Consider the following 99,173-nt stretch of genomic DNA (forward strand, 5'->3'; position numbering starts at 1 on the left):
GTCGTCCGGATCGATCTCCGCCAACGGCGTCGCGTCCCACGTGAGTTGCAGGTGTTCGATCGCCGTGCTGGCGGCGTCGCCAGCATCGTTCCACCCCTCGAACGCCGCCACCATGATCGGGTTGGTGAGCGGTTCGCTGGGGTCGAAGGGGGTCTGGGCGGCCTGGTCCGGATCGGTCACGCGGCCAGACTACGACCACCGCCGCACACCCGACGCCGTAGGCTTGGCCCATGTCGGTTCGTGTCACGCCGCCGTTCCCGGGCGCGCCCGCCGACCGCGTACCCCTCGCGCCCCGCGCAAGGGGCGCCACGCCCCGGCCCACCGCTCCGACCTCCGATGATTTCGCAGGTCAAAGGGCCGCGTCGAAAGCCTGACCGTGATCAGGTCCGCCGCCGTGCGCCGAGCACGCCCCGACCGCCCCGAATCCGGCGCGGACGCCGCGAAGACCAACACCTTCGGGGTCGATCTCGCCGGTTCGTCCTCGACCCGGCCCGACCGGGCGCCGAGCCGCCCACCCTCGATCACGCTCCGTGCGCAACGCTGCGGGATACTTGCCTCGAACAGGTGAAGGATACGACCACGCGTGATCAACGAAGGACGTACATGACGGTCGAGGCTGTGCTGTGGGACATGGACGGCACGCTGCTGGACTCCGAGAAGCTGTGGGACATCCCGCTCTACGAGTTCGTCGAGAAGCTGGGCGGCACGCTGTCGCTCGCGACCAGGCAGGCGATGGTCGGGTCGAGCGTGCCCCGGACGATGTCGATGCTGTTCGCGGAAGTGGGCGTCGAGCGGCCGTCCGAGGAGGACGTCGCCGACGGCGCGGCGTGGATCATGCGGCGCACCGAGGAGGTGTTCCGCGCCGGCCTGCCGTGGCGTCCGGGCGCGCGCGAGGCGTTGCGCGCGGTCCGCGACTCGGGCGTGCCGATGGCGTTGGTGACGTCGACCGAGCGGCAGTTGACCGAGGTAGCGCTGGACACCATCGGGCGGGACCTGTTCGACGTCACGGTGTGCGGCGACGAGGTGGACCGCAGCAACAAGCCGCTGCCCGAGCCGTACCTGAAGGCCGCGCGGCTGCTCGGCGTCGACCCGACCCGGTGCGTCGCGATCGAGGACTCGCCGACCGGCGTCGCCTCCGCCGTGGCCGCCGGCTGCACGGTCCTGGTCGTGCCGTGCGACGTGCCGGTCGAGCCGGGCGAGCGCCGCGTGTTCCGCGAGTCCCTGGTGGGAGTGGACCTCGAGGCGCTCGCCCCGCTGCTAGACCGCTGACACCCGTCCCGCCCGGCGCGTCGCCGGGTCGACCAGCAGGCCGAACACGACGCCGAGTCCGAGCCACAGCGTGGCCGTCTCGGCGAGCGAGGCCAGCCGGAACTCCCACAGCACGCTGCCCGGCACGTCGGACGGCACCGCGTCCGGCGTCGCCGGGAACGCGACCAGCAGCACGACCACCGCCGCCACCACGGCCAGCGCCACGGCGGTCGCCCGGACCGGCGTGCCGAGGCGGCCCAACCGGGAGGCCAGGTAGCTCGCACCGACCGCGACCAGCAGCCCGGCCGCGATCAGTCCCAGGTAGAGCACCGTCCGGTACTCCACCGTGTCCGGGTCGCCCACCGCCGGCGGGTTGGCCGGGTACTTCACCGCGGGCAGCAACGCCGCCGCCCCGAACGCCGCCGCCGACAGCGCCACCGCCCGGACGAACGGCGCCTTCGACGTGAACCAGCGCCGCGACCCCGCGTAGGCGGTGGCGAACAGCGCGCCGACGGCGACACCCACCACGACCGCGGCGAGCACACCGCCGACCACCTGCGTGCCGCGGCTGAACAGCTCGCCGTGCCCGTGACCCGCGTCGGGCGACGCGGGCCGTGCCTGCTCGACGGCCAGGGCCGCCCGGATCGGCGCCTCGACCACCAGCAGGCCGACCAGGCCCGCCAGCAGCCCGGCCACCGCGCCCGCGCCGACACCGCGCAGCAGCAGGCCCTTGTAGGTGTTCGTCGACATGGCGACCGCGCCTAGTGGCACGGGACGCCGAGCGCGTGGCGCCCGTCGTGGAAGAACTCGTGCACGGTCTCGGCGGCGTGGCCGAGCGCGACGCCGTTCTCCTGCAGGACCAGCCAGGTCACGGCCAGCGCGACCAGCGCGACGGCGTAGGCCCACTTGGGGACGGTGGTGGAAAGCACGGGGCTCGTCATGACGGCCTCCTCCATACCTCGTGGAAGGTCAACAACAACTCGTGCCGCAGCCGGTCTCCTGACTCCCGGATCGACGCCGTCCCCGCGTCTTCCCAGCCGCACGCGGCCAGTGACGTTCTCGGCGGGTTGGCTCCCCGGTCACAGTGGCGAGGACCGCGCCGGATTCACACCGGCTTCCCGTCCACTGCGGCGCTGCGACCGTAGATGTCGATCGAGGGCCGGCACAACCGACCAGACGAGTTGTCGTTGCTCACACCCGGCGAGCGGGCAACGGGCAGTCACCGCACGTGCCGCCGCCGTCGAGCCGGTAGTACAGGCAGCAGCTGCGCCGGCGGAACACGATCTCGCCGGGGAACGGGATGAACTCGCCGGTGCCCTTGAGCGGTGAGTCGGCGAAGAGGTCGTCGGCCAACGCCTGGCAGTCGACGCCGCTGCGGCTGATCGTGCGCAGCGCGCCCGCCGCGGACGACCCCGCGTTGCCCCACAGCAGGCCGCGGGCCACCGGCACGACCGCGTGCACCGCCTCCACCGCCGGCTCCAGCGACTCGGCGATGCCGACGCCGGTGACCGGGTCCTTGAGCCGGACCTGGAGCCCTTCCCGGGTGTACCGCCACCACAGGTTGGCCGGGCGGATGTCGGGCACCTCCCCGCCGACCGCGCGTGCGGCGACGACCGGGCTCAGCAGCCGCGCGGTGTAGCCGAGGAAGAACAACGACGCGGCGACCCGCCGTTCCCGGGTGCGGTACCGGGCGGAGATCCGGTCGAGGGCGTCGGGGAGGGCGGGGCCGTGCGACAGGGCCGCGCCGTCGTGCCAGCTGTCGTCGGGTCGGCCGACGTCCAGGGCGAAGAACGGGCTGAGGCCGCGGATCTGCCGCAGGGTTACCAGGACTCGGGCGAACTCGGACACGTGACCTAGTCTGCCGCCGTGGACGCACTGGGGTGGGGACTGGCCCTCGGCTTGGCCGCGAGCATCAGCCCCGGTCCGCTGTTGGTGCTGGTGGTGACGTCGGCGCTGCGGTCGGGTTGGAAGGCCGGCGCCCTGACCGCCTGCGCGCCGCTGCTGTCGGACGCCGCGGTGGTCGCCGTGACCCTGCTCGTGCTGGACCGCCTGCCCGGGTGGGCGCTGGGCGTGCTCGGCGTCGTCGGCGCGGTGTTCGTGGTGTGGACCGGCGTGCAGACCGTCCGGGACGCCCGATCGGCCTCACTGACCACCCAGCCCCCGCCGGCCGAAGGCCGTGCTTCGCAGGGGTCACCGCCCAGGGGAACCCTGAATTCGATTCTACCGCCGGGGTCCGACAATTCCGGGTCGGCGGATGCCGCGGCCCTGCGCCGAGCGGTGCTGGTGAACCTGCTCAGCCCGCACCCGTGGATCGCGTGGGCGACCGCGCTCGGCCCCCTCACCATCACCACCTGGCGCACGTCGGCGATCGCGGGCGCGGCGTTGCTGACCGGGTTCTACCTGACCCTGGTCGGCGGCAAGGTGGTGATCGCCCTGCTCGTCGCACGCGGACGCCGCAGGCTCGGCGACACCGGCTACCGCCGCGCCCTCACCGCCGCGGGCGCGCTGCTCGTGCTCGCGGGCGTGGCGATGGGCGTCGAGTTCGCGACCTACGGTACATAAGCCGATGCGAGGAGTCGGCACATGGAGCGATGGATCGCCGATGTGGATGGAATGCCTGCAAAAGGCGCAATCGCCCGCACCTTTTCGGCTTAATCGTTGAGGTCAAAAGCCGAGCACTGCTCGACTGTGCCCACAACTGTGTGACGTCATTCGGCCGGATGCGACAATAAGTCATGGGTAATTATGATCATGGCAGAACCGTGGGGCGCACCGTCTTGGCGCTCACCCTCCTCGTGGTCGCCGGCATGGGGCTGTGGTTCGCGATCGCGCGGTGGGACGATGCGAGCAAGGTGGCAGCCATCGCATCCGCCCTGGGGGCCGTCGCTGCCGTGGGTGTTGCCGTCTGGGCGGCATTGCCGAAACGCCTTCCTCTCACTGCCAAGATCATTTCTGGGACCAGTGACGCGGAAGCTGCGGATGGGGGCGACGCCAACACGGGACTTCAGGGCAAGGCTCGACATCTGACTGGTTCGGTGGAAGTGCGCAATACGGGCAAGGCCACGGCGACGGGAGGCGGTCACGCCAACACCGGAATCCGACTGGACTGATCGGACATGCCGCATGACCGGACGGCCCGAGGAGCACGCGGGCAGATGAAGCCAACCGAGATCAAGATCGAGGGGACCGGTCCCGCGACCGCCTCCGGACCGGGGTCGGTCTCCAGCACGGGTGTGATCATCCAGATGGTCGGGCAACCGTCCTCTGGCGGAACTTCCGCCCAGCCTCCGGCGCAGCTGACCGGCAGACAGTTCTTGGTGGCTGTAGGGGCCGTCACCGCCTTCTTCCTGGCGGTGAGCCTGGTGTCCTGTTTCTACGACCCGGACGAGGAGTACACCACCGACAGCGGTGCCAGGCCGTCCTCCGCCGTGAACGAAGTACTGGTCGACGCACTCGAAAATGCGCTCCGCGACTGCGCGAAGACCATGGTGACCGCTCCTCTCAACTGCCCGCAGGCTGCCGGCACCTCGGTTGCGACCAACCAAATCGTGACGTGGTCGTTGCACGGCGACCCGGTCGACGGTCACCAGATGGCCTGGCGTGACGACCACTTCGCTGTCCGGGGAAACGCCGTCATGACCCTCGCCTACAAGGATTACTTCGGTGACTCGAAGGTGAAGACCTACGTCGTGGGCTACCAATCCAGGATCGATTGGAAGAACGACAAGGCAACTGTGGGCCCGTTGAAGGGGATACCGCCGCTTCCAGGTGAGAGCGTGACGAAGAGGAGTGTGGACGTGTCCTTGGACGACCTCCTCCCTGTCGTCAAGGAAGTGTTCGACGAATGCGCGAATGCCACTCGCATCCCTCCGCCTCCCCGGTGCCCACAGCCGGTCAACCTCAGCCGGAGGGAGCAAGCTGACTGGTCCTTCACCGGCGATCCGCTGCTCAACGTGAGAATGGAGACAAGTCAGGCCGACGGTTTGATAAGAATTCACGGAAGTTATGCATCGGAGGTTCGGTACGTCACGGACCACTTCGGTCCGAAGACCGAGGTCGTCTCGGGCAACTTCACCGTGTTGGCGATCGTCGGCGACGACTCGCCCCAGGTGCTGCAGATCCTGGCGAATTGATCAGCGCGCCAGACCCGGCCCTGCTCGTCGCACGCGGACGCCGCAGGCTCGGCGACACCGGCTACCGCCGCGCCCTCACCGCCGCGGGCGCGCTGCTCGTGCTCGCGGGCGTGGCGATGGGCGTCGAGTTCGCGACCCTCTGACGGGGAATTCGGCTGACGCGGCCCCCGACCCGCGGCTATGCATAGCGCGTGCCCATGACCGACGAAGCGTTCCTCGACCACGTCGCCGACCGGCTGGCGGCCCTGCCCGCCGTGCGCGCCGTCGCCCTCGGCGGATCCCGCGCCCAGGGCACCGCCACCCCGGACAGCGACTGGGACTTCGCCGTCTACTACCGGGGCGACTTCGACCCCGCCGACCTGCGCGCGGTCGGGTGGGAGGGCGAGGTCTCGGAGCTCGGCGGGTGGGGCGGCGGCGTCTTCAACGGCGGCGCCTGGCTCACCGTCGAAGGCAGGCGCGTCGACGTGCACTACCGCGACCTCGACGTGGTCGAGCACGAACTCGCCGAGGCCGAGCGGGGCCGCTTCCACTCGGAGCCGCTGATGTTCCACCTCGCCGGCATCCCCAGCTACCTGGTCGTCGGCGAACTCGCGCTGAACAGGGTGCTGCGCGGCGCCCTGCCCCGCCCGACCTACCCGGAGGCGCTGCGCGCGGCGGCGCCGTCCGTCTGGCGCGACAAGGCGGCCTTGACCCTGGACTACGCCCTCACCGCGCACGCGCCGAGCGGCCGGCTGGCCGAGGTCGCGGCCACGCTGGTCACCGCCGCCTTGCAGACCGCGCACGCGGTGCTCGCGGCACGCGGTCAGTGGACGACGAACGAGAAGCGGCTGCTGCAGGAGGCCGGGCTGCGCGGTGTCGACGCGATCGTGGCAGCGCTGCGCCCGGAGCCCGAGGCGTTGGCCCGGGCGATCATCGAGGCGCGGGACCTGTTCCGGGCCGCCACCTGACCTACGGCAGGTAGAACGTCATCAGGTCACCGCGCACCGGCGGGAACAGGGCGTGCATCAGCTCGGCGTTCGGACCCGGGTACACGTCCGGCTCCCGCGCGGTCAGGCCGCGCAGACCGTGCGGGCCGAACAGCAGCGACGCCAGCATGTCCGGCGCCACGCCGCAGCCACCCGCCGCGCCCGGCGCCTGCATCCGCCCGCCCGCCACCACGGGACCGACCTCGCCCGCCTTGAACGGCAGCCGCACGTGCGACCGGTAGAACGAGACCACCGCCTCGCCCTCCTGATCGCCGAACCCGGCCCCCGTCAACCGCCGCCCGAACACCGGCCGCAAGTGCTCCAGCAGCGCGACCGGGTCGCCGATCCGCACGTAGTACGAGTTCGCCTCCGGCTCCGCGGGCCCGAGGAACGGCTCCAGCGCCTCGCCCGCCACCGACCCCGGCCGCTCGGTCACCTCGTCGGCCCCGGTCAACGCCAGCAGCGCGTGCGCCGCCGCCTCGTCGACGGCCGCCACCTCGCACAGCCGCACGCCTTCCTCCGGCGGGGTGGTGCGACCGGTGGCGACCGGCACGCCGTCCCGCTCCACCAGCCACTGCGTGCTGCCGTCGCGCGCCACCAACCACCGCCACAGGCCGGGGGAGTGCGGCATCCGCAGGTCGGCCCGCGCCTGCTCGGCGTCCTGGAGCCGGGCCATCGCCGGGATGTCCTCGACCCCCGCCTCGCGCACCGCGTGCCCGCCGCCGTCGGGACGGCCCGACACCGGCCGGGTGGCCGAGATGGGGATCGCGTACGTGTAGTCGAACTGGCGGTAGAAGTACGGGATGCCGAGCATCACGTTCACCAGCTGGCCGCGCGCGGCAGACCGCTCGTGCGCCCAACCCATCAGCGCGCGCACCAGCCCGCGGCCCTCGTAGGCGCGGTCGGTGGCGACCAGCTCGACCTGGCCGGCCGGGATCTCCACCCCGTCGAGCACCAGCGTCTCGTCCAGCAGGGTCGCGGTGGACACGACCTTGTCGCCGTCCACGACGACCGCGCACGCCTCCCAGCCCGCGTCCGGGTCCTCGACCACCAGGCGGTGGTCGACGGCGTCCGCCGGTTCGCCGCGGTCGACCAGCAGCGCGCCGATCTGGTCGAGGTCTTCCGGGCGCGCGGTCCGCAGCACCAGCCCATCGGTCATCGGTGCAGTGTGTGGGGTGTGTCCGAAATCGCGCCATCGGTTTTTCGGTGGCGGTCGCGCCCCCGCCGACGCAGAATCCGCGCCATGCCCTGGCTGCCCGCTGACTTCGCCCACCCGACCCGCGTCCCGCTCGACGCCGAACACCACCTGCGACCCATCCGCGAGTCCGATGTGGACGTCGACTACCCCGCCGTGATGGGTTCGCAGGAGCGGTTGTGGTCGCTGTACGGCGAGAAGTGGGGTTGGCCGCCGGCCGACATGACCCACGAGCACGACCGCGTCGACCTCGCCAGGCACGAACGGGAGCAGGACGCGCACGAGTCGTTCAACTACGCGCTCTTCAACGCCGACGAGACCGAGCTGTACGGCTGCGTCTACATCGACCCCGTCGAGGACCCCGGGCGCACCGCCGACGCGCAGATCTCGTGGTGGGTCGTGGACGACCGCGTGGGCACCGACCTGGAGCGCGCGCTGGACGCGTTCGTGCCGAAGTGGATCGCGGAGGTGTGGCCCTTCATTGACCCGCACTACGGGATCTAGCGGCCACACCCTGGGTGCCTGCGGCCGTTCGGGGGATGGGAGGATCAGACCCCGTGAAGACCTTCGACGAGCTGTTCGCCGAGCTGAGCGAACGCGCACGCACCCGCCCTGAGGGCTCCGCCACCGCCGCGGCTCTAGACGCCGGGGTGCATGCGCAGGGCAAGAAGGTGCTGGAGGAGGCCGGCGAGGTCTGGATCGCCGCGGAGCACGAGTCCGACGAGCGCCTGGCCGAAGAGGTCTCCCAGCTGCTGTACCGGGTGCAGGTCCTGATGCTCGGCCGCGGTCTCACCCTCGAAGACGTCTACAAGCACCTGTGATCCTGGAAGTCGCCGCGCTCGACGTCCGCCCCGGCCTGGAGGCGGACTTCGAGCGGGCGTTCGACCAGGCACGGGAGGTCATCGCGCAGTCGCCCGGGTTCGTCTCGCTCGACCTGCGGCGGTCGGTCGAGCACCCGTCCCGGTACCTGCTGCTGGTGGGGTGGGAACGGCTGGAGGACCACACGGTGGGCTTCCGGCAGGGGCCGTTGTACCCGCGGTGGAAGGCGTTGCTGCACCACTTCTACGACCCGTTCCCGACCGTCGAGCACTACCGCGCCCTCTGACGGCGCAGCAGTTCGATCACCTGCTCGTCGGTGGTCTGGTCGAAGTGGCCGTAGAACCGGCCGACCGCCCGGAAGTCCACCCGCGGGTGCGGGCAGACCACCAGGTCGGCGTCCGCGCGCAGGGCGCTCACCGAGTCCGCCGCGCCCACCGGCACCGCGAGCACCAGGCGTCCCGGGTTCTCACCGCGGGCTTCGCGCAGCGCGGCACGAGCCGTGACGCCGGTGGCCAGGCCGTCGTCCACCACGAGCACGTCACGGCCTTCGAACCGCACCGGGCCGTCCCGGTACAGCTCCAGCCGCCGCCGGGCCTCCCGCCGTTCGGCCTCGCACGTCTCGGCCAGGTCCTCGCGGGTGAGGCGGAGCAGGCGCAGCGCGTCCTCGTCGAAGATCGGCTCGCCGTTCGCGGTGACCGCGCCGATGCCGTACTCGGGGTGGCCGGGCGCGCCGATCTTGCGCGCGACGGCCACGTCCAGCTCACCGCCCAGCGCCGAGGCGACCTCGAACGCCACCGGCACGCCGCCGCGGGCCAGGCCGAGCACCAGGGGATCGGTCCACGTCTCGCCGGCCAGCGCCCGGGCGAGCACCCGTCCGGCGTCGAAGCGGTCCGCGAACCTCATGGCCCCATGGTGCGCGCCACGCGTGCCGGCTGCGACCGTGGGCCTAGGCCTGTTTCGCAAGTCTCGTTCGATGAGAGTCGCGCTGGAGGTGGTTCCTGGCGGTGCGGCCGGACGGGCCGCATACCGCTGTTGTATGTGGCCCGTCCGGCCGTGCCCCCGGGGGCCGCCTCAGGCCCGACTATCGCGAACACGGACTTGTGAAACAGGCCTTAGCTTTGCCCTAGCTAGCGCTCCCGCACGAACAGCGACTGCGCGCTGCGCCCCACGGGCCCGTGCTCGTCGTGCAGGACGCTGCTCGCCACGCCCACCCCCGACGGTCCGATCACCGTGCGCGCGTCCAGGGCGAACCACTCGCCGACCGGCTCGCGGTGCAGGTGCACGGTCAGGTCGGTGTTGATCGCGTACCACGTGCGGATGTCCAGGCGGCTGGACACGCCGCTCGCCGAGTCGGCCACGGTGAACAGGCGTTGCGCCGCGCTCGGCTCCTCGCCGGCCACCACGCGCACCTGCGGCCGCGCCCACACCACCGCGTCACCGGGCGCGAAGATGCCGCCGCTGACCGAACGCCACTGCATCGCGGCCAGGTAGCCGCCCCGCCAGTGCTCGGGGACGGCCATCGGCTCGCACGCCGCCGGCGCGACGAGCGGCTCACCCGCGCCGGACGCCACCGCCGCCGTGTCGCCCGCCACGATCCGCCACGCGTTCGCCCGCAGCACCGGGCGGCCCCCGTGCGCCAACTCGGCCGACAGCAGCTCCACCGAACGCCCCGGCCGCACCACCGACGCCGTCACGGTCAGCTCCGCCACCGGCACCGGGCCGAGCACCTCGAACGCCACCCGCGACAGCACCGCCTCCGGCCGCGGCGCGCACCGCTCCAACGCCCGCACCAGCAGCGCCGACGGCGGCCCCAGGTGCTGGCTGTCCTCGCCCCAGGGACCGGTGGTGTGCCCGGTGGCGGCGAACCGGTCGTGGTCCAGCTGTTCGTAGAACGCGTCCATCAGCACAACTCCATCAAGCACGAACTCCATCAGCACGAGCCCGTCAGCGCCGGACCCTCGGTCGAACCCCGGTCAGTCGGCCCGGTCCAGCGCGGTCTCCACCCCGGCGTCCGGCTCCGGCCAGCCCGGGTACGGCGGCGGCGTGCCGTCGAACGCCGGGCACAGCGCCTTGTGGTCGCAGTAGTCGCACAGCCTGCCCGGGTTCGGCCGGAAGTCGCCGGACTTCGCCGCGCGCAGGATGGCGTCCCAGATCGCCTCCAGCGTGCGCTCGAACCGGGTCAGCTCAGCCTCGTCCGGCTGGTAGGCCAACGCCTGCCGGTCGGCCAGGTACATCAGCCGCAGCTGGCGCGGCACCACGCCGCGCAGCCGCCACAGCACCAGCGCGTAGAACTTCATCTGGAACAACGCCTTGGCCTCGCCGACCTCGCGCGGCGCGGCGCCCGTCTTGTAGTCGACCACCCGGATCTCGCCGGTCGGCGCCACGTCCACGCGGTCGATGTACCCGCGCAGCAGCACACCCGAGGGCAGCTCCCACTCCACCAGCAGCTCACGGGCGTCGGCGTCGAACCGGCGCGGGTCCTCCAGCCCGAAGTAGCCGTCCAGCAGCTCCTCCGCCGACGCGAGCCACCGCTCCTGCTCGGGATCGCCCTCGGCGAACAGCTCGGCGAACTCCGGCCGCTCGGCCCGCACCCGCTCCCAGGCCGGACCGACCAGCGCCCGCGCCCTCTCCGGCAGCCGTTCGTCGGCGGGCAGGCCGAACAGGTCCTCCAGCACCGCGTGCACCACCGTGCCGCGCACCTGCGCCCTGGTCGGCTTCTCGGGCAGCCGGTCGACGGCGCGGAAGCGGTAGAGCAGCGGGCACTGCTTGAAGTCGCCCGCTCGCGAGGGCGACAGCGCTGGCCTGCGAACAGGGCGCTCGGTGATCGTCGGCACTGCCATGGCCCAGAACCATAGGCCAACCCCCCGACAAGATCGGGTCCGAACCGCGCGAGGCGCTACGCGGCGGCGTGCGCGTAGTCCGGCAGGTCGATCTTGTTCGTGATGTCCTTGCCGGCCTTCAACATGAGGTCGAGCAGGAACTTGTTGCCCAGGAGCCCGTTGCGCGCGAGCAGGGCGAACCGGCTCGCCGGGGCCAGGAACTTCCCCGTCCGGTCACCGCCCTTCTGGCACCGTCGGGCGTAGTCGCGCACCCGGTCCTCATAACGCCGGAACGCGGCCTCGTGGTCGCCGTTCGCGGTGGCCAGCTCGCCCGCGAGCACGTACGCGCCGACCACGGCGGTGCCCGCGCCCATGCCGCCGATGGTGGCGCCGCAGGCCGCGTCGCCGACCAGCGCGACCCGCCCCCGTGACCAGGGTCGGACGTCCACCCGGCTGATCGAGTCGAAGTACAGCTCCGTCGTGTGCGCCAAGGACGCCAGCACCTCCGGCGTCCGCCACCCCACCCCGCGGAACGCGTCGAGGAGCAGCCGGCGCTGCCCGGCCACGTCGTGCCGGTCGTACTCCAGGCGCGGCGACTTGAACGCCACGAACGCGCCCGGCCGGTCCGGGCCGCCGCCGGTGGACACCAGCCGTCCCGGCACGTTGTAGCTCAACGGCGCGGCCGGCGCGTCGAACCCGGCGGGCAGGTCCCAGCTCGCGACGTAGTAGCCGAGGTGGCTGACGAACCGCTCCTCCGGCCCGAAGGCCAGCGCGCGGACCCGCGAGTGGATGCCGTCGGCGCCGATGACCAGGTCGAACGTGCGCCGCGCGCCGGAGGCGAACGTCACGTCGACACCGTCGGGCGTCTCGGTCAACGCGGTGATCGAGTCGCCGAAGACGTAGTCCGCCCGCGCCCTGCCGTGCTCGTGGAGCACCCGCGAGAGGTCCGAGCGCAGCACCTCGACGTCGCCGCCCGCGAAGTCCGCGGGCAGGTGGAGCACGGTGCGCCCGCGCTCATCCACGAACGTCATCGGGCTGCCGCCGGTCTGGACCTCGCGCAGCCGGTCCAGCACGCCCATCCGCTCCAGCACGGTGAGGTGCGTCTCGCCGCGGAAGTCGACCGCCGCGCCACCGCCGCGCAGCGCGGGCGCGATCTCGACCACGGTCGGCTCGAAGCCGTAGCGCGCGAGCCAGTAGGCCAGCGCCGGTCCGGCGACGCTCGCGCCGGAGATCAGGACCCGCTTGTCCGCCATGTCCGCCCCTTAACTGTGTCCATCGGAAGCAATTTTATTTGTGTATGTTAGACACAGTTTTTCTGCGGCGGCAACACCGGAGGTGGCGATGGACCTGACGGGCAGCCTCGAACTGCTGTGGGGCGACCGTCCCGGCCCTCGCCGCGGCCCCAAGCCCGCGCTCACCCACGACCTCATCGCCCGCACCGGCATCGCGATCGCCGACGCCGAAGGGCTCGCTGCCGTCTCCATGCAGCGGGTCGCCGCGGACCTCGGCTTCACCAAGATGTCCCTGTACCGCTACGTGCCCGGCAAAGCGGAGCTGGTTGCGCTGATGGCGGACCTGGCCATGGGCACGCCACCCGCCGACCTGGGCGGAGGCGACCGGTTCGCCCGGCTGCGCGCGTGGGCGCTGGGGCTGCTGCCCGGCTTCGTGCGCCACCCGTGGGTCCTGGAGGCCACCACGGGCCCGCGCGTGATCGGCCCGAACGAGCTGGCCTGGATGGAGTCCGCGCTGACCGTGCTCGACGGCGCCGGCCTGGGCGGCGCCGAGCGGATGGACGTGCTGGCCGTGCTCGCCGGGCACGTCCGCAACATCGCCCAGCAGGCGGCGACGACGCCGGACGGCGACGCGGGCACGCAGTTCGGCGCGATCGTGGCCGAGGTGGTGCGAAAGCGCGGCGACCGGTACCCGGCGGTGACGGCGGCGTTGGCGGAGGCGGCAGGTGGAGGCGAGGACGAGGCCCTCGGCTTCGGCCTCGACCTCATCCTCGACGGCCTCCGCGCCCGGATCGGCGACGCCGGGCCGATCCGATCCGACACTGATCCAACACAGTCCTGATACACCCGGCCGCCTAGGCTCTTCCCGTGGCGACGACGAGTGGGTGGCGACGGCAGGTCGGCCGGGACGGCGGGCTGCCGCTGTTCCGCGTGGCCGGCATCCCGGTGCTGCTCGCGCCCTCGTGGTGGCTGGGCTCGGCGGCCATCGTGGTGCTCTACGCGCCGCTGGTCGGCCGCATCGCCCCCGGCACGGACGGCCTCGCCGGCGTGCTCCTCGCCGCCACGTTCGCGATCTTCCTCGGCCTCTCCGTGCTCGCGCACGAGCTCGGCCACAGCCTGGTCGCGCTGCGCCTCGGCCTGCCGGTGCGCCGGCTGCGCCTGTTCCTGCTCGGCGGCGTGTCCGAGGTGATGCGCACCCCGACCCGCCCCGGCCACGAGGGCGCCATCGCCGCCGCGGGCCCGATCGTCTCCATCATCCTGGCGGGCGCGTTCGCCGTGGCCGCCTCCACGATCCCGCAGCCCGACGCGGTGTGGCTGCTGATCGCCCAGACCGCGTTCGCCAACGCCGCCGTCGCGGTGTTCAACCTGCTGCCCGGCCTGCCGCTGGACGGCGGCCGGATCCTGCGCGCGGGCGTGTGGGCCGTCACGGGCCGCCGCGCGACGGGCACGAAGGCCGCCGTGATCGGCGGCGGCGTGGTGGCCGCGCTGCTCGTCGTCTGGGCGGTCTGGGGCGTGCTCGACGGCGCCGAGGACCGCTGGCTGCGCTTCGGCGTGTGCCTGCTGACCGCGTGGTTCGTGCTGGCCGGCGCGCGCGGCGAGTTCACCGCCGAGCGCCGCAGCACCTGGCCGGACGGCCTCACGCTGGGCGAACTCGTCCGACCCGTGCTCCAACTGCCCGCCGAGAGCCCGGTGTCGGGCGCGCTCACCGCGTCCGCCGGCCGGGGCGTGGTCCTGGTCCGCGCGGACGGCGTCGCCGCCGGCCTGCTCGACCGCGAGATGGCGCGTCGCCTGGCCAGCACCTCGCCGCACGCGCCCGCCGAGCAGGCCGCCGTGCCGATCCGGCCGGAGACCGTGCTGCTGGAGAACGAGACCGGCGCCGAGGTGGTCGAGCGCGTGCACGGCACCGCCGCCTGGGAGTACCTGGTCGTCGACCTCGAAGGACGGCCCGCGGGCGTGCTGCGCCGCGAAGACCTCAAGGCCGCGCTGGACCGCCGCTGACCTGGCCGTCCTCGCCCGGACCGCCGACCAACCCGGCCTCCTGCGCCAGGATCGCCGCCTGCACCCGCGACCGCAGGTCCAGCTTCGTCAGCACCCGCGACACGTGCGTCTTCACCGTCGTCTCACCGATGTGCAGCTTTCGCCCGATCTGGTGATTCGACAGCCCTTCGCCGAGGCAGTGCAGCACCTCCACCTCACGCTCGGTCAACGCGTCCAGCGCGGCCGGGCGCGCTCGCGGCGCGGCGGAGGCGAACTCCCGCATCACCCGCCGCGTCACGCTCGGCGCCAGCACGCCGTCACCGGCCGCGACCTGCCGCACCGCGTCCACCAGTGCGGACGCCTCCACCGACTTGAGCAGGAACCCCGCCGCGCCCGCCCGCAGCGCGCCGCGCACGTACTCGTCCAGGTCGAAGGTCGTCAGCACGAGCACGTCGCAGACACCGGCGAGCTGCCGGGTCGCCTCGATGCCGTCCACGCCCGGCATCCGGATGTCCATCAGCACCACGTCGGGTGCGAGCCGCTTGGCCAGCCGCACGGCCGTCGCGCCGTCCTCGGCCTCGCCGACCACCTCGATGCCGTCCGCGTCGCCGAGGATCATCACCAGCCCGGCCCGGATCGCCGCGTGGTCGTCGGCCACCACCACCCGGATCACAGCGGGAACTCCGCCCGCACGACCCAGTCGCCTGCCCCGTCCGGACCCGCGGCGAACACCCCGCCGACCAGGTGGGCGCGTTCCGCCATGCTCACCAACCCCGTTCCCGTCCCCGTGCCGCGCGGACCGTCGACCACGTCGTTGCGCACGACCACCACCAACCGCAGGACCTGCCGCTCCAGCACCACCGACGTGCGCGCGCCCGGCGCGTGCTTCACCGCGTTGGTCAACGCCTCCTGCACGATCCGGTACGCCGCCACGTCCACGCCCACCGGCAGCTCGCCCACGTCCGCGCCGCGCAGCTCCACGTCCAGCCCGGCCGCGGCGGCCGACTCGACCAGCCCGCCCACGTCCGCCAGCCGCACCGACACCGGCTCGTCCACCGGCTCGTCGGCCCGCAGCACGTCGATCATCGTCCGCATCTCGGCCAACGCGCGCACGCTGTTCTCCCGGACCGACTTCAGCACCGTGCGCGCGGTCTCCGGGTCGCCCGAGCGCAGCGACAGCACGGCCTCGGACTGGATCGCGATCGCCGACATGTGCCCGGCCACGACGTCGTGCAGGTCGCGGGCCATCCGGTTGCGCTCGGCGTTCACCGCGGCCCGCCGGTCCAGCTCGGCGATGCGGGCGACCTGCTCGGCGCTCTCCCGGTGCCGCCGCACGTTCGTCGCCCACCACATCGGCACCACGAGCAGCGAGAACAGCAGCAGCCCGGTGTAGAACGACTGCCGCCAGTCCTCGACCGCCGCGGCCGCGGCCGTGATGCCGACCGTCGTCGTCGCCACCACGGCGACGAGCACCCGGTGCAGCCCGCGCGACCCGTGCAGCGTGGCCACGAACAGCACGTCGATGCACACCATCATCACCGGCATGCTCAGGCCGAAGTGCAGGTCCACCGCCGTGGCCGCGCCCGCCACGCCCAGCGCCACCACGGGCGCCCGGTGGCGGAACACCTGACCGGCGCACGCCACCGCCAGGATCGCCACGCGCACCCCGAACGGGGTCGACCCGCCCCGCTCGCCCGTCACCTGGTCCAGGCCGAGCCGGTGGATCAGCAGCCCCAGGGCGAAGAAGGCCACCGCGGTCAGCACGTCGCGGTGTTTCCGGCGGAGCTCCACCACGCCATCACAGCACAGGGCCAGGCCCGAAGCGTCCTACGAACTGATGACCCGGGATCGGTCGGCCCGCCGACGCGCGCAAGATCCGCGAGCGGCAGCATTGAGGACGTGGTCGAACCGTTGGTGGTCCTCATCGTGGCGTGCGAGATCGGGTTCTGGGTGGTGCTGGGCGCGGGGTTGCTGGCCCGGTACGTGCTGCGGATGCGCAGACTCGGCGCGGTGCTGCTGGCCTGCACCCCGTTGGTGGACGTGGTGCTGCTCGTCGCGACCGTGTTCGACCTGCGGGCCGGGGGCGAGGCGTCGAGCGTGCACGGGCTCGCCGCGATCTACCTGGGGGTGAGCGTGGCGTTCGGGCACAGCATGATGCGGTGGGCCGACCAGCGCGTCGCCCACCGGTTCGCCGGTGGTCCGCCGCCGGTGAAGCCGCCGAAGCACGGCCTGGCGAAGGTGCGCCACGAGTGGCGCGAGTGGGGCAAGTTCGCCGTCGCGTGGGCGATCGCGTGCTCGGTGATGCTGCTGCTCATGTACGTCGTCGGCACGCCGGAGCGCACGCAGGCGCTGTGGGGGCAGATGGGGAGCATGACGCTCGTCGGTGTGATCTGGCTGGTGGGCTGGCCCGTCTACCACACGGTCACCGAGCTGGCGAAGGGCCGGTTCGGGGAGAAGGCCGCCGACGAGGCGGGTGGACGCGCGTCCGACAGCCGGTAGGCCGCCACCGGCCGGGTGTGGCCTCCGTGCGACCATCGTGCGCCGTTGACACGCGTTTATGCAGGAGGTTCGCCGCGGTGAGCACCGCCAGTGGTCCGTTCCAGCCGGGAGACCGGGTGCAGTTGACCGACCCGAAGGGACGGCACTACACGATCGTGCTCGAACCGGGCAAGGAGTACCACACGCACCGCGGCGCGCTGTCGCACGACAAGCTGATCGGGCAGCCCGAGGGGTCTGTGGTCGTCTCGGTGGGCGGCACGTCGTTCCTGGCGCTGCGCCCCCTGCTGCCGGACTACGTGCTGTCCATGCCGCGCGGCGCCCAGGTGATCTACCCCAAGGACGCCGCCCAGATCGTCATGTACGGCGACGTGTTCCCCGGCGCGCGGGTGCTGGAGGCCGGCGCCGGGTCGGGCGCGCTGACCTGCTCGTTGCTGCGCGCGGTCGGCGAGAAGGGCAGCGTGACCTCGTACGAGGTCCGCCAGGACCACGCCGACCACGCCATCCGCAACGTCGAGCAGTTCTTCGGCGAGCGGCCGGGCAACTGGTCGCTGACCGTCGCCGACGTGAACGAGCACGAGGGCGAGGTCGACCGGGTCGTCCTGGACATGCTCGCGCCGTGGGACGTGCTGCCGGCCGTGTCGCGCAGCCTCATCCCGGGCGGCGTGCTGGTGGTGTACGTGGCGACCACGACGCAGCTGTCGAAGGTGACCGAGGCGATCAGGGAGCAGCAGCACTGGACCGAGCCGCACGCGTGGGAGACCCTCGTGCGGCCGTGGCACGTGGTCGGCCTGGCCGTGCGGCCGGAGCACCGGATGATCGGGCACACCGCGTTCCTGCTGACCACCCGCAGGCTGGCCGACGGCGTCACGCCGCCCCGGCCGCAGCGTCGGCCGTCCAAGGGCTGAGCGAGGGTCTGACCAGCCGAAACGGCCCCGCACGCGGGGTGCGGGGCCGTGGTTGCCGGTCGTGCGCGGTCAGTTCTTCGGGCAGGCGACCCAGCCGTCGTCGGTCTTCTTGAACGGCAGCGTGTCGGTGTCGTCCTTGACGAACTCCTTCATGCTGTCGGGCACGCCGTCGAACTTGACCGAGACGGTGGCCGTGGCCTCCGTGTCGCTCTTCTCCTCGACCTTGTCGACGGTCAGGTTGACCTTGATGTTCTTCGCCGCTTCCTGGGCCTGCTCGATCTGCTTCTTGAACTCCGGTGGCAGGTCCTTGAGCTCCTTCTCGAGCTCGGCGGCGAAGGCGCCCGGGTCGGTGGCCTTCTTGATGTCCTCGATCGACTTCTTGCTCTCGTCGCAGGTGAGCGCCGTGAGCTTGTCGAAGTCGCGTGAGTTGACGGCCGCGACGTAGCTGTCGGCGGCGTCCTTGGCGGTGCCGTTGCCGCCGCCTCCCAGCGTCACGACCAGCGTGACCACGACACCGATCACGACCAGGGCGCCGACACCGCCCAAGATCCACGGCAGGGGGCTCTTCTTCGGCGGGGCGCCGTAGGGATCGCCGAAACCACCCGGTTGGCCGTAACCGGGCTGGTTGAACTGGCCGGGCGGGCCGTACGGCTGCTGGCCGGGGCCGGGCTGGCCCTGCTGCGGGTAACCGCCGGGTGGCGTGCCGTAGCCGGGCTGCTGCCCACCCTGTGGGAAACCCTGGGCAGGCGGCGGGTACCCGCCGGGCTGCTGGCCGTATCCCGGCTGCTGGCCGAATTGGCCTGGTTGCTGGCCAAATTGACCCGGCTGCTGACCGTACGGACCCGGCTGCTGCGGCGGGACGGACATCACGTTCTCCTAGAACTTTCCGCTGGTGGCAGTGGACACTGCCCGGACCACTCACGTGGGACTAGTACTGGACGCACGGTAGCGGGTGGGAGGTCCCGGCTGACACCGGTATGGAGCAGTTGATCCCGCCGAGCGGGCGGTTTGTGTCATCACACGACGCCCTGGAAGCCGCTGGGTGGCCGCTTTTGTCGGTGATCGCCGGTACCGTTGTCGTACGAACACGGGAGGAGGGTGCCGACATGCAGCACGGTCATCCCGGCAGCCAGCCCGATGAGGGTGGCGAGCTGAACAAGGGCAACAACTCTGGTGAGCTGACAGCGCAGATCAGGTTCCTGGAGGACGAGATCGCGTTGCTGCGCCGCAAGTTGACGGAATCCCCACGACACGTCCGCCTGCTGGAGCAGCGGTTGGCGGAGGCGACGGAGCGCGTCAGCCAACTGACCGAGCGCAACACGAAGCTCATCGACACCCTTCGAGAAGCGCGGAGCCAGCTGCTCGCGCTGCGTGAGGAAGTGGACCGCCTCGCGCAGCCGCCCAGTGGCTACGGCGTGTTTCTGGCCAGGTTCGACGACGGCACGGTGGACGTGTTCACCTCCGGCCGCCGCATGCGGGTCTCGGTCTCGCCCGCGGTCGAGACGCCGTCGCTGGTCCTCGGCCAGTCGGTGCGCCTGAACGAGGCGTTGACCGTGGTCGAGGGCGGCGACTTCGAGCGAACCGGCGAGGTCTGCACGCTGCGCGAGGTGTTGGCGTCGGAGACCGCCGACAGCTCGATCGGCCGTGCCCTGGTCGTCGGCCACGCCGACGAGGAGCGGGTCGTCTGGCTCGCTCAGCCGCTGATGGATTCGCCGCTGAAGGCGGGCGACTCCCTGCTGGTCGACTCGAAGGCGGGCTTCGCCTACGAGCGCGTGCCGAAGGCCGAGGTCGAGGACCTGGTGCTGGAGGAGGTGCCCGACGTCCGGTACGAGGACATCGGTGGCCTCTACCGGCAGATCGAGCAGATCCGCGACGCCGTGGAGCTGCCGTTCCTGCACGCCGACCTGTTCCGCGAGTACAAGCTGCGCCCGCCCAAGGGCGTGCTGTTGTACGGCCCTCCCGGCTGCGGTAAGACGCTCATCGCGAAAGCGGTGGCGAACTCCCTGGCCAAGCAGGTTCACGCCGCCAGGGGCGAGGACCACCGCGAAGCCAAGAGCTACTTCCTCAACATCAAGGGCCCCGAGCTGCTCAACAAGTTCGTGGGCGAGACCGAGCGGCACATCCGGCTGATCTTCCAGCGCGCGCGGGAGAAGGCCTCCGAGGGCACGCCGGTGATCGTGTTCTTCGACGAGATGGACTCGATCTTCCGCACCCGCGGCAGCGGCGTGTCGTCCGACGTCGAGACCACGATCGTGCCCCAGCTCCTCAGCGAGATCGACGGCGTCGAGGGCCTGGAGAACGTGATCGTGATCGGCGCCTCCAACCGCGAGGACATGATCGACCCGGCGATCCTGCGGCCGGGCCGGCTCGACGTCAAGATCAAGATCGAGCGTCCGGACGCCGAGGGCGCCAAGGACATCTTCAACAAGTACCTCACGCCCGACCTGCCGATCCACGCCGACGACCTCGCCGAGTTCGGCGGCGACCCGGTGGCCTGCATCGACGGCATGGTGCAGCACACGGTCGAGCGGATGTACGAGGAGTCCGAGGAGAACCGCTTCCTCGAGGTCACCTACGCCAACGGTGACAAGGAGGTCCTGTACTTCCGGGACTTCAACTCGGGCGCGATGATCCAGAACATCGTCGACCGCGCGAAGAAGGCGGCCATCAAGAGCCTGCTGGACACCAAGCAGCCGGGCTTGTCGGTGCGCCACCTGCTGGACGCGATCGTGGACGAGTTCGCCGAGAACGAGGACCTGCCCAACACGACCAACCCGGACGACTGGGCCAGGATCTCGGGCAAGAAGGGCGAGCGGATCGTATACATCCGCACGCTGGTGACCGGCAAGAACCAGGAGTCGGGTCGGGCCATCGACACGGCCACGAACACCGGTCAGTACCTGTAAGACCGCACTGCCATCCACCAACCCGCCTGGAGAACCCGCTCGGCCACCGCGCCGGGCGGGTTCTCCGCGTTCAGGGCGGTGGCCCGCCGCTCACGACTGGGCGGTGACCAGGCCCGATTCGTAGGCGGCGATGACGAGCTGTGCCCGGTCGCGGGCCTGGAGCTTCTGCAGCAGGCGGCCGATGTGGGTCTTCACCGTGCCCGCCGACAGGTACAACTCGCCCATGATCTCGGCGTTGGAGTACCCGCGGGCGATCAACAGCAGCACCTCCTGCTCACGTTCCGTGATCGCGTCGAGGCGAACGGAGCGGCGTTCGGGCGTGCGGGAGAACTCGGCGACCAGGCGACGGGTCACCGAGGGTGACAGCAGGGCGTCGCCGGCGGCCACCACGCGGATCGCGGCCAGCAGATCGGCCGGGGGAGTGTCCTTGAGCAAGAACCCGCTCGCGCCGGCCCGCAACGCCGAGTACACGTACTCGTCCAGGTCGAACGTGGTCAGGATCAGCACCCGGGCCGCGCTGAACGCGCCGATCTCGCGGGTGGCCGCGATCCCGTCCACCCCCGGCATCCGGATGTCCATCAGCACCACGTCCGGGGACGTCGACCGCACCACCGACACGGCCTCGGCGCCGTCGCCCGCCTCGCCGACCACCCGCAGGTCGTCCGCCGAGTCCACGAGCACCCGGAAGCTGCCGCGCAGCAGCGCCTGGTCGTCCACGACCACCACGTCGATCACGACAGCGGCACCTCGGCGCGCACCGCGAACCCGCCGCCGGCCAGCGGACCGGCCGAGAACGTCCCGTCGTAGACCGCCACCCGTTCCCGCATCCCGATCAACCCGTGTCCCCCTCCACCACCGGCCAACACCCGTTCACCCGGTCCGTCGTCGACCACGCGGACCTCGACCGAAGCATCCCCGACGACGATCGACACCTCGCAGGAGGCCGGCGCCGCGTGCTTGACCACGTTGGTGACGGACTCCTGCACGATCCGGTACACGGTCAGCCCCAGCCCGTCGGGCAGCGAGCCGGCCACCGACAGTGACACGTTCACCCCGGCGAGGGACGCCCGCGTCACCAGTTCGGGCAAGTCGTCCAGGCCCGGCATCGGCGCCAGGTCGGCCTCCGAGTCCTCCGATCGCAGCACGCCCAGCAGCCGCCGCATCTCGACCAGGGTGCCGCGCGAGGCCTTCTCGATGATCTGGAGCGCCTCCCGGGCCTCCTCGGGCTGCGACGGCGCGACGTGCGCCGCGACACCGGCCTTGACCGTGATCAGGCTCAGGCTGTGGGCGACGACGTCGTGCAGCTCGCGGGCGATGCGCAGGCGTTCCTCGGCGACGGCCTTGGACGACGCCTCGGCGGCCTGGCGCGCCTCGTAGGACCGGCGGATCCGCGTGGTGCGCCCCAACGCCCACGCGGCGCACACCACCAGGGTGAGGAAGATCGACAGCCCGGCGGACTCCGGCCACGCCTCGCCGATGAACACCGCCACCCACGCCGAGCCGAGCGTGGCGGCCAGCGCGCCCACGGCCACCCGTGACGAGCAGGCCGCGGCCACCATGTAGATCGCGAACGCCGTGGCGCTGTAGGGCTCCAGCGTGATGTGGGCGATGGTGGCGACGTTCTGCGCCGCGAGCACGATGCCGAGCACGAGCAGCGGCCGTTTGCGGCGCAGCGCCAAGGGCGCCCCGACCAGGACCGCCACCGGGTAGCCCAGCCACGCCGGCACGTCGGACATCCGGGCGAAGTCCAGGTACACCATGACCAGCACCGCGGCGGCGGCCACGTCCAGCGCGTACAGGTAGGCGGTGGGCAGCAACCGCAGGACTCGCGACATCACGAACGGCACGGTAACCGGCGTGACCGCCGCCGGCGTCGGACCACGGTCCGACCTCGGATCGAAGACCTCGGTCCGATCCGCCCCCGCCCTCGCCCCGGCACGCTCCTCCCCATGATCGAAGTGAGGCAACTGACCAAGCGCTACCGCGCCACCCGGGCCGTGGACGGCCTCTCGTTCGAGGTGAAACCCGGCTACGTCGCGGGCTTCCTCGGCCCCAACGGCGCGGGCAAGTCCACCACCATGCGGGCGATCCTCGGCCTCGACCGGCCGACCAGCGGCGAGGCGCTCGTCGACGGTCGCCGGTACGCCGGGATGCGCCGGCCCATGCACCACGTCGGCGCGCTGCTCGACGCGGGTGCGGTGCACGGCGGCCGGTCCGCCTACGACCACCTCCGCGTGCTGGCCCGCAGCAACGGCATCAAGGACAGCCGGGTCGTCGCCACCCTGGAGCAGGTCGGCCTGGCGGGCGCGGCGAAGAGGCGCGTGGGCTCGCTGTCGCTCGGCATGAAGCAACGCCTCGGGGTGGCGGCGGCCCTGCTCGGCGACCCAGGCGTGCTGCTGTTCGACGAGCCGGTGAACGGCCTCGACCCGGAGGGCATCCGCTGGATCCGGCACCTGATGCGCGACCTGGCCCGCGAGGGCCGCACCGTGCTCGTGTCCAGCCACCTGATGAGCGAGATGGCCCTGACCGCCGACCGGGTGATCGTGATCGGCCGGGGCAGGCTGATCCTGGAGGCGTCCATGCAGGACCTCCAGGAGCAGTTCAAGAGGGACGTGCTGGTGCGCACCCCCGCGCCGGACGCCCTGGTGACCGCCTTGGCCGCCGCCGGCGCGAGAACCGCGTCCGAGGCCGGCGCCCTGCTCGTCCAGGGGCTGGAGGCCCCGGCCATCGCCGACCTCGCCGCGCGCAACGGCATCCCCATCCACGAACTGACCCCGCGCAGCGCGTCCCTGGAGGACGCCTACCTCGAGCTGACCGAGGACAGCGTGGAGTACCGCACCAAGGAGACCGCCCGATGACCGACGTGCTGAACTCGGAGCTGCTGAAGCTCCGCTCGGTCCGCTCGACCACCTACATCCTGATCGCCATCGCGGTGTGCCTGCTCGGCGGCGCGCTGGTGTCGTACCTGATGACGGCCGACTGGGACACCTCGCCGCCGGACCTGCAGCAGAAGTTCGGCGCCGCCGACCCGGGCGTGATGGTGGTCCCGTTCACCCAGTTCTCCCTGGGCGTGCTGGGCGCCCTGGCGATCACCTCGGAGTACGGCAGCGGGATGATCCGCACCGCCCTCGTCTCCGTGCCGCAGCGCAAGGCCTACCTGCTGGCCAAGACGGTCGTGGTGGCCGGCGCGTCCCTGCTCATCGGCCTGGCCACCGTGCTGCTCGCCTACCAGACCGGTGAGCTGATCACCGGCGACCGGCCCGAACCGATCTCGGCGTACAGCACGTTCGCCGACGCCCTGCCGACCCTCCTGGCGAACACCGCGTCGCTGGTCCTGCTCGCCCTGATCGGCCTGGGCCTGGGCTTCCTGCTCCGCTCCACGGCCGGCGCCCTGGTCTCGCTGTGCGCCCTGCTCTTCATCCTGCCGTCCCTGACCCTGATCCTGCCGCACCCCTGGAACGAACGGGTGTACTCCGTGATGCTGCCGGTCCTGGCGCCCCAGCTGTCAGGCGAATCACCGGGCGCACCCCTGTCACCACTGGCCGCCGGCCTGGTCATGCTGGTGTACCTGGCGCTGGCGCTGGGAGCGGGCACCGTCGCCCTCCTCCGCCGCGACGCCTAGCGCCCCGACCACAATCGTGCAGCACTTCGGCGATGCGGAACCGGCCACCGGATCACCCCGCCACGGCGCCCGGCGGCTCCGAAGGTGGCCGGTTACCGTGTCGGACGTGCCCGACTTCGCCCTCGGCCTGGCCGCGCTCGGCCGCCCCGCCTACATCAACCTCGGCCGCGAGCGCGCGTTGCCCGAACACCGGGACGTGGACGCCATGCGCGCCCAGTGCCACGCCGTCCTGGACGCCGCCTACGAGGCGGGCGTGCGACGGGTCGACGCGGCCCGCTCCTACGGCCGCGCGGAGGAGTTCCTGGCCCAGTGGCTGGCCGCACGGGGCCACCAGGACGTGCAGGTGTCGAGCAAGTGGGGCTACGCCTACGTCGCCGACTGGCGGCGGGACGCGGACACGCACGAGGTGAAGGAGCACTCGGTCGAGCGCTTCACCCGGCAGTGGCGGGAGACCGAGGACCTGCTCGGCGCGCACGTCGGCCTCTACGACGTGCACTCGCTGACCTCCGACAGCCCGCTGTTCGGCGACCTCGACCTGCTCCTCGCCCTGGGCGGCCTGCGCGACTCGGGCGTCCGCGTCGGCTTCTCCACCTCCGGCCCGCACCAGGGCGAGACGATCCGCCGCGCGTTGGAGCTCACCGTCGAGGGACGGCGGCTGTTCGACAGCGTCCAGTCCACCTGGAACGTCCTGGAAACCTCGGTGGGACCGGCGCTGGCGTTCGCCAAGGAGTCGGGCGCGGAGGTGTTCGTCAAGGAGGGCGTGGCCAACGGCAGGCTGGCCGTCGACCCGCCGCCCCGCGTGCGCGAGCTGGCCGACGAGCACGGCGTCGGCCCGGACGCCATCGCGTTGGCCGCCGTGCGCGCGCAACCGTGGGCCGACGTGGTGCTCTCGGGTGCGGCGAGCCCGGACCAGCTGCGCGCCAACCTCGAGGCGCGGCACGTCGACCTGGCGCCGGACGAGCTCGCCGACTGCGCCGAGCCGGCCGAGCGGTACTGGGCTACTCGGGCGTCGCTGGCTTGGGAGTGAGCCTGACGGTGCCCGAGTCGAGGTCCACCGGCCCGCGCGGCGGCGCGCCCGCCTCCTCGTCCTCGCCCAGCATCAACGTCACCTGGCGCTGCTCCAGCTCGACGTGCTTGCCGCCGTGGAACAGGGTGGTGAACTCGTCCATCGCGGTCGCGGACACGACCGGGTGACCCTTGCGCCGGCGAACCCACTTCCACAGCCGCTCGCCGGAAGCGAGGCCGAGCAGCAGCAGGGCGAGGCCGGGAATCGACATCGCGAACATCATGCCCATCGGAACCACTCCAGGATCAGGGCCCGACCGTCCGGCACGACCGGCCACCCGGGGTCCTCCGCCAACGCCCGCACCTCGTCCGCCCCCATCCAGCCGCCCCACGCCACCTCCTCCGGCTGGTGGACGAACGGCCCGTCGCTGCGCACGTCGTAAACGTGCGCGAAGTAGCGAATGGTTCCGTCCACGAACGGCGTCCTGAACCGGAACCGCGGCGTCGCCGAGATCCCCAGCTCCTCGGCCAACTCCCGCACCGCGCACTCGTCCGGCGTCTCACCCGCCGCGACGACACCGCCGCACGTCGGGTCGTACAGCCCGGGGTAGACGTCCTTGGTGTCGGTGCGCCGGTGCACGTACAGCCGGGTCCCGTCGAGAGAGCGCACGACGATCGCCGCGCACGCGTGCCACAGGCCTTCCGCGCGCATCCGGGCGCGCGTCGCCGTGCCGATAGGCGTGCCTTCCGCGTCCACCACTACCACGTGCTCCACGCCAAGATCCTCCCCAGGTAGCACCGGGCCGTGCTACCTCGGGCCGACGCCTGCCGACGCCTCCGGTTCCTAACGTCGTGGCGTTCGCGTCACGAGGAGGAGTTGTGCCCACATCCCTGCGGCTCGCGGTCGCCGAGTTCCGCAACCGACCCGGTCGCGCCGCGCTGCCCGGCGTCGCCCTGGTGGTCGGCGTCGCCTGCCTGCTGGCCGCCCTGATGCTCAGCGACGCGATGGTGCGAGCCACGAACGACGGCGCGCCCACCGTGCCCGCCGGCGTGGACCTCGTGGTCCGCCCGCCGCTCCACTCGGACGTGGTTCTCGACCAGGCGACCGCCGATCGGGTGGCGCAGGTCCCCGGTGTGACGGTGGCACAACCGATCCGCGAGGTCCGCGCCGACCTGCTGCTGGAGGACGGCCGGGCGGGCGACCGGCGCGCCACCGCCGACATCGAGCCGGACCGGGACGACCTGCACCGCGTGCCGATCCTGGAGGGCCGCTCACCCGGCTCGGACGGCGAGATCGCGGTCGACCGGGTCACCGCCTACGAGCACGGCCTCAAGCCGGGCGCCTCCGTGCGGGTGGCCGACGCGGCGGGCAAGCCGCTGGACGTCGTCGTCCGGGGCATCACCAAGCGCGGCTCGCTCGGCGAGGAGCCGATGATCGTGGTCGGCGAGGGCCTGGCCGCCAAGCTCGGCGGCGAGCCCCGGGTCGAGGCGATCTACGTGGTCGGCGGCGACCGCGACGCCGTCGCGCGGGCCGCCGGTGAGGGCTTCCCGGTGGACACCAGGGCGGCGATCGCCGCGGAGCCGCCCAACAACGACCTGGCGGCCGTGCTGCTGCCGTTCAGCATCCTGGCGCTGGCCACGTCCGTCTTCGTCGCCTCCGCCACCTACCGCGCCGTCTACGCGCAACGCCAGCGGCACACCGCGCTGCTGCGCTGCCTCGGCGCGCACCGCGGACCGCTGGTCTGGGCGAACCTCTTCGAAGCGCTGCTCACCGGCGCGGTCGCGGGTGTGGTGGGCGCGGTGCTCGGCGGGTCGGTGGCGTGGCTGCTGGCCAGGCTGTTCGACGCCACCGGCCTGTCCTCGCTGCTCGGCGCGGTCGAGCTGAGCCCGCCGCTGCTGCCGACGGTCGGCAAGCTGGTGATCGGCGTCGTCACGGCGGCCACGCTCAGCGCGTTCGCCGCGGTCCGGCCCGCGCTGGCCGCCGCGCGCATCTCGCCGCTCGCGGCACTGCGGACGTCCGAAGGCCAGACGCCCGACCAGGCCGTGGTGCGCCGCCGGCGGATCTTCGGCATCGTCCTCGTCGTCACCGCCGCGGCCATGGCGGCGCTGGCGGTCCTCGCGAGCGGCTCGCTGGCGGCGATCTTCCTGGTCCTGTTCTCCGGCATCACCGCCGTGTTCGGCCTGTTCGGCGTGCTCGGACCGGTGGTCGTGCCCGCGCTCGGCCGGATCTTCGGCACGGTCGCGAGCCGCTTCGGCGGCGCGCAGTGGAAGCTGGCCGCCGCGGAGGTGCGCCGGGTGCCGCAGCGCTCCGCGTCGGTGGCGATGCCGCTGCTCCTGGCCGCCGCCATGGTCACGTTCTTCGCCGTCACGGTGGGGTCGGCGCAGCGCGTGGAGGACGAGTTCAGCAACGAGCCGCGGCCCGACGCCGTGGTCGCCGACTCCGGTGGCCGCGCGCTCGCCGGCGGTGTCGGCGCGGCGGCCAACCGCCCGGAAGCGGCGACCACGGTCGTGCTGCACGGTGTCGTCACCGAGCAGCGCGACGCCGAGGGCCACACGTTCCCGACCCAGGTCGTCGGCGCCGACCACGAGCGCGTGCGCGAGTGGCTGACCAGGCAGGACGTCGACGCCAGGGACTTCGCGCCGGGCGCCGTCCTGCTCGACGAGTGGTACGCCGAGCGGTTCGGCGCGCAGGTCGGCAAGCCGTTCACGGTCGAGGGACTGCCTGGCGGACCGCGCACCGGCACCGTCGCCGGCACGTTCGCCGGCTCGCTGCTCGACGGGGCCGACGTGGTGCTGGCCGAACCGGACCTCGCGCCCGCCACCAAGGTGCTGGTGGCGTTCGGACCGGGCGCGGACCCGGCCGCCTACGAGGCAGGCGTGCGGTCGGCGCTGGCCGATTCGCCCACCGTTCTGGTGAAGACCAAGGCCGAGACGGACGCGCGGAACCAGCGCTACCTCGACCTGGGGATCGTGATGCTGATGGTGCTGCTGGGGCTGTCCGTCGCGGTCGCGGTGACCGGCATCGGGACCGCGTTGACGATCTCCGTGCAGGAGCGGCGCAAGGAGCTGGCGCTGCGACGCGCGCTCGGCGTGACCAAGGGTGGCCTGCAAGGTGGCGTGGTGGCCGAAGCGGTGCTGTTGGCGCTGGTGGGCGTGCTGGGCGGGGGCGTGTTCGGCCTCGTCTACGCGGAGCTGACGCTGGCCGCCGTCGGCCTGTTCGTGTGGCCCACGGCGGCGGTGCTCCCGCTGCTGGTCGGCGGCGCGGGCGTGGTGGTCCTGGCGGTGCTCGCGGCGTTCGGGCCCGCCCGCGGCGCGTCCCGGATCAGGCCCGCCGCGGGGCTCGCGGCCGGCTGAAACGTGACCTGGGTCCGGGCGGTGTGTCGGTGGGAGGTCGTAGTCTGCGTACATGCGGCGGATCATGGGAACCGAAGTCGAGTACGGCATCTCGGTGCCGGGTGACGCGACGGCGAACCCGGTGCTCACCTCGACACAGGTCGTGCTGGCCTACGCGGCGGCCGCCGACATACCGCGGGCGCGCCGGGCGCGCTGGGACTACGAGGTCGAATCGCCGCTGCGCGACGCGCGCGGCTTCGACCTCGGCACGCCCGGCGGCCACCCGGGCGACAGCGATGTCGAGGACCTGGGCGCGGCCAACGTCATCCTCACCAACGGCGCGCGCCTCTACGTCGACCACGCGCACCCCGAGTACTCCGCGCCCGAGGTCACCAACGCGCGCGACGCGGTGATCTGGGACAAGGCGGGGGAGCGGGTCATGGAGGAGGCCGCGATGCGCGCGGCCACCGTCCCCGGCCAGCCCCGCCTGCAGCTCTACAAGAACAACGTGGACGGCAAGGGCGCCAGCTACGGCACGCACGAGAACTACCTGATGCAGCGCAGCACGCCGTTCACCGCGGTGATCGCCGGGCTCACGCCGTTCTTCGCGTCGCGCCAGGTCGTGGTCGGCTCCGGCCGCGTCGGCCTCGGCGCGGCCGGCGAGGAGGCGGGCTACCAGCTGTCCCAGCGGTCCGACTACATCGAGGTCGAGGTCGGCCTGGAGACCACGCTCAAGCGCGGCATCATCAACACCCGCGACGAGCCGCACGCCGACGCGGACAAGTACCGCCGGCTGCACGTCATCATCGGCGACGCGAACCTCGCCGAGTACTCCACCTACATCAAGTGCGGCTCCACCTCGCTCGTGCTCGACATGATCGAGGCCGGCCGCCGGTTCGACGACCTGCGGTTGCAGGAACCGGTCCGGGCCGTGCACCAGATCAGCCACGACCCGACCCTCAAGGTCAAGGTCGAGCTGGCGAGCGGGCGCAAGTTCACCGGATTGGACCTGCAGTTCGCCTACTACGAGCGCGCCGCCGCGTTCATCGAGCAGGAGGGCTACGGCGACCGGGACGTGCTGCGCGTGTGGGGCGAGGTGCTCGACGCGCTGGCCCGCGACCCGCAGGAGTGCGCCGACCGCCTCGACTGGGTGGCGAAGCTGCGGTTGCTCGAAGGCTATCGCGCCCGGGACGGCCTGGCCTGGGGCTCGCCCCGGCTGTCGCTGGTCGACCTGCAGTACTCCGACGTGCGGCTGGACAAGGGCCTGTACAACCGGCTGGTGGCCCGCGGTTCGATGAAACGCCTGGTCAGCGAGGAGGAGGTGCGGGCGGCCATCCTCTCGCCGCCCGAGGACACCCGCGCCTACTTCCGCGGTCGGTGCCTGGAGCGCTACCCCACTTCGGTGGCCGCCGCGTCGTGGGATTCGGTGATCTTCGACCTCGGTCGTGAATCACTGGTCCGCATCCCCACCCTGGAGCCGCTGCGCGGCACGAAAGCGCACGTCGGAGCCCTGCTGGAGGCCTCCGACACGGCCGAGCAACTGGTGGAGGCGCTCACCCGGGGCTGATCAACAGACCCGAGTGGCAGGCGCAGGATGTCGTACCTGGTGGGTAGTGTTTAACTCGCAGGACCCGAAGACCGGGAGGTCGACATGGCCCAGGAACAGGTTCAGCGCCAAGGCGGCGGTGACGGCGACGAGAACGGCGACGGCGCGGCCGGCGCCGGCCAGGAACGCCGGGAGAAGCTCGGCGAGGACGTCGACGCCATCCTCGACGAGATCGACGACGTCCTCGAGGAGAACGCCGAGGACTTCGTCCGCGCGTACGTGCAAAAGGGCGGCGAGTAGGAAGCCGCCGGCGGGACAGGAGAGAAACCCACACATGGACCACAGCTCGACCGGGCACTACCCGGCCGCGTCGCTGCCCCCGGCCTACCTCAGGCCGGGGTCGTCGTCGTTCACCGATTTCCTCCGCGCCCAGGCCCCCGAACTGCTGCCGTCGAGCCGCACCCTGCCCGAGGGCAGCGCGGTGCAGGCCCCGCACGGCACGACCATCGTCGCCCTCACGTTCAAGGGCGGCGTGGTGATCGCGGGCGACCGGCGCGCCACGATGGGCAACGTGATCGCCCAGCGCGACATGAAGAAGGTGTTCATCACCGACGACCACTCGGCGGTGGGTATCGCCGGCACGGCGGGCATCGCGGTCGAGATCGTCCGGCTCTACGCGGTCGAGCTCCGGCACTACGAGAAGATCGAGGGCGTCTCGCTGTCGCTGGACGGCAAGGCGAACCGGCTCTCCGCGATGATCAAGGGCAACCTCGACGCCGCGCTCGCCGGCTTGGCGGTCGTGCCGCTGTTCGCGGGCTTCGACGTCGACGCGCCGGACCCGGACCGCGCCGGCCGCATCATCTCCTACGACGTGACCGGCGGGCGGTACGAGGAGTCGCAGGGCTACCAGGCCGTCGGCTCCGGTTCGCTGTTCGCGAAGTCGGCGATGAAGAAGCTGTACGACCCGGACGCGGACGCGGAAGCCGCCACCAGGACCGCGATCGAGGCGTTGTACGACGCGGCCGACGACGACTCGGGCACCGGCGGCCCGGACGTGATCCGCAAGATCTACCCGGTCGTCGTGACGATCACCGCCGAGGGCGCGGCCCACCTGTCCGACGCGGACACCGCGACGTTGGCCGAGTCGGTCGTCGAGGGCCGCAAGGCCAGGCCGGCGGGCTGAGCGCCGTGTCGACCCCCATCCCCACCCGCATCCGCCGAGCCCGGGAGCCGCAGCAGTGACGATGCCGTTGTACGCCTCACCCGAGCAGATCCTCCGCGACCGCGCGGAGTACGCCCGGAAGGGCATCGCCCGAGGCCGGAGCGTCGTCGTGCTCCGGTACGCCGACGGCGTGCTGTTCGTGGCGGAGAACCCGTCCGCGACCCTGCACAAGGTGTCCGAGATCTACGACCGCATCGCGTTCGCCGCGGTCGGCCGCTACAGCGAGTTCGAGAACCTGCGGCAGGCGGGCATCCGGTTCGCCGACATCCGCGGGTACCAGAACGACCCGCGCGACGTGACGGGCCGCTCGCTGGCGAACGTCTACGCCCAGACGCTGGGCTCGATCTTCGCCGAGCAGATCAAGCCGCTCGAGGTCGAGCTCTGCGTGGCCGAGGTGGGCACGGACCCCGAGCAGGACACGCTGTACCGCCTGACCTACGACGGCTCGATCTTCGAAGAGCCGCAGTACGCCGTGATGGGCGGCCAGGCCGAGGCGACGGGCACCGCCCTCAAGGACGCCTACACCGAGGCGCAGCCGCTGGCCGAGGCCGTGCGCACCGCGGTGAAGGCCCTCAGCGCCGGCAGCACCACCACCGGCAACGGCAAGCCCGACCTCCTCGACCGCGGCAAGCTGGAGGTCGCGGTCCTGGAGCGCGCCCGGCCACGTCGGGCGTTCCGCCGCATCACGGGCGCCGCGCTGGCGGCCCTGCTGCCCGGTGACGACCCGGCGCCGAGCGAGGCCGAAGTCGAGGCCGAGGCGCCGCCCGCCAAGGGCGGCAAGAAGAAGCCGGTGACGGACGTGAACCTGCCGCCGAACGACGACAAGCCGTAGGTCCCGCAACCGACCGCGAAGGCCCCCGACCAGGTGTCGGGGGCCTTCGCCGTCCTACAGGAAGATCTTGACCAGCTGGTCGCGCCCCTCGGGGTCGCGCAGCACCACCTGGTTGCCCGCGCGCAGCTCCGAGTCGACGAACTCGTAGATCAGCAGCGCCCGGTTGACCAGGTCGACCTTCTTGAGCCCGGTCCGCTCCTGCAGCTTGCCCAACGCCTCGACCGCTTCCGCGATGAGCGCGACGTTGACGCGGTCCACCACGGCAGGCTTCTCCGACGTGTCCCGCTCGACCGATGACATGGCGCACCTCGCTCCTCGTTGCTCTGCCCAGCATGGCACCCCTGGTGCCGATTCGCCACAGAATCGGTGTCGAAAGTGTGGACATCTCGATGTGGGGGTGGCACGATCGGCTTGCGTGCTCACGTGGGTGCCAGACACGGGAAAAGGACGGGCCGGTAAGGCGGGGGAGTGTCGGCCCGTCGTTCCATCCCGGACCCTTGAGCCCTTCACCCACCTGGGTGGAAAGGCCCAAGGGGTGAAGAAAGGCACCTCGCATGAGTATCGCAACGCCGGCTCCGGGCGCGCCCGGAGCCGACAACCCGGCGGGCTGGGGCGACCCGACCCGCGAAGCGCGAGTGCGCGTGGAGAAGTCGGGTCTCAAGGTTGAAGTGGCCGTGCCCTCCAGCCAAGCGCCCCGCCTCCTGCACGCGGCTGTGCTCGCACTGGTCATGAGCGGGGTGGTCCTCGGCCCCGTGCTCACGCTCAGGGCGGTCCCCGTGGACTTCCCGGTGTGGGCGACGGTCGGCTTGATCGCCGGTCAGATCAGTCTGTTCGGGCTGGTCGCCATGATCGCGCGACGTGCGTCCTGGTCGGGAGAGAGGACCCGGAGGCGGGGCTGACCCGCGAAAGGGGCACTCGTCGTGAGTGCCCCTTTCGCGTGAATCAGGCGCGTGCCAGGGGTGACGGCAGGTCGGCGAAGTCCTTGGTCCGCTCCAAGCCCGTGAGCACGGCGAGCAGGTCGTCCGGCGGCGCGACCAGCCTGCGCGCGTCCAGGTCCAGCCAGCCGCCCGTGGTCACGACGGTGGCGGCGGTCCGGCCGTCGGCCTTGAGGATCCTGTTGTGCAGGCGGAACCGCGCGCCGTCCGACGCGAGGCCGTCCAGGCGCAGTTCCACCACCACGGGGTCGAGCAGGCGCAGCTCGGCGCGGTACCGGATGTCGTCGCCGTGGGAGATCGGGCCGATCCGGCGCGCGGCGAACTCGGTGACCGGGAAGCCCGCCGACGCGAAGTACTGCATCCGGTTGTCCTCGGCCGCGTCCAGGTACGCGGTGGTGCGCATGTGGCCGTTCTGGTCGACGTCCGGCCAGCGCACGTGGGTGGTGCTGGTGAAGGGCATGCGTCGAGTATCCGCAACCCCACCGGCACCACCCGGTCCGCCTACGCGATGGCCTCGGCCAGCAACCGCCCCGTGCGCTCGCGCACCGACGGCGTGTCCAACCCGCGCACCACCACGGTGGTCCGCCGCCGCAGGACGTCGTCCACCTCGGTCGCCCACTCGTACCGCTGCGCGTGCGCCACCTGCGCCCAGATGTCCGGCCCGTCCGGGTGCACCCGGTCCAGCAGCGACGGGTCGTCCAGCGCCAGCGCCAGCACCTCGTGGCTCACCGTGCCGTAGTGCGTGGCCAGGTGCCGGAGCACGTCGTCGGGCACCGACGGCAGCTCACGGCCCAGCTGCGCGCTCACCCGGTCGGGCAGCGCCGCGCCCGGCAACGCCGACGGCACACCGTCGAACGCGTGCGACAGGTCCCGCCCCAACGCCTCGCCTACGCGTGCCAGCACCGACGCGCCGATGCGCCGGAACGTGGTCCACTTGCCGCCCGCCACGCTGATCATCCCGCCACGACCGCGGGTGATCACGGTCTCGCGCTTGGCGTGGCTGGTGTCGCCGGACCCGCCGGGCAGCACGCGCAGCCCGGCGAACGCGTACGCGATCCGCGACCGGTCCAACGCCGAGGGGACGATGCCGACCGACGCCTCACCGAGGATCTGGTCGACGTCGGCCGGCGAGCACCGCACGTCGGCCGGATCGCCCTCGTAGGGCTCGTCGGTCGTGCCCAGCAGGAGCTGCCCCTCCCACGGGATGGCGAACGACACCCGCACGTCGTCCACCGGGATGGTCATCGCCGCACGCCACGGCTCGTCCGTCTTCAGCACCAGGTGCGCGCCCTTGGACAGCCGGATGCTCGGCGAGGCCGCCGCGTCCTCCATCCGCCGCACGGAGTCCAGCCACGGCCCGGTCGCGTTGACCACCACCGACGCGTCCACCCCGAACGCGCCGCCGTCCACCTTGTCGCGCAGCTCCACGCCGGTCACCAGCCCGCCGCGCTTGCGCAGGCCCGTCACCTCGACGTGGTTCAGCAGCACGGCGCCCGCTTCGGCCGCCGCACGCGCCGCCGTGATGGCCACGCGCGCGTCGTTCATCTGGTGGTCGTAGTACAGCGCCGCGCCGCGCAGCCCCTCGGTCCGCAGGTGCGGCACGTGCTCGACGGCCCGCCGCGCCGACAGCACCTTGCCGACGCCGTCGCCGAACCCGGACAGCGCCGAGTACAGCACCACGCCCGCGCCGAGCACCGACCGGGAGTGCGGCCCGCCCCGGTACACCGGCACCAGGAACGGCAGCGGCCGGACCAGGTGCGGCGCCAGGTGGTCGCCCAACGCGCGCCGCTCGGCGTGGTTCTCCCGCACCATCGGCACCGCGCCCGGACCCATCGCCAGGTACCGCAGGCCGCCGTGCACGAGCTTGGACGACGCGCTGGACGTGGCGCCCGCGAAGTCGCCCGCCTCCACCAGCGCCACCCGCAGGCCCGACCGGGCCGCCGCCCACGTGGTGGCGATGCCCAGCGCGCCGCCGCCGATCACGACCAGGTCGAAGGCGCCGTGTCCCAGCGCCTCGCGCGCCTTGGCCCGTTGCTCACTCATCGTTGTCGTCCTCGTCAATCCAGCCGACGGTCCGCTCGACCGCCTTCTTCCACTTGCGGTAGCCCTTGTCGCGGGTCTTCGCGTCCATGGTCGGCAGCCACTCGGCGGCCTTGTGCCAGTTCTCGCGCAGGCTCTCGGTGTCCGACCAGTAGCCGACCGCGAGGCCCGCCGCGTAGGCCGCGCCCAGGCACGTGGTCTCGGCGACGATCGGCCGCACCACGGGCACGTCCAGCACGTCGGACAGGAAGCCCATGAGCAGGTTGTTGGCGGTCATGCCGCCGTCGACCTTCAGCGCGACCAGTTCCACGCCCGAGTCGGCGTTCATCGCGTCCACGACCTCGCGGGTCTGCCACGCGGTGGCCTCCAGCACCGCGCGGGCGATGTGGCCCTTGTCGATGTAGCCGGTGAGGCCCGCGATGATGCCGCGCGCGTCGGACCGCCAGTGCGGCGCGAACAGGCCGGAGAACGCGGGCACGAAGTACGCGCCGCCGTTGTCCCGCACCGACCGCGCCAGCGTCTCGATCTCCGGTGCGCTGGAGATCAGCCCCATCTTGTCCCGGAACCACTGCACCAACGCGCCGGTGACCGCGATCGCGCCTTCCAGCGCGTACGCGGCCGGCTGGTCGCCGATCTTGTAGCCGACCGTGGTCAGCAGGCCGTTCTCCGACACCACCGGCTTGTCACCGGTGTTGACCAGCAGGAAGCTGCCGGTGCCGTAGGTGCACTTGCCCTCGCCGGGCGAGTAGCAGGTCTGGCCGAACAGCGCCGCCTGCTGGTCGCCGAGCGCGGACGCCACGGGCACGCCCTCCAGCGTGCCGGTCGCGGTGCCGTAGACCTCGGCGGACGAGCGGATCTCCGGCAGCATCGCCTTGGGCACGCCGATCGCGTCGACCAGCTCGTCGTCCCAGTCCAGCGTCGCCAGGTTCATCAGCATGGTGCGGCTGGCGTTGGTGACATCGGTGACGTGGCGGCCGGTGAGCTTCCAGATCAGCCAGGTGTCCATGGTGCCGAACAGCACCTCGCCCGCCTCGGCGCGGGCGCGCAGGCCGTCGACGTGGTCGAGCAGCCAGCGGACCTTGGGCCCGGAGAAGTAGGTGGCCAGCGGCAGGCCGCACTTGTCGCGGAACCGGTTCTGGTCGCCGAGCTCCTTGACCAGCTGGTCGGTGCGGGTGTCCTGCCAGACGATCGCGTTGTGCACGGGCTTGCCGGTGGCCTTGTCCCACACCAGCGTGGTCTCGCGCTGGTTGGTGATGCCGACGGCGGCCAGGTCGTGCACGGTCAGCGACGCCTTCTGCAGCGCGCCGTGCACGACGTCGAGCACGTTGGCCCAGATCTCCTCGGCGTCGTGCTCGACCCAGCCGGGCTTGGGGAAGATCTGCCGGTGCTCCTTCTGCGCCACGGACACGATCGCGCCGCCGTGGTCGAAGACGATGCAGCGTGAGGAGGTCGTGCCCTGGTCGATGGCTGCGATGTAGGTGCTCACGGTGGGACGCTCCTCAGTAGACGGCGATGTCGACGAGCCCGGCCAATGCTCCGCCGATCAGGGGACCGACGACGGGGACCCAGGCGTATCCCCAGTCCGATCCACCCTTTCCGGGGATCGGCAGGACGGCGTGCGCGAGGCGGGGGCCGAGGTCGCGCGCGGGGTTGATGGCGTAGCCGGTGGGCCCGCCCAGCGACATGCCGATGCCGACGACCAGCAGGGCGACGATCAGGACGCCGGTGCCGGAGGTCTCCAGGCCCTTGGTCTGGCCGGTCGCCAGGATGACGAACACCAGCACGAACGTGGCGATGACCTCGGTGGTCAGGTTCTGCGCGCGGTGGCGGACCTCGGGGCCGGTGGCGAAGACGCCGAGCACGTCGCCGGTGTTGGCGCGGAACTGGCCGAGGTAGGCGAGGTAGCACAGGACGGCGCCGGTGAACGCGCCGAGGAACTGGGCGAGCAGGTAGAGCGGGACGGTGCTCCAGTCGCCGTTGTGGATGGCCAGGCCGACGGTGACGGCCGGGTTGAGGTGCGCGCCGGACAGCGGCGCGACCGCGTAGGCGCCGGCGAGGACCGCGAACCCCCAGCCGAACGTGATCACCGCCCATCCCGCGCCGTTCGACTTCGACTTCGCCAACACCACGCCCGCGACGACGCCGTTGCCGAGCAGCAACAGCAGTGCGGTGCCGAGGAACTCACCGATGAAGATCGACTGGTTGGTCATCCACGCGCCCTCTCTGGCCTGAATGCCGTTCGACAATGTCGTACGGTGCGCGTGAATCCTGTGCCGACGCTCACAAGATGTCAACCCTTCCGGAACGCCCGCGTCACCAGGGGATGGCGCCGAGCTCGCGCGAGATGGACCGCGCGGCCTCGCGCACGTAGGACACGAGGTCCGTGCGCGGCTGCTTCTTCTCGTCGCACAGCCGCTCGACGGGACCGGAGATCCCGACCGCGCCCACGGTCACCAGCCGCCGGTCCCGGATGGGCGCGGCCAGCGACACCTCGCCCTCGACCAGCTCCTCGACCTCGGACGCCCAGCCACGGCTCCTGACCTGCTCCAACGCCTCGCCCAGCCGGTCGAGGTCGGTGATCGTGGCGGCGGTGTAGGCCTTCAGGGGCTCGTCGTCGGCGAGGCCGAGCCCGACCGGGTCGTCGGCGAGCAGGACCTTGCCCAACGCGCTGGCGTGCGCGGGGAGCAGCGCGCCGACCTCGAGGACCTGGCGGGAGTTGTCCGGGCGGAAGACGTGGTGCACGACCAGGACCTGGTTCTCGTGCAGGGTGCCGATGCGGACGCTCTCCATGCTGCGCGAGGCCAGCGAGTCCGACCAGTTCAGCGCGCGGGTGCGCAGCTCGTTGCCGTCGAGGTAGCTGCTGCCGATGTGGAACAGCGCCGCGCCGAGCTGGTACTTGCCCGTGTCCGGCGACTGCTCGACGAACCCGACCAGCTGCAACGTGCGGAGGATGCCGTGCACGGTCGGTTTGGGCAGGTCGAGGGCCCGGGCGAGCTCCGCCACCCCCATCCGCCGCGCGCCGCTGGCCAGCAGCCGCAACACCGCGGCTGCCCGTTCGATGGACTGGATGGGACCGGGCACGCGATCACTCTAGCGCGATGTCGTTCGACCATGTCGAACTGTGTCGTGCGTCGGTCGGACTCCTCCCGGCCGCGCTGCCGGCCGGTTCCCGCCGCGGGTCACCCGACCGGGCAGGACCGATGGCCGCACTGGGCCGTTCGGCGCAAACTCGCCGGGGGACGTGCCCTTGGAGAGGAGCCGACATGAAGATCCGAGTGCTCGCCGCGGTCGGTGCGGTGGTCGCCGCCGTGCTGACGCCCGCGACCGCGAGCGCCGAGCCGATGACGGTGGTGGCGCAGGGCCTGGACAACCCGCGCGGCCTGGCGTTCGCACCGGACGGGGCGCTGTACGTCGCCGAGGCCGGCCGGGGCGGGGCCGGGCCGTGCTTCCCCGGTCCGGAGGGCCAGGACGTCTGCTTCGGCGACTCCGGGGCCGTCACCAGGGTCGCCGAGGGCGCGCAGCACCGGGTGATCACCGGTCTGCCGTCGATCGCCGCGGCGGACGGTTCCGGCGCGATCGGTCCGAGCGACGTGGACCCGCGTGGTATCGGCGGGCTGTACTTCACCGTCGGGCTGGGCGCCGACCCCGCCGTGCGCGACGCGCTCCCGCCACTGGCGCGCGACGCGTCCGCCTGGCTGCTGCGCGGGCACGACGGCCGCTGGGAGCAGGTGGCCGACATCGGCGCGCACGAGGCGCGGGCGAACCCGGACGGCGGTCCGGTGGACACCAACCCGACCTCGCTGACGGCCGCGCCCGGCGGCCGGGCCGTGGTCGACGCGGGCGGCAACTCGCTGCTGCTGGCCCACCAGCACGGGATCTCGACGCTCGCGGTCTTCGACACCAGGACGATCGGCGGTCAGCCGGTGCAGTCCGTGCCGACCTCGGTGGCGCGCGGTCGGGACAACGCCCTCTACGTCGGCGAGCTCACCGGTTTCCCGTTCCCGCCCGGCGAGGCGCGCGTGCACCGCGTGGCGCCAGGACGCGGGCCCGCGGTCTTCGCCGAGGGGTTCACCAACATCATCGACATCGCCTTCGACAGCCGGGGCAGGCTCTACGTGCTGGAGATCGCGCACCACGGGCTGACCTCGGGCGACCCGACCGGCGCGCTGATCCGGGTCGACCACGACGGCGCGCGCACCACCGTCGCGTCGGCCGGGCTGGTCATGCCCGGCGGCCTCGCCATCCGCGGCGGCGCGGCCTACGTCTCCAACTGCGGCGTGTGCGCCGGGGGAGGCACCGTCGTCCGCATCCCGCTGAGCTGACCTGCCGGACCCGCGGCCTAGAGGTCCAACGACCAGGTCTGCGCCTCCACGTCACGTCCGAACAGGCGCTCCGGCGTGCTCTTGTCGATCGTGAACCCGACCTTCTCGTAGATGTGCCGCGACGCCGCCAGCCCCGCCACGGTCCACAGCTCCATCCGCTCGTACCCGGCACGGCGGGCGAAGCGGAGGCATTCGTCGACCAGCCGCGCGCCGATGCCCAGACCCCGCGCGGCGGGTTCGACGAGCAGCAGGCGGAGCTTGGCGGTGCGGTGGTCCACCCGCGTGCAGAAGATCGAGCCGACCGGTTCGCCGTCGACCTCGGCGATCCACGCCGCCTCGCGGTCGGGGGAGTGGTGCTCCCCGTACTCGCCCGCGACCCGCGCGACCAAGGCCTCGAAGGTCTGGTCGAAGCCGCACTCCTCGGCGTACCGGACCCCGTGCCGGTTGACCACCCACCCGAGGTCGCCCGGGCGCAACGGCCGCAGCAGGTAGGCCCGGGGCGTGCCGGTGAGCAGGCGCTCGATCCTCCGCATCGACGCCACCAGGTCGACCCGGTCCGCCGGCGGCACCCGGTCCAGCAGCGCGGCGACCTCGGCGTCGGACCGGGCGTCCAGGTCGGCGAACACGGACTCGCCCCGCGGCGTGAGGGCGACGACGTGGCGGCGCGAGTCGCGCTCGGACGCCGTGCGGGTGACCAGGCCGGCACGGTCGAAGCCGGTCAGGATGCGGCTGAGGTAGCCCGCGTCCAGCGACAGCGCCGTGCGGAGGTCGGCCGCCTCGCGCGGGCCCGCGGCCAGCTCGAACAGCACCCGCACCTCGGTCAGCGAGTACGGCGAGGCCAGGTAGCCGCGGTCGAGCACCCCGATCACGCCGGTGTAGAAGCGGTTGAACGCGCGGACGTCCGCGACCGTCATCGTTGACTCCCTCAACAGAAATGTTGACGGAGTCAACCTTATCCCTGCGGTCGGTAGACGGCCAGGGCCGCGGGCCGGGACCGGAACTCGAACGTCGAGCCCGTGGGCCCGACCTCTCCGTCCGTCGCGATCGCCACCGCGCCGTCGAGCAGCCGCACGTCCAGCCGGCGCGTCTCCAGGTGCCCGTAGGTCCGGCTGCGGTGCAGGGAGCCGAGCAGCGCGCCGAGGAAGAACCGCGCCCGCGAGAACCGGGTGTCGGCGCGGATGTACCGGACGTCCATCAGCCCCGCGTCCAGGGCGGGCCGCATGGTCGGCGCGAAGCCCTTCGGCCGGTAGGGGCCGTTGCCGACGAACAGCATCCACACCAGCCGCCGTTCGCCGTTGAGCTCCACCCGCATCGGCCGCGACGTGCGCAGCACCCGGGCCAGCGCGATCGCCGCCGCCGGCCACTTGCCCCACCTGTCCTGCAACTGCTCCCGCAGCCGCACCATGTCGGGGTAGCCGCCGAGGCTCGCGGTGTTGACGAACCAGCGCGGCCCGGCGCCGTCGACGGTCACCGCCGCGAGGTCCACCAGCGCGCCGTCGCCGTCCGCGACCGCCCGCGCGGCGTCGTCCAGTCCCTGCACGCCGACGTCACGCGCGAAGTGGTTCAACGTCCCGGACGGCACCAGGACCAGTGGCAGCCGTCGCGCCGCTGCCAGCGCGGCGACCGCGGCCACCGACCCGTCACCGCCCGCCACCCCGAGTGCCTGCGGAGCGTGATCGGCGATCACCGTGTCGAGATCCTCGATTCCCACGATCGTGGCCTTCGGCCATTCCCGCAGGATCTCGTCGGTCGGATCGCCCGCGCCCAGGCCGGCGCTCGGGTTCACCACGACCGCGAGACCCTCGCCGTCGACCAGGGCCGCCAACGCCCGGTGCTCGCGCGCCGACGCGGGCTCGGTCCGCCCCAAGGGCCACCAACGCCTGGTCAGCAGGGCCGCGCCGACCCCGATCGCGGCGCCGGCGGCCACGTCGGACGGCCAGTGCACGCCGGTGTGCACCCGCGAGTAGGCCACCGCCGCCGCGACCGGCGCGATCGCCGTGGCCAGCGCGGGCGACTCCATCGCCACCGCCGTGGTGAACGCCGACGCCGACGCCGCGTGCCCGGACGGGAACGACGACGACGTGGGGCGCCTCGTCAGCCGCCGGGGCACGTGGAGCAGGTCGGCGGCGGGCCGGCGGCGCGGGAACAGGCGTTTCGCGATCAGGCTCGCGCTGAAGCTCGCGCCGCCGATCGCGGCCACGCCGCGCAACCCCGCACGCCGCGTCACCCCTTTGCGCACCGCCAGCACCCCGGCCACCACGAGCCACAACAGGCTGTGGTTGGCGGCGCGCGACAATCGCTTCATCCCCTCGTCGACCGGCGAGGCGCGCAGCTCCCCGGTTCGGCTCATCAGGGCCAGGTCCAGGCGGTTCACTCGTCGGAGCACACAAGAACGTTATCCGCGAAATCGGTGCGACGCCCGATTGGATCACTGAGGAAAGCTCCGAATGCGCCTACTGTTGAGGGATGCAGCGGCGGATCTTCGGCATTGAGACTGAGTTCGGGGTGACCTGCACCTTCCACGGGCAGCGCAGGCTGTCCCCGGATGAGGTCGCGCGTTATCTGTTCCGCCGGGTCGTCTCGTGGGGACGCTCGTCGAACGTCTTCCTGCGCAACGGCTCTCGGCTCTACCTGGACGTGGGCTCGCACCCCGAGTACGCGACGGCGGAATGCGACGACCTCGCCCAGCTCGTCACGCATGACAAGGCTGGTGAGCGGATCCTCGAAGACCTGCTCGTCGACGCCGAGCGCAGGCTCGCCGACGAGGGCATCGGGGGAGACATCTTCCTGTTCAAGAACAACACCGACTCCGCGGGCAACTCCTACGGTTGCCACGAGAACTACCTGGTCGCGCGGGCGGGGGAGTTCTCCCGCATCGCCGACGTCCTGCTGCCGTTCCTGGTGACCAGGCAGCTCATCTGCGGCGCGGGCAAGGTGCTCCAGACGCCGCGCGGAGCGGTCTACTGCCTCTCGCAGCGGGCCGAGCACATCTGGGAGGGCGTGTCCAGCGCCACCACCCGGTCCCGCCCGATCATCAACACCCGCGACGAGCCGCACGCCGACGCCGAGCGCTACCGCAGGCTCCACGTCATCGTCGGCGACTCGAACATGTCCGAGGTGACCACGCTGCTCAAGGTGGGCAGCGCCAACCTGGTGCTCGAGATGATCGAGCAGGGCGTCCAGTTCCGCGACTTCAGCCTGGACAACCCGATCCGCGCGATCCGCGAGATCAGCCACGACCTGACCGGCAGGCGCACCGTGCGGCTGGCGGGCGGCAAGGAGGCCTCGGCGCTGGACATCCAGCGCGAGTACTACGAGCGCGCGGTGGAGCACGTGGCCAAGCGCGCGCCGGACCCCATGGCCGAGCGGGTGCTGGAGCTGTGGGGCCGCACGTTGGACGCGGTCGCGTCGGAGGACCTGTCCAAGATCGACCGCGAGATCGACTGGGCCATCAAGTACCGGCTGATGGAGCGCTACCAGGCCAAGCACGACATGGACCTGTCCAACCCGCGCATCGCCCAGCTCGACCTCGCCTACCACGACATCCGGCGCGGCCGGGGCATCTTCGACCTGCTCCAGCGCAAGGACCAGGTGGAGCGGGTGACCGACGACGGCGAGATCGAGGCCGCCAAGGACACCCCGCCGCAGACCACGCGGGCCAAGCTGCGCGGTGACTTCATCGCCGCCGCGCAGGCCGCGGGCCGCGACTTCACCGTCGACTGGGTGCACCTGAAGCTCAACGACCAGGCGCAGCGCACCGTGCTGTGCAAGGACCCGTTCCGCGCCGTGGACGAGCGCGTGGAGCGGCTGATCTCCTCGCTCTAGCCGGGCGGGGCACGACGGGACGACCCCGGGCCCACGTGGTCCGGGGTCTCTCTCGGCCCCATTGACAAAACAGATTTTTACGTACAACATGATTTTTGCGATGAGAGACGTCCTGTACCTGGAGCAGATCGAGCAGGCCGAGGCACTGCTCAAGCCGCAGCGCATCGAGGTGCTGCGGCAACTGGCCGAGCCGCGGTCGTGCACCGAGGTGGCCGCGGCGCTCGACCAGACCCCGCAGCGGGTCTACTACCACGTGAAACGCCTGGTCGAAGCCGGTCTCGTGACGCAGGTGGCCGAGCGGCGCGTGCGCGGCATCAACGAAGGCGTGTACCAGGCGAGCGCGCGCTCGTACTGGCTGTCGCCGGGCCTGGTCGGCCGGCTCGGGCTGCGCCGCGCGCAGGACGAGCTCAGCCTGGGCTACCTGCTGGACCTCGTGGAACAGGTCCAGGCGGACATCGCGGGCCTGGACCGGACCCGGCCCGAGTTGCCGTCGCTCGGCGTGTCGGGCGAGATCCGGGTGCGGCCCGACCAGCGGCAGCAGTTCTTCGACGACCTGAAGACGACCTTGCAGGACCTGTTCGCCCGCTACGGCGGCGCGGAGGGCGACGCCTTCCGGCTGGCCGTGGCGTGCTACCCGAAGGAGGAGGAGACCGATGAGTGAGACCGTGGTCCTTCGTGCCCGCACCACCGCGCCCGCGGACCGGGTGCGCCGGGCCGTGACCGACGCCGGCGAGCTGGGCACGTGGCTGGCCGAGCACGCGGCCGTCGACCTGCCCGACCGGTTCGAGTTCTGGGGCCGCACGACCCCCGAGGGCGACGCGCCGCACCAGACGTTGCGGCACGTGGACGAGAACTCGCTGCGGTTCGACTGGAGGGTCGGCGGCGAGGACACCACCGTCGAGATCGGCTGGGCCGAGCAGGACGGCGACACCGTGGTCACGCTGTCGCAGAGCCACTTCCCGGGCTGGGACGTGGCGGTCGTGGAGACCAGCGTGCTCGGCTACCTCTACACCTACTGGTGCCTGTCGCTGGCGAACCTGGTCGACCACGTCGAAGGCCGCCCCCTGACGCCGAAGGTGGACTTCGCCACCACGGAGATGCGCGGCGAGGTGCTCATCGGGGCGCCGGTCGACGCGGTGGCCCACTCGCTGGTCGACGCCGAGGAGTACTCCCGGTGGTTCGGCGCGAAGATCGACATCGAGGCGTGGGAGGGCGGCCGGGTCGCCATGGGCGGCTTCGAGGTGAACCCGCAGCCCGCGAAGGTGGTCGACTTCGAGCCCGGCAGGCGGATGGGCATCGACTGGGGCGGCATGGTGTCCAGCTGGGAGCTGGCCGAATCCGACGGCGGCACGCGGCTGACGTTCGTGCAGAGCGGGTTCGACACCGGCCAACCGCCGTACGGCGCGTGGGCGGGCTGGCTGTCGGGCGTGGCGGAGCTGCGCCGGTTCCACGAGCTGGCCGACTGGCGCCCGATCTGGCTGCAGCCGGACGTGCCCGGCCTGCCCGAGGGCATGCTCACGGAGAGCTGAGGCGGATCAGCTTCAGCTCGACGGCGGTCCGCACGGCCGCCGTCCTGGTGTCCACGCCGAGCTTGTCGAAGATCCGCACCAGGTGCGTCTTCACCGTCGCCTCGCTGATGAACAGCGCCTTGGCGATCTCGCGGTTCGACAGGCCGCGGGCGAGGTGGTCGAGGATCTGCACCTCGCGCTTGGTGACGGCCGGGGTGGTCGCGGGCCGCAGCAGGCGGCGGGCGATGTCGGGGGACAGCACGGTGCGGCCCGTGGAGGCCTGGCGGACCGCGGCGGCCAGCTCGTCGGGCGGGCAGTCCTTGAGCAGGTAGCCGGTCGCGCCCGCCTCGACCGCGCGCACCACGTCCGCGTCCGAGTCGTACGTGGTCAGCACCACGACCTGCGGCGGGTCGGGCAGGGCGCGCAGGCGCCGGGTGGCCTCCACGCCGTCGATGCCCGCGCCGAGCCGCAGGTCCATCAGCACCACGTCCACGGCCCTGGTCGCGGCGAGGCGGACCGCGTCCTCGCCCGTGGCGGCCTCGGCGACCACCTCGAAGTCGCGGGCCAGCAGCCCGGCCAGGCCGAACCGGACCACCGGGTGGTCGTCCACCACCAGCACCCGCAACGGCCCCGTCACGGCGTCGGCACGCTCACGGCCAGCGCCGTGCCCTCGCCCGGCGCGCTCTCCACCGTCATCGTGCCGCCGAGCTCGGCGACCCGGTCGCGGATCGCGTCGAGCCCGTAGCCGCGGCCCGGTTCGGGCCCGATCGCGGCCGGGTCGAACCCGCGGCCGTCGTCGCGCACGTCGAGCGTCACCGCGTCACCCAGGTACGTCAGCGTGAGGACGGCGGTGGTGGCGTCGGCGTGCTCGCGGACGTTGGCCAGCGCGCCCTGCGCGACCCGCAGCAGCGCCACCTCCACCGGCACCGGCAGCGGGTACGGCTCGCCCTCCACCTCGACCCGGTCGCACAGGGCGCGCAGCGCGTCGGTCAGCGTGCGGCCGCTCAACGGCGAGAGGTCGCGGACGAACCGGCGCGCCTCGGCGAGGTTCTCCTTGGCCACCTCGCGGGCGCGGTCGGTGTCGCCGAGCTCGAGGAGCAGCGTGATGCTGGACAGGCCCTGCGCCAGCGTGTCGTGGATCTCCCGGGCCAGCCGCTGCCGTTCCTGCAGGACACCGGCCTGGTGCAGCAGGCGGCGGCGGTCGAAGAACACGGCGGCGGTGATCACCGCGACGCCGACCGGGCCCAGCACCAGGCTCGGCTCGACCGTCTCGGCCAACCGCACCTGCGCGAGCACCACCGCGGCCGTCAGCACGGCGGCCAGCGGCACCGCGACCCGCGGGCGCAGCTGCCGCAGGCACTGGAAGAACAGCGGGATCGCGCACCAGCCGAAGCTCGGCGCCAACCACACCACCACCAGCCACAACGCCAGCACGGCCGGCAGCGCGCCCGTCCACCGCACCCCGAACGGGTAGGCCGCGCCCAGCACGGCGGCGGTGAGCAGCACGGCGGGCGCGACGCCGTGGTACGCGACGTACCGCGCCGCCGACGCCGTCAACAGCACGTAGAAGCCCGCGTGCATCGCCCGGTGCAGCCACACGGGGCTGACCCTAAGCCAGGTTCCGGCCCGCCGGGTCAACCGATGGGTTGAACGGGTGTCGACCGGAACCACCAGGTCGTGGCGGTCGGGAGTGGCGAGGCTCGACCACGACACGAACCGGATGAGGAGGGTGTGGCGATGCGCAAGACCACGATCGCGGTGCTGGTGGCGTTGTCCGTGGCGGGCGCCGGCGGGTACGCGGTGGCCGACCAGCAGCACGGGCGCAGCGGCGTCGCGGTGCGGACCACGACGACCATCACGGTCGACGCGGCCGTCCAGGCGGCACAGGCGGCCTTGGACGCCGCCGAGAAGGAGGGGCAGCGCGTCACGGTCGCCGTCGTCGACCGGGGCGGTGACGTGGTCGTGCTCCTGCACGGTGACGGCGCCGGGCCGCAGAGCGAGGAGTCGGCCCGCCGGAAGGCGTTCACGGCGGTGTCGTTCAACGCGCCGACCTCGGTGCTGGCGGGCCGCGTGACCGGCGCCGGCGCGACGTTGCGCGACATCCCCGGCACGCTGTTCCTGGCCGGCGGCGTGCCCGTGGTGTCGGACGGCGCGCCCGTCGCGGGCATCGGGGTCGGCGGCGCGCCCAGCGGCGACCTGGACGAGCGCTTCGCCCGCGCGGGCCTCGACGCGATCGGCGGCTGACCGGACCCGGACCTGCGCGGACGGGGTGCTCCCTGGGCGGAACGGGGCCCGGGGAGCACCCCGCCGGGCCCCGGCGACCGGCCCGGCAATCGGCTGAATGGTCCATTCACCCGCGTTCAAGGCGGGGATGGCGTCACCGGGCGTTCGTCCGGGGTTAGGGTTCCGGTGTGGCCATCGCACGTGCCGAACGGCTCGTCAACCTGGTGCTGTGCCTGCTGTCGACCCGGCAGTACCTGACCGCCGAGCGCATCCGCGCCATCGTCCCCGGCTATGCCGACGCCGCGACGGACGAGGCGTTCTTCCGCATGTTCGAACGCGACAAGACCGAGCTGCGCGACCTCGGCGTGCCGCTGGAGACCGGCCGCAGCACGGGCTTCGACGCGATCGACGGGTACCGCATCGCCCGCCGGGACTACGAGCTCGGCGACATCGACCTGGAACCGGACGAGGCCGCCGCCGTGGCGCTGGCCGCCCGGCTCTGGGACTCGCCGCAGTTCACCGGCGCCGCGCACGGCGCCCTCATCAAGCTCCGCGCCGCGGGCGTCGACGTCGACCAGGACGTGCACGTGCCGGTCGAGCCGAAGGTCCGCACCAGCGAACCCGCGTTCCCGCCGCTGCTCGCGGCGGTGCAGGAAGGGCGAGTGGTCGAGTTCGACTACCGCCGCCCGGTGCCGGTCGAGGTGCGCACCCGCACCGTCGAGCCGTGGGGCGTGGTCGCCTGGCGCGGCCGGTGGTACCTCGTCGGGCACGACCGCGACCGCGACGCGCCGCGCTGCTTCCGGCTCTCCCGCATCGTCGGCGACGTCCGCGCGGTCGGCAAGGCGGGCGCCGTGCGGCGGCCCGACCAGTTCGACCTGCTGTCGTTCGTGGTCCGCAACCAGCCCGCCGCCGACCAGCAGCCCGCCACCGCCAAGCTGTGGGTGGCGCGCGGCCGGGCGCAGGGCGTGCGCCGGCGGGCGAAGGTCGTCGGCGCGCGGGACTTCGACGGCGAGCCCGGCGACGTGCTGGAGATCGAGCTGAGGTTCCCCGACTCGGCCGCCGGGTGGATCGCGGGCTTCGGCCCCGACGTGGTGGTGCTGGAACCGGAAGTGCTGGCCAAGACCGTGCGGGAGAAGCTGCTCGGCGCGCTGCGCGGCGCGGGGGTGCGCGCGTGAACGCCGCCACCGACCGGCTGCCCCGGCTGCTCGCCCTCGTGCCCTACCTGCTGGCCCGGCCCGGCATCCCGATCGACGAGGTCGCCGCCGACTTCGAGGTCACGCCCAAGCAGATCCGCAAGGACCTCGAACTGCTGTGGATGTGCGGCCTGCCCGGCTACGGCCCGGGCGACCTGATCGACCTGTCGTTCGAGGGCGAGACGGTCACCGTCACCTTCGACGCGGGCATGAGTCGCCCGTTGCGGCTGACCGCCGCCGAGGCGACGTCGCTGCTGGTGGCGCTGCGCGCGCTGGTCGAGACGCCGGGCGTGGCCGACCAGGACGCCGTGCAGCGCGCGGTGGCCAAGATCGAGGCCGCCGTCGGCCAGGCGCAGCCCGCCGGCGTGGCCGTGGGACTGGCCCTGCGGGAAGCGCCGGAGACGGCTCGCGTGCGCGACGCGGTGTCGGACGGCGTGCGCCGCGGTCGCGCCCTGCACCTGCGCTACTACACGCCGTCACGCGACGAGATCACCGCGCGGGTCGTGGACCCGATGCGGATGCTGCTCGTGGAAGGCCGCAGCTACCTGGAGGCCTGGTGCCGCGCGGCGGACGGCGTGCGGCTGTTCCGCCTCGACCGGATCGACGCCGTCGACGTGCTGGACGAGCCCGCCGCCCCGCCGCCGCACGCCACGCCCACCGACACGTCGGAGGGGTTGTTCCAACCGGACCCGTCGCAGCGCACGGCCGTGCTGGTGCTCGAACCGGACGCCCGCTGGGTCGCCGAGTACTACCCGACCGACGGCCTGGTCGAGTTGCCCGAGGGCCGCGCCAGGGTGCTCATGCGGTACGCCGACACGGCCTGGATGGTGCGGCTGCTGCTCGGGTTGGGCGGCGAAGCGCACGTGGAGCAGCCACCCGACCTGGTGGCCGAGGTCGCCCGACAGGCCGAGGCGGCGTTGCGCCGGGCGGATCACCTCCCGGCAACCTAGGGCAAGTACGGTGGTGCCGTGCCGTACTTGCCGAGCCTGGTGCTGATCGTCCTCGGGGTGGTCGTGCTCGTCCCGTTCGCGGTTCGAGCCCTCCGATCCTTGCGTCGCTTCCGCGCCGCAAGCACTCTGGTGGGTGACAGGGTCGGCGATGGCGTCGGTCTGCTGCGGGCGCGCTCAGCCGCGCTCCAGGTGGCCCTCGCCGAACGGCGTCCGGATCACGCCCGCGAGGGCAAGCCCCGCGTACCATCGGTGGACCGGGGGAGACAGGAGGACAACCGTGCCTAGCCTCGGACCAACCGAACTGATCATCATCGCCGTGGTGATCATCCTGCTGTTCGGCGCCAAGAAGCTGCCCGACATGGCCCGCTCGATCGGCCGTTCGGCGAAGATCCTCAAGGCCGAGACCAAGGGTCTGCGCAGCGAGGACGAGCCGCAGCAGCAGCCGGGCACGACGACGGCGCAGCAGGTGCCCGCGCCGCAGCAGCTGCCGCCCGCGCAGCCGCAGGTGGCCCAGCAGCCGGTCGCGCAGCCCCAGCAGGTCGCCCAGCCCGTGGCGCAGCCGCAGGTGGCGCAGCCGATCGAGCAGTCCGCGCAGAACCTGCAGAACAAGCAGAACACCAACTAGAGCCGCGTCAACGAGAGCCGAAGGACGGTCCGCACGGTGGGGGCAAGTCCGGTCCGGTGGTGGGCCCAGCGCCGGGAGCGCCGCAAGATCACGAGTCGTCGGTCGAACCCCGACGGCACCATGTCGCTGAAGCACCACCTCTACGACCTCCGGCACCGGCTGGGGTTGGCGCTGCTGTTCATCGCGTGCGGCGCGATCTTCGGCTTCATCTGGTGGAGCTGGCGGCCCTTCGGGCTGCCCAGCCTCGGCGACATCGTCATCGAGCCCTACTGCGGCATCCCGGAGACCCAGCGGCTGACCCAGACGGGTCAGGGCTGCCAGCTGCTGCAGACCAAGCCGTTCGAAGTGTTCATGATCCGGTTGAAGGTCGGCGCGGGCGCCGGCATGGCGCTGACCGCGCCGCTGTGGCTCTACCAGGTGTGGCGGTTCATCTCACCGGGCCTGTACGCCAAGGAGCGGCGCTTCGCCGTCGTCTTCGTGGCGTGCGCTTCGGTGCTGTTCGTCGCGGGCGCCACCCTGGCGTTCTACGTCGTGCCGCAGGGCCTGGCGGTGCTGGTCGGCTTCGGTGACGAGCAGTTCATCACCGCCCTCACCGCCGGCGAGTACGTCAGCTTCGTCATGACGCTGCTGCTGATCTTCGGCGTGAGCTTCGAGCTGCCGCTGATCGTGGTGATGCTCAACCAGGTCGGCGTGGTCAGCTACGCGAAGCTGCACAAGTGGCGGCGCGGCATCGTGTTCGGCCTGTTCGTCTTCGCCGCCATCGCCACACCGGGCACCGACCCGATCTCCATGGTCGCGCTGGCCGTGGCGCTCGTGCTGCTGTTCGAGCTGGCGATCCAGATCGCCAGGGTGCACGACCGGCGGGTCGAGCGCAGGCGCAAGGCCGAGGGGCTGGACGACATCGCGGACGACGAGGCCGCCCCGTTCGACTACACGCCGTCGGCGGTCGAGGAAGCGTCACCCGAACCGGTGCCCACACCCGATCCGGTGGCGGAATCGCCCGGCAAGGTTCGCTACGACGACGTGACCTGATCACTCGATCCGGTGAACGCTTTGTAGGCTGCCGGACCATGTCGACGTCAACGCGGGCGGCCCTGCTGGTGTGCCCCACCTCGGGCAAGGGCAGGGCCGCGCGCATGGCCGGCACCGTCGCGGAACGGCTGCGCGGCGTGGTCGACCGACTGGACCTGCACGTGGCGGCCAGCGCCGAGGGCACGGCGGAGGCCGCGCGCCGGGCGGTGGCCGACGGCGTGGACGTGCTCGTGGTCCTCGGCGGCGACGGCGGCGCGCACCTGGCCGTCCAGGCGTGCGCGCAATCCTCGACGGCATTGGCCGTGGTGCCCGCCGGCACCGGGAACGACCTGGCCACCGCCCTCGGCACCACCTCGGTGGACGACGTGGTGACCGCGTTGCGCGAGGGCCACCGCGCCCGGTTCGACCTCGGGCGCGTGGAGCACGGCCCCTGGTTCGCCACCGTGCTGTGCGCGGGCTTCGACTCGGCGGTCAACGAGCGCGCGAACGCGATGCGCTGGCCCGCCGGACCGCGCCGCTACGACCTGGCGATCCTCGCCGAGCTCGCGGCCCTGCGGCCCCGGCGGCTGGTGGTCGAGACCGAGGACGAGGTGCTGGAACTGGACGCGCTGCTGGTCGCGGTCGGGAACACGACCAGCTACGGCGGCGGCATCCCGGTGTGCCCGGACGCCTCCACGACCGACGGCCTGTTCGACCTGACCGTGGTGCGGGCCACGCCGCGGCGGACCCTGCTGCGGATGCTGCCCACGCTGCGCACCGGCCGGCACGTGGACCACCCGGCCGTGCGCACGCTGCGGGCCCGTTCCGCACGGCTGTCCGGGCCGCCCTGGGTGGCCTACGCCGACGGCGAGCGGCTCAGCGGCGTGCCGCTGACGACGACGTGCGTCCCGGGCGCGCTCATCGCCGTCACCGGTGCCGGCTGATCACGTCGCGCTTGCGCCACGAGGCGTGCGCCTCCGCCGTGCCCCGGTCGAACAGCCAGCCGGCGACGGTCAGCACCCCGCCCGCCGCGTCCAACGGCGTGTCGTGCGCCGACTCGACCGTCTCGATCTCGTGCCTGCCGCAGTCCCGGATCGCGTCGCAGCGGACCGAGATCTCGCCCTCCACCTGCCACGGCGGAGGCGGTCTCAGCACGTTGCGGTGCGGGTCGCGGGGCAGCGAGACGTGCACGAGGAAGGCCACCTCCTCGAACTCCGCGAGCGCCGACAGCCCCGCGTAGGGCGCACCCGGCAGGTGGTCGAACACCAGCCCGGCGCCCGGTCTGCCGAGGTGGTCGGCCAGCCGCTCGATCCGCGCCTGGGCCAGCCTCAGCACGGCGAGCACCGGGTCGACCTCGACCAGGTCGGGGAACACCCACCTGAGGTCGCCCTCCGCCAACGGGATCGCTTGCACGGCTACCGAGTGTGCACCATGGTCCACCTCCATAGTCTTTATAGCTTCAGTGTTGACTGAAAGATGAATCATGGGGCTCGTCGCGACGGTGTTCCGGGTTCCGCTGCGGATCTGAAGCGATTTTGTCGGTCCCGTATGACAGCCTGGACACGTGTCAAGCACTCCGCGGTCTCCAGCCGACTCGTACGCGGACTTCCGCCGCCGCTCCTCCCGGCCCAAGCTGGCCGACTTCCTGGGGGTCATCTCCTTCGAACTCGACCCGTTCCAGGAACGCGCCTGCGAGGCGCTGGAAGACGGGCACGGCGTGCTGGTCTGCGCCCCGACCGGCGCCGGCAAGACGGTCGTCGGCGAGTTCGCCGTGCACCTGGCCCTGTCCGAGGGCCGCAAGTGCTTCTACACGACGCCGATCAAGGCCCTGTCGAACCAGAAGTACGCCGACCTGGTCGCCCGCTACGGCGCCGCCAAGGTCGGCCTGCTCACCGGCGACACGTCGGTCAACGGCGACGCGCCGATCGTCGTGATGACCACCGAGGTCCTGCGCAACATGCTGTACGCGGGCTCCTCCACCCTGAAGACGCTCGCCTACGTGGTCATGGACGAGATCCACTACCTGGCCGACCGGTTCCGCGGCCCCGTGTGGGAGGAAGTGATCCTGCACCTGCCCGAATCGGTGCGGCTCGTCGGCCTGTCCGCCACGGTCAGCAACGCCGAGGAGTTCGGCGAGTGGCTGGTCGAGGTGCGCGGCGACACCACCGTCGTCGTCGACGAGCACCGGCCGGTGCCGCTGTGGCAGCACATGATGGCGGGCGGCCGGATGATGGACCTGTTCGCCGGCGAGGGCCCCGACGGGCACACCCGCATCAACCCGCAGCTGCTGCGGCACACCGACGACCTGTCCCGCTTCCACGTGCCGTGGAGCCGCAACCGCAACAACAAGGACCAGCGGGGCCGCCCGCCGCGCGGCTCCGGGTTCAAGCCGCCGTCCCGGGTCGACATCGTGCAGCGGCTCGACGGCGCGGGCCTGCTGCCCGCCATCGACTTCGTGTTCAGCCGGGCGGGCTGCGACGCCGCCGTGCTCCAGTGCGTGCGGGCCGGGCTGCGGCTCAACTCCACCGACGAGGTCGAGCAGATCCGCGAGGTCATCGAGGAGAAGACCAAGGACCTGCCCCAGGGCGACCTGATGGTGCTGGGCTACTGGGAGTGGCGCGAGGCGCTCGAACGCGGCATCGCCAGCCACCACGCCGGCCTGCTGCCCGCGTTCAAGGAGACCGTGGAGGAGCTGTTCGTCCGCGGCCTGGTGAAGGTCGTGTTCGCCACCGAGACGCTGGCGCTCGGCATCAACATGCCCGCGCGCACCGTCGTGCTGGAGAAGCTCGTCAAGTACAACGGCGAAGCGCACGTCGACCTCACGCCCGGTGAGTACACGCAGCTCACCGGCCGTGCGGGGCGGCGCGGCATCGACGTCGAGGGCCACGCGGTGGTCGTGTGGCAGCCCGGCGTCGACCCGAAGGCCGTCGGCGGCCTGGCGTCCACCCGCACGTACCCGCTGCGGTCGTCGTTCCGCCCCGGCTACAACATGGCCGTCAACCTGGTGAACCAGCTCGGCGCGGCGGCGGCCCGGGAGATCCTGGAGCAGTCGTTCGCCCAGTTCCAGGCCGACCGGTCGGTGGTCGGGCTGGCCCGGCGGATCGAGCGCAACCGCGAGGCGCTCGGCGGGTACGCCGAGGCGATGACGTGCCACCTCGGCGACTTCACCGAGTACGCGTCGCTGCGCCGCCGGGTCGCCGAGCGGGAGAAGGCGTTGGCGCGCCAGAACACCTCCGCGAAGCGGGCCGAGGCGGCGCAGTCGCTGGAGCGGCTGCGCAAGGGCGACGTGATCGCGGTGCCGTCCGGGCGGCGGTCCGGGCTGGCCGTCGTGATCGACCCGGGGCTGGAGCCGCTCGGCGAGGCGCGGCCGTTCGTGGTGACCGAGGACCGGTGGGCCGGTCGGCTGTCGTCGGCCGACTTCCCCCTGCCGGTGGAGGTGCTGGGCAAGATGCGGCTGCCCAAGCAGGTCGACACGCGGTCTCCGAAGTCGCGGCGCGACCTGGCGGCGTCGTTGCGCGCCACCGGGATCGTCGCGCCGGCCATGCGGAAGCGCCGTTCGACGGCGGACGACGACGCGGAACTGGCCACGCTGCGGCGGGCGTTGCGCGCGCACCCGTGCCACGGCTGCGAGAAGCGCGAGGAGCACGCCCGCTGGGGCGAGCGGTACCACCGGCTGCTGGCCGAGACCGAGCAGGTGGAGCGCAAGGTCGCGGCCACCACGCACTCGTTGGCGCGCGAGTTCGACCGCATCCGCGGCCTGCTGCGCGAACGCGGCTACCTGCACGCGGAGGAGAACGGGCCCGGCGAGGAGGTCACCGAGCACGGCAAGCGGCTGACCAGGCTCTACAGCGAGTCCGACCTGCTGGCCGCGGAATGCCTGCGGCACGGCGTGTGGCGTGACCTCGACCCGGCGGAACTCGCCGCGGTCGTGTCGGCGCTGGTGTACGAGGCGCGCCGGGACGGTCCGCTGGAAGCCCGGCTGCCGCCGGGCAAGGTGGCGGACGCGTTGACCGCGACCGCGCGGCTGTGGGCTGAGCTGGAGGACGACGAGCGCAGGCACCGGCTCGACCGGACCCGGCAGCCCGACCCGGGGTTCGCGTGGGCGGTGTACCGGTGGGCGCGCGGCGAGTCGTTGGAGAAGGTGCTGTCCGCGGCGGAGGAGAACGGCGCCGAGCTCGGCGCGGGGGACTTCGTGCGGTGGTGCCGGCAGGTGATCGACTTCCTGGACCAGATCCGGGACGTCGTCGGCGGCGGTGATCCGGTGGGCGCCGCCGCGCGCAAGGCGGTGGACGCGTTGCGCCGCGGGGTGGTGGCGATGGCCACCGTTTGACAAAGCTTTGCGGGGCGGGTGGGTACCGTGCGGGTGGCTGTGGTTTGATCGCGCCCGCAAGCCTTGAACAGCTTGTCCAGATCGTTTGCAGACCGACCTTGTCCAGACCGACCGTCGGAGGCCGAGCATGACCAGTCCGTACGGACCGTCCGGAGGGAACGACCCGCAGCCGCAGTGGGGCCAGCAGCAACAGCCCTACGGTGGTGGGTACCCGGGCACGCCGTCGGGTGGTTTCCCCGCTCAGCAGCCCAATCCCTACGGGCAGCCGGATCCCTCGCAGCAGCAGCAGCAGCAGTGGGGGCAGCAGCCGGGCCAGCAGCCGTACACGCAGCAGTACCCCGCCGGGTACGACCCGAACAACCCGCAGTCGAACCCGTACGGGCAGCCGCAGCAGGGTCAGTACGGGCAGCCCGGCCAGTTCGGGCAGCCGGGTCAGCCCGGCCAGTTCGGGCAGCAGCCTGGTCAGTTCGGTCAGCCGGGGCAGTACGGCCAGCAGCCGCCGAAGAAGTCCGGCGCCGTGCTGTGGGTCGTGGTGGCGCTGGTCGTGCTGGTGGTCGCGGCCGTCGGCATCACCGGTTTCGTCGCGCCGGGGTTCTTCAACACCAAGGTGTTCGACCAGACGGCCGTGCAGAACGGTGTCGTCGGCGTGCTGAAGGACGACTACAAGATCTCCGACGTGGAGAACGCGACCTGCCCGGCCGAGCAGGAGGTCAAGCCGAACACGACCTTCGAGTGCAAGGTGAAGGTCGGCGGCAAGGACAAGACGGTCAAGATCACCGTGAAGACCGAGGACGGCGAGTACGAGGTCGGCCAGCCCGCCGGCTGATCTCCTGGTCCGTGCCCCGAGGCCACTCCCGCATCTCGACGCGGGGGTGGCCTCGTGGTTTTCGCGCTGCTCGTTCTCGCGGGGTGGTGGTCGCGGGGTGAAACTCGTTAGCGATGCGAGCGACCTCTACGGCACCATTCGGAGGTGACCGATTACGACATCCGCCTGCTGGACGACTCCGAGTACCGGACCGCGCACACCCTGTTCCGCGGCACGCTGCACCACGGGCCGGCGCCCGACGAGCAGTGGAAGTTCGCGCGGGAGACGTACGACGAGGGGCGTGTGTTCGGGGCGTTCGGCGGCGGGGAGATGATCGGCACGCTCCAGTCGTTCCCGTCGCGGCTGGCCGTGCCGGGCGGGGCCGTGGTGCCGCACGCCGCCGTGAGCCGGGTCGGGGTGCGGGCGGACTGGACGCGCCGCGGTGTGCTGAGCGCGTTGCAGCGGGCGCAGTTGCGGGCGCTGCGGTCGGGTGGCGACGTGTTCGCCTCGCTGCGCGCGTCGGAGACCGCCATCTACGGCCGGTACGGCTACGGCGTCGCCACCAGGTACCGGTCCCTGCGCATCGACCGGCGCAAGGCCGCCCCTCGCACGCGTCCCGTCGGTCGGGTGCGGTTGGTCGAGGGCGAGGCGGGGGAGCGGATCGCGCACCGGCTGTTCGCCGAGCTGTCGCCGGGGCGTGCGGGCACGATCTCCCGGTGGCCCGCGTGGTGGAGCCTGAACGTCCGGCGCGTGGCGGCCGAGGAGAACATCAAGATCGCGGTGCGCTCGGGCGCGTCCGGTGACGACGACGGCTACGTGGCGTTCAAGGTCGCGCCCGGCAGGCACGATTCGAGCGAGGAGAAGCCGACCACGCTGATGGTGCTGGACCTGTGGGCGCGCGACGCCGAGGCGTGGGCCGATCTGTGGCTGTTCGTGCTCGGCGTCGATCTGGTCGCGGAGGTGTCGGCTTTCGGCCGGCCGGTGGACGAGCCGGTGGAGTGGCTGCTGGGCGACCGGCGCGCGTGCCGGGTCACCGAGGAGACCGACGAGACGTGGCTGCGCCTGCTCGACGTCCCGACCGCCCTGTCGGCACGGGCGTACCGCCAGGCCGAGCCGGTGGTGATCGGGGTGCGCGACGCTTACTTGCCGGAGAACTCGGGCTCGTACCGCGTGGCGGCGGACGGTGTGACGCGGGTCGACGATGCGCCCGAGCTGGTGCTGGACGTGGACGTGCTCGGTTCGACCTACCTGGGTGACGTGTCGTTCACGACGCTCGCCGCCACGCGTCGGTTGGACGTCGTCGACCCCAGCGCCCTCGCACGCGCCGACGCGCTGTTCGAGGTCTCCACGCCACCGTGGAGCGGCACCTTCTTCTGATCTCGCCGAACCTGGCAGCCACAGGCGGACCGTCCGCGACCGGCAGCCACCGCCACTGGCCGCCACCTCCGCCAACCCGCGCCTCATGATCTGCCGGTGGCCGCACGCGGCTTCCACCAACGGCCGGTGGTCGGCCGGCGCGGCTCCCGGCTAGCGGCGGTGGCCGGCGCGGCTCCGGTTGGAACGGCTGGCGGCTGGTCGCAGGTGGCTGGCGCGGCTGGTTGCAGGTGGCTGGTGCGGCCGGCGGACGTGGCCGGTGTGGTTAACGGCCAGCGGCCGCGGCTGGTGCGGCTAGCGGCGCTCCAACGCGGTCAGCAGCCTCGGCAGCGAGCTGCCGAGGCCCCAACGCCGGGTCAGCTCGGCGACCCGGTCCGGGTCGGCGGGTGCCGCGGGCACGACGTCCGGGCGGTCCATGACGATCTTCGCGTCGGTCGCCACGTTGACCACGGTCGGCGCGACGGCGAGGTAGTCCTGGGCGTTGAGCAGGGCGGTGCGGGCGCGGGTGGTGAGTTTGCGGTCGCGGCCGTCGTGGACGGCGTCGAGGACGGCTTGCAGCGAACCGAACTCGCTGATCAGCTTCGCCGCCGTCTTCTCGCCGATGCCGGCCACGCCGGGCAGGCCGTCGGACGGGTCGCCGCGCAGCACGGCCATCCCGGCGTACGCGCGCCCGGCGTCCTGCACCGGCAGCGAGTACTTGGCGGCCAACTCCGCGGGACCGAGCAACTCGGCCTTCGCCCACCCGCGGCCGAGGTAGAGGACGCGCACCGGGGTCGGCTCGTCGCGCACGACCTGGAAGAGGTCGCGGTCGCCGGTGATCACTTCGACCGGGTCGACGGTCTCGCGGGCGGCGAGGGTGCCGATGACGTCGTCGGCCTCGTAGCCGTCCGCCTCGGCGGTCGCGATGCCCACCGCGTCCAGCACGTCGAGGATGATCGGGACCTGCGGGGTGAGGGTGTCGGGCACCTCTTCCTCGCCGTCGGCGGCGCCCTCGGCCACGCGGTGCGCCTTGTACGACGGGAGCGCGGCGACGCGGAACTCCGGGCGCCAGTCGGCGTCCAGGCAGGCGACCAGGCGGCTCGCCTTCCGGTCGGTGATGACCTTCGCGATCGTGTCGACGAACCCGCGCACCGCGTTCACCGGTGTGCCGTCCGGTGCGGTCATCGACTCGGGCAGCGCGTAGAACGCCCGGAAGTACAGGCTGGCGGCGTCCATCAGGACCAGCGGGTTGCTCACCCGGGACAGCTTGCCAGAGACCACCGACATCGGGGGCGGCTCGGGCGTCCCCTGTGGATAACTCGGCGACAGGTGGGTGGGGGGTTGGGCGTGTGGGGGTTGGGCATGGGGGTGGTTGCGGCGGGCCTCGTTGTTTCAACCGACGTTTTAGAGGGTCGGAAACGGCGTTATTGTTCGTCGGATTGTCAATGATCACCCGGTCGTGGAGGGGGTCGATGCGAAATCGCAGGTGGGCGGGGGTGCTGCCCCGATCGAGGGATAGGGCCCGTGGTCCCGTGGCTTGTGGCGTAGGACGGGCTCCGCACCACTAGGCTTCCCTGCATGTCGACCCATGTTGGGCCCGTCGACGTGGACGCCCTGCGCGCGCGCCTCGACCGGGCCGCCGCGGCCGCTGCCATCGCGGGCGTTGACGCGTTGCTCATCGCGCCCGGTTCGGACCTGCGGTACCTCATCGGGGCCGGCGGCACGTCGTTCGAGCGGTTGACCTGTCTCGTGGTGCCGGTCGGTGGTGTGCCGGTGCTGGTGGTGCCCAAGTTGGAGCACCCGGGCTACGCCGACATCCCCACCGACGAGCTCGGCGTGGACGTGGCCACGTGGGTCGACGGCGAGGACCCGTACGCCTTGGTCAAGAGGGCGTTGAAGGGAAATCGGACGGCCGTCTCCGACATGATGCCCGCGCTGCACGCGTTGCGGTTGCGGGACGCCGTCAGCGCCGACCAGGTGTTGGCCGGGCCGGTGTTGCGCGAGTTGCGGATGCGCAAGGACGACACCGAGGTGGCCGCGTTGCGCAAGGCGGGCGCGGCGATCGACCGGGTCCACGCGCGCATGGCCGAGTGGTTGCGCCCCGGCCGCACGGAGGCCGAGGTGGGCGCCGACATCGCCGCCGCGATCGTCGCCGAGGGGCACGTGGCGGCCGAGTTCGTCATCGTCGCCTCCGGCCCGAACGGCGCGTCCCCGCACCACGACCTGTCCGACCGCGTGATCGAGGCGGGCGACGTGGTGGTGGTCGACATCGGCGGGCCGGTGGCGGAGGGCTACAACTCCGACTCCACCCGCAACTACGTGCTCGGCGAGCCCCGAGACGCCGACGTGTGGCAGACCTACGCGGTCCTGCGGGCGGCGCAGCAGGCCGCCGTCGACGCGGTGCGGCCCGGTGTCACGTGCGAAGCGGTGGACGCCGCCGCGCGCGACATCATCTCCGACGCGGGCTTCGGCGAGTACTTCGTCCACCGCACGGGCCACGGCATCGGGCTGGACGTGCACGAGGACCCCTACATCGTCGGCGGCAACGACCTGCCGCTCGAGCCGGGCATGGCGTTCAGCGTCGAACCCGGCATCTACCTGCCCGGACGGTGGGGCGCGCGGATCGAGGACATCGTGATCGCCACCGCCGACGGCGTGGAGAGCGTCAACAACCGACCGCACGAGCTGGTGGTGCTGCCCACGTGACGAACCTGGAGCCGATCGACCGGGCGATCCTGCGCGAACTGGCCGCCGACGGCCGGTGCAGCTTCACCGACCTCGCCGAACGGGTCGGGCTGAGCGTGTCCGCCGTGCACCAGCGGGTGCGGCGGCTGGAGCAGCGCGGCGTGGTGCGCGGCTACGCGGCGCGGCTGGACGGCGACGAGGTCGGCCTGCCGCTGACCGCGTTCATCTCCCTGACCCCGATCGACCCGGCGGCTCCGGACGACTACCCGAAGCGGCTGGAGCACCTGCCGCAGATCGAGGCGTGCTACTCCGTCGCCGGCGACGCCTCCTACGTGCTGCGCGTGCGGGTGGCGTCGCCGCACGCGTTGGAGGAGCTGCTCAGGCAGATCCGCGAGGTGGCGAACGTGTCCACCCGCACCACGGTCGTGCTGTCCACGCCGTACGAGGACCGGCCGCCCGCGGTCTGATCAGAACAACCGCGCCCACGTGGTCGTGAAGCGGCGGAGCACGTCGCGGTCACGCCGGTCGGGCGCCACCGGCAGGAGGCGCTCGACCTCGTCGTCGGTGGCGGGCCGCACCGACAGCACGAACTCGCGCACGGCCTCGACGTCGGCCCTCTTCGTCACCACGGCGACCGCCTCCACCTCGCCGATCCGCCGCACGAACACGTGGTCCACCGGGTCCTGCCGGTACTCCGGCTCGGCCGTCCCGACAGTGGCGGGTCGCACCACGAGCCGCGGGAACGCGTGCAGCTCGCCGCCGTCGCCGGACGGGCTGTAGTCCAGGGTGGCCAGGCCGTCGGAGACGGTCAGCCGCGGGAACTGGTAGCCCTCGGGCGTGGCGATCAGCAGCACGCCGCCGGGCAGGTCGGCGTGCGCGATCCGGGACGCCGCGTCGTCGCCGGGCATCGTGGTGGGCAGCCAGGTGCCGAAGGCCACGGCGGCGACCGTCACCGCGCCGGCGACCAGCCGGACCACGACGCCGTGCGCCAGCATCGCCGCAACCAGCGCGAACGGCACGCCCAGCGCGGGCAGCGCGAGCCACGACGGCGGCTCGGCGGGTTCGCTCGACTCCAGCACCGCGTTGTAGAACACGGCGCCGACCAGCCCGAACACGGTCACCAGCGCCGCCCAGCCGAGCCGGGGCAGCGGCGTGGCCGTCAGCGGGCTGCCGCGGGAGGTGAACGTGCCGATCAGGTACGCCATCGCGAACGGGCCCGCCATGCCGATCACGACCAGCACGGCGCTCTGGACGAAGAACCCGACCAGCACCAGCCAGCCGACGAACGCCGCGGAGAACCCCATGACGAGCCACACCACGGCGATCTGCACGGGAACCCGGTAGTCGATCACGCGCACACGCTCTCGTGACCAGAGCGCGGCGGGCATCGGTGGATCTACTCAAACGCCTCGGCGGTGATCGCGTCGTACGCGGCCTGGACGCGGGCGAGCGCCTCGACGTCCACGGCGAGCTCGACGTCGTCGATGCGCGACACCGCGACCACGCCGATCGAGTTGGTCAGGAACGCGCCCCGGTAGCGGCCCACGTCGGCCAGCCGCACCACCTCGCGCCGCGACGGCAGCTCCCGTTCCAGCAGCTGCATGGTGATGCCGTGCAGCCACTCCGCCTGAGGCCACACCAAGTCGTCACCGTCGTCGTAGAACGCGATGTTGGCGATCGCGCCCTCCACCACCACGCCGTCGGCAGTGAGCAGCGCGTCGTCGTAGCCGGCCCGGACGGCGCGCCGGCCGTGGTGGAGCTGCCCGAAGCCACCGAGGTGCTTCACGTGCGGCAGCGGGCGCGTGTAGGCGACCGACATCAGGCGTTGTGGCGTCGGCGGGGGAGCGGCCGGTGGGCGCACCACGACCATCACCGACGGGGTGTCCATGCCGAACACGACGACCCGGACCGCCGCGTCACGGATGTCGTCGGCCAGCGCGTGCGAGATCAGGGCGCGGACGCGGTCTCGGTCCAACGGCGTGCCGTACAGCTCCCGGTTGGCCTGGTCGAGGCGGCGCAGGTGCAGGTCGAGGCCCTTGGCCCGCCGGTCGCGGACCTGCATGGCGGTGAAGTGCCCGTAGTTGGCCAGCACGCCCGGCACGAAGTGGTCGACGGTCGGCGGCTCGCCCTCGATCTCGATCCTCAGCACGGGGGTGACCGTAGCGTGGCGGGAATCGAGGGTCGGCGGTCGTTGCCGCCGTCCCGGGAGGTGGGGAGGGTGGGCGTTGTGGAACGCGAGGTCCTGGTGGTCGGGTACGACGGTGCGGCGCTGACCGACATCGCCGGCCCGGCGGACGTGTTCGCCGGCGCGAACCAGGCGCTGGCCGCCGACTGGGCGCTGATCGGCGACCGAGCGCTGGTCGCCGATCGGGCACGCGGCAGCGACCGGGCCCGCGAGAACGACCGGGCACGTGCCGGCGGCCTGCGACAGGGGGTCGGTCGAGCGCGCGGCGGCTACCGGGTGCGGCTGGCGGGGATCGGTGGCGGGTTCGAGGTGACCGGCGGGCTGCGGATGGAGGCCGAGGACCTGCGGGAGGTGTCCGGCGGGGTGGACACGGTCCTCGTGGTCGGCGGCTTCACGTTCGCCGACGCCGCCCGTGACGACGAACTGCTGCACCACCTGCGGCGGGTCGCGGGCGGCGCGCGGCGGGTGGGCAGCGTGTGCACGGGCGCGTTCCCGTTGGCGGCGGCCGGGCTGCTCGACGGCGCACGGGCCACGACGCACTGGGCGTTCTGCGACCGGCTCGCGGCCGACCACCCGTCGGTGGACGTGGTGCCGGACGCGATCTACGTGCGGGACGGGCGGCTGGTCACGTCCGCCGGCGTCACCGCGGGCATCGACCTCGCGCTGGCGCTGGTGGAACGCGACCACGACGCCGCGCTGGCCCGGCTGGTCGCCCGCTGGATGGTGGTGTTCCTGCAACGCCCCGGCGGCCAGTCGCAGTTCAGCGTCCGCTCACAGGTGCCACCGGTGCGGGAACCGGGGCTGCGGTCCGTGCTCGACGCGATCGCCGACGACCCGGCGGCCGGCTGGACGGTCGACGGCATGGCCCGCCGCGCCGCGATGAGCCCGCGGCACTTCGCCCGCGTGTTCCCGCGCCGGGTCGGCGTGTCACCCGCCCGCTACGTCGAACGGGTCCGGGTCGAGGCGGCGGCCGGGCTGCTGGAATCCGGCGACGAAGGGCTGGACGTCGTCGCCAAGCGCACGGGTTTCGGCTCGGCGGAGACGCTGCGCCGGGCTTTCCTGCGGGTGCTCGGCGTGACGCCGGGCGGTTACCGCGACAGGTTCCGCACCACCGGTGCGGCATGAGGACAGGGGGAACGACGTGGACGTGGCTTTCGTGCTCTACCCGAAGATGACCGCGCTGGACCTGGTGGGGCCGTACGAGGTGCTCGGCCACCAGCCGGAGGTGACCGCGCACTTCGTCGCCGCCTCGCCCGACCCGGTGATCACCGACGCCGGGCTGACGATCGTGCCGACGACGACGTTCGCCGAGCTGGACCACGCCGACGTGATCGTGGTGCCCGGCGGCGGTGGCTGGGCGGAGGTGCTGGCGGAGGGCGTGGTCGCGGAGTGGCTGCGCGTGGCGCACCCGACCGCGACCTGGACCACGTCGGTGTGCAGCGGGTCGACGTTGCTGGCGCAGGCGGGCATCCTCGACGGCCGTCCGGCGACCACGCACTGGGCGTTGCGCGACGAGCTGGCCGCCCGGGGCGCGGTGGTCAGCACCGAACGGGTCGTCGTCGACGGGTCCGTCGTCACCGGGGCCGGCGTGTCCGCCGGCATCGACATGGCGCTCACCCTCGTCGGCCGGATCTGGGGCGACGAGCGGGCCCGGTTCACCCAGCTGTTCATCGAGTACGACCCCCAGCCGCCCTACCAGGCCGGTTCCCCCGAGACGGCGCCCGCCGAGCTCGTCGCCTTCGCCCGCGGCGTGTTCGCCGGGAGTTGACCCGAACCCCGCGGCGGGCACGGCGGGTGCCCGTCGCGGGGGCCCGGAGCAGCGACCCGGCCGGACGCCGGGGCTCACAGCGTCGCGGGGAGGCCGAAGAGCGGGAACCGGTCCGACGGGAACGTGGTGATCTCCACGATCGCGTCGCCCTCGATCCGCAGCACGTCCAGCGCCACCGGCTTGAAGAGCTCCTCGCCGGGCTTGCGGGCGTAGTTGGCCAGCGCGGGCAGCCGGTTCGCCCACGTCCGCACCACCTTCCACTCGCCGAACGCCCCCGGGCCCACCATCACCGACGCGCAGAGCTCCATCACGGCGTCGCGGCCGGAGTGCCGCTCGGGCTGCGGCGGCATCGTCCACGTGACGTCCTCGCGCAACGCCGAGGCCATCAGCTCCATGTCGCAGCGCTCGGTGGCCTCGACGAGCTTGCGGACCACCGCCTTCTCCCTCGGGTTCGGCTCGCCCGACCAGTCGGCGCGCCGTTGCGGCAGGTGCTTGCGCATCGTGACGCGGGCGCGTTGCAGCGCGCTGTTCACCGCGGGCACCGTGTCCTCCAGCAACGCCGCCGTCTCGCTCGCCGGCCAGCCCAGCACGTCCCGCAGCACCAGCGCCGCCCGCTGCCTGGCAGGCAGGTGCTGCACGGCGGCCAGGAACGCCAGCTCGATCGTCTCCCGCGCCACCACCTCCGCGTCCGGCTCGGCGTCCAGCAGGGCGTCCGGGAACGGCTGCAGCCACGGCACGTCGGCCGTCGGCACCCCCTCGGCGACGGCGAGCGCGGGACGGCGGTCGATCACGTCGAAGCACGCGTTCGTGGCGATCCGGTACAGCCAGGCGCGGAACGACGACCGGCCCTCGAACGTGTCCCTGGCGCGCCACGCCTTGAGGAACGTCTCCTGCACGAGGTCCTCCGCCTCGTCGAACGAGCCGAGCAGCCGGTAGCAGTGCACCCGCAGCTCGTGCCGGCACCGCTCGGCCTCCCGCGTGAAGTCGACGGTCATCTGCGCAACCTCGCTCATGGTCACCCTCCGGGCTTGTACGGTGACGTGCCGGTCGCACGCCGCACAAGGTGTGACGGGACCGGCCCGGGAAACTCATCGGTCGCGGGCGGATCGGGGGAGCGGGTGGTCGGGGGCACGGGGTTCCGCGCGGTGTTCGCGGTGCCGGAGTTCCGGGTGTTGTGGTCGGCCGCGGTGCTCTCGACCGTCGGCGACCAGCTGGCCAGGGTGGCGTTGTCGGTGCTGGTGTTCCAGCGCACCGGGTCCGCGGCGTGGACGGCTCTGACCTACGCGTTGACGATGCTGCCCGCGCTGGTGTCCGGGGTGCTGTTGACGGGGCTGGCGGACCGGTACCCGCGGCGGACCGTGATGGTGGTCGCCGACGCGGTGCGGGCCGTGCTGCTGGCCGTGATGGCGGTGCCGGGCGTGCCGCTGCCGGTGGTGGCGGCGTTGCTGGTGCTGGCGCAGCTGGCCGAGCCGCCGTTCGCCGCCGCCCAGGGCGCCCTGCTGCCGTCCGTGCTGGGTGGGAAGTACGAGGCGGGGCAGTCCGTGCACCTGATCACCCACCAGGCGGGGCTGCTGCTGGGGTTCGTCGGCGGCGGGCTGGTGGTGGCGTGGCTGGGCACGTCCGGCGCGCTGCTCGCCGACGGGGTGACGTTCGCGGTGTCGGCGGTGCTGCTGCGGTTCGGCCTGCGCCACCGCCCGGCCCCGGCCTCCGTGCCGGCGGCGCGGGTGCGGATCCGGGCCGGCGCCGCGCTGGTGTGGCGGGACCGGCGGCTGCGGCTGCTGGTCGGCCTCGGGTGGCTGGCGCTGTTCACCGTGGTGCCGGAAGGGCTGGCCGCGCCGTTCTCGGCGGAGGTCGGGGCCGGTGCGGCGGGGGTCGGCCTGCTGCTGGCCGCCGACCCGGCCGGGATGGTGCTCGGCACCGTGCTGCTGCGCTTCCTGCCCGCGTCGGTGCGGGTGCGGCTGCTCGGGCTGCTCGCGGTCGCCACCGCGTTGCCGCTGGTCGGGTACCTGCTCGCGCCGAACCTCGTCGGCGCGGTGGCGTTGCTCGCGGTGAGCGGCGTGTTCAGCGCGTACCAGGTGACGGCGGGCGCGACGTTCGTGCGGCTGGTGCCGGACGAGCAGCGCGGCCAGGCGTTGGGCTTCGCCCGCAGCGGCCTGGTCGCCGCGCAGGGCATCGGCGTGGCGGCGGGCGGCCTGCTGGCGTCCGCGACGGGCTCGGCGACCACCGCGATCGCCGTGGCGGGCATCGCCGGCACCGTCCTGGCCCTCACCGCGACCACCGCGTGGTCCCGCGTGGCGCCCGCGGCGGTCGCCTGACCGTGCTGCGGCGCAACCGGTCGTTCCTGCTGTTGTGGGCCGGGCAGTCCGTGTCCCTCGTCGGGTCGCAGGTGACGGTGGTCGCGGTGCCGTTGGTGGCGGCGTGGGCGTTGGGCGCGGGGGCCGGGGAGATCGGGGTGGTGACCGCGTGCGGGCGGTTGCCGTACCTCCTGTTCGGGTTGCCCGCCGGGGTGTGGGTCGACCGGTTGCCGAGGCGGGTGGTGGCCGGGGTGTGCGCGGTCGGCCAGGCGGTGAGCCTGGCGGTCGTGCCGGTGGCGGCGGGGCTCGGGGTGTTGTCGGTGGCGTTGTTGGCCGTGGTGGCGGCGGTGGCGGGGACGTTCGCCGTGTTCGGTGACATCGCCGGGTTGGCGTTGGTGCCGATGGTGGTGCCCGCCGGGCAGTTGACGCGCGCCCAGGGCGCGGTGGAGGTGGGGCAGGCGACGGCGCAGGTGGCCGGGCCCGCGGTGGGCGGGTGGCTGGTCGGGGCGGTCACGGCGGCGGGCGCGCTGGTGGCCGACGCGGTCAGCTTCCTGGTCGCGGCGGTGACGTTGGTGTGGGTCCGGGTGGTCGAACGGCCGCAGGCCGGTGCGGGCATGTGGGCCGGGGTGCGGGCGGTGTTCGGCCACCAGGGGTTGCGGCGGGTCACGCTGTGCACCGCGACGCAGGTCTTCTGGTTCAACGCCTTCACCGTCGTGGTGCTGCTGCACCTGGTGTCGGCGTTGGGCCTGTCGGCGGCGCAGGCGGGGCTGACGCTGTCCGCGGGCGCCGTCGGCGGGCTGGTCGGCGCGCTCGTCGCGGCCCGGGTGGGCGCGTGGTGGGGTCGGCGGCGGACGATGGTCGCCGCGATCCTGGTCACCGGCGCGGGGCAGGCGGCGGTCGCGGCGGACCAGCTGGTGATCGGCGCGGTGGCGGTGATGTGGTTCGCGTTGCAGGTCTACAACGTGCACCAGGTGCCGGTGCGGTACGAGGCGACGCCCGCGGCCCTGCACGGGCGCGTCAACGCGACCATCCGCACGGCGGTCTGGGGCACCGCGCCCGCCGGAGCGCTGGTGGGCGGCCTGCTCGGCGAGGCCGTCGGCTCGCGGGCGACGCTCGTGCTCAGCGGCCTCGGCGTCGCGACGGCGTGCCTGTGGCTGGTCCGGGCACGCGTCGGGTGAGCGCGCCGGCCGCGGGAGCCGGAGCGCTCGCCGCGGCCCGCGCGTGGCCTCGGTGGGTGTCGTTCACCGTCGTGGGAACCCGTCTTCACCAGATCTTGTCGCGCATGGCGGCGCACCTCCCCTCGACGTGGCGGGCAGCGGGAACAGCGGCACCAGGGGGATCACCAGATCTTGTCGCGCACAACCACACCTCGCCTCCGTCTCGACACGGCTACGACCGGCGGGCTTCACCAGATCTTGTCGCGCACCGCGATCACCTCCAGTGGTCCTGGTCACCCCGGTAGCGGCTGACACCGACACGGGTCACCATTACTGTGACCCTCCGTCCGGACGCCATGACGGTCCGGGGCAGACAGTCGTGAGGAACCATGGGCAGAGCGGGTTCGACGTCGTCGGGCGATCGACGCTGGTCACTATGGTCCCTGCCCGGGCGGGCCCTGGTGTACGTGCTGTCGGTGGATCTGCTCGCCGTCCTCGCGCTCGCCGCCGCGGCCGCGTGGCCCGTGCCCGCCGACTCGTGGACCACGTTCGCCGTCCTGGCCGGCTGCGCCGCGCTGCACCTGCACTGCTCGCGCTGGATCGAGCGCATCCGCCGCGACCACAGCCACCTGCCGCACGTCGACCTGTGCAGCATCTGGATCCTGGCCGGCGCCCTCGTGCTGCCGCCCTCGCTCGCCGTCGCGCTCGTCGTGCTGATGTACGCGCACCGCTGGTGGGTCGTCGGCCGCTGGGACGCCTCACGCCCACCGCACCGCAACGTGTTCACCACGTCGATGATGGTGCTGGCCACGCTCGCCGCGAGCACCGTGGCGGGCGTCACCGGCCTGCGTGAGAACCTGCGCGCCGGGCAGCCCGACGGCGCGCTCGACCTCGTCGGCCTCCTCGGCGCGGGCGCGGCGCAGTGGCTGGTCAACACCGCCCTGGTGGCCGCGGTGATCCTGCTGACCGTCCGGCCCCGCTCGGTGAAGGACGCCCTCGGCAGCGGCGCGGACAACCTGCTCGAAGCGGGCCAGCTCGCGCTGGGCGGCTTCGTCGCCCTCGCCGTGGCGTGGTGGCCCGGGTTCGCGCTGCCGATGGTCGTCGCGGCCGTCGCCCTGCACCGCACCGTGCTCATCCACCAGCTGGAGCTGGCCGCCCGCACCGACGCCAAGACCGGCCTGCTCAACGCCGAGGCCTGGCACCTGCAGGCGACGCTGGAGCTCCAGCGGACCCGGCAGCAGCCGCCCGGCGCGCGCGTCGGCCTGTTCATGATCGACGTCGACCACTTCAAGGACATCAACGACACGCACGGCCACCAGACCGGCGACCTCGTGCTGCGGCGCATCGCGGCGGCGTTGGAGAGCGCGGTGCGGCGGGGTGACGCGGTGGGCCGCTTCGGCGGCGAGGAGTTCGCCGTGCTGCTGCCCGGCGTGGACCACGAGGAAGCGACGGCGATCGCCGAGCGCGTGCGCGCGGAGGTCCACCGGGTCCTGGTGGACGTCGGAGACGGCGGCGTGGTGGCGGGCCTCACGGTCAGCATCGGCATCGCGGTGTGGCCGGAGGTCGCCGAGGACACCGTGTCCGGGCTGCTCGCGGCGGCGGATTCGGCGCTGTACGAGGCGAAGCGGCTCGGCCGCGACCAGGTGCAGGCGGCGGGCAGGCGACGCCGCGCCCGGTGGACGCCGGCGGCCCGGTCCGAACGTCCCGGGGTGTAACGACCGCGACTACCCGGCGGATCTGCTACAGGTCGGGCCTGAAGGTGGCGTAGTTTCCTGCCCGCCACCTCCGACACGGTGGACCTCCTCGCTTGCAAGGGTCGTGAGCCAGTGGACCTCGGTGCCCCGCACGGCATCCGCTTCCGCTTCGAAGCGGGGCTGCTGCGTGCCGTCCTGCTCGACGCGCACCGCAAACCGCCCGTCGACGCCGTCGAGGAGCTGACCGCCGAGGCGGGCGCGCGCGACCTGCTGGTCGAGCAGACCCGGGACGGGCACGTGCGCGCGGTGCTGCGGCAGCGGTTCGACCTGCCCGCGCCCGCGCGGTGGCGGCTCGCCGTGGACGCGCCCGCCACCGAGACCTCCGACGGGGTGTCGTTCGCCCTGCCGGACTCGGTGACGCTGCTGGTGTCCGGCTCGCAGCCGTGCGAGGTCGTGGACGGCGGCGTGTGCGTGCGGTTGCCCGCGGGCGAGTCCGACCTGGACGTCACGGTGATCAGCGAGCCCGTGTTCGAGGTCGGCGACACGGTCGTGGTGTGCCGCCCGGACCAGCTGCGCCAGGCCGCGGTCGTGGTGTCGTGCCTGCCCGCGGACCGCGTCACGCCCGTCGTCGCGCTGAGACCCGGGGACCCCTCGTCGCACCGGCACGACCGGCTGGTGGCCCACCTGCTCGACGCCACGGGCGTGCGCCGCGCGGTGTTCCTCGCCGAACCGGACGAGGAGCTGTTCGGCGAGCTGCCCGAACGCCTGCACCTGCCGTGCGAGGACCCCGTCGGGCTGACCGCCAAGGCCTGGGAGCTGCTGCGCGGCGGCGGCGAGCCCGAACGCACGCTCGACGTGGCCCCGGACGCCGATTTCGTCGCCGCCCTGTTCACCGCCCTGCGCACGGGCGCGGCGCTGCGCGTGGACGAGGACGCGCCGCCCGTGCCGTTCGCCGAGCACAACCCGGACGACACCGACGAGGCGGTGCTGGTCGACCGCCCCGGCGAGGCCGACGTCCTGATGGCCGCCGTCTACGCGCACCACCGCGGCGCGCGACTGGTGATCGTCCCCGAACCGGACCTCGCCGTGGTGGGCGCGGTGGTGGCGGAGGAGCAGGAGCGGGTCACCGCGGCGGCGGGCGCGATCGGCGACGCGGTCAAGGGCATCGGGTTCGTCGAGGCGCTGTGGCGCTACCTGTCCAGCGGCGGGCACGACCCGTACGCGGCGGTCGAGGCCGCGGTCACCGCGCAGGTGCCCGCCGAGGCGGTCGCGGAGGTGGGCGACCGGGCGCTGACCGCGTTCACCGCCGGCCTGCCCTACTCGTTCGTGCACACCGAGGACGTGAACTGGGCGCGCAAGCCGATCGGGCACGTGGTGGCCGACCCGGCGCTGGTCGTGCTCACCGAGCTGCACCGCGCGGGCGTGGCGCGCGAGCCCGGCGCGTTCAGCGTGGTCGTCGACTCCGGTGCGTTCCAAGAGCAGCCGGTCACGATCGCGTCGTCGGGCCACCACACGCACCCGATCGTGCTGTCCGAGCAGGACGCCTCGCCGGAGGTGCTGCGCGACCTGGTCGTGGACCTGCCGGTCGAGCTGGTGTTCTTCAACTGCCACGACGCCGACGACGCGATCGCGCTGGGCGGGCACGCCCTGCCCGACGACGACATCCCCGTGACGCTGCGGCACCGGCCGATCGTGTTCAACAACTCGTGCCGGTCGTGGACGCGGCTGGGCCGCGAGTTCGTCCGCGCCGGCGCCCGCGGCTACATCGGGACCCTCTGGACCATCCCGCCGAACCTCGCCGCCGGGTTCGCCCGCACCGTCGTGCGGCGGCTCACCGCCGAGGAGACGCCCGCCGCGCGGGCCATCGTCAACACCGGCACGCCGGGCGGCATCGAGCGGTCCTACCTGTACGTCGGCACGGTCAACGGCCGGCTGGACGAGTGGCGCGACCGGTCCACCACCGCCACCGAGGCCGCGTTGACGGGGTGCGAGCTGCTGGCCGCCGCCGCGCGCGACCGCGTCGGCCCGCTGTCACCCGTGCTGCGCCGGGAGCTCTCGGCGTTGCGCGAGGTCGCCGACGCGGGTGACGCGACCGACACCCCGGCCTACGCCGACGTGCTGCTGGCCGAGCTGGGGCTGGAGGACGACGACGGGCGGGCCGCCGTCCTCGTCGACCGGGTCGACGCGCTGCTGACCGGGCTCGACCTGCCCGAGGACGAGCTCGAAGCCCTCTGGGCGTCCAGGTTCGAGCTCACCGGCGCCCGGTTCGAGCGGCGCGGGGAATACGGGGCCGCGCTCGCGGACTTCGAACGGTGTGTGGGCTTGGGCGACGCGTGCCGCGACCGAGCGGACGTCCTGCTGCGAATGGCGAGGCTGCTGATGCGCGAAGGCAGAACCGAGGAAGCCGGACAGGCGGCGCGGCTGGCGTACGAGGAGCACCGAGTGCGGGAGGACGGACCCGGGCAGCTGGAGTCGATCACCGTGCTCGACGGCCTCGGCGACGCCGATCCCGAGACGGCGCTGCGGTACGCGGTGGAGGGCCACGACCTGGCCGAGGAGCTGGGCGACCGGGTCCGGCAGGCCGGGTTCGCGCTCGCCGAGTGCGACCGGCGCCGTGACCGGGGTGAGCTCGCCGAGGCGATCGAGGCCGGGTCGCGCGCCGTGGAACTGTTCCGCGACCTCGGTGACGACCGGCGGGAGCTGGCCGCGTTGCGCCGGCTCGGCGCGTGCCACCGCGACCGGGGCGACCTGGAGACCGCGCAGCACTACGCGGCCGTCGGACTGGCCCGGGCCGAGCAGGTGGGCGCGGCGGCCGAGGTGGCGTCGTTCCACGACGACCTGGGCGGCGTGCTCAGCGCGCGCGGCGAGCACGGCAAGGCGTTGGAGCACTACCGGCACGCGGTGGAGAAGCTCGTCGCGACCGGCGCGTGGGAGCGCGGCGCGGAACTGCTGCCGCACCTGGCCGTCGGCGCGGTCCGGGCGGGCGACCCGGAGGCGCTGTGGACCGCGGCGCTGTGCGGCGGCCTGATCTGCGAGGTCGCGCCGCGCGAGGTGTGGGCCTCGGTCGTGCCGCTGGTGGTCGACTCGATGAAGCGGGCGATCGAGACCGGTCCCCTGGAGCTGACCGAACGCGGCATGACCGACTTCGCCAGCGCGGTGACCGCGGGCCGGCGGGAGGACATGCCGTTCCAGGTCGGGCTGCTCGCGGACGTCGTGGTCGTGCTGCTGGCGTGGCTGATGGACCGCGCCGACCCCGACATCCTCGCCTTCGCCCGCGAGCTGGACCGCACCAGCGGCGGCGTGCTCGACCTCGTCGGCTACGTGGCCGTGCCCTACGGCGCCCGCGCCCGCAACCCCGGTGCCGGCCGGTCGCGGCCTACCAGTGGCGGCCCGCGCTGAGGTCGTCCAGCTCGGGCCGCGACAGGTGCAGCACCCGGAAGCGCACCTCGCCGTCGGTCTCGGGTGCCGTGCGCCAGAGGCTGAAGTGCACCAGCTCCCAGGTCCGGGTGTCGATCGCCACCGCGGTGCTGTGCAGGTCGGGGTGGTCCTTGAGCTCGTCGAGCCGGTCGAGCGCCCGGTCGACGGCCTCGGCCGCGTCGGCGTCGGCGGGCAGCCGCCACGTGCGCTTGGTGGCCGCGGTCGGAGTCTCGGCGGCGCCGCGCTCGAAGGCGAGGCCCGACCAGTGCTGCACGACCGGGCGGCCGAAGTCGGCGCTCAGGCCCCGGAAACCCGGTCCCCACAGGAAGCTGTTCATGCCCTCGGCCGTGCGCCACAGGTAGAACGGCGCGTACTGGTTGACCGGCGAGCCGTCGACACCGCGTTCCCGCACGCAGTAGGCCTTGAGCCCCAGGCCGGGGAACGCGTCCAGCGCGGAGCCCCTGGTGGCGACGCGGGTGCGGATGACGCCCATGTCGTAGTCGGCGGGCAGGGTGATCTCGTAGTGCATCGCGTGCATGGTCAGTTCCCCCGGTATTCGGCTGCGGTGCGCGGGTACAGCTCGCGGTAGGCCGCGAGCCGGCCCCAGGACGTGGTGGTGGACTCGGCTCGGAGCAGGCCGTGGACCAGCGCGCGGGCGAACACCCGCCGTGCGGCGGCGAGCACCTCGTCGGGGTCGGCCGCGTCGTGGGTCCCGGTCGTGGCGGCGAAGACCGCGTCGCCGTCGGTGAGGCCGTGCGCCGGGCGGACGGCGGTGGCGAGCCCGTCCTGCGCGGCGTTGGCCAGGGCGAACAGGCGCGGCAGGCGGGCGTTCGTGGCGATCACGCCGATGACGGTGTTGAACGGCGGGGCGTGCCCGGCGATCCGGGCCGCGTCGAGGTCGTCGCCCTGGTAGGCGGGGAACTCGCCGGGCAGGCCGAGGTGCGCGGCGAACGGCAGGCCGGTGTCGGGGTCGACCGACGGGCCGACCGCGTTGAGGACGGCCACCGCGCCCACCACCACGCCGCCGGGCAACGTGGCGCTCGCCGTGCCCAGGCCGCCCCTCATCGTGGCGTTGAGCGCGCCCGTGCCCGCGCCGACGTTGCCCTGGGCGAACTCCACGCCCGCGGCGCGCACCGCCTCCGCGCCTTCCTCCGGCCCCGGACGGGCGTGGAAGTCACCGCCGCGGCCGAGGTCGAACAGCGCGGCGGCGGGCACGAACGATCCCAGTTCGCGCGCCGCGCCGTCGGCCGCCGCGAGCCCGTACGCGCTCCCGCCGGTCAACACGACGCCGCGCACCTCCCGGCCGCCGTGGCGGGGGTCGAGCGCGGCGGTGTCCCTGGTCGCCGGCGCACCACCTCGGACGTCCACAGTGGACAGGGTGCCGGGTGGGAACAGCACGGCCGTGGTGCCGGTCAACGCGCCGTCACCGATCCGCGTGGCGTGCCCGACCAGCACGCCGGCCACCTCGGTGATCGAGTTCCGCACGCCCCCGATGCTACGTGCCGCGCGGGCGGCGCCGGGCGGGAGCCGGGCCTCGCCGTCAGGCTTCGGCGGTGAGCAGCCGGGCGCCGATCTCGCGGACCACGGAGGCCAGCAGGTCGACGTCCTCGTCCGTGGTCCGCCAGTTCACGATCGCCGGGCGCAGGGCGACCTTGCCCCGGTAGACCGTGGTTCCCACGTAGACCCGGCCGTCTTCGAGGAGTTCGTCGCCCAACCGGCGGTTCAGGTCGTCGAGGGACTCTTCCGGCACGCCCGGTGGGCGGTAGCGGAAGCAGACGATGAAGACGGTGATCGGGGCGAGCAGTTCGAGGTCCGGGGCTTCCTCGATGCGGCGGCCGAGGCGCAGCGCCAGGTCCTGGTGCCGTTCGACCATGGCCCGGTGGCCGTCGCGGCCGTAGGCGCGCAGCGTCGCCCAGATCGGGAACGCGCGGGCGCGGCGGGAGGATTCCGGGCCCAGGTTGTTGTAGTTGACGAACTCGTCGTCCGGTTCCGGCAGGTACGGCGCGTTCCAGCCGCCGAACGCGCGCCCCAGCAACGACCGGTCCCGCACGAACGCGACACCGCTCTCGTAGGGCACGTTGAGCCACTTGTGGCCGTCCGCCGCCACCGAGTCGGCCCGCTCCACCCCGCGCACCAGCCCCGCCGTGCGCGGCGACACGGCCGCGAACAGCCCGAACGCGCCGTCCACGTGCAGCCACGCCCCGTGCCGCTCGGCCAGGTCGGCCATCTCGTCCAACGGGTCGAAGTCGCCGCCGTTGACCTCGCCCGCGTTGCCGATGAGCACGGCCGGGCCCGACGACGCCAGCTCGCGGTCCAACGCCTCCACGTCGAGCCGGCCGGCGTCGTCACGGGTCAGCTCCCGCACCACGTCCCGGCCCAACCCCAGCAGCTGCAGCGCCTTCCGGCTGCTCGGGTGGACGTACCCGCTGGAGAACACCGGCATCCGCGGCAGCCCCACCAGGCCGTCCGCGGTGACGTCCACCCCGTGCCGCTGCGCCCACCAGTGCCGCGCGCACGCCAGCCCGGTCAGGTTCGCGAACGTCGCGCTGGGCGTGAGCACGCCGCCGTGCGACGCGGGCAGCCCGAACAGCTCCTTCAACCACCGCAGCACGACCGTCTCGGCGTGCGCGGCCAGCGGCGAGGCCACCCACAGCCCGCCGGCCTGGTCCAGCAGCGACGTCACCCAGTCCGCCGCCTGCGCCGCGGGCGTCGCGCCACCGACCACGAGGTGGAAGAACCGGGGCCCGGACGAGTGCGTGGCGGCCCGCGTGCCGATCCGCAGCAGGTCCGCGATCGCGGCGATGGTGCCGTCGCCGGCCGCCGGCAACGGCCCGTCGAGGTCCTTGATCAGGTGGGCGTGCGTGGCGTCGCGCACCGGCAGGTGCGGCAGCGCGTCGAGGTAGGTCCCGGCGGCCCGCGCCACCATCCCCAACGCCTCGGCGGCGTCCTCTCGAGCGTTCAGCGGATCACCCATCCGTGAACGGTAGACGAAAGGCCGCGCAGGGACCACCGACGTGATCCGGGTGCGGTTCCGGGTGACACCGGGGTGGTCGACGGCGCGAACGCGGTCGCTCTCAGTGCAGGTGGCAGGCCCTCGGATTGATCCACGGGAGCCGCCGCGGCAGGGTAGGCGCCGATGACACGACGTGGGCGGTTTCGAGGCCGGGCGGTCGACGCCGGGGTGGACGCGTTCCTCGGCATCCGGTACGCCGAGCCGCCGTTCGGGGCACGTCGGTTCGCCGCGCCCGTGCCCGCCGACTTCGCGGGCGACTGCCTGGAGTTCGGGCCGATCGCGCCGCAGTCCGCGCGGTTGCCCGGCGCGCCGGTGTGGCGGCCGGGTGACGAGGACGTGCTGTCCCTCAACGTCTGGGCGCCGTCCACATCGGACGGGCCGTGGCCGGTGCTGTTCTACGTGCACGGCGGGGCCTACACGTTCGGCTCGTCGGCCCAGCCCGACTACGACGGCGCCGCGCCGGCCCGGGCCGGGCTGGTCGTGGTGACGTGCAACTACCGGCTCGGGTTCGAGGGGTTCGGGCACGTGGCCGGGCAGCCGGACAACCGGGGGCTGCTCGACCAGCGGGCCGCGTTGCGGTGGGTGCGCGACCACATCGCGGTGTTCGGCGGCGACCCGGGCAACGTCACCGTCGCCGGGCAGTCCGCCGGAGCCGGGTCGGCGTTGTTCCTGGCGGCGTGGGAGCCGGTGCGGCGGGTCATCGCGCACAGCGTGCCGAACCGGGTCTACACACCGGGGTTCGCCCGTCGGGTCGCGCAGTGGATCGACACCCGCACGCCGGAGTCGACGGTCGCGTCGGCCGACGCCCTGGCCGCCGCGCAGCGCACCGGGCCGTTGAGCTACGACCCCGTCCTGTTCGGACCCGTCGCGGACGCGTTGCCCGCGCTGCCCTCGTCGACCGACGCCCTGCTGTGCCACACGGACGTCGAGTACGCGTTGTTCGACGCGGTGGGCACGTTCCGGCCGCCGGCGGACCTGCGGGCGTTCGGCCGGGACTGGGGCATCCCCGACCACGTGGTGGCCGCGTACGAGCACTTCGAGGACGCGCACGTGCGACTGGCCGGCGACTTCGTGTTCACCGAACCCACCACCAGGCTGGCCGAGGCGCACGGCCGGGCGTTCCTCGCGCGGTTCACCCGGCCACCCGCCTGGCACACCGCCGACGTGCCGTTCTCGTTCGGCAACCTTGAGGGCGCTGATTTCCTCATCGGTGGCCCGGCGGGTGACGACGAGCGCGCGCTGTCCCGGCGGATGCTCCGGGCGTGGGTCGACTTCTGCGCCACCGGCGACCCCGGCTGGACCGGCGTGCGGCACTGGGGCGGCGAGGCGGAGTCCCGGCGCGAACCGTGGCGGGGCGTGGACCTCTCCGCGCCCGTCGACTACCCCGTGCAGCCGGTCACCTGACGGCCTCGCGCACCGCGGGCACGATCTCGTTCGCCCACGCCCCGAGCGCGACGTCGGTCAGCGGCTCGCGGACCGGGAAGTACACGAACCCGGCCGCGTCGTGCTCCAGCACCGCGCCGGTCAGCTCCTCGACCCACTGCCCGACCGAGCCGCCGACCCACTTGCCGTCCGCGTCCCGGGTCGCGGCGAGCGGCGTCGACGTGATCGCACCCGGCAGGTTGTAGACGGTGGCGACGTCGCGCGGGTCGCGGCCCGCCGCCACCGCCGCCTCGTCGATGACGGGCCGCGACGTCCGGTACCGCTCGCTGAGCCAGTCCGCCGCGTGCCCCGGCAACCAGCCGTCGGCGAGCTTGCCGGTGACCGCCAACGACTTCGGCCCGACCGAGCCCGTCCACACCGGCGCGGCGGGCACCGGCGCCGGTCGCAGCGCGGTGACCTGGTAGAACTCGCCGTCGAACGTCACCGGCTCGCCACCGCCGGACAACGCCCGGACCAGCGTGATCGCCTCCTCGAAGGCGCGGATGGCCGCACCGGGCGTCAGCCGCCCGACACCCAACCTGGCGATGTCGTCCCACAGCCCTCCCGCGCCCATGCCGAGCACGATCCGGCCGCCCGACAACGCGGACAGCGACGTCACGGTGCGCGCGAGCATCGGCGCCGGCCGGCTCGGCAGGTTGGTCACGCTCACCAACCCCGTGACGCCCGTGGTCCGGCCGAGCACCACGCCCATGAGGGCGTAGGCGTCCAGCCGGTCGCCGAAGTACGGGTGGTCGGACGCGGTGACCAGGTCCAGGCCCGCGCGGTCGGCCTCGACCGCGTGCCCGAGGCTGTCCGCGGCCCGGCCGACGGCGGTGCTGATCCCGATTCCGAACAACGGCTTGCGCGTCGACATCGAGGTGATGTCCTTCCCGGTAGTTGGTTCGCGGTACGAACGAGTATCGTGGCCCCATGACCAAGGCCGATGGTGAGCAGATGGGCATCGTCACCGCGCTGGTGCGCGCCACGTTCCTGGTGGACGCCGTGTACGCCGACTCGGCCCGGGAGTACGGCCTGACCCAGCAGCAGGGACAGCTGCTCTGCGTGCTGATGCCCCGGTCCTACGGCATGGGTGAGCTGGGTGAGGTGCTGGGCCTCGCGAAGTCGAGCCTGAGCGGTCTGGTCGACCGGACCGCGCGGCGCGGCCTGGTCCGCCGCGAGACCGACGCGCGGGACAACCGCGCGGTCCGGGTCGAGCTGACGCCCGAGGGCAGCCGGCTCGCCGACGAGTTCTACGCCGAGACGTGCCGCCGGATCGAGCGGCTGCCCTCGGGCCTGGCCGACGCCGAGCGCGAGATCCTCGCGGACCTGCTCTCCCGCCTGGTGCGGGACAACGAGGTGCCGCCGGTCTTCATGGTGTTGAACTCCGATCAGGGCTGACGGTCCACACCGAACAGCTCCACGAACCTCCCGGTGAACAGGTCGGCCCCCTTGTACCGGGCGACCGCCTCCGGCGACAGGAGCGTCGTGCCGTCCGGGGTCGGGAACTGGCCGACACCGCCCTTCGGGCCCAGCGGCAGCAGGATCGACGGCACGGGGGACGGGCGGTAGGTGGCCGCGGGCCGCTCGCCCCGCACCTGCGCGATGACGTTCGCGGCCACCACCTCGGCGTGCTGCATCGCGTACCCGGCCATCTTCGCCTCGGCCAGGTCGGTGATGTCGCCCACCGCGTAGACCCGCTCGTGGCCCTCGACGTTCAGGCTCTCGGTCACCCTGACCCGGCCCTGCGGCGTGAGCGCGGCGGCCAGCGCGTCGTCCAGGAAACCGCCGTTGACCCGCACGCCGTGGCAGCGGAACCAGATGTCGGCGGTGATCTCGCCGTCGGTCGTGCCGACGGTGAACGTCCCGGCCCGCGCCGGTTCCGTCGGCGGCGCCGCGGTCAGCGCCGTGCCCAGCCGCAGCTCCACGCCGATCGCGTCGAGCTGCCGGTGCAGCTCCTCGCGCAGCTCGGGCTCGAACCCGGGCACCAGCCGCTCGGCCGGGTCGACGACGGTCACTTGCTTGTCCGGCCACACGGCCTTGATCTCGCCGGACAGCTCCAGGCCGACCGGGCCCGCGCCGACGATCAGCACGCGCGGCGCGTCGGCGAGCTCCTTGTGGGTGGCCCGCAGCCGGTCCAACGCCTCGGTGGACGACTCGGTGTCCGTCTTCGCCGGGTACGGGTAGCCGGACCCGGTGGCCAGCACGACGTAGTCGGCGGCGATCCGCTCGCCGGACGCCGGCGTGACGCCGCGCGGGTCGACCGACGCGGCCCGGTCGCGGACGACCCGGCCCCGCGTGAGCAGGCGGTCGTACGGGAAGAAGATGTTGTGCGCCCAGTCGGGCTCCACCAGCGCCCGCAGCGAACCGGCGGCGTGGACGAACGCGTCCTTCGGCTCCACCAGGACCACGTCGGCGTCCTCGTCCAACGCCTTGGCGACCGCGGCGCCCCCGTACCCGCCGCCGACGACCACGACAACACGACTCATCTCAGCACACCCCCAGCGATCAGTAGTTCGTCCTACGAACCATACTAGTTCGTAGGACGAACTGACAAATCACTGCCGGTTCGTGCCGGGCGGTGGGTCAGCGCGGGTCGTCGCGCTCCCGCCGCACGGTGACCTTGCGGCCCTTGATGGTCGCGCCCCGCAACGAGGCGATGACCTGCTGCGCGGCCGAGTCCGGCACCTCCACCAGCGAGAACCGGTCGGCGATCTCGATCGCGCCGATGTCGCGGCCGTTGAGGCGCGCCTCACCCGCGATCGCGCCCACCAGGTCCTGCGGCCGGATGCCGGAACTGCGGCCCGCGCCGACGAACAGCCTGGTCATGCCCGCGGACGGGCGGCGCGGCCGGCGCGGCTCACGGCGTTCGCCGCCGCCCTCGCGCCCGCGGCGGTCACCGGACGGCCCGGACCTCGGCACGTACTCCGGGATCTCCTCCTCGTCCGCCGCCGCGCCGGTGGCCTCGTGCGCGAGCTTGACCGCCGCCAGCGCCACCTCCATGACGTCGAACTGGTCGGTCAGCGTCTCCACCACGACCCGGAAGCTCTCCAGGTCGTCCTCCAGCAGGCTCTCGTGCAGCGCGGCTCGGGTCAGCTCCAGCCTGCGCGCCCGCAGGTCCGCGATCGTCGGGACCTTCTCCATGTGGATGCGCTGCTTGGTCACGCGCTCGATGGTCTTGAGCATGCCGTGCTCGCGCGGCTCGGCCAGGGTGATCGCCACGCCCTCGCGGCCCGCCCGCCCGATCCGGCCGATGCGGTGCACGTAGGACTCCGGCGCGGACGGCACGTTGTAGTTCACGACGTGCGTCAGCTGCTCGATGTCCAGCCCGCGCGCCGCCACGTCGGTGGCCACCAGCAGGTCGGCCGTGCCGTTGCGCAGCCGCGCCATCACGCGGTCGCGCTGCTCCTGGCTGATGCCGCCGTGCAGCGACTCCGCCCGGTAGCCGCGCCCGTTGAGCGTCTCGGTGAGCTGGTCGACCTCGTCGCGCGTGCGGCAGAACACGATCGCCGCGGTCGGCGCCTCGACGTCCAGCACCCGGCCCAGCGCCGCCGGCTTGTGCGCGCGCGGCACGACGTAGGCGCTCTGCCGCACCTTCGGCGCCTCGCCGGGCTCCGCCTGCTCGCGGCCGATGGTGATGCGCACCGGGTCGGACAGGTGCGTGCGGGCCAGGCGGTCGATGCGGCCGGGCATGGTCGCGGAGAACAGCACGGTCTGCCGTTCCGACGGCGTCTCGGCCAGGATCGTGTCCAGGTCCTCGGCGAAGCCCATGTCGAGCATCTCGTCGGCCTCGTCGAGCACGACGACTTCCAGGTGCTCCAGCTTCAGCGTGCCCCGGTTGAGGTGGTCGACCGCGCGGCCCGGCGTGGCCACGACGACGTCGACGCCCTGCTCCAGCACCCGCAGCTGCCGCCCGATGGGCTGGCCGCCGTAGATGGGCAGCACCCGCGCGCCCAGCTCCCGGCCGTACCGGTGCACCGCTTCGGAGACCTGCACCGCCAGTTCCCGCGTCGGCACCAGCACGAGCGCGAACGGCGCCCGTCGGTCGCGCTCGCCGCCCGCCATGCGCTCCAGCACGGGCAGCGCGAACGCGGCCGTCTTGCCGGTGCCGGTGGCGGCCTGCCCGAGCAGGTCGCGCCCGGCGGTCAGCGGCGGGATGGCCTCGCGTTGGATGGGGGTGGGCTCCTCGTAGCCGAGGCCGGACAGCGCCCGGAGCAGTTCGGGGCGCAACCCGAGGTCGGCGAAGCTGGTCCGGTCGTCGGGCTCGTCGTTCATGCCCTCAAGTCTCGCTGATCGCCCCTGAACCGCTCGGTGAGGGGGGTCGCGCGCCGCCGTCGGTCCGGGATTCCGCAGTCACCGCGAATCGCGTCACGCCCGTCCGGGTCGGTTCCCGGGCGCGTGCCCGGCCCGTGGCCCGATGGCGGTGGAGTCGGCGCCGAAGTCACGCCGTCAAGGGTCGAACGCACCACACGCCCGTATCGGCGGTCGACTCCGAAGATTTCCCGCAATTGACGGTTGACGACCGGTTGTCGAGGGTCGGCCGAAGCGTCGGGAATGCCGGGATCGCGTCGCTCGTGGACGTGAAAGGTTTTTCGGGAAGCGGGTTCGGGTCACGTGCGGCCACCGCTCGGGGTAACGCCAGTGCGGCCGATCGTCGCGGTCGGAACCGGGGATTCACCCGGAGGCAACACTGAGGCCGCCCGCTATACCTCTCCTATACTCGGCGACCGGCTTCCCCTTCATGGTCAACTCACCGGTAGCGTGCCGCGAGATCGATACCGAGCGTGAGTTCCGACCTATGGGAAGTGGTGCGCGTGGCGGTGGACGACTTGGACGGGCACACCGGGCACGACGTCCGGCCGGTCTCGTTCGGCCTCGACGGCGTGTGGTTCGAGATCCGCCTGGGCGCCGCGAACGCGGCCAGGCTGCGTGCCGTCCTCGACCGGTTCGTGCGAGCCGCGCGGCGGGTGCCCGGCACCGCGCCGGCACCGGTACGCAGCGTCGATGCCCACCTGGCGCAGGTCGTGCGGCAGTGGGCGCGCGAGCACGGCTACCGGATCTCCGACCGGGGCAGGCTCTCGGAGATCGTGCTGGAGGCCTACGAACGGGCGCACCCCGGCCGACGGCGCGCGGACGGGACGCGCCGGGTCGCCGATCACCCGAAGCGGCTAGACGGTCGTGACGGGCGGTGACCGTGACCGCCGTCGGGCCCAAGTTCGACAGGTCCGGCGGCAGCAGCCGGAGTCCGGCGCTGGACCGATCGGCGGCATACCGCCACGGCACGGTCGGAGCGGTTCAAATGATATTTCCCCCATCGTGACGGGCTCGGCAACATGTCAAACGCTTTAGTCGGCCGATTTTCGAGGTTGAGTGGCCGGCTACCGCGCGCTCTGCGCCGTCTAGAGACTGGGGGTCGTGACCATGCGGGTGCAGATTCTCGGTGCTGTCGCCCTCGCACGTGAGGATCGTCGGATGGGTGTGGCCGCTCGTCAGGTGCGCACCCTGCTCGCGTTGCTGGCGCTTTCACCGGGCGCCCCCGTTCCGTTCGACCAGCTGGTCGAGGAATTGTGGGCCGGTAAACAGATGGGAAACGCCCGCAACGCGCTCCAAGCGAATGTGGTGCGGCTGCGCAAACTGCTGGAGCAGTTCGCCGACGTGCCGGGCGACTGCCTGGTCCGCACGGTGAGCAGCGGCTACGTGCTCGACCTGCCGGGCGCGTCGGTCGACGCGCACCTGTTCCGCGACCTGGCCGACCGCGGTTCGGCCCTCGTGCCCCAACGGCCCGACGAGGCGATAGACCTGCTGGAACGCGCGTTGCGGCTGTGGCACGGACCGGCGCTGTTCGACGTGAGCGACGGCCTGCGGTTCCGCATCGAGGCCGCCCGGCTCGACGAGCGCAGGCTCAGCGCCCGCGAGGACCTCATCGCCGCCAAGCTCGCCAACGGCGAGGACCGCGGCGTCGTGTCCGAGCTCAAGCAGCTCGCCGCCGAGTACCCGGAGCGGGAGCGGTTCAGCGAGCAGCTGATGGTCGCGCTGTACCGCAACGGCAGGCAGACGGAGGCGCTGGACGTCTTCCACCACACGCGCAGGCGCTTGGCGAGCGAGCTCGGGTTGGAGCCCGGCCGCGCGATGCGACGGCTCTACCAGGCGATCCTCGTCCACGACCAGGTACTGCTGTAGGAGGCGAAGTGCTGGAGTTCCGGGTCTTGGGGCCGGTCGAGGTGCACCACGACGGGCAGGAGGTGCCGCTGGACGGGTCGAAACCGCGCACCGTCCTCACGGCGTTGCTGCTCGCCGACAACGGCGCTGTCTCCGACACCCAGATGAGCGACTTCTTGTGGGGCGACCACCCGCCCGCCACGTTCAACGCGCAGATCTACACCTACGTCTCGCGCTTGCGCAAGACGCTGCGGCGGGAGGTCGGCATCACCCGCCGTTCCCGCGGTTACGAAGTGCGGCTCACCGAGTGCGCTTTCGACCTGCGTGACTTCGAGGAGCAGGCGGCGCGGGGCCAGTCCGCGCTCGCCGCGGGCCACTACGAGGAAGCGGCCCGGCTGCTGCGCGCGGCGTTGCGGCTGTGGCGCGGTCCCGCGTTGACGGGGGTCTCGGAGCACCTGGCGGACGCCGAGGCGCCGAGGCTGGAGGAGGCGCGGATCGCCGCGCTGGCCAGCCGCATCGAGGCCGACCTCGCGCTGGGCCGGCACGCCCAGCTGCTGCCCGAGCTGACCAAGCTCGTGCACCAGCACCCGTTGCAGGAGCGGTTCCGCGCCCAGCTCATGACCACGTTCTACCGCTGCGACCGGCAGGCCGACGCGCTCGTGCTGTACGAGGAGGGCCGCCGCATGCTCGCCGACGAGCTGGGCATCGACCCCGGCTCGCTGCTGCGCGAGGTGCACCTGGCGATCCTCACCGCGGACCCCGTGCTGGCCTCGCCGCGCCGGGTGGCGGTGTAGGGAGCCGTATAGCCCGCCGCATAGGCCGGATATAGCCCCGAAAAGCATGGTGGGAACCGGTAGGCAGAAACCCGTGTTCCCGGAGGTGCCCAGTGACCAGTTCGGTGCGGATCGACGCGGACGACAAGGCGAAGATCAAGGAGATCGTGTCGGAGATCCTCGAGATCGACGCCGAGGACATGACCGACACGAGCCTCTTCAAGGAGGACCACGACGCCGACTCGCTCGGCGCCATCGAGATCCTGTCCGCGTTGGAGCGCACGTTCGGCGTGGAGATCGACCAGGCCGAGCTGACCCGGATGGTCAACCTCGACGGCGTCATCGCGGTCGTCGCCGACGCGCGAGCCGCCGAGTAGCCACCTCACCCGTCGAGCGGTCCGGCACCGGACTTGGAGGGCACGATGCACGACGGAGGGCGGCAGCCGCGCCGGGTGGTGATCACGGGTCTCGGCGTGGTCACCAGCATCGGCATCGGCGTCACCGAGTTCCTGGCCGGCCTGCGCGAGGGCCGCAGCGGGATCACGCCGATCACCTCGTTCGACACCACCGGTTTCAGCCACGCCAACGGCGCCGAGGTCACCGACTTCGACCCGGCCGAGTGGCTGGAGCGGGTGGACCCCGACGAGCTCGGCCGCGCCGGGCAGTTCTCCGCCGCCGCGGCGCGGATGGCCGTGGGCGACGCGGGCCTCACGGTCGAGGAGCTGCGCGGCAAGCGGGCCCTGGTGTCCGTCGGCACGACCGACGCCGAGTCGCGCGACCTGGACAACCTCGTGGCGCAGCAGTTGGCGCACGGCCCCGAGTCGTGGAACCCGGTGATCGCGCGGCGCTCCACGGCCGGTCGCCTGTCGTCCAGCATCGTGCGCGAGCTGGCGCTGACCGACGTCGAGGCGGTGACCATCCCCACCGCGTGCGCCGCGGGCAACTACGCCATCGGCAACGGCTTCGACGCCATCCGCGAGGGCGAGGTGGACGTCGCGCTGGTCGGCGGCGCGGACGCGGTGTGCCGCAAGACGTTCACCGGCTTCTACCGGCTGGGCACGATCGCGCCGGAGGTGTGCGCGCCGTTCGACAAGGACCGCAAGGGCATCCTCACCGGCGAGGGCGGCGGCATCCTCGTGCTGGAGTCGCTGGAGTCCGCGCTGGCCCGCGGCGCCCGGATCTACGCCGAGGTGCTCGGCTACGGCCTCAACTGCGACGCCAACCACCCCGTGGCGCCGGACCGGGACAGCCTGGCCCGGTGCATCGAGCTCGCGCACCGCAACGCGGGCGTCAAGCCCGAGGACGTCGACTTCATCTCCGCGCACGGCACCGGCACCAAGGCCAACGACGTCACCGAGTCCGGCGCGATCCGGCAGGTGTTCGACGCGCCACCGCCGACCGTGTCGATCAAGTCGATGCTCGGCCACTCGATGGGTGCGGCGTCGGCGCTGGCGTCGGCGGCGTGCGCGCTGGCGATCACCGAGGGCTTCATCCCGCCCACCATCAACCACTGCGAGACCGACCCCGAGGTGGGGTTGGACTGCGTGCCCAACCAGGCGCGGCCGGCCACGCTGGACGTGGTGCAGAACAACGCGCTGGCGTTCGCGGGCAACAACTCGGTGCTGATCCTGGGCCGGTACCGGGACGCGGTGTGATGGCGGAAGTCCTGTTCCTGCACGGTCTGGCGGGCAAGGCGGCGGTGTGGGACGCGCTCGACCTGCCGTTCACCGCCGTCAAGCCGGAACTGCCGTGGCACGGGATGGCCGACCCGGCGTGGAGCCACGAGCCCGACCCCGGCCGGATCGTCCTCGACGCGGTGTCGGCCGCGCACGACGTCGTGGTGGCGCACTCGTTCGGCGCGAACCTGCTGCTGGAGTGCTTCGCCGACGGCCGCGTGCCGCCGCGACCCGCGGTGCTGGTGTGCCCGTTCTACCGGCCCGAGCCGACCGACTTCGACTGGCCCACGATCTCCTACTACCTCAACGACTTCCACCGCACGTTCACCGAGGCGCTGCGCGTCGGCGAGACCGCCCGCTTCCCCGAGGCCAAGCGCGAGTGGCTGGCCAGGGCGTTGCGCGACCAGGTCGGCCCGTACGGCTGGACGCGGTGGTTCCAGACCTACCTGCGCACCCCGTTCCTGGACCTGTCGCGGGTCGACGCGCCGGTGCTCGTGGTGAGCGGCGTCGACGACATCGCCGCGCGCCCCGACGACGGCCGCGCCCTGGCCAAGTCCCTGCCCCGCGGCCGGTTCGAGCTGCTGGAGGGGTGCGGCCACTTCCCGATGATCGAACAGCCCGACCGCCTCGCGGCCCTGGTCCGCGACTTCGTCGACGAACACCTGGAGCTGACGTGACCACCACGACCGTCTCGCTGCGACCCCGCTACGAGGGCTCGAACATCTGCACCTGGATCGGGTTCAAGCACGTCAACTACATGGTCGAGGAAGCGGTGCTGGACCACCTGCGGCAGAGCGGGTTCCCGGCCGGCGCGCTGTACGAGCGGTTCGGGCTGTGCACCGACATCACCGACCTCGACACCAAGATCCTCACCGCTTTCCACATCGACGACCTCGCGCAGGCCGCGGTGAAGCGGGTCGACGGCGACGGGCCGTTGCGGCTCGTGGTCGAGCTGACCGTGGAGCGGGACGGCAAGACGGTGAAGGCGGTCAAGTCGAAGGTTTCGGTGTCGTTCCGGCTCGACCCGCACGGCTTCGACGCCGAGCCCGTGCCCGCGCAGCTGCGGCCGCACGTGGTCGAGCGGATCGGCGCGCCCGGGGCGGCCGTGCTGGACAAGGTCGGCGCGGTGCGGCCGGTCGAGGTCGGTGACGCGGACCCGCTGGACCTGCTCACGGCGGGCCGGAACGCGTTCGCCTGGGCGTGGCGGATCCCCTACTTCTACTGCCACTTCACCGAGCGCGTGCAGATGTCGGGCTACCTCCGCCAGATGGAGGAGGTGCTGGACCTGTTCGTGGAGGACCGCGGCGCGTCGATCAAGACGCTGCTGGACGAGCAGAACTGGATCCCGGTCGTGCCGCACTCGCGGATCACGTTCCTCGGCGAGGCGAACATGGAGGAGACCCTGTACACGGTGTTCACCGTGGAGGAGGTCTTCAAGAAGTTCACCTTCACCGCCCGGATGGACTGCTACGTGCTGCGCGACGGCGTGCTGGTGCCGACCGCGACCGGCCGCATCACGCACGGCTGGGCCGTGATCGAGAACCGCAAGGACTGGAGCCTGGTCGACTTCGACGACCGCCTCGTCGGCGCCATCACCGGCAAGGCCGGGTCGCTCAGCGGGCGCGGTGCGTCATGACGGCCTCCCTGGTGGACGGCCTGGTCATCTCGGCGTGGTCGGCCGTGTCGCCGTTCGGGATGGGCTCGGAGGCGTTCGCGGGCGGTGTGCGGGCGGGCGTCCCGGCGCTCGCCCCCGCGCCCGGCGGCCCATTCGAGCAGGCGGCGCTGGTGCCGGACTTCAGCGCGGCCGGCGCGTTGGGCAAGAAGGGCACCCGCACCATGGACCGGGTCACGGCGCTGGCCGTCAGCACGGTCGGCCGGCTGCTGCAGGAGTGCGGCCCGGCGTTGCTGGACCAGCCCGAACGCGTGGGTGTCGTGCTGGGCACCGGGTCCGGCAGCGTCCAGTCCATCATGGACTTCACGCGGGACGGCCTCACCGGCGACAAGCCCTACCACGTCGACCCGGCGTTGTTCCCCAACACGGTGATGAACCGCGCGGCCGGGCAGAGCGCCATCTGGCACAAGATCAAGGGCCCCAACACGACCATCGCGGGCGGCGCGCTGACCGGGCTGCTGGCGTTGAGCTACGCGGCACGGCTGCTGCGCGGCGGGCACGCGGACCGGGTGCTCGTCGGCGCGGCCGAGGAGTACTCCGAGCAGCGGGCGTGGCTGGAGTGGCGTGGCAGCGAGGGCACGGCCGGTCCGCTCGGCGAGGGCGGCGCGGTGTTCCTGCTGGAACGCGAGTCGACCACGGCCGGACGGCCGGTGCTCGCCCGCGTCGTGACGACCCGGTTCCGCGGGTTCTTCGAGCCCGGCGGCGCGACGGAGGCGTTGCGCGAGTGCGTGCGCACGGCGTTGGCGGAGGCCGCGGTGGACCCGGCGGACGTGCTGTTCGTCTCCACCGACGGCGCCGAGGAGTCCGCCGTGGTGCAGGCGTTGGGCCGCACGCCCGAGTGGCTGCGGTGCGTGCCGCTGGTGGGCGACACCTCGGCGGCGGTGGCGAGCTTCCAACTCGCGGCGGCGGTCGCGGCCGGCCGGTCGGGCCCCGCGCTGGTGACCGGCGTCGAACGGGACGGCACGGTCGGCTGCGTCGTGCTGGACCTGCCGTGAGCTCCGTGCACGTGGACCCGGCGGACCCCTTGTTCGCCGGGCACTACCCGGGCTTCCCGATCCTGCCGGGGCTGTTCGTGCTCGACCACGTGCGGGCCGCGCTGCCCGGCCACCGGGTGGTCGCGCTGGACCGGGCGAAGTTCGTGCGGCCGGTGCTCCCCGGCGACACGCTGACCGTCGAGACCGAGCTGACCGCGGAGGAGGACCACGTGCGGTGCGCGGCGAAGGTGTCCACCGGCGCGGGCACGGTGGCGGAGTTCAAGCTGAAGCTGGTGGCGTCGTGACGGGCCTGGCGGGCATCCGGGCGATCATCCCGCACCGGTTCCCCGTGCTGCTGGTGGACCGGGTGTCCGAAGTGGACCCCGGCCGCGGCATCGTGACGCTGAAGGCGGTCAGCGGGCGTGAGCCCTGTTATGCCGACCCCGACGTCGAGGACGCGTACCCGTTGGGGCTGCTGATGGAGTCGTGGGCGCAGTCCGCGGTGCTGCTGACGCGGTGGGACGACCCGAACCCGGACGTGCGGGCGGGGAAGGTCGAGCTGATCAGCGGCATCCGCGACGTCGTCGTGCACGGAGACGTCGAGCCCGGCGACGTGGTGGAGCACCACGTCCGGCTGGTCCGGGAGGTGGCCGACGCGGCGATCCTCGCGGGCCACAGCCTGGTCGCGGGGCGCAAGGTGCTCGAGATCGGCTCGTTCACGATGGCACGGCGCAGGGCGGAGGAACTGGCATGAGGCGCGTGGCGCTGGTGACCGGCGGGTCGCGGGGCATCGGGCACCAGGTGGTGGCCCGGCTCGCGCGGGACGGGTTCGACGTGGCGTTCTGCTACCAGTCGAACCGCGACGCAGCCGAGGTGGTGGAGAAGGAGGCCGTCGCCGCGGGCGCGGCCGTGTTCACCGCGCCGGTGGACGTGGCCGAGAAGCGCGAGGTCGACCGGTTCGTCAAGGACGCCGAGCGTGCGCTGGGACCGTTGCACGCGGTGGTGTCGTGCGCGGGGATCGTGCGCGACAACCCGTTGGCGCTGCTGAAGGAGGAGGACTGGCAGCGGGTGCTGCGGGTCAACCTCGACGGCACGTTCCACCTGGCCAAGGCCGCGGTGTTCGCGATGATGAAGCGCAAGGCGGGCTCGGTGGTCACGCTGTCGTCCGTGGCCGGCGTGCACGGCAACGCGACGCAGACGAACTACTCGGCGTCCAAGGCGGGGATCATCGGGTTCAGCAAGGCGTTGGCCAAGGAGGTCGGCAGGTACGGCATCCGGGTCAACGCGGTGGCGCCGGGGTTCATCGAGACCGACATGGTGGCCGGGCTGGGCGAGGACTTCGCGGCGACGATGGCGGCGCGGATCCCGCTGGGGCGGTTCGGCCGGCCGGAGGAGGTGGCCGACCTGGTGTCGTTCCTGGTGTCGGACCAGGCGTCCTACGTCACGGGCCAGGTGTTCGGCGTCGACGGCGGGCTGGTGATCTGACGTGGCGCGCGAACCCCGGTTCTACTTCTCGTTGCGCAGCCCGTACTCCTGGCTGGCCTACCACGACCTGCTGCGCGAGTACCGGGACGTGGCGGACGCGATCGAGTGGCGGCCGTTCTGGGAACCCGACGAGCGCAACGAGCGCGCGTTGGCCGACCGCGGCGAGCACTTCCCGTACGCGGCGATGTCCCGCGCCAAGCACTTCTACATCCTTCAGGACGTGGCCAGGCTGGCGGCGGCGCGCGGGCTCGCGCTGAAGTGGCCGGTGGACCGCGAGCCGGTGTGGGAGATCCCGCACCTGGGGTACCTGGTGGCGTTGCGCGAAGGGTTGGGGCCGCAGTACATCGCGGCGGCGTACCGGGCGCGGTGGGAGCAGGGGCGTGACATCTGCTCGCCGGAGACGGTCGCCTCGATCGCGGTGGAGCTGGGGTTGGACCCCGCCGAGGTGTCGGGCGCGAGCGAGGACCCGGAGCTGCGGGCGCACGGCGTCGAGCTGCTGATGGAGATCTGCAAGGACGGCGCGTTCGGCGTGCCGTTCTTCGTGCACCGGTTCACCCGGTTCTGGGGCGTCGACCGGTTGCCGGACTTCGTGGCGCACGTGCGGTCGAAGCTCGCGCCCGCGGCGGCCCTGCCCGCGACCTCCAGCGCGGTCGGCCTGGGCCGCTCGTCCGACGAGGGGCACGCGGGCGGCTGCGGCTGATCGCAGCGCGTTCAGCGCAGGCAGGTGAGCGCGTCCGGCGGCTGGGTGCCCACGTAGCGCCGCCACTCGTCGGCGCTCAGGTCGCGCCCGGCCGAGGCGCACGCGGCGCGCACCCACTCCTGTTCGGTGAGGTGCCAGCGGGTCAGCTCGCCGCCGGGCTCGGCGGTGAGAAGGTGACCGGGGTTGGTGCCCGGCGCCACGGCCGTCAACCGCGACACCCCTTGGGACGGGTGGGCGAGCTGGATGGTGCCCAAGGGCTCGCCCGAACGCAGGTCGGTGAGCACCAGCACGTGGTCTGCGCGGACGCGAGCGGCCACGCGGCCGTCCTGGGTGGCGGCCAGGCCGGGGGCCCACCGCCCGGTGGACGGGACCGAGCGCATCAGCGTCGCGCCGTCGCGGTCCCACACCTCGACCGCGGTCGCCCGTTCCACCAGCAGGTGCGCCTCGGTGTGGTGGACCGAGTCGGCGGGACCGCCCGGCAGCTCCCGCGTCGTGCCCGCGGCGACGTCGACCAGCACCACACCGGCCGCCCCGGACACCGCCACCTGACCGCCGTCGGCGCTGACCGAGGCGCGGTCGGCCTGCACGGGTCGGTTGAGCAGGGAGGTGTCGACGCCGGTGTCGATCACGTCCAGCACCTCTCCGGTGGAGCTGTCGAGCACGTGCACCCGACCGTCCTGGTCGACCAGCACCAGCCGGGCGCCGTCGGCCGAGGCTCGGGCGGCCATGAGGTCCTCCAGACCGGGGACGGCGGGCCACTGGTCGAGCAGCTCGGCGCCGTCGCGGTCGTAGACGTCCACCGTCCCGCTCGGTGTCGACAGCACCAGCAGGCGGGCGCCGTCGGCGCTCCACACCGGCACCGCGTGGTAGTCGTCCGCCCTCACGTCCTCGAACCCGTCGAAGGCGCCGTCGTCGGGCCCCACCAGGACGTGCCGCTGCGCGACCAGGGCGATCCGGTCCGGCGTCGTCACCAGCCACGGCGCGCGGCAGGCGCGGCACGTGGTGGGGACGTCGCCGTGCAGCGGCTCGCCGACGCGGGTGTTGCGGGTCAGGTCCCACAGGACGAGGGCGTCGTCGGTGCCGGACACCAGGTGCTCGGAGTCGCCCACGAACGCGAGCGCGTCGGCCCGGCTGTTGTTGCCCGGCAGCCGCCACCGCCTGCCCTGGTCCGGGCCGGAGGTGACCAGCACCTGCAGCACACCGGTGTGGCCGACCGCGAGCCGGTCGCCGTCCGGGCTGACGGCGAGCGACTCGGGGTCGGGCTCGCCGATCGGCAACCGGACGTCCGCCGTGCCGTAGTCCGCCGCCGCGACCCCCTCGGTGCGCCACAGCCAGGTCTCGCCGTCCCGCGACCAGGCGAAGTGGCCGCCGTCGGGGGAGTACCCCACGGCGTGCCCGCCGTCGGCGGGCAGCACGGACACCGGGACGGACCGGCGCACGGCCAGGTCGTCCACCGAGCGGAGCTGCCACTCGGTCGAGGCGAGCACCGCGAGCTCGTCCTCGGACCGCAGCGCCACCTTCTCCGGCCAGTTCGACGCCGAGGACTCGGCGGACCGCCCGGTGCGCAGGTCGCGCACGACCAGCCGGGCCTCGTCGTCGCGGGTGCCACCCGGGTCGAGGCGGTGGGAGAGGAAGGCGACGACCTCGCCGGACGGGGAGATCGCCGCGCTGCCGCGGTTGTGGTCCGCCGGCACCCCGACCTCGGCGACGGCGTCGCGGCCGTCCCAGCGCACCGCGCGACCCTCGGCGAGCACGGCCACCGCGTCGCCGTCGGCGTCGACCGAGAGGTCGACCACCGGGCGGTCGAGCCCGATCTCGGTCTTGGCGCCGTCGACGAGGTCCCACCGCACGACGCGACCGGCTTCGGTGCCCGCCACGGCGACGCGGCCGTCACGCGACGCCGCGACCGAGGTGACCCGTGAGCCCACGTGCAGGTAGCGCTCCAGGTGCGGGCTCGCGGTCAGCACCTGGAACAGCACCGACCTGGTGACCGGCTGCGGATCGGTCCGGTAGGCCTGCACCGCGAGCAGGTGCGCCAGGTCGAGCCGGGTGTCGACGTTCGCCAGGGCAGCGGACGCCAGGCCTCGCGCGGTCGCGATCCGCGCCTCGGCGCGCGCGTTGTCCCGCTGCACGACCGCCAGCACCGCGCCGACCACGGCCAGCACGGTGAGCAGCGCCAGCGCCACCACGGCCCCGCGCGCCAGACGCAGGGTCGTGCGGTGACGCCGGATGTCCTCGCCGACCAGGTCGTCCTTCGGCACCCCGCGCACGGTCGCGGCGATGTCGGCGACGCAGTCGCGGAAGCGGGCATCGGCCTGGTCGACGTGCCCGGTGTCGCGCAGCCACCGCAGGTCCACCCAGCGCGGCTCGGTGGCCGGCGCGGTCCGCAGCGGGGGCGGCAGCGCCGTGGACTCGTGGTCGGGGTCCGGTTCGCCGTCGGTCAGCACCAGCAGGATGCGGTCGGCGGACCGGTTGGCCAGCCACCACTCGACCTCTCGGGCCACCCACACCGACCGCGCGGCCTGCACCGAGGCCATCAGCACCAGCCACCGCGAGGACGCCAGCGCTCGCTCGATGGACCCCCACAGGTCAGGGTCGGCCGACAGGCTCGCGTTGTCCAGGAACACCCGCATCGCGCGCGGCCGGTACCACGGCTTCGCCAGGCGTTGGAGCCCGGTGCGCAGCGCGGGGGCCGACCGTCCGTCACGCGCGTGGCTGTAGCTGATGAACGCGTCGTACTCCGCCCGGTCCGTCACTTCCACCCCCGCCGGTCGTCCCCGTCCGATGGTCGGCCCACTGAACAGGAGGAGCTACGCAACCGTGCGGATACAGCCGGGATCGGACGGGCTCGCCCGGCGTGGCGGACCGACCGCCTCTCGGCCGCCGGCCGGCCTGGTGAAGCGATTAAGCTGGCGGTGTGAAGCCGCTGCGCTGGGGTGTCCTCGGGGCCACCGCCCACATCGCCGGGCGGGTGCTGCCCGCGATCCACCGGGCGGCGGGCAACGCCGTGGTGGCGGTGGCCGGCCGGGCCGGGCGGCAGGCGGCGGCGCAGGAGGTCGCGCGGCCGTTCGGGGCGCGCGTGCACGACGGGTACGACGCGCTGCTGGCCGACCCGGACGTCGACGCCGTGTACATCGCGCTGCCCAACACCCTGCACGTGCCGTGGACGTTGCGCTCGCTCGACGCGGGCAAGCACGTGCTGGTGGAGAAGCCGATGGCGCTGTCCGAAGAGGACTGCGTGCGCGTCGAGCGCGCCGCCGCCGACCTCGTGGTCATGGAGGCGTACATGTACCGCTTCCACCCGCAGCAGCGGCGTGCGGCCGAACTGCTGGCCTCGGGCGAGATCGGCGAGCTGCGGGTGGTGCGGTCGGCGTTCGCGTACCCGACCGCGGTCGAGGGCAACATCCGGTTCGACCCGGCGCTGGGCGGCGGCGCGACGTGGGACGTCGGCTGCTACGCGTTCGACGTGCCGCTGTGGGCGTTCGACGCCGAGCCGCGCGCGGTGCGGGCCCGGTTCGACTCGCGGGAGGTCGACCTGAGCGCGGTGGCCACGCTCGACTTCGGCGACGGCCGCTGGGCCGTGCTGGACTACAGCCTCGAGTACGGCCCGCGCGCGACCTACGAGTTCCAGGGCACCCGCGGCTCGGTCTCCGTGCGCAACGCCTGGACCCGTCCGGACGAGGAAGGGCTGATCACGGTCGTCACGCTGGACGGCGTGCGCGACGAGGTCGTGCCCGCGTCCGACGCCTACGAGCACCAGGCCGCCGCGTTCGCCGAGGCGGTCCGGGAGCAGGTCACGCCGCTGGTGTCGCCCGCGCACTCCGCGCGCACCGCCCGCGTGGGCCAGGCGCTCGTGCGGTCGGCCGCGACCGGCGCCGAAGTGGACCTCCGACGCCGGCCGTGACCCGTCAGTCCAGCGCCGCCGCGGCCGCCACCGGCGGGGTCCGCAGCACGTACGCCGTGGACAGCAGGGTCGACAGGAGCGTCAGGCCCGTCGCCCCGCCCACCACGACCAGGTAGATCGCGATCGGACCCGCCGGCCAGAACGTGCCGTTCAACGCGATGGCGAACGGGACGAGCGTCACCAGGGACACGATCCCGCCCAGGATGATGCCGGCCAGCGCGATCACCACCGACTCGATGCCGACCATCCGCAGGATCTGCCCGTGCGTGGCGCCGATGAGCCGTTGCAGCGCGAACTCGCGCCGCCGCTCACCGGTCGCGATCACCAGCGTGTTCACCAGCGAGATCACCGTGTACGCCAGGATCATGCCGACCAGCAGGTAGTTCACCCACGCGCCGGTCTGCTCACCGCCGCCGCCCGCGGCCAGCGCCTCCTCGCGGCCGGCGACCCGCAGGTCCGGGTCGCGCTCGGTCAACGGCGCCAGCGCCGACTCGGGCCCCTTGACCAGGATCTGCGACGCCCGGCCGCCGGTCGTGTGCGCGACGACCAGTTCCGCGGGCAGCAACGCCGCGTCGAACGAGCCCGTGTGCACGGCCGCGACCTCCAAGTCGACCACCGCGCCGTCGCCGAGCTTCATCCGGACCTGGTCGCCGACGGCGGCCTCCAGGTCCTCCGCCCAGCCGGTCGGCAGCGCGACCGCGTCGCCGCGCAGGTCGTCCAACGACCCGGCGGTGACGTCCACGTCCATGGTCCGCGTGACACCGCTCGGCGTCACGCCCAGCACGGTGATCTCGTCGTCGCCGTCCTCGTGGTCGGGGAAGTACGCCTCGGTGTCGACCACGGCCGACGCCGCCTCGACGCCCGGCAGCGCGCGCACCTCGTCCACCACGTCCAGCCGCACGCCGCCGGTCGCGCTGGTCACCACGGCGTCCGCGCGCAGGCTCGTCGCGAACGCCTCCGTCGCCGCGCCGGCCTGGGTCGTCTGGAGGTAGAGCAACGCGGTGGCCAGGCCCGTGGCGAGCATGACCGGCGTGATGGCGCCGGCCACGCGCACCCGCCGTGCGCCGGTGTTGAGCACCGCGAGGTACCCGGACATGCCGGACAAGGCCCGCACGGGCCAGTGCAGGACCGCGATCAGCACCTTCGCGGCGGCGGGGGAGAGCAGCGCGATGCCCGACGCCCACAGCATCGCCGTGGGACCGGCCGTGCTCGCCGCCACCGGTCCGGACATGACCACCGCGGTGATGATGCTCAACGCCGTGCCGCCACCCAGGCACAGCAGCGCGAACACCAGCCGCGGCACGCTGAACCAGCGCGTCTGCAGGCCGGCCGCCGTCAACGCCTCGGTCGGCCGGGCCACCGCGGCGGCGCGTCCCGCGACGAACGCCGCGATCGTGGCGCTGAGCAACGAGATGCCGACGCCGGCCGCCACCGGCACCCAGCCCTGGCGGAACGCCATCGCCCGCGGCGCGACGCCCGCGCCGGACAGCTGCGTCAGCAGCCACTCGCCGAGGTAGCCGCTCACCGGCCAGCCCAGCGCGGTCGCGAGCACCGCCACGAACGCCGTCTCGCCGAGCACCAGCCTGCGCAGCTGGCCCGGCGTGGTCCCGATCGCCCGCAGCAGCGCCATCTCGCGGTGCCGCTGCTGCACGGACAGGCCGAGCGTGCCCGCCACGACGAACATCGCGACCATGATCGCCAGACCGCCGAACACCGCGGACACCGTGATGATCGTCTCGCCGCCGCCCCTGGCGTCGGAGAACTCCGCGAGCCCGCGTTCGTCGCCCGCGAGCACGGCCACGTCCCGGCCGGCGACCGCGGCCGTCAGGCCCTCGCGCACGCCCTCTGCCGTCGCGCCCGGCTTCAGCAGCACGCCGAGCAGCTCGACCTTGCCCGGTTTCGCGTAGCGGCGCCGTGCCTCGTCGTCGGTGAAGAACACGGCCTTGGCCTCGACCGCCGCCCTGGCGACGCCGACCACCCGGTAGTCCACGTCCGCCGAGTCGATCCGCAACGCGACCGTGCCGCCGAGGCCGACGCCGGAGTTCGCGTCCACCACGACCTCGTCGGGTCCTTGCGGGGCGCGGCCCTGGTCGAGCGCGTACGGCGCGAGGCGTGCGCCGGACCACGTGTGGCCGGTCGCCTCCGCGCCGCCGGGCAGGACCACCGGGAACGCCACGTCGGGCACGACCTCGGCGACACCGTCCACGGCCGCGGCCTTCGCGGCCAGCGCGGCGTCGACCGGGGAGCGCTCCAGGTACGACGGATCGCCGGTGACGACCAGCGGGGCCGCCGCGAGCCGTTGCGCCGGGACGTCGTTGCGGATGCCGGTCTCCATCAGCCCGCCGCACGCCATCACGATCGCGGCGCCCAGGAACAGCGAGATGAACGAGGCGGTGAACCCGCCGATCCGGTGGCGCAGGGTGCGCAGTGCCAGGCGCAGCATCAGCGCACCCCGTCGGCCAGGGCGGGCTCGTCGGCCCACGCGCCGAGCCGGGTCATGCGCGCGCTGACGGCGTGCGCGGTCGGCGACGTGAGCTCGTCCGCGATCCGGCCGTCGGCGAGGAAGACGACGCGGTCGGCGTGCGCGGCGGCCACGGGGTCGTGCGTCACGATCACCACGGTCTGGCCGCTGTCGCGCACCGCTTGGCGCAGCAGGGCGAGGACTTCGAGCGCGGTGCGGGTGTCGAGCGCGCCGGTCGGCTCGTCGCCGAAGATCACCGCGGGATCGGTGATGAGCGCGCGGGCGAGGGCCACCCGCTGCTGCTGGCCGCCGGACAACTCGCCGGGGCGGTGCGCGCGGCGGTCGGCGAGCCCGACGCGGGCGATGACGTCGTCCACTCGGGAGCGCTTCGGGCGGCGGCCCGCCAGGCGCAGCGGCAGGGCGACGTTCTCCACCACGGTCAGCGCGGGCAGCAGGTTGAACGACTGGAAGACGAAGCCGACGCGCTCGCGGCGTAACCGGGTCAGCTCGCGTTCGCCCAGGCCGGTGATCTCCCGACCGTCGAGCAGCACCGAGCCCGAGGTCGGTCGGTCGAGGCCGGCGGCGCAGTGCAGCGCGGTGCTCTTGCCGGAGCCGGAAGGGCCCATCACCGCGGTGAAGGTGCCCCGCGCGATGCCGAGCGTGACTCCGTCAAGGGCCACTACGCCGTTCCGCTCATTGCCGTATACCTTGCGGACGGAATGCAGTCGGACGACGTCATCCACGCCTTGAATCGGAGTTTGATTCACGTTCTTGCTCCCCATGTGGGACCTATCGGTGTGTGCACGCGCCGCAGACCATACGGACGTGATCACGCGGGTGGCACTGGTGCTGTCCCCCGCACCGCCCGTGGGGCCAGTCGGCGTTGCCCGTCCCCGCAACGGTGCGGAGAGCAGGCGTGACCGACTATTGACCAGGCACGTGCCGGGATCGTAGCCACCCTTTCCATAATTTCTGTTGAGGAGTCAACGAATAGTTGGCTGTCCGGTGAACTCCTCCTCTCGTGATGACCAGTGGGGTAGGTTGGAACGGCCGCCCGGCACGAACGAGGTGGGTTCGGGAAATCCCCGAACCCGCCGGAGTTGGTGGACCCCGAGTAACGACACGAAGGGGTTGGATGCATGCACCTGGAGATACGTCATGCCAGGGTGGTCACCACCCTTGCCGAGGCCGGCAGCATCTCGAAGGCCGCGGCGAAGCTGTCCCTGCCCCAACCGAGCCTCACCGCCCAATTGAGACGGATCGAGAAGGCGGTTGGCGGCGACCTGTTCGTGCGTTCGGCCTTCGGGATTACTCCCACGCCGCTGGGGGAACGATTAATCCCGATGCTGGCGGATCTCGCCACCCGGGCCGACGCGGTGGTCGCGGAGGCGTCGTCGCTGTCCTCCGGAATTCTCCGCATCGGCAACGCCGAATGGACGCCGGTGACGCTGCGGCGGGCGCTGCAGTCGTCACTGCCCTCGGTGGAGGTGCAGACGGTGACGCTGGACCCGGCCCTCGGCGTGGACGCGGTCAGCCGGGGCGAGCTCACCGCGGCGCTCGTGCCCAGCCCGGAGGCGGTGGACGGGGTGCGGGAGCTGGATCCCGCGCTGGCCAAGGAGATCATCGTGCGCGAGCCGATCTGGCTGGCGCTGCCGCGCGACCACGCGCTCGCGCGCAGGACTACGGTGAGCCGAAGGCACATGCTGTCGTTGAGCTGGGTGCACCACGTGCCGGGGCACTGGTTCCACGTCGTCGAGGAGCACCTGTTCCGCAGGCTCGACCACCCGACGCCGGAGGTCATGCACTACGCGGGCGGGCACGCCGAGGCGATGAGCTGGGTGCGTGACGCGGGGGCGGCGGCGTTGGCCACGCCGACCGGGTCCACCTCGGACGTGAGCCTGGTGGCGATGACCGAGCCGTTGCGCAGCAGGATGCTGCTCGTGTGGCGGCCGGGCTCGATCCACCCGAACACGCTGCGGCAGCTGATCGACGCGTTGCGCCGGTACTACTGCGACTACGCCCGCACGATCCCGCGCTACTGGAACTGGATGACCGAGCGGCCGACCGACTTCCCGGAACTGGCCGCGTTCCTGCCCCGCCCGACCCGCTGGTGGCCGCGCGACTCGGCCGGCGATCACCAACCGTCCGAACCCTCCCGCACCGCCGCCACCTGACCCCCACCCCGTGCGTCGAACCTCCAGACCTCGTGAGTCCTACGTTCAGGTCCCGTGAGTCCTAGAGCGTTATTCAGAAGTTGGTCACCAGCCGAGGCGGTAGTACTCGAGGCTGGTCACGATGCGGATGATCGCTGGGAGTTCGGTCAGGCGTGCGCGGTAGCCGGTGGCGAGGATCTTCCAGT

Annotated in this window: 101 protein-coding genes and 1 riboswitch (1 of these 102 cut by a window edge); of the genes, 61 read left to right on the top strand and 40 right to left on the bottom strand. The window is 72.8% G+C overall.

The features are described 5' to 3' along the window. Positions 1–180: the 5' end (the start) of a PAC2 family protein gene (locus LNK82_RS04985; protein ID WP_308257160.1), read on the bottom strand. It extends 717 nt beyond the left edge of the window; 180 of the gene's 897 nt are visible here — the first part of the coding sequence; the start codon lies at positions 178–180; its stop codon lies off the left edge, out of view. A 423-nt stretch (positions 181–603) separates the two neighbouring features. Here LNK82_RS04985 and LNK82_RS04990 point away from each other — a divergent pair, with 423 nt between their 5' ends. Continuing rightward, complete coding sequence (locus LNK82_RS04990; RefSeq protein ID WP_230565728.1) at positions 604–1,269, top strand: HAD family hydrolase; 666 nt, start codon at positions 604–606, stop codon at positions 1,267–1,269. On the opposite strand, the gene LNK82_RS04995 is transcribed toward LNK82_RS04990, so the two are convergent. From LNK82_RS04995 to LNK82_RS05005, 3 genes are all read right to left on the bottom strand, one after another. After that, positions 1,258–1,998 (bottom strand): CbtA family protein, encoded by a 741-nt coding sequence (locus LNK82_RS04995; RefSeq protein WP_230565729.1) that lies wholly within the window; start codon positions 1,996–1,998, stop codon positions 1,258–1,260. The genes LNK82_RS04990 and LNK82_RS04995 overlap by 12 nt on opposite strands. Before the next feature lie 11 nt (positions 1,999–2,009). After that, positions 2,010–2,189, bottom strand: coding sequence for a CbtB domain-containing protein (locus tag LNK82_RS05000; protein ID WP_230565730.1), 180 nt, complete (start codon positions 2,187–2,189; stop codon positions 2,010–2,012). Between the two features lie 31 nt (positions 2,190–2,220). Continuing rightward, positions 2,221–2,401, bottom strand: a riboswitch (cobalamin riboswitch). Between the two features lie 38 nt (positions 2,402–2,439). After that, positions 2,440–3,096, bottom strand: coding sequence for a (2Fe-2S)-binding protein (locus LNK82_RS05005; protein ID WP_230565731.1), 657 nt, complete (start codon positions 3,094–3,096; stop codon positions 2,440–2,442). Positions 3,097–3,114: 18 nt separating this feature from the next. Between LNK82_RS05005 and LNK82_RS05010 the strand changes: the two genes are divergently transcribed. The 5 genes from LNK82_RS05010 to LNK82_RS05030 all read left to right on the top strand — a co-directional run bounded on the left by LNK82_RS05010 (position 3,115) and on the right by LNK82_RS05030 (position 6,328). Then, a complete protein-coding gene (locus LNK82_RS05010) occupies positions 3,115–3,810 on the top strand; it encodes a LysE family translocator (protein ID WP_230565732.1) in 696 nt (231 codons plus the stop codon). A gap of 200 nt (positions 3,811–4,010) precedes the next feature. Then, entirely contained in the window at positions 4,011–4,358 is a 348-nt protein-coding gene (locus tag LNK82_RS05015; protein WP_230565733.1) for a hypothetical protein, read from the top strand. A gap of 45 nt (positions 4,359–4,403) precedes the next feature. Further along, a complete protein-coding gene (locus LNK82_RS05020) occupies positions 4,404–5,381 on the top strand; it encodes a hypothetical protein (protein WP_230565734.1) in 978 nt (325 codons plus the stop codon). Then, on the top strand, positions 5,378–5,524 hold the full coding sequence (locus LNK82_RS05025; protein WP_230565735.1) for a hypothetical protein: 147 nt from the start codon (positions 5,378–5,380) through the stop codon (positions 5,522–5,524). The genes LNK82_RS05020 and LNK82_RS05025 overlap by 4 nt, the downstream gene beginning before the upstream one ends. Positions 5,525–5,578: 54 nt before the next feature. Continuing rightward, positions 5,579–6,328, top strand: coding sequence for a nucleotidyltransferase family protein (locus tag LNK82_RS05030; RefSeq protein ID WP_230565736.1), 750 nt, complete (start codon positions 5,579–5,581; stop codon positions 6,326–6,328). Position 6,329: 1 nt separating this feature from the next. Here the strand turns inward: LNK82_RS05030 and LNK82_RS05035 are convergent, their stop codons facing one another. Then, a complete protein-coding gene (locus LNK82_RS05035) occupies positions 6,330–7,505 on the bottom strand; it encodes a GNAT family N-acetyltransferase (protein WP_230565737.1) in 1,176 nt (391 codons plus the stop codon). Positions 7,506–7,589: 84 nt separating this feature from the next. Between LNK82_RS05035 and LNK82_RS05040 the strand changes: the two genes are divergently transcribed. The 3 genes from LNK82_RS05040 to LNK82_RS05050 are packed head-to-tail and all read left to right on the top strand — an operon-like array spanning position 7,590 to position 8,646. After that, on the top strand, positions 7,590–8,045 hold the full coding sequence (locus LNK82_RS05040) for an N-acetyltransferase (RefSeq protein ID WP_230565738.1): 456 nt from the start codon (positions 7,590–7,592) through the stop codon (positions 8,043–8,045). A 53-nt stretch (positions 8,046–8,098) separates the two neighbouring features. Then, the gene (locus tag LNK82_RS05045; RefSeq protein WP_230565739.1) at positions 8,099–8,362 is read left to right on the top strand and encodes a phosphoribosyl-ATP diphosphatase; all 264 of its coding nucleotides are present in this window, start codon (positions 8,099–8,101) and stop codon (positions 8,360–8,362) included. Further along, the gene (locus tag LNK82_RS05050; RefSeq protein ID WP_230565740.1) at positions 8,359–8,646 is read left to right on the top strand and encodes an antibiotic biosynthesis monooxygenase family protein; all 288 of its coding nucleotides are present in this window, start codon (positions 8,359–8,361) and stop codon (positions 8,644–8,646) included. Before LNK82_RS05045 ends, LNK82_RS05050 begins: the two co-directional genes overlap by 4 nt. On the opposite strand, the gene LNK82_RS05055 is transcribed toward LNK82_RS05050, so the two are convergent. The 4 genes from LNK82_RS05055 to LNK82_RS05070 all read right to left on the bottom strand — a co-directional run bounded on the left by LNK82_RS05055 (position 8,631) and on the right by LNK82_RS05070 (position 12,432). After that, positions 8,631–9,263 carry a phosphoribosyltransferase gene (locus LNK82_RS05055; protein ID WP_230565741.1) on the bottom strand — a complete coding sequence of 211 codons (633 nt, stop codon included), beginning with the start codon at positions 9,261–9,263 and terminating at the stop codon, positions 8,631–8,633. The two genes, LNK82_RS05050 and LNK82_RS05055, sit on opposite strands and share 16 nt — an antisense overlap. Positions 9,264–9,487: 224 nt before the next feature. Then, entirely contained in the window at positions 9,488–10,264 is a 777-nt protein-coding gene (locus tag LNK82_RS05060; protein ID WP_230565834.1) for a thioesterase family protein, read from the bottom strand. A 69-nt stretch (positions 10,265–10,333) separates the two neighbouring features. Then, positions 10,334–11,200, bottom strand: coding sequence for a RecB family exonuclease (locus LNK82_RS05065; RefSeq protein ID WP_230565742.1), 867 nt, complete (start codon positions 11,198–11,200; stop codon positions 10,334–10,336). A 56-nt stretch (positions 11,201–11,256) separates the two neighbouring features. Next, on the bottom strand, positions 11,257–12,432 hold the full coding sequence (locus LNK82_RS05070; protein ID WP_230565743.1) for an FAD-dependent monooxygenase: 1,176 nt from the start codon (positions 12,430–12,432) through the stop codon (positions 11,257–11,259). 88 nt (positions 12,433–12,520) lie between these two features. Between LNK82_RS05070 and LNK82_RS05075 the strand changes: the two genes are divergently transcribed. Then, on the top strand, positions 12,521–13,252 hold the full coding sequence (locus LNK82_RS05075) for a TetR/AcrR family transcriptional regulator (RefSeq protein WP_230565744.1): 732 nt from the start codon (positions 12,521–12,523) through the stop codon (positions 13,250–13,252). A gap of 26 nt (positions 13,253–13,278) precedes the next feature. After that, positions 13,279–14,409, top strand: coding sequence for a site-2 protease family protein (locus LNK82_RS05080; protein ID WP_230565745.1), 1,131 nt, complete (start codon positions 13,279–13,281; stop codon positions 14,407–14,409). Here LNK82_RS05080 and LNK82_RS05085 read toward each other — a convergent pair. Together LNK82_RS05085 and LNK82_RS05090 are read right to left on the bottom strand one after the other, a co-directional pair. Further along, on the bottom strand, positions 14,384–15,061 hold the full coding sequence (locus LNK82_RS05085) for a response regulator (protein WP_230565746.1): 678 nt from the start codon (positions 15,059–15,061) through the stop codon (positions 14,384–14,386). The two genes, LNK82_RS05080 and LNK82_RS05085, sit on opposite strands and share 26 nt — an antisense overlap. After that, a complete protein-coding gene (locus LNK82_RS05090) occupies positions 15,058–16,179 on the bottom strand; it encodes a sensor histidine kinase (RefSeq protein WP_230565747.1) in 1,122 nt (373 codons plus the stop codon). The genes LNK82_RS05085 and LNK82_RS05090 overlap by 4 nt, the downstream gene beginning before the upstream one ends. 108 nt (positions 16,180–16,287) lie before the next feature. Between LNK82_RS05090 and LNK82_RS05095 the strand changes: the two genes are divergently transcribed. Beyond that, the gene (locus LNK82_RS05095) at positions 16,288–16,887 is read left to right on the top strand and encodes a hypothetical protein (RefSeq protein WP_230565748.1); all 600 of its coding nucleotides are present in this window, start codon (positions 16,288–16,290) and stop codon (positions 16,885–16,887) included. Between the two features lie 77 nt (positions 16,888–16,964). Continuing rightward, positions 16,965–17,792: a tRNA (adenine-N1)-methyltransferase gene (locus LNK82_RS05100; protein WP_230565749.1), complete on the top strand. Its 828-nt coding sequence runs from the start codon at positions 16,965–16,967 to the stop codon at positions 17,790–17,792. Positions 17,793–17,861: 69 nt separating this feature from the next. Here LNK82_RS05100 and LNK82_RS05105 read toward each other — a convergent pair whose 3' ends face one another. Beyond that, entirely contained in the window at positions 17,862–18,659 is a 798-nt protein-coding gene (locus LNK82_RS05105; RefSeq protein ID WP_230565750.1) for an Rv0361 family membrane protein, read from the bottom strand. Positions 18,660–18,898: 239 nt separating this feature from the next. Between LNK82_RS05105 and arc the strand changes: the two genes are divergently transcribed. Further along, entirely contained in the window at positions 18,899–20,698 is a 1,800-nt protein-coding gene (arc, locus tag LNK82_RS05110) for a proteasome ATPase (protein WP_123742245.1), read from the top strand. A gap of 90 nt (positions 20,699–20,788) precedes the next feature. Here the strand turns inward: arc and LNK82_RS05115 are convergent, their stop codons facing one another. Then, on the bottom strand, positions 20,789–21,433 hold the full coding sequence (locus LNK82_RS05115; protein WP_230565751.1) for a response regulator: 645 nt from the start codon (positions 21,431–21,433) through the stop codon (positions 20,789–20,791). Beyond that, a complete protein-coding gene (locus LNK82_RS05120) occupies positions 21,430–22,533 on the bottom strand; it encodes a sensor histidine kinase (protein WP_230565835.1) in 1,104 nt (367 codons plus the stop codon). Before LNK82_RS05120 ends, LNK82_RS05115 begins: the two co-directional genes overlap by 4 nt. 114 nt (positions 22,534–22,647) lie before the next feature. Here LNK82_RS05120 and LNK82_RS05125 point away from each other — a divergent pair, with 114 nt between their 5' ends. From LNK82_RS05125 to LNK82_RS05135, 3 genes are all read left to right on the top strand, one after another. Beyond that, on the top strand, positions 22,648–23,556 hold the full coding sequence (locus tag LNK82_RS05125; RefSeq protein ID WP_230565752.1) for an ABC transporter ATP-binding protein: 909 nt from the start codon (positions 22,648–22,650) through the stop codon (positions 23,554–23,556). After that, on the top strand, positions 23,553–24,320 hold the full coding sequence (locus LNK82_RS05130) for an ABC transporter permease (protein ID WP_230565753.1): 768 nt from the start codon (positions 23,553–23,555) through the stop codon (positions 24,318–24,320). Before LNK82_RS05125 ends, LNK82_RS05130 begins: the two co-directional genes overlap by 4 nt. 106 nt (positions 24,321–24,426) lie before the next feature. After that, on the top strand, positions 24,427–25,347 hold the full coding sequence (locus LNK82_RS05135) for an aldo/keto reductase (protein WP_230565754.1): 921 nt from the start codon (positions 24,427–24,429) through the stop codon (positions 25,345–25,347). On the opposite strand, the gene LNK82_RS05140 is transcribed toward LNK82_RS05135, so the two are convergent. Then, positions 25,319–25,597 carry a DUF6191 domain-containing protein gene (locus LNK82_RS05140; protein WP_230565755.1) on the bottom strand — a complete coding sequence of 93 codons (279 nt, stop codon included), beginning with the start codon at positions 25,595–25,597 and terminating at the stop codon, positions 25,319–25,321. The two genes, LNK82_RS05135 and LNK82_RS05140, sit on opposite strands and share 29 nt — an antisense overlap. 8 nt (positions 25,598–25,605) lie before the next feature. Next, positions 25,606–26,100: an NUDIX hydrolase gene (locus tag LNK82_RS05145; RefSeq protein WP_230565756.1), complete on the bottom strand. Its 495-nt coding sequence runs from the start codon at positions 26,098–26,100 to the stop codon at positions 25,606–25,608. A 104-nt stretch (positions 26,101–26,204) separates the two neighbouring features. Between LNK82_RS05145 and LNK82_RS05150 the strand changes: the two genes are divergently transcribed. From LNK82_RS05150 to prcA, 5 genes are all read left to right on the top strand, one after another. Then, positions 26,205–28,679, top strand: a complete 2,475-nt coding sequence (locus LNK82_RS05150; protein WP_230565757.1) for an FtsX-like permease family protein — start codon at positions 26,205–26,207, stop codon at positions 28,677–28,679. A 52-nt stretch (positions 28,680–28,731) separates the two neighbouring features. Beyond that, positions 28,732–30,225: a depupylase/deamidase Dop gene (gene dop / locus LNK82_RS05155; RefSeq protein ID WP_230565758.1), complete on the top strand. Its 1,494-nt coding sequence runs from the start codon at positions 28,732–28,734 to the stop codon at positions 30,223–30,225. Between the two features lie 84 nt (positions 30,226–30,309). Continuing rightward, the gene (locus tag LNK82_RS05160; protein WP_053716644.1) at positions 30,310–30,504 is read left to right on the top strand and encodes a ubiquitin-like protein Pup; all 195 of its coding nucleotides are present in this window, start codon (positions 30,310–30,312) and stop codon (positions 30,502–30,504) included. Positions 30,505–30,538: 34 nt separating this feature from the next. Then, positions 30,539–31,387, top strand: coding sequence for a proteasome subunit beta (gene prcB, locus LNK82_RS05165; RefSeq protein ID WP_230565759.1), 849 nt, complete (start codon positions 30,539–30,541; stop codon positions 31,385–31,387). Between the two features lie 55 nt (positions 31,388–31,442). Beyond that, the gene (gene prcA / locus LNK82_RS05170; RefSeq protein ID WP_230565760.1) at positions 31,443–32,258 is read left to right on the top strand and encodes a proteasome subunit alpha; all 816 of its coding nucleotides are present in this window, start codon (positions 31,443–31,445) and stop codon (positions 32,256–32,258) included. Positions 32,259–32,312: 54 nt separating this feature from the next. On the opposite strand, the gene LNK82_RS05175 is transcribed toward prcA, so the two are convergent. Then, the gene (locus LNK82_RS05175) at positions 32,313–32,558 is read right to left on the bottom strand and encodes a hypothetical protein (protein ID WP_230565761.1); all 246 of its coding nucleotides are present in this window, start codon (positions 32,556–32,558) and stop codon (positions 32,313–32,315) included. A 254-nt stretch (positions 32,559–32,812) separates the two neighbouring features. On the opposite strand from LNK82_RS05175, the gene LNK82_RS05180 reads away from it, so the two are divergent. Further along, positions 32,813–33,157, top strand: a complete 345-nt coding sequence (locus LNK82_RS05180; protein WP_230565762.1) for a hypothetical protein — start codon at positions 32,813–32,815, stop codon at positions 33,155–33,157. Between the two features lie 43 nt (positions 33,158–33,200). On the opposite strand, the gene LNK82_RS05185 is transcribed toward LNK82_RS05180, so the two are convergent. The 5 genes from LNK82_RS05185 to LNK82_RS05205 form a co-directional block, all read right to left on the bottom strand. After that, entirely contained in the window at positions 33,201–33,653 is a 453-nt protein-coding gene (locus tag LNK82_RS05185) for an acyl-CoA thioesterase (protein ID WP_230565763.1), read from the bottom strand. 41 nt (positions 33,654–33,694) lie between these two features. Further along, the gene (locus tag LNK82_RS05190) at positions 33,695–35,236 is read right to left on the bottom strand and encodes a glycerol-3-phosphate dehydrogenase/oxidase (RefSeq protein WP_230565764.1); all 1,542 of its coding nucleotides are present in this window, start codon (positions 35,234–35,236) and stop codon (positions 33,695–33,697) included. Continuing rightward, positions 35,229–36,719, bottom strand: a complete 1,491-nt coding sequence (gene glpK, locus LNK82_RS05195; protein ID WP_230565765.1) for a glycerol kinase GlpK — start codon at positions 36,717–36,719, stop codon at positions 35,229–35,231. The genes LNK82_RS05190 and glpK overlap by 8 nt, the downstream gene beginning before the upstream one ends. Positions 36,720–36,732: 13 nt before the next feature. Then, positions 36,733–37,443 (bottom strand): MIP/aquaporin family protein, encoded by a 711-nt coding sequence (locus tag LNK82_RS05200; RefSeq protein WP_230565766.1) that lies wholly within the window; start codon positions 37,441–37,443, stop codon positions 36,733–36,735. 103 nt (positions 37,444–37,546) lie between these two features. Continuing rightward, positions 37,547–38,314: an IclR family transcriptional regulator gene (locus LNK82_RS05205; protein WP_230565767.1), complete on the bottom strand. Its 768-nt coding sequence runs from the start codon at positions 38,312–38,314 to the stop codon at positions 37,547–37,549. Between the two features lie 182 nt (positions 38,315–38,496). Between LNK82_RS05205 and LNK82_RS05210 the strand changes: the two genes are divergently transcribed. Next, the gene (locus LNK82_RS05210; protein WP_230565768.1) at positions 38,497–39,555 is read left to right on the top strand and encodes a ScyD/ScyE family protein; all 1,059 of its coding nucleotides are present in this window, start codon (positions 38,497–38,499) and stop codon (positions 39,553–39,555) included. A 17-nt stretch (positions 39,556–39,572) separates the two neighbouring features. On the opposite strand, the gene LNK82_RS05215 is transcribed toward LNK82_RS05210, so the two are convergent. Both LNK82_RS05215 and LNK82_RS05220 read right to left on the bottom strand, forming a co-directional pair. Beyond that, entirely contained in the window at positions 39,573–40,469 is an 897-nt protein-coding gene (locus LNK82_RS05215; protein WP_230565769.1) for a GNAT family N-acetyltransferase, read from the bottom strand. A 38-nt stretch (positions 40,470–40,507) separates the two neighbouring features. Then, complete coding sequence (locus LNK82_RS05220; protein ID WP_230565770.1) at positions 40,508–41,941, bottom strand: bifunctional phosphatase PAP2/diacylglycerol kinase family protein; 1,434 nt, start codon at positions 41,939–41,941, stop codon at positions 40,508–40,510. 80 nt (positions 41,942–42,021) lie between these two features. Between LNK82_RS05220 and pafA the strand changes: the two genes are divergently transcribed. The 3 genes from pafA to LNK82_RS05235 all read left to right on the top strand — a co-directional run bounded on the left by pafA (position 42,022) and on the right by LNK82_RS05235 (position 44,909). Continuing rightward, entirely contained in the window at positions 42,022–43,380 is a 1,359-nt protein-coding gene (pafA, locus tag LNK82_RS05225) for a Pup--protein ligase (protein ID WP_053716655.1), read from the top strand. 100 nt (positions 43,381–43,480) lie between these two features. Further along, positions 43,481–44,041, top strand: coding sequence for an ArsR/SmtB family transcription factor (locus LNK82_RS05230; protein ID WP_230565771.1), 561 nt, complete (start codon positions 43,481–43,483; stop codon positions 44,039–44,041). Beyond that, positions 44,034–44,909 carry an SRPBCC domain-containing protein gene (locus tag LNK82_RS05235; RefSeq protein ID WP_230565772.1) on the top strand — a complete coding sequence of 292 codons (876 nt, stop codon included), beginning with the start codon at positions 44,034–44,036 and terminating at the stop codon, positions 44,907–44,909. Before LNK82_RS05230 ends, LNK82_RS05235 begins: the two co-directional genes overlap by 8 nt. Here the strand turns inward: LNK82_RS05235 and LNK82_RS05240 are convergent. Both LNK82_RS05240 and LNK82_RS05245 read right to left on the bottom strand, forming a co-directional pair. Further along, positions 44,896–45,525, bottom strand: coding sequence for a response regulator (locus tag LNK82_RS05240; protein ID WP_230565773.1), 630 nt, complete (start codon positions 45,523–45,525; stop codon positions 44,896–44,898). The genes LNK82_RS05235 and LNK82_RS05240 overlap by 14 nt on opposite strands. Beyond that, positions 45,522–46,487 carry a sensor histidine kinase gene (locus tag LNK82_RS05245; RefSeq protein ID WP_230565774.1) on the bottom strand — a complete coding sequence of 322 codons (966 nt, stop codon included), beginning with the start codon at positions 46,485–46,487 and terminating at the stop codon, positions 45,522–45,524. Before LNK82_RS05245 ends, LNK82_RS05240 begins: the two co-directional genes overlap by 4 nt. 138 nt (positions 46,488–46,625) lie before the next feature. Between LNK82_RS05245 and LNK82_RS05250 the strand changes: the two genes are divergently transcribed. The 7 genes from LNK82_RS05250 to LNK82_RS05280 all read left to right on the top strand — a co-directional run bounded on the left by LNK82_RS05250 (position 46,626) and on the right by LNK82_RS05280 (position 51,834). Continuing rightward, positions 46,626–47,132 (top strand): GlcG/HbpS family heme-binding protein, encoded by a 507-nt coding sequence (locus LNK82_RS05250; RefSeq protein ID WP_230565775.1) that lies wholly within the window; start codon positions 46,626–46,628, stop codon positions 47,130–47,132. 167 nt (positions 47,133–47,299) lie between these two features. Then, a complete protein-coding gene (locus LNK82_RS05255) occupies positions 47,300–48,286 on the top strand; it encodes a helix-turn-helix transcriptional regulator (RefSeq protein ID WP_230565776.1) in 987 nt (328 codons plus the stop codon). Then, entirely contained in the window at positions 48,283–49,254 is a 972-nt protein-coding gene (locus tag LNK82_RS05260; RefSeq protein ID WP_230565777.1) for a helix-turn-helix transcriptional regulator, read from the top strand. The genes LNK82_RS05255 and LNK82_RS05260 overlap by 4 nt, the downstream gene beginning before the upstream one ends. 18 nt (positions 49,255–49,272) lie before the next feature. Beyond that, on the top strand, positions 49,273–49,539 hold the full coding sequence (locus LNK82_RS05265; protein ID WP_230565778.1) for a bacteriophage holin: 267 nt from the start codon (positions 49,273–49,275) through the stop codon (positions 49,537–49,539). After that, entirely contained in the window at positions 49,532–49,879 is a 348-nt protein-coding gene (gene tatA, locus LNK82_RS05270) for a Sec-independent protein translocase subunit TatA (protein ID WP_230565779.1), read from the top strand. Before LNK82_RS05265 ends, tatA begins: the two co-directional genes overlap by 8 nt. A gap of 120 nt (positions 49,880–49,999) precedes the next feature. Beyond that, the gene (gene tatC, locus LNK82_RS05275) at positions 50,000–50,911 is read left to right on the top strand and encodes a twin-arginine translocase subunit TatC (protein WP_230565836.1); all 912 of its coding nucleotides are present in this window, start codon (positions 50,000–50,002) and stop codon (positions 50,909–50,911) included. 38 nt (positions 50,912–50,949) lie between these two features. Beyond that, a complete protein-coding gene (locus tag LNK82_RS05280) occupies positions 50,950–51,834 on the top strand; it encodes a diacylglycerol/lipid kinase family protein (protein ID WP_230565780.1) in 885 nt (294 codons plus the stop codon). Here the strand turns inward: LNK82_RS05280 and LNK82_RS05285 are convergent. Continuing rightward, positions 51,818–52,303: a hypothetical protein gene (locus LNK82_RS05285; protein WP_230565781.1), complete on the bottom strand. Its 486-nt coding sequence runs from the start codon at positions 52,301–52,303 to the stop codon at positions 51,818–51,820. The two genes, LNK82_RS05280 and LNK82_RS05285, sit on opposite strands and share 17 nt — an antisense overlap. Positions 52,304–52,454: 151 nt before the next feature. On the opposite strand from LNK82_RS05285, the gene LNK82_RS05290 reads away from it, so the two are divergent. The 3 genes from LNK82_RS05290 (at position 52,455) to LNK82_RS05300 (ending at position 57,402) form a co-directional block, all read left to right on the top strand. Then, positions 52,455–55,220, top strand: coding sequence for a DEAD/DEAH box helicase (locus tag LNK82_RS05290; RefSeq protein WP_230565782.1), 2,766 nt, complete (start codon positions 52,455–52,457; stop codon positions 55,218–55,220). 127 nt (positions 55,221–55,347) lie between these two features. Beyond that, positions 55,348–56,046: a DUF4333 domain-containing protein gene (locus tag LNK82_RS05295; protein WP_230565783.1), complete on the top strand. Its 699-nt coding sequence runs from the start codon at positions 55,348–55,350 to the stop codon at positions 56,044–56,046. Positions 56,047–56,190: 144 nt separating this feature from the next. Beyond that, positions 56,191–57,402: a GNAT family N-acetyltransferase gene (locus tag LNK82_RS05300; RefSeq protein ID WP_230565784.1), complete on the top strand. Its 1,212-nt coding sequence runs from the start codon at positions 56,191–56,193 to the stop codon at positions 57,400–57,402. A gap of 291 nt (positions 57,403–57,693) precedes the next feature. Here the strand turns inward: LNK82_RS05300 and LNK82_RS05305 are convergent, their stop codons facing one another. Continuing rightward, on the bottom strand, positions 57,694–58,635 hold the full coding sequence (locus tag LNK82_RS05305) for a 5'-3' exonuclease (protein ID WP_230565785.1): 942 nt from the start codon (positions 58,633–58,635) through the stop codon (positions 57,694–57,696). A gap of 321 nt (positions 58,636–58,956) precedes the next feature. Here LNK82_RS05305 and LNK82_RS05310 point away from each other — a divergent pair, with 321 nt between their 5' ends. Both LNK82_RS05310 and LNK82_RS05315 read left to right on the top strand, forming a co-directional pair. Beyond that, positions 58,957–60,084, top strand: a complete 1,128-nt coding sequence (locus tag LNK82_RS05310; protein WP_230565786.1) for a M24 family metallopeptidase — start codon at positions 58,957–58,959, stop codon at positions 60,082–60,084. After that, complete coding sequence (locus tag LNK82_RS05315; protein ID WP_197289421.1) at positions 60,081–60,530, top strand: Lrp/AsnC family transcriptional regulator; 450 nt, start codon at positions 60,081–60,083, stop codon at positions 60,528–60,530. The genes LNK82_RS05310 and LNK82_RS05315 overlap by 4 nt, the downstream gene beginning before the upstream one ends. Here the strand turns inward: LNK82_RS05315 and LNK82_RS05320 are convergent, their stop codons facing one another. Together LNK82_RS05320 and LNK82_RS05325 are read right to left on the bottom strand one after the other, a co-directional pair. Continuing rightward, positions 60,531–61,415 (bottom strand): hypothetical protein, encoded by an 885-nt coding sequence (locus tag LNK82_RS05320; protein ID WP_230565787.1) that lies wholly within the window; start codon positions 61,413–61,415, stop codon positions 60,531–60,533. A gap of 44 nt (positions 61,416–61,459) precedes the next feature. Continuing rightward, positions 61,460–62,212, bottom strand: coding sequence for an aminotransferase class IV (locus LNK82_RS05325; RefSeq protein ID WP_230565788.1), 753 nt, complete (start codon positions 62,210–62,212; stop codon positions 61,460–61,462). 69 nt (positions 62,213–62,281) lie between these two features. On the opposite strand from LNK82_RS05325, the gene LNK82_RS05330 reads away from it, so the two are divergent. Then, the gene (locus LNK82_RS05330; protein WP_230565789.1) at positions 62,282–63,373 is read left to right on the top strand and encodes a GlxA family transcriptional regulator; all 1,092 of its coding nucleotides are present in this window, start codon (positions 62,282–62,284) and stop codon (positions 63,371–63,373) included. Between the two features lie 16 nt (positions 63,374–63,389). After that, complete coding sequence (locus tag LNK82_RS05335) at positions 63,390–64,016, top strand: DJ-1/PfpI family protein (RefSeq protein ID WP_230565790.1); 627 nt, start codon at positions 63,390–63,392, stop codon at positions 64,014–64,016. 74 nt (positions 64,017–64,090) lie between these two features. On the opposite strand, the gene LNK82_RS05340 is transcribed toward LNK82_RS05335, so the two are convergent. Then, complete coding sequence (locus tag LNK82_RS05340; RefSeq protein ID WP_308257161.1) at positions 64,091–65,035, bottom strand: RNA polymerase subunit sigma-70; 945 nt, start codon at positions 65,033–65,035, stop codon at positions 64,091–64,093. Between the two features lie 99 nt (positions 65,036–65,134). On the opposite strand from LNK82_RS05340, the gene LNK82_RS05345 reads away from it, so the two are divergent. The 4 genes from LNK82_RS05345 (at position 65,135) to LNK82_RS05360 (ending at position 72,560) form a co-directional block, all read left to right on the top strand. Continuing rightward, complete coding sequence (locus LNK82_RS05345) at positions 65,135–66,331, top strand: MFS transporter (RefSeq protein WP_230565792.1); 1,197 nt, start codon at positions 65,135–65,137, stop codon at positions 66,329–66,331. After that, positions 66,298–67,488, top strand: coding sequence for an MFS transporter (locus LNK82_RS05350; RefSeq protein WP_230565793.1), 1,191 nt, complete (start codon positions 66,298–66,300; stop codon positions 67,486–67,488). The genes LNK82_RS05345 and LNK82_RS05350 overlap by 34 nt, the downstream gene beginning before the upstream one ends. 446 nt (positions 67,489–67,934) lie before the next feature. Beyond that, complete coding sequence (locus LNK82_RS05355; RefSeq protein ID WP_230565794.1) at positions 67,935–69,182, top strand: GGDEF domain-containing protein; 1,248 nt, start codon at positions 67,935–67,937, stop codon at positions 69,180–69,182. A gap of 111 nt (positions 69,183–69,293) precedes the next feature. Then, complete coding sequence (locus LNK82_RS05360; RefSeq protein ID WP_230565795.1) at positions 69,294–72,560, top strand: tetratricopeptide repeat protein; 3,267 nt, start codon at positions 69,294–69,296, stop codon at positions 72,558–72,560. Here the strand turns inward: LNK82_RS05360 and LNK82_RS05365 are convergent. The 3 genes from LNK82_RS05365 to LNK82_RS05375 are packed head-to-tail and all read right to left on the bottom strand — an operon-like array spanning position 72,538 to position 75,552. Continuing rightward, entirely contained in the window at positions 72,538–73,107 is a 570-nt protein-coding gene (locus LNK82_RS05365) for a DUF4865 family protein (protein ID WP_230565796.1), read from the bottom strand. The two genes, LNK82_RS05360 and LNK82_RS05365, sit on opposite strands and share 23 nt — an antisense overlap. An 11-nt stretch (positions 73,108–73,118) precedes the next feature. Continuing rightward, entirely contained in the window at positions 73,119–74,063 is a 945-nt protein-coding gene (locus LNK82_RS05370; protein WP_230565797.1) for a P1 family peptidase, read from the bottom strand. A gap of 55 nt (positions 74,064–74,118) precedes the next feature. Continuing rightward, positions 74,119–75,552 carry a pyridoxal phosphate-dependent decarboxylase family protein gene (locus tag LNK82_RS05375; RefSeq protein WP_230565798.1) on the bottom strand — a complete coding sequence of 478 codons (1,434 nt, stop codon included), beginning with the start codon at positions 75,550–75,552 and terminating at the stop codon, positions 74,119–74,121. A gap of 162 nt (positions 75,553–75,714) precedes the next feature. Here LNK82_RS05375 and LNK82_RS05380 point away from each other — a divergent pair, with 162 nt between their 5' ends. Then, entirely contained in the window at positions 75,715–76,995 is a 1,281-nt protein-coding gene (locus tag LNK82_RS05380; protein WP_230565799.1) for a carboxylesterase family protein, read from the top strand. Here LNK82_RS05380 and LNK82_RS05385 read toward each other — a convergent pair. Then, positions 76,988–77,887 carry an LLM class flavin-dependent oxidoreductase gene (locus LNK82_RS05385; protein WP_230565800.1) on the bottom strand — a complete coding sequence of 300 codons (900 nt, stop codon included), beginning with the start codon at positions 77,885–77,887 and terminating at the stop codon, positions 76,988–76,990. The two genes, LNK82_RS05380 and LNK82_RS05385, sit on opposite strands and share 8 nt — an antisense overlap. Before the next feature lie 56 nt (positions 77,888–77,943). Between LNK82_RS05385 and LNK82_RS05390 the strand changes: the two genes are divergently transcribed. Next, positions 77,944–78,411 carry a MarR family winged helix-turn-helix transcriptional regulator gene (locus LNK82_RS05390; RefSeq protein WP_230565801.1) on the top strand — a complete coding sequence of 156 codons (468 nt, stop codon included), beginning with the start codon at positions 77,944–77,946 and terminating at the stop codon, positions 78,409–78,411. Here the strand turns inward: LNK82_RS05390 and LNK82_RS05395 are convergent. Together LNK82_RS05395 and LNK82_RS05400 are read right to left on the bottom strand one after the other, a co-directional pair. Beyond that, on the bottom strand, positions 78,402–79,499 hold the full coding sequence (locus LNK82_RS05395) for an NAD(P)/FAD-dependent oxidoreductase (protein ID WP_230565802.1): 1,098 nt from the start codon (positions 79,497–79,499) through the stop codon (positions 78,402–78,404). The two genes, LNK82_RS05390 and LNK82_RS05395, sit on opposite strands and share 10 nt — an antisense overlap. 97 nt (positions 79,500–79,596) lie before the next feature. Beyond that, positions 79,597–81,285 carry a DEAD/DEAH box helicase gene (locus LNK82_RS05400; protein WP_230565803.1) on the bottom strand — a complete coding sequence of 563 codons (1,689 nt, stop codon included), beginning with the start codon at positions 81,283–81,285 and terminating at the stop codon, positions 79,597–79,599. A 509-nt stretch (positions 81,286–81,794) separates the two neighbouring features. On the opposite strand from LNK82_RS05400, the gene LNK82_RS05405 reads away from it, so the two are divergent. From LNK82_RS05405 to LNK82_RS05460, 12 genes are all read left to right on the top strand, one after another. Continuing rightward, a complete protein-coding gene (locus LNK82_RS05405; RefSeq protein WP_230565804.1) occupies positions 81,795–82,202 on the top strand; it encodes a histone-like nucleoid-structuring protein Lsr2 in 408 nt (135 codons plus the stop codon). 280 nt (positions 82,203–82,482) lie between these two features. Beyond that, on the top strand, positions 82,483–83,190 hold the full coding sequence (locus LNK82_RS05410) for an AfsR/SARP family transcriptional regulator (protein ID WP_230565805.1): 708 nt from the start codon (positions 82,483–82,485) through the stop codon (positions 83,188–83,190). A gap of 8 nt (positions 83,191–83,198) precedes the next feature. Continuing rightward, on the top strand, positions 83,199–83,963 hold the full coding sequence (locus tag LNK82_RS05415) for an AfsR/SARP family transcriptional regulator (protein WP_230565806.1): 765 nt from the start codon (positions 83,199–83,201) through the stop codon (positions 83,961–83,963). 92 nt (positions 83,964–84,055) lie between these two features. Continuing rightward, positions 84,056–84,319 carry an acyl carrier protein gene (locus tag LNK82_RS05420; protein ID WP_230565807.1) on the top strand — a complete coding sequence of 88 codons (264 nt, stop codon included), beginning with the start codon at positions 84,056–84,058 and terminating at the stop codon, positions 84,317–84,319. 45 nt (positions 84,320–84,364) lie between these two features. Next, positions 84,365–85,597: a beta-ketoacyl-[acyl-carrier-protein] synthase family protein gene (locus tag LNK82_RS05425; protein WP_230565808.1), complete on the top strand. Its 1,233-nt coding sequence runs from the start codon at positions 84,365–84,367 to the stop codon at positions 85,595–85,597. Then, positions 85,597–86,295, top strand: coding sequence for an alpha/beta fold hydrolase (locus LNK82_RS05430; protein ID WP_230565809.1), 699 nt, complete (start codon positions 85,597–85,599; stop codon positions 86,293–86,295). Before LNK82_RS05425 ends, LNK82_RS05430 begins: the two co-directional genes overlap by 1 nt. After that, positions 86,292–87,254: a thioesterase family protein gene (locus LNK82_RS05435; RefSeq protein WP_230565810.1), complete on the top strand. Its 963-nt coding sequence runs from the start codon at positions 86,292–86,294 to the stop codon at positions 87,252–87,254. Before LNK82_RS05430 ends, LNK82_RS05435 begins: the two co-directional genes overlap by 4 nt. Further along, positions 87,251–88,285 (top strand): beta-ketoacyl synthase N-terminal-like domain-containing protein, encoded by a 1,035-nt coding sequence (locus LNK82_RS05440; protein ID WP_230565811.1) that lies wholly within the window; start codon positions 87,251–87,253, stop codon positions 88,283–88,285. The genes LNK82_RS05435 and LNK82_RS05440 overlap by 4 nt, the downstream gene beginning before the upstream one ends. Beyond that, positions 88,282–88,569, top strand: coding sequence for an ApeI family dehydratase (locus tag LNK82_RS05445; RefSeq protein WP_230565812.1), 288 nt, complete (start codon positions 88,282–88,284; stop codon positions 88,567–88,569). Before LNK82_RS05440 ends, LNK82_RS05445 begins: the two co-directional genes overlap by 4 nt. Beyond that, positions 88,566–89,018 (top strand): 3-hydroxyacyl-ACP dehydratase FabZ family protein, encoded by a 453-nt coding sequence (locus LNK82_RS46595; RefSeq protein WP_308257162.1) that lies wholly within the window; start codon positions 88,566–88,568, stop codon positions 89,016–89,018. The genes LNK82_RS05445 and LNK82_RS46595 overlap by 4 nt, the downstream gene beginning before the upstream one ends. Beyond that, positions 89,015–89,749 (top strand): 3-oxoacyl-ACP reductase FabG, encoded by a 735-nt coding sequence (gene fabG, locus LNK82_RS05455; RefSeq protein ID WP_230565813.1) that lies wholly within the window; start codon positions 89,015–89,017, stop codon positions 89,747–89,749. The genes LNK82_RS46595 and fabG overlap by 4 nt, the downstream gene beginning before the upstream one ends. A gap of 1 nt (position 89,750) precedes the next feature. Further along, a complete protein-coding gene (locus LNK82_RS05460) occupies positions 89,751–90,449 on the top strand; it encodes a 2-hydroxychromene-2-carboxylate isomerase (RefSeq protein WP_230565814.1) in 699 nt (232 codons plus the stop codon). 11 nt (positions 90,450–90,460) lie between these two features. Here the strand turns inward: LNK82_RS05460 and LNK82_RS05465 are convergent, their stop codons facing one another. Further along, complete coding sequence (locus LNK82_RS05465; protein WP_230565815.1) at positions 90,461–93,205, bottom strand: TIR domain-containing protein; 2,745 nt, start codon at positions 93,203–93,205, stop codon at positions 90,461–90,463. 161 nt (positions 93,206–93,366) lie between these two features. On the opposite strand from LNK82_RS05465, the gene LNK82_RS05470 reads away from it, so the two are divergent. Continuing rightward, the gene (locus LNK82_RS05470) at positions 93,367–94,353 is read left to right on the top strand and encodes a Gfo/Idh/MocA family protein (RefSeq protein ID WP_230565816.1); all 987 of its coding nucleotides are present in this window, start codon (positions 93,367–93,369) and stop codon (positions 94,351–94,353) included. A 4-nt stretch (positions 94,354–94,357) separates the two neighbouring features. Here the strand turns inward: LNK82_RS05470 and LNK82_RS05475 are convergent, their stop codons facing one another. Both LNK82_RS05475 and LNK82_RS05480 read right to left on the bottom strand, forming a co-directional pair. Continuing rightward, positions 94,358–96,796, bottom strand: coding sequence for an FtsX-like permease family protein (locus LNK82_RS05475; RefSeq protein ID WP_230565817.1), 2,439 nt, complete (start codon positions 96,794–96,796; stop codon positions 94,358–94,360). After that, positions 96,796–97,596, bottom strand: coding sequence for an ABC transporter ATP-binding protein (locus LNK82_RS05480; RefSeq protein WP_230565818.1), 801 nt, complete (start codon positions 97,594–97,596; stop codon positions 96,796–96,798). The genes LNK82_RS05475 and LNK82_RS05480 overlap by 1 nt, the downstream gene beginning before the upstream one ends. Positions 97,597–97,953: 357 nt before the next feature. On the opposite strand from LNK82_RS05480, the gene LNK82_RS05485 reads away from it, so the two are divergent. Further along, a complete protein-coding gene (locus LNK82_RS05485; RefSeq protein WP_230565819.1) occupies positions 97,954–98,988 on the top strand; it encodes a LysR family transcriptional regulator in 1,035 nt (344 codons plus the stop codon). Positions 98,989–99,173 lie beyond the last annotated feature (185 nt).

This window comes from Saccharothrix luteola (genome assembly GCF_020859565.1).
Lineage (GTDB): Bacteria > Actinomycetota > Actinomycetes > Mycobacteriales > Pseudonocardiaceae > Actinosynnema > Actinosynnema luteola.

What these genes read in the sequence shown, in the direction of transcription:
- LNK82_RS04990 (WP_230565728.1), top strand. Translation starts at nt 604, where the DNA reads ATGACGGTCGAGGCTGTGCTGTGGGACATGGACGGCACGCTGCTGGAC.
- LNK82_RS05105 (WP_230565750.1), bottom strand. Translation starts at nt 18,659, where the DNA reads ATGTCCGTCCCGCCGCAGCAGCCGGGTCCGTACGGTCAGCAGCCGGGT.
- LNK82_RS05310 (WP_230565786.1), top strand. Translation starts at nt 58,957, where the DNA reads ATGTCGACCCATGTTGGGCCCGTCGACGTGGACGCCCTGCGCGCGCGC.
- LNK82_RS05130 (WP_230565753.1), top strand. Translation starts at nt 23,553, where the DNA reads ATGACCGACGTGCTGAACTCGGAGCTGCTGAAGCTCCGCTCGGTCCGC.
- LNK82_RS04995 (WP_230565729.1), bottom strand. Translation starts at nt 1,998, where the DNA reads ATGTCGACGAACACCTACAAGGGCCTGCTGCTGCGCGGTGTCGGCGCG.
- LNK82_RS05030 (WP_230565736.1), top strand. Translation starts at nt 5,579, where the DNA reads ATGACCGACGAAGCGTTCCTCGACCACGTCGCCGACCGGCTGGCGGCC.
- LNK82_RS05250 (WP_230565775.1), top strand. Translation starts at nt 46,626, where the DNA reads ATGCGCAAGACCACGATCGCGGTGCTGGTGGCGTTGTCCGTGGCGGGC.
- LNK82_RS05000 (WP_230565730.1), bottom strand. Translation starts at nt 2,189, where the DNA reads ATGACGAGCCCCGTGCTTTCCACCACCGTCCCCAAGTGGGCCTACGCC.
- LNK82_RS05485 (WP_230565819.1), top strand. Translation starts at nt 97,954, where the DNA reads ATGCACCTGGAGATACGTCATGCCAGGGTGGTCACCACCCTTGCCGAG.
- LNK82_RS05210 (WP_230565768.1), top strand. Translation starts at nt 38,497, where the DNA reads ATGAAGATCCGAGTGCTCGCCGCGGTCGGTGCGGTGGTCGCCGCCGTG.
- LNK82_RS05400 (WP_230565803.1), bottom strand. Translation starts at nt 81,285, where the DNA reads ATGAACGACGAGCCCGACGACCGGACCAGCTTCGCCGACCTCGGGTTG.
- arc (WP_123742245.1), top strand. Translation starts at nt 18,899, where the DNA reads ATGCAGCACGGTCATCCCGGCAGCCAGCCCGATGAGGGTGGCGAGCTG.
- LNK82_RS05140 (WP_230565755.1), bottom strand. Translation starts at nt 25,597, where the DNA reads ATGTCGATTCCCGGCCTCGCCCTGCTGCTGCTCGGCCTCGCTTCCGGC.
- LNK82_RS05365 (WP_230565796.1), bottom strand. Translation starts at nt 73,107, where the DNA reads ATGCACTACGAGATCACCCTGCCCGCCGACTACGACATGGGCGTCATC.
- LNK82_RS05475 (WP_230565817.1), bottom strand. Translation starts at nt 96,796, where the DNA reads ATGCTGCGCCTGGCACTGCGCACCCTGCGCCACCGGATCGGCGGGTTC.
- LNK82_RS05375 (WP_230565798.1), bottom strand. Translation starts at nt 75,552, where the DNA reads ATGGGTGATCCGCTGAACGCTCGAGAGGACGCCGCCGAGGCGTTGGGG.
- LNK82_RS05160 (WP_053716644.1), top strand. Translation starts at nt 30,310, where the DNA reads ATGGCCCAGGAACAGGTTCAGCGCCAAGGCGGCGGTGACGGCGACGAG.
- pafA (WP_053716655.1), top strand. Translation starts at nt 42,022, where the DNA reads ATGCAGCGGCGGATCTTCGGCATTGAGACTGAGTTCGGGGTGACCTGC.
- LNK82_RS05035 (WP_230565737.1), bottom strand. Translation starts at nt 7,505, where the DNA reads ATGACCGATGGGCTGGTGCTGCGGACCGCGCGCCCGGAAGACCTCGAC.
- LNK82_RS05120 (WP_230565835.1), bottom strand. Translation starts at nt 22,533, where the DNA reads ATGTCGCGAGTCCTGCGGTTGCTGCCCACCGCCTACCTGTACGCGCTG.
- LNK82_RS05230 (WP_230565771.1), top strand. Translation starts at nt 43,481, where the DNA reads ATGAGAGACGTCCTGTACCTGGAGCAGATCGAGCAGGCCGAGGCACTG.
- LNK82_RS05430 (WP_230565809.1), top strand. Translation starts at nt 85,597, where the DNA reads ATGGCGGAAGTCCTGTTCCTGCACGGTCTGGCGGGCAAGGCGGCGGTG.
- LNK82_RS05185 (WP_230565763.1), bottom strand. Translation starts at nt 33,653, where the DNA reads ATGCCCTTCACCAGCACCACCCACGTGCGCTGGCCGGACGTCGACCAG.
- LNK82_RS05395 (WP_230565802.1), bottom strand. Translation starts at nt 79,499, where the DNA reads ATGAGTCGTGTTGTCGTGGTCGTCGGCGGCGGGTACGGGGGCGCCGCG.
- LNK82_RS05200 (WP_230565766.1), bottom strand. Translation starts at nt 37,443, where the DNA reads ATGACCAACCAGTCGATCTTCATCGGTGAGTTCCTCGGCACCGCACTG.
- prcB (WP_230565759.1), top strand. Translation starts at nt 30,539, where the DNA reads ATGGACCACAGCTCGACCGGGCACTACCCGGCCGCGTCGCTGCCCCCG.
- LNK82_RS05180 (WP_230565762.1), top strand. Translation starts at nt 32,813, where the DNA reads ATGAGTATCGCAACGCCGGCTCCGGGCGCGCCCGGAGCCGACAACCCG.
- LNK82_RS05190 (WP_230565764.1), bottom strand. Translation starts at nt 35,236, where the DNA reads ATGAGTGAGCAACGGGCCAAGGCGCGCGAGGCGCTGGGACACGGCGCC.
- tatC (WP_230565836.1), top strand. Translation starts at nt 50,000, where the DNA reads ATGTCGCTGAAGCACCACCTCTACGACCTCCGGCACCGGCTGGGGTTG.
- LNK82_RS05075 (WP_230565744.1), top strand. Translation starts at nt 12,521, where the DNA reads ATGGACCTGACGGGCAGCCTCGAACTGCTGTGGGGCGACCGTCCCGGC.
- LNK82_RS05440 (WP_230565811.1), top strand. Translation starts at nt 87,251, where the DNA reads ATGACGGCCTCCCTGGTGGACGGCCTGGTCATCTCGGCGTGGTCGGCC.
- LNK82_RS05390 (WP_230565801.1), top strand. Translation starts at nt 77,944, where the DNA reads ATGACCAAGGCCGATGGTGAGCAGATGGGCATCGTCACCGCGCTGGTG.
- LNK82_RS05280 (WP_230565780.1), top strand. Translation starts at nt 50,950, where the DNA reads ATGTCGACGTCAACGCGGGCGGCCCTGCTGGTGTGCCCCACCTCGGGC.
- LNK82_RS05410 (WP_230565805.1), top strand. Translation starts at nt 82,483, where the DNA reads ATGGGTGTGGCCGCTCGTCAGGTGCGCACCCTGCTCGCGTTGCTGGCG.
- LNK82_RS05065 (WP_230565742.1), bottom strand. Translation starts at nt 11,200, where the DNA reads ATGGCAGTGCCGACGATCACCGAGCGCCCTGTTCGCAGGCCAGCGCTG.
- LNK82_RS05385 (WP_230565800.1), bottom strand. Translation starts at nt 77,887, where the DNA reads ATGTCGACGCGCAAGCCGTTGTTCGGAATCGGGATCAGCACCGCCGTC.
- LNK82_RS05055 (WP_230565741.1), bottom strand. Translation starts at nt 9,263, where the DNA reads ATGAGGTTCGCGGACCGCTTCGACGCCGGACGGGTGCTCGCCCGGGCG.
- LNK82_RS05020 (WP_230565734.1), top strand. Translation starts at nt 4,404, where the DNA reads ATGAAGCCAACCGAGATCAAGATCGAGGGGACCGGTCCCGCGACCGCC.
- LNK82_RS05070 (WP_230565743.1), bottom strand. Translation starts at nt 12,432, where the DNA reads ATGGCGGACAAGCGGGTCCTGATCTCCGGCGCGAGCGTCGCCGGACCG.
- LNK82_RS05295 (WP_230565783.1), top strand. Translation starts at nt 55,348, where the DNA reads ATGACCAGTCCGTACGGACCGTCCGGAGGGAACGACCCGCAGCCGCAG.
- LNK82_RS05125 (WP_230565752.1), top strand. Translation starts at nt 22,648, where the DNA reads ATGATCGAAGTGAGGCAACTGACCAAGCGCTACCGCGCCACCCGGGCC.
- LNK82_RS05040 (WP_230565738.1), top strand. Translation starts at nt 7,590, where the DNA reads ATGCCCTGGCTGCCCGCTGACTTCGCCCACCCGACCCGCGTCCCGCTC.
- LNK82_RS05380 (WP_230565799.1), top strand. Translation starts at nt 75,715, where the DNA reads ATGACACGACGTGGGCGGTTTCGAGGCCGGGCGGTCGACGCCGGGGTG.
- LNK82_RS05215 (WP_230565769.1), bottom strand. Translation starts at nt 40,469, where the DNA reads ATGACGGTCGCGGACGTCCGCGCGTTCAACCGCTTCTACACCGGCGTG.
- LNK82_RS05235 (WP_230565772.1), top strand. Translation starts at nt 44,034, where the DNA reads ATGAGTGAGACCGTGGTCCTTCGTGCCCGCACCACCGCGCCCGCGGAC.
- fabG (WP_230565813.1), top strand. Translation starts at nt 89,015, where the DNA reads ATGAGGCGCGTGGCGCTGGTGACCGGCGGGTCGCGGGGCATCGGGCAC.
- dop (WP_230565758.1), top strand. Translation starts at nt 28,732, where the DNA reads ATGCGGCGGATCATGGGAACCGAAGTCGAGTACGGCATCTCGGTGCCG.
- LNK82_RS05480 (WP_230565818.1), bottom strand. Translation starts at nt 97,596, where the DNA reads ATGGGGAGCAAGAACGTGAATCAAACTCCGATTCAAGGCGTGGATGAC.
- LNK82_RS05175 (WP_230565761.1), bottom strand. Translation starts at nt 32,558, where the DNA reads ATGTCATCGGTCGAGCGGGACACGTCGGAGAAGCCTGCCGTGGTGGAC.
- LNK82_RS05425 (WP_230565808.1), top strand. Translation starts at nt 84,365, where the DNA reads ATGCACGACGGAGGGCGGCAGCCGCGCCGGGTGGTGATCACGGGTCTC.